This is a genomic window from Leisingera methylohalidivorans DSM 14336 (assembly GCF_000511355.1).
Taxonomy (GTDB): Bacteria; Pseudomonadota; Alphaproteobacteria; order Rhodobacterales; family Rhodobacteraceae; genus Leisingera; species Leisingera methylohalidivorans.
The window spans coordinates 1-113,956 of sequence record NC_023146.1 but is presented as its reverse complement, the minus strand read 5'-3'; the positions used below and the strand labels follow the sequence as shown (position 1 = coordinate 113,956).

Genomic DNA, 113,956 nt, shown 5'->3' with positions numbered 1-113,956 from the left:
GTTCTTGACCATCTCGTTGAACGCAAGGCCCGCCTTGTGGCGGTCGCCCAGACCGATCCAGCAGATCCGGGCCGGCAGGCCCTGGAAGGCAATCCGTTCCTGCGCCATGTCCAGCCAGCGGTGCAGGCCTTCGTTGTCGGGGAACAGTTCCTTCATCTTGGCGTCGGTCTTGCGGATATCCTCCGGATCGCCCGACAGGGCGGCCCAGCGGAACGGGCCGATGCCGCGGCAGAACAGCGGCCGGATATAGGCGGGCACGAAGCCGGGGAAGTCAAACGCGTTCTCCAGCCCCTCCTCCAGCGCCATCTGGCGGATGTTGTTGCCGTAATCCACCGTGGGCACGCCCATCGCGTGGAAATCGCACATCGCCTTGACCTGCACCTTCATCGAGGCACGGGCGGCTTTCTCAACCGCTTTCTTGTCGGTCTCGCGCTTTTCCTTCCACTCGGCCATGGTCCAGCCCTGCGGCAGGTAGCCGTTGACCGGGTCGTGCGCCGAGGTCTGGTCGGTGACGATGTCGGGGCGGATGCCGCCCGCCTTGGCGCGCTCGACCAGCTCGGCGAATACATCCGCCGCATTGCCCAGAAGGCCGACGGATTTCGCCTCGCCCGCGGCGGTCCAGCGCTCGATCATCTCCAGCGCCTCGTCCAGGGTTTCGGCCTTCTCGTCCAGGTATTTGGTGCGCAGGCGGAAGTCGATCGAATCCGGGTTGCATTCCACCGCCAGGCAGCAGGCACCGGCAAACACAGCCGCCAGCGGCTGCGCGCCGCCCATGCCGCCAAGACCGCCGGTCAGGATCCATTTGCCGGTCAGGTCGCCGTCGAAATGCTGGCGGCCGGCCTCGGCAAAGGTCTCATAGGTGCCCTGCACAATGCCCTGGGTGCCGATATAGATCCACGAGCCAGCGGTCATCTGGCCGTACATCATCAGACCCTTCTTATCGAGCTCGTTGAAGTGGTCCCAATTGGCCCAATGCGGCACCAGGTTGGAGTTGGCGATCAGCACACGGGGCGCGTCCTTGTGAGTCTGGAACACGCCGACCGGCTTGCCCGACTGCACCATAAGAGTCTGATCTTCCTCAAGATTTTTCAGGCTCTCGACGATCATGTCGAAGTCCTTCCAGGTCCGCGCGGCGCGGCCGATGCCGCCATACACCACCAGCTCATGCGGGTTTTCGGCCACATCGGGGTGCAGGTTGTTCATCATCATCCGCAGCGGCGCTTCGGTCATCCAGGACTTGGCGTTCAGCTCAGTGCCGGTGGGCGGGAAAATATCGCGGGTGTTCTTGCGGGGATCGCTCATGCCGAGGGCCTCCAGTTTTTGAGATCAGTCAGGATAAGGGTGAGATGGGCGCGCAATGCTTCTGCGCGCTCCGGCAGATAGGTCCAGGGCGGGCTTTCCTGGCAGTAGGTCGCCTGCGCCAGTTCCATCTGGATCGCATGCAGCCCGTCAGCGGGGCGGCCATAGTGGCGGGTGGTCCAGCCGCCCTTGAAGCGGCCGTTCAGCACCGAGGTATAGCCTTCGGCGGCTTCGCAACGGGCGACGGTCAGCGCCTCGATCGACGCATCGCAGGTCGCGCCCAGATTGGTGCCGATGCTGAAATCCGGAAGCCGGCCCTCGAACAGGAAGGGGATGTCGCCCCGGATCGAATGGCAGTCATAGAGGATCGCAAAGCCGTGGACCGCCTTCACCCGCTCCAGTTCCGCCGCCAGGGCAGCATGATAGGGCGCGTGATAGGTGTCACGGCGGCGGGCGGTTTCCGCCGCGTCCGGTTCCATGCCCTCGCGCCAGATCCCCTGCCCGTCAAAATCGGTCAGCGGCACCAGCGTGGTGGTGTTTTGCCCGGGGTACAGGCTGACCCCGGCGGGATCCCGGTTCGCGTCGATCACATAGCGGTGGATAGGGGTGCGGACGGTGGTGACGTCCCCGGCCAGCCCCGCATAGAGATCGTGGATGTGCCAGTCGGTATCCGCCAGCGCCCGGCCGGTTTCATTGAGGCAGTCCCAAATCTCCGGCGGCACATCGGTGCCGGTGTGGGGCAGCCCCAGCACCAGCGGTGATGATCCTTGAGTAACCTCGATCATGCGGCCACCTTCACCCCGGCCGCATCGGCAGCACGGCCTGCACGGATCATGGCGCTTGCAGCCTCGATATCGGGCGCCAGATAGCGGTCCTCTGCCAGCGAGGGGATGTCCTCGCGCAGCATCGCCAGCACGTCCTGCAGGCGTTCGGAAGTTTTCAGCGGCGTGCGCGCCTCAACCCCTTGCGCAGCGCAGAGCATTTCGACGCCCAGGATCACCGACAGGTTGGCGTTCATCTTTGTCAGCCGCAGCGCGCCGTGGGCGGCCATCGACACATGGTCCTCCTGGTTGGCCGAAGTCGGGGTCGAGTCGGTCACGCAGGGGTTGGCCAGATGCTTGTTCTCGCTCATCAGCGCCGCGGTGGTCACTTCGGCAATCATGAAGCCCGAGTTCAGCCCCGGATCCGGCGTCAGGAACGGCGGCAGGTCGTGGCTGAGGGTCGGATCGACCATCAGGGCCACCCGGCGCTGCGCAATCGCGCCGATTTCGGCCACGGCCAGCGCAATCTGATCGGCGGCAAAGCCCACATACTCGGCGTGGAAGTTGCCGCCCGAGACGATGCGCCCCTCGTTCACCAGCACCAAGGGGTTGTCGGTGACAGCGTTGGCTTCGATCTCCAGCGTTTTGGCGGCCATGCGCAGCACGTCCAGCGCGGCGCCCACCACCTGCGGCTGGCAACGGATGCAATAGGGATCCTGCACCCGGGTGTCGCCCTCGCGGTGGCTCTCGCGGATTTCACTGCCCGCCATGATGTCGCGCATCTGCTGCGCCACGTCGATCTGACCGGCATGGCCGCGCAGGGTGTGGATATCGGCGATCAGCGGCGCGGTGGAGCCCATGATGGCATCGGTGGACAGCGCGGCAATCGCCATCGACGCTTCGGCCATGCGCCAGGCGTCAAACAGACCGGCCAGCGCGCAGGCCGTCGAAAACTGGGTTCCGTTGATCAGGCCCAGGCCTTCCTTGGGGCCCAGCACAATCGGCTCTAAACCGGCCTTTTTAAGCGCTTCGGCGCTGGACATGCGGGTGCCCTCGAATGTGGCCTCCCCTGCCCCGATCATCGCCGCCGCCATATGCGCCAGCGGTGCCAGGTCGCCCGATGCGCCGACCGAACCCTGCGACGGGATCACCGGCACCACGCCGCGTTCCAGCATCTGTTCGATCTGATCAATCACCAGCCAGCGCACGCCGGACGCACCGCGCCCCATCGACAGCAGCTTCAGCGTCATCATCAGCCGGGTCTTGTCCTCCGGCAGCGCCTCGCCGACGCCGCAGCAATGCGACAGGATCAGGTTGCGCTGCAGGGTGGCGGTGTCTTCCGGCGCGATCTTGGTCGAGGCCAGTTTGCCGAAGCCGGTGTTGATGCCGTAGACGGCTTCGTTACCCGCGGCGGCATCTGCCACCATCTGGGCTGCGGCCTCAACCGGTTCGCGGGCCGAGGCGTCCAGCTTGGCCGGGGTGAGGTTGCGGTATACGTCCTGCAACGTGGCAAGCGTTACCGTGCCGGGGATCATCTCGATCATTGTTTGCCCTCATGGATACGGGTGTGAAGCGGGTTGAAGCCGATGCGGTAGGCCAGTTCGCCGGGCGTCCCGACGTCCCAGACCGCCAGATCGGCGCGCATGCCTGCGGCGATCTGGCCGCGGTCCTTGAGCCCCAGCGCACGGGCGGCATTGCGGGTGACACCGGCCAGCGCCTCCTCGGGCGTCATCCGGAACAGGGTGCAGCCCATGTTCATTGTCAGCAGCAAGGACGTCAGCGGCGAGGAGCCGGGGTTGCAATCGGTTGCCAGCGCCATCGGCACGCCATGGGTGCGGAAATGGCCGATCGGCGGTTCTTGCGTTTCGCGGATGGTATAGAACGCGCCCGGCAGGATCACCGCGACAGAGCCGCTGGCGGCCATCGCCCTGGCGTCGTCCTCATTTGCGTATTCGACGTGATCGACGGACAGCGCGCCATATTGCGCGGCCAGGGCGGTGCCGCCCTGATGGCTCAGCTGTTCGGCGTGCAGTTTCACCGGCAGGCCCAGCTCCTGCGCCGCTTTGAACACCCGTTCGATCTGCGCCGGCGCAAAGGCGATGTTCTCGCAGAATCCATCCACCGCATCGACCAGCCCTTCGGCATGGGCGGCGCGCAGGGCGGGAATGCAGACCTCGTCTATATAGGCGTCGTCGCGGCCCTTGTACTCGGCCGGCGCCGCATGGGCACCAAGGAAGGTGGTTTTCACCGTCACCGGGCGCAACTCGCCCAGGCGGCGAGCGGCGCGCAGCATATTCAGTTCGGTATCGCGGTCCAGCCCGTAGCCGGATTTCACCTCGACCACGGTGGCGCCTTCGGCGATCAGCGCATCCAGACGGGGCAGCGCGCCCTGCACCAGATCGTCCAGCGACGCGGTGCGGGTTGCGCTCACGGTGGAGACGATGCCGCCCCCTGCCCGTGCGACCTCTTCATAAGACGCGCCGTTCAGTCGCATCTCGAACTCCATCGCGCGGTTGCCGCCAAAAACGATATGGGTGTGGCAATCGATCAGCCCCGGCGTCACCAGCCGGCCGCCAAGATCCCGCTGCTCCCAAGCAGAATTGTCAGCTGACAATTTCTGCCTTGGCCCGGCCCAGACGATGGTGCCGTCCGAAACCGCAACCGCACCGTCTTCAATCAGCCCATATGGCGTGTCTGTGCTGGCCATCGTCGCCAGCCGTGCGCCGGTCAGAACAAAATCCCCTGTCACGGACTCCCCCCGATTCTCTTTGCTGCTATTTCAATATTAAACTACTCATTTAGGTTATTATGTCTAGTCATAAAATAGACACTGGCCAGCCTGCCGCCTTCAGCACTGGGTCTTTTTCGGAACTTCCGGGTGCTGATCGTCGATGATGATCGGATGCGCGTGCGGCTGGCCGCCTTGCAGATGCGGGTGGTCCGGCGGCAGGCCGGGGTGGCTATGCGCAACGGGGGATGCGCTGTCCTTGGGCCACAGGTGCCGCGCGGCGATCAGCCCCGCCGCCGCCAGAAGCGCCAGGGCCAGCATCGCCGCGCCCGCCCCCCAGGCTGCCATCAGCCAGGCCGACAGAGGATAGAACAAAAGCCAGCAGGCATGCGACAGGGTGAACTGCGCGGCAAACACCGCGGGCCGGTCCGCCGCATGGGCCGAGCGCGCCAGCAGCCGCCCCGAGGGGGTCAGCACCGCCGAGTAGCCCGCGCCGATCACCGCCCAGGCGATTGCCAGCCGTGCAAATCCCAGCGGCGCGGCAAAGAGGCTGAGCGCAAGCACCGCCAGCGCAGCACTGCCCAGGGCGCCGCCTGCCAGCATCACCGTCCGGTCGGACACCCGCTCCAGAAGCCGCGGCAGCAGCAGGGCCGCCAGCATCGATCCGCCGCCAAACGCCGCCAGCGCCAGCGCGACCGCGGTTTCCCCCTGCCCCAGGCCGGCGCGCACCAGGACCACTGTGTTGACCAGCACCATTGCCGCCATCGCTGAAACCACCCAGTTCAGCGCCAGCAGCCCGCGCAGCCGCGGGGTGCGCAGATAATTCCTGATCCCCCGCGTGGTGCGCTGCCAGATCGGCCGGGGCGCCCTGGGCGCAGGAGACGGCAGGCTGATGGACAGCAGCAGCAGCGCCGATCCCGCGAACCCCGCCGCAGTGCCCCAGAACAGCGTCGCGGAACTGACCAGAAGCAGCAGGGCTGCGGCCAGCACCGGGCTGGCGAGGCTCTCCAGCTCATAGGCCATCCGCGACAGCGACAGCGCCCGGGTATAGTCCTTCTCCGCCGTCAGCACATCGGGGATCGTGGCCTGGAAGGCCGGCGTGAACCCGGCAGAGGCCGACTGCAGCAGAAAGATCAGCACATAGATCTGCCAGACCCCGGTGACGAACGGCAGGCAAACCGCCACGGCCATCCGCAGCAGATCCAGCCCGATCAGCATCTTTCGCCGGTCCACCTGTTCCGCCCAGGCGGCCGCGACGGGGGCAACGGTGACATAGGCCGCCATCTTGATCGTCAGCGCAGTGCCCAGCACCAGTCCGGCGCGCTCCCCCGCCAAGTCATAAGCCAGAAGGCCAAGCGCAACAGTGGCCAGCCCGGTGCCGGTCAGCGCCGCAATCTGGGCCAGGAACAAATGCCGGTAAGTCCGGTTGTGCAAGATGGCAAGCATGAGGCCGCAAGTCCCTTTCACAGGAAGGCTTGCCGTCACTGTGGCCGGCGGGAGCTGCATGAGGCAATGCCACGGAGTGCCGGAACACGGCGGCAGGGCGGAAAATTGTCAGCTGACAATTTTTGCTCCGGCCTCTGGCAACGGAGGATTGCCAGCCATGCGTGACGGCAATCCGCTGTCCCGGAAACGGGCCGATGACGCGGCTTAACGGCTTGGCAAACCCGGCGGGATGAAAAAATTGTCAGCTGACAATTTCACACCTCCGGCGCTGGTTAAACCGGTCCCGGCGCCGTCCTGCGCCACGTTCCAGGCCTCACATGCAAGCTGCCTGGCGGGAGGGTGCCATAGTGAAAAACCGCTCATTCCGAAAAATTGTCAGCTGACAATTTCCGCCCGGCTGCCCGCCTGCAGCAAGGCATTCAGCATCGGTGCGGTGGAGAACTGACCCGCCCGTGCCTTTTGCGCCAGACGCCGCAGATAGGCGCCTGGGCTGCGGATCGTGCCGAGCTTCTCCAAGATGCACATCACCGCCGTTGCCGCGTCCTTGCGGCCCATCGCAGCCCGGGCATCGCTGAGCACAGGCATCTCAATCCCCATCATCGGCGACAGCGTCTCGGCAATCCGGTCAGCGTCCTGCCAATTCCGCAGCTTGCCAGGGTAGTATGTTTGCACTTCGGGACAGGCCCGCAGAACGGTGGCAAGATCACAGTGTTTCTCTGCTGTGCCTTCACTGGCGCCTGGATGCTGCGGCTGCGGCAAAGGCGTTGTGGCCTGCGGCTCTTCAGAGTCAGAATCTTTTTTTATTGAATCCTGTATGTGCCGCTCATTCTGGCTGTCAGGGGCGCTCATATTGCGTGCTGGCAGTTTGGTCTGTTGCGGGGTTCCTCCGGGCGTCCGGCGGACAATTTCACCGTGCAGCGCCTCAGCCATCCGGGTCAGCTCATCGGCGCAGGGTTTGCGGCGCAGCAGTTTGCGGGCGGTGTCCAGCAGCGTCTCTGCGGCGCCGTCAGCCAGTTCAACCAGTTCTTGCCGCAGCACGGCAACCCGGTCGCGCAGCACTGCAAGATGCTCGGCCCGCGCCTTGGCATCCAGGGCCGCGTCGAAAATCTGACCGGCGTGGCGGGCGAGGGGGGAGAGGTCAAAGCCGAAGGCCAGCGGCATGTCATCACCGCTGCGCCGCGCGTAGCGTTTGCGGTTGGGGCTGTTCTTACGGCTGACAATCCCGGCGCGGGTGAGGGTGGCCAGATGGCGGCGCAGGGTGCTTTCCGGCATCCCGTTCAGCCGCTCCATCAATTTGCGGTTCGACGGAAACACAATGGCGCTGTCCGGCTCGGCAGGCAGCGCGCGTTCGGGGAAGAACGTCAGCAAGGCCTTCAGCACGCCAAGGGTGCGGTGGCTCAGTTCAAATTCCGCGGCGGCGTGCGTGAGCGCAGCCAGAAGGTCCCACTTGTCGTGAGTACCCGCCAGCCGGCCGCACGGATCCTGCCGCCCAAATGCGATTTGGGACGCCTGTTCCATGTTATTTTCACGAAAGACAAAGAATTCCCGCCCCCATGCGGCGCATGGAGTTGACAGTGACGAGTCTGAAGGGCTATTCCAAAGGTGCTAAATCTGAGAACGGCCTTCTGGGATGTAATGTCCTGGGGGGCTTTTCTTTTGCCTGTTTACGTGCCTCCTGTCCTTACTGTTGCTGCTCTTGGTCAGTCTTCCGGCTGCTCAGGCTGGTCTTGCTGCCAGCGGCCGTGAAGCTCGGTTATGATGTCTTCCGCATGGGCGTCGAACCAGGCGTCGAACCCGGGCGCGTCCTTGGCGGCGATGGTGAGGGTGACGCCCTTGGCGGTGGTCTTGATCCCGGCCACCTCAGCGCCGTCGCGGCCCGCAAGGGCGCGGGTCTTTGGCGGGGCAGGGGCCGGCTTTGGCTCCCGCGGGACGTCCTGGGCCCGTTTCAGCGCCGCCTCAAACCGGCCATCGGAATCGTTCATCAGGAAATCAGGCGTATTGGCATAGGCCAGCGCCCGGTTGCGCGCGCCCGGCACCTCGAACTGCTTGACCAGTGTCATCCAGCGGTCGCGGCCGATGCCAGGGGCTGATCCGATCAGCCGCAGAAAGGGCAGATCAAAGGCCGTCCCGACCTTCAGCATCCGCGATACCATCGGCAGGTCGATCGACAGCGCCGCGGCAATTGTCTGCCGTCCATAGCCATCGGCCTGCAACTGCGCCGCAAAGGCGGCCTTTTCAATGAAGCTGAGATCCTGGCGGGAGGTGTTTTCCTGCCCCTGCGCCATCACCAGCGCGTGGTCGTCCAGCTGCCGCACCATGGCCTTGACCGGCTGGCCCAGCTCGCGCAGCGCCTTCAGACGGCGGCGGCCATAGACGATTTCGAACCGTCCGGCTGTCTTCGGGTGCGGGCGCAGCAGCACCGGCACCTGCTGCCCATAGGTCTGCAGGCTGTCTTTCAACTGGTTGAACGCCGCGCCATCCATACCCAGGCGGTCTTCATACCCGGCGTTGTCGATCAGCGCGGTGTCGATCTCCTGCACCGCGCTTTCCTGCAGCTTGCTGAGCGAGGACTGCAGCGCCCCGACGGCGCCGCGCGGGATCATCTTGGGCTTGGCTGCGGGAGCGGCCGGTGTGCCTGGGTTCAGGGCTGTGCTGAGTATTCCTTTGCGTGCCATCAACGCCTCCATGCGTGTTGTAGGAGGGATTCTATTTCATCGTTAACTTGATTCAGTGAATCCACCGCACGGTCATAGGTTGACCTGTGAAATTGGGATCTTTCGACCTCGTACACCGTCTGCTGGGTCAGGCCTGCATCGGAAATCGCCGTGGATTTCAGCATCGGCGCCACCATGACCTCGTCGCCGAACAGCTGCCGCATGAATGCAACCACCTGTTGCTGCGGCCCGTCGTTCGGCTCGTAGCGGTTGATCAGGAAGCGCAGGAAGTCAAATTCGAGCGAGGCGCCCGCATTGGAGACCACATCCAGCAATTCGGCGCTCATCTGCAGGAATTGCGACATCGAGGCGATGTCCAGCATGTTCGGCACCACGGTGATCAGCACGCCGGTCGACGCACAGAGCGCCGACATGGTCAGATAGCCCAGCTGCGGCGGGCAGTCGAAGATGATCACGTCATAATCCGCTTCAACCTCCTGCAAGGCGGCGGCCATGCGGGAAAAGAACGCGGGCTGCACGTTGTTCAACAGTGCCTGCGGGGTTTCATGTTCGAATTCCTGCAGGATCAGACCGCCGGGAGCGAGATCGAGACCGCTGAAATAGGTCTGCTGGATGATCTGGCGCAGGGGCAGGGGGTCATCATAGCGGATTGCGTCATAAATCGTCCCTGTTTCAAGGAAATCGACCTCGGGCCGATAGCCGAAAAGCGTCGTCAGGGACGCCTGCGGGTCGATATCCACCGCCAGCACCCGGTAGCCTTTCAGCGCCAGCCGCTGCGCGGTGTGGATTGACGAGGTGGTCTTGCCCGACCCGCCCTTGAAGTTCAGGAAGGACAGCACCTGCACCTTGTCGCCTGCCCGGCGGCCGCGCAGATAGGTGCCCGGCGTCTTGGCCGCGGCATCCAGGATCTTGCGCATTTCCAAGAGGTCGGCGGCGGAATAGTGGCGCCTGCCGCCCGGCGTGGTGTGCACCTCGGGCAGTTTGCCGTCAAAATGCAGCTTGCGCAGGAAGCTCGAGGAAATGCCCAGCATTTCAGCCGCCTCGCCAGCGCTGAACAGCCGCAATTCCTTCCTTGCATCCGGCGCGAAACTCGCCAGCATGTGGCTTTCGAGGGCCGCACTGAGGTTTTCCGCATTTTCGCGGATTCGTTGATTGATGTGGAGTGCTACTGCCAACTGCTGCCCTCTCGATAGTAACGCTGTTTTGCGTCAGCGCTTTATTTATCGTTTCTATACGCAATGCGAACAGTGTTTTGCAATAGATTCCTTCATTTACAGGTTGCAGGCGGATTGCCGGGGTTTCTGCCGGATCACGGGAAATGCCGCGAATAACCCAGTAAGATGCTGAAATATAATAGCAATAACCAAAATCCCGGGATAAGTCAGGCGAAGCTGCAAAATCCCGGGCCCCGTATGCCGGGTCCGCAGGGGGGCATCCCGGCCGAGTCGCTTCAGTCCGGGGATTCTCGCGTATTCATCTGATTGCAGCCTCTAATCAGGGTCTATTCCGGCGTTTTCGGGGCCTGTGTGCCTTTTTTCTGCGGTTCCTGTGAAACAGGTCCCGAGACAGGGCAGAGCTGTCCTGAACCGGTTCCATTGGATCGAATGTCGGTTTCTGCAACCGCATTTCGTAATCCTGCAGGTGAAGCCGCAGTGCTTTGGCGAAACTCTCTGTCAAAGGAGACCCCAGCCATGACTGAGCAAGCCACAGCACCCCGTTCGCGTGCCGGCGGCCGCACTGCCCGCCGCGCCCTGCGCACCGCCCCGAAATTCGACATGCTGCCGGGCCTCGCCCGCAATATCCCCCTGTGCGAGGTGATGGACGGCGCCCAGGTCGGGATGATCGACAATGCCTCGATGAATATTCTGGAAAACGTCGGCGTCCAGTTCCGCGATCCGATTGCGCTGGAGGACTGGAAACGCGCCGGCGCCAAGGTTGAGGGGGAGCTGGTCTTTCTGGACCGCGGCCTGGTGCGGGAGCTGATCAGGACCATCCCCGGCGCTTTCACCTATCACGCGCGTGATCCGCAAAAGAACGTGCGCCTGGGCGGCAAGCATTCGATCTTTGTGCCGATGACCGGGGCGCCCTTTTTGCGTGATCTGGACGATGTGCGCCGCAACCCGGTGCTGGACGACCTGGCGATGTTCCACAAGCTGGCGCATATGATGCCCAGCCTGCATTCCTCGGCGCATCACATCGTGGAACCCTACGATCACCCGATCAGCCAGCGCCATCTCCGGATCACCTATTCGTCGATGAAACACTCGGACAAGACGTTCATGGGCATGACCACCAGCCCCAAGAACGCTGAAGACGTGCTGGACATGTGCGCGATCCTGTTCGGCGCGGATTTCATCGACAGCCATCCGGTCACCACCGGCAATTGCAACGGCAACTCGCCGCTGGTCTGGGACGAGACCATGCTGGGCGCGATGCGCGCCTTCTGCCGCCGCAACCAGCCGGTGCTGTGCTCGCCTTTTGTGCTGGGCGGCGCCAACACGCCTGCCTCGGTCCCGGCCGCGGTTGCGCAGCTGAACGCCGAAGCGCTGAGCGCGCTGGCCTACACCCAGGTGATCCGCAAGGGCGCCCCGGCGATCTATGGCCACTACCTGTCGACCGTTTCAATGAAATCCGGTGCGCCGATGGCCGGCACCCCGGAAATCAGCCTGATGAACTTCATGATCGGCCAGATGGCGCGCTATTACGGGGTGCCGTGGCGGACCTCCAACACCCTGGGCGGCGCCAAGACCTTTGACGCGCAGGCGGGCTATGAATCCGCCACCACCCTGCAGGCGGTGATGCATGCCGGCGCCAACTATATCTGGCATTCGGCGGGCTGGAACGAGGCCGGGATGCATTGTTCCGTCGCCAAGTTCATCGTCGATGCCGAGCAATGCGCGATGGCCTACCGGATGGCGGAAGGGCCGAAATGGCACGATTTCGAGCAGGCGCTGTCGGCGGTGCCGGATGTCGGGCCGGGGGGGCATTATCTGGGCCATCCCCACACCCAGGAGAACTTCCAGGAGGCGTTTTTCATGCCGGAGCTGTTCGACAACAACTCGATCGAGCAGTGGCAGGCAGAGGGCAGCGCCGAGATCACCGAACGCGCTTTGACTCGCGCGAAAAAGCTGCTGGCAGAATATCAGGAGCCGAAACTGGACGAGGCGAAAAACGAAGAATTGCTGGATTACATCGCCCGGCGCGAGCGGGAAATTCCCGCCGCCGACGAGTTGAACCAGAGCTGCTGATCTTCCTCCCCGACTGGCCCGCCCGGTGACAACGGCGGGCTTTTTTCCAACAGGGCAAGACTATGAAAATTGCGGAAATCCCTATTTATCAGCATGATCTGCCGGTTAAGAACGGCCCCTATCCCCGCCTGCAGGTGAAGGCCGGCGGCCGTCCGGTGGAGCTGGATATCGAGACTATCCGCAAGGTCTGGGAGCAGATCGGCGGTTCGGGCATGCGGCTGGCGGTGGATGGCAACCGCGGCTGGACCACGCGGGATGCGCTGCGCGTCAGCCGCGAATGCCCGGAGACCCCTTCATCATGAAGCAACCCTGCAACACGATGGAAGACTTGCAAAAAATCCGCCTGCAGGTCAGTCACGGCATCTACATGGATGAAAACAGCACCTGTCTGAACACGGTGATAACCGCGGCCGGCACCGGTCTGGTCGACGGTTTCGGCATGAAGGTCACCCGTATCGGGGGCTTGCATCCGATGCGCACCATCCGCGGCATCTGCGAGGCCCGCAATCTGCCGCATACCTGTGATGACAGCTGGGGCGATGGAGGCGGAGGCGAATCTGCCTGGCGATCTGCTGGATGCAGACTATGCCAACGCGCTGCCGCAGGCAGCCGCGGAGGCGCTTGGCGGCCTCGATGTCGTCATAAAAAACGCCGGCGTCATCACCCGTGGCCTGGTGACCGAGACCTCGGACGCGGACTGGAACCTGTCGATGGGCGTGAACGTCGAGGCGCCATTCCGCATCTGCCGCGCCGCGATCCCGCTGATGGCGGAAACCGGCGGCGGCGCCATCGTTAACACTTCGTCGTGCTGGGGCGGCAAAAACCCGGGGCCGAACCATGCGCTCTATTGCATGACCAAGGCGGCAATTGCCTCGCTGACCCAATGCATGGGCATGGATCATGCCCGCCAGGGCATCCGCATCAACGCGGTCTGCCCGAATGAGGTGAACACACCGATGCTGCGCAGCGGCTTTGCCAAACGCGGCTTTGACCCGGACAGCGCGGCGGCGGAACTGGGCAAGACCGTGCCGCTGGGCCGGATTGCCGAGCCGGAAGACATCGCTGATGTGGTGATGTTCCTGGCCTCTGACGCGTCCCGCTACATGTGCGGCGCGCTGCTGGAGGTGAACGGCGGGAAACCGGTGTCATGATCGGTTTCAGGGCAAGGTTGCGCTGGTCACCGGCGGGCGCAGCGGCATCGGCCAGGCCATCGCCCGGCGGCTGCGTGATGAGGGCGCGCGGGTGCTCACGGCACAGCGCGGCACGGATGCGGAGTTCGAAGCGATTCCGGCGGATTTCACCGACCCGGACAGCCCCGCGCAGGTGGTGGCGGAGGCTGTCAGCCGGGCAGGGGGGCTGGATGTGCTGGTCAACAACGCCGGCAGGATGCAGGCGGCGCGCGTCGAGGACATGCCGCTGGCCGACTGGCAGCGCAACCTGACCGCACCCTTCCTGATGATTCAGGCAGCGCTGCCTTTGTTGCGCAAAACCAAGGGCAGCATCGTCAACACCGGATCGATCGAGGGGCTGGGCAGCAACCCCGGCCATGCCGCCTATTGCGCCTCCAAGGCTGGTCTGCACGGCCTTACCCGCGCGGTGGCAGTGGACCACGGAAACGAGGGCATCCGCTGCAACGCGGTGGCGCCGGGCCGGATCGACACCGAACTGAACATGGGCTTCATCGAAGCCATGCCCGACCCGGAGGCCTTCCGCCGCGATATCGCTGGCATCCACCCGGCGGGCCGCACCGGCAAGCCTGAGGAGGTGGCGGCACTGGTGGCCTTCCTGGCTGCAGAGGACGCAGGCTTTATCACCGGCCAAGTCTATACCGTCGATGGCGGGCGGATGGCCAAGCTGAGCTTGCCTTGAAGCCAAACTGGTCCAGGCTGTGAAAGCCACGGTGCTGCTTCTTTCTGGTTAAAAACACTCCGGGGGAGGCCGCAGGCCGGGGGCAGAGCCCCCTAGGCCCTTATTCTTTCCCGGACCGCCATTCCTTCCACATCAGGTATGTGTTCGCGCCAAGCGAGGCAAAGGGTTCCGGCGGCAGTTCCGGCGGCAGCGGCTGGGCCAGGAAATGGCTGGCGGTATCCGATCCCCCCTGCAGCAGCAGCTCGGCCGCGCCCATGCCCTGCAGGGTGCCGCGGGCGATGCCAAGACCGTTCTGGCAGCAGGCGGCATAGACGCCCTGGTCCAGCTCGCCGAACGCCGCAGATCCGTTGCGGCTAAGACAGAGCATCCCGGCCCAGCGGTGCTCCATCCGCACATCTCCCAGATGCGGGAACCGCTCCTTGAACTTGCGGTCATGCACCCAGCCGGCGTTGTGCAGGCGCATAGGGCTGGTCTCGATGGTGGGGTGGAAGCTGGCGCAGGTCCGGATCAGGATGCGGTCGCCGTAAGAGCCGGATATCCGCCGCACAGAGGTGCCGGCCGGATCCGCGGGCGTCACCGACCAGCGGGCGTCGCCGCCGAGCCGGGTGATCTGCTCCGGCGTCAGACGTTTGGTCATCGAGGCATAGAGGCAGATGTGCATCAGGCGGCGCTGGTAAAAGCCGAAGCTTTCCAGATGGCCGTTGCAGGCCAGGATGATCCTGCCGGTGCGGATGCGCCCCTTGGGGGTGCTGACTACCCAGCCATTGCCCTGTTTTTCAAACCCGGTGGCGGGGGTGTTTTCATATATGCTGATCTGTCCGGCCAGATGCGCCGACAGCGCCCGGATATAGCCGGCGGGCTGGATCATCACGGTTCCGGGCGCATAAAGGCCGGAGGTGTAATGCGGACTGCCGGTGCGGTCCTGGATTTCCTGCCGGCTCAGCAGCCTGTGCGGCTCGCCCAGCCGGTCCAGATGGGCGGCGAAATCGCGGTTGTGCCTGTCGCCGGCGCGGGTTGCGGCAGCGTTGATTTTTCCCGCAGGATCAAAGATTTCCTGCGGCAGCGCGCAGTCCTCCGCCACGCCCTTCGCAAATTCAATCGCCTTGCGGTTAAAGGCAATCGCAGCGCGGTCGGCCTCCAGCCCGGACCCTGCGTAATTGTCCGAGGAAAGATCATGCGGCAGGTCGATCATGAAGCCGGAATTGCGCCCGGCAGAGCCTTCGGCGACCCTGCCGGCTTCCAGCACCGCCACCTTCAGCGACGGGTCCAGCTGGTGCAGGCGGCGGGCGGCGGACAGGCCCGCAAATCCGCCGCCGATAATGGTCACATCGGCGGTCAGATCCTGCTCCAGAACCGGTAAGGGCGCCTGCGGCGGCAGGATGGCATTCCACCCCGCCGCCGCAGTCTGCCGGGGCAGGCGTTTGGCGGTGTAGGCGGTCAATCCACGGCCTCGTCTGTGTCGTCGGCCAGGTCGATCCAGATGGTTTTCAGCTGGGTGTACTGGTCATGGGCCTGGAGCGCGTTGTCGCGGCCGCCAAAGCCCGATTGCTTGTAACCGCCGAAAGGCGTTGAGATGTCGCCCTCGCCAAAGCTGTTGACGGTCACCGTGCCCGCCCGGATCGCACGGGCGCCGCGGATCGCCCGTTTGACGTTGGCGGTGAAGATCGACGCACAAAGGCCGTAATCCGTGTCATTGGCGATCTGGATCGCCTCGTCAAATCCGGCAACCTCGATCACGCTGAGGACCGGGCCGAAGATCTCCTCACGCGCCAGTACCGCGTCATTGCCGGGCACCTCGACCACGGTGGGTTCGACAAAGGCGCCGTCATAGGATTTACCGCCCAAAACCACGTTTCCGGCCTGCTCCAGATAGCCGCAGACCTTGTCGAAATGCGCCCGCGACACCAGCGCGCCCATGCGCGTTTCAGGGTCCAGCGGATCGCCGGCGTTCCACTGTTTAGCATGATGGGCGATGCGTTCCAGCAGCTCTGACTTGACGTGTTTGTGCACGATCAGACGGGAGGAGGCGGAGCAGTTCTCGCCCATGTTCCAGAAGGCGCCGTTCACCACGTGGCTCGCCACCCGGTCCAGGCTCTCGGCGTCGTCCATGACGATGGCGGGGTTTTTGCCGCCCATCTCCAGCACCACCTCCTTGGCGTTGCTTTCCGCCGAATAGGACAGGAACCGCTTGCCGGTCACGGTGGAGCCGGTGAAGGAGACCATGTCGATGTCCATGTGCCGCCCGATCGGCTCGCCCACCTCGGCGCCGCCGCCGGGAACCACGTTCAGCACGCCGCGGGGCAGGCCGGCTTCCATCGCCAGTTCCGCCACACGCAGCGCGGTCAGCGTGGTTTCCGCCGCAGGCTTCACCACCACCGAGCAGCCCGCCGCCAGCGCCGGGCCGATCTTCCACGCCAGCATCAAGAGCGGGAAGTTCCACGGCAGCACCAGCCCCGCAACGCCGATGGGTTCGCGCAGCACCATGGCGATGTGATCGTCCGAGGCTGGCGCCACCTGATCATAGATCTTGTCGATCGCCTCGGCGTGCCATTTGATGCAGTGGATGGTTTCCGGCACATCGACGGTTTCGCAGTCATAGATGGTCTTGCCGCTGTCGAGGCTTTCCATCACCGCCAGTTCGCGCCGCTGGCGGGTCATCAGCTTGGCGAGCCGGATCAGCACGTCCTTGCGCGCGGAGGGGTGCAGTTTCGACCAGCGCCCGTCGTCAAAGGCTTCGCGGGCTTTTTCGACCGCGAAATCAACGTCTTCGGCGCCGCAGGATGCGATATCCGCCAGCTTTTCGCCGGTCGCCGGATTCACTGTTTCAAAGGTTTTGCCCGAGGCCGCCGGGCGGAATTTTCCGTCAATGAAGGCGCCGGTGGGCAGGGCCAGACCTGCGGCGATGGATGTGTATTCGTCCTGGGTCAGCAATGTCATGGATCAGCCCTCCGCCTGAATGCCGGCAATTTTCTGTTTCAGCACCCGCACAACCTGTTCCAGCGCGCGTTTGTCGTCTTTGTTCAGCCCCTTCAGCGGCGCCCGCATGGCGCCGGCCGCGATGCCATTCAGGGTGACGCCGTGTTTGATGGTCTGGATGAACTTGCCGCCCTGCTCCAGCACATGCATCAGCGGCATCATCGCCGACATGATGCGGCGGCCCTTGGTGTAATTGCCCTCCACCACGCAGGCATTGTACAGCGCCACATGCTCGGCCGGCAGGAAATTCGAGCCGCCGCAGACCCAGAACGGCGCGCCCCAGGCAAAGAATTCCAGCGCCTGGTCGTCCATGCCGCAGCCCAGCTGGATATGCGGATAGTCCCGCGCCAGCAGATGCACCCGGTTGATATCGCCTGAGCTTTCCTTGATGCCGCAGAAATTGCGGCTGCGCCCCACCCGGTCCAAAAACTCCTCACCCATCATGGTGCCGGTGCGGTGCGGGTAGTTGTACAGCATCACCGGCAGATCCGCGGCCTTGTCGATGGCCAGCGCATTCAGCGCATTTTCGCGGTCGGTCGGGACCGAGTAGGGGGGCGAGGCCAGCAGGATCGACTCGGCGCCGATTTCGCGCGCACCCGCGGCCAGCGCGATGGAATCGCCGGTCAGCATCGCGCCGGTGCCGACAACCAAGGGCAGCCGGCCTTTCAGCTGCTGATGGGTGAACTTGGCCAGCTCCAGCCGTTCCTCAACCGTCTGGGCATAGTTTTCACCGGTCGAGCCGCCGGAGATCAGGCCATGCACGCCGTTCTCAACCAGGTATTCGATCACCTCGGCCTGCGCGTCCCAATTGACGCTGCCGTCCTCGTGATAGGGTGTCACCACGGGGGTGTAGATCCCTTCAAAGCGGAATATTGGGGTCATTTCGTCCTCTATGCAGGGGTTTTGCGTGCAACCGTGCCCAGCGGCACGTCCAGCCCGGCGGGCATGACAAACAGCTCGATCCGGTCGCGCGACAGGTTCCAGTGATCAATTGCCAGCTGCGCCGCCGCCGCCTCGTCGCCCGTTTCAATGGCGGCGATGATGGCGTCATGCTGGGCGCTGGCTTCCGAGACGTTTTCGGCCATTTCCGTGCTTTGCGGCCGGTAAAAGGTCATCGAGATGCGGGCGTGATCAATCAGCAGCCGCTGAAAGGAGGGCTGCAGATAGATGTTGTCCGCCATCTCGCCGGTCACTTCGTGAAACCGGTTGTTGGCCATCGCCCGGTCCGCGCCCGAACCGCTGCGCAGGGCGGCCTTAAAGTCCTCCTGCGCGGCTTTCAGGGTGACGATCTGGGCGGGCGTGGCGTGTTTGGCGGCCAGTTGCAGCACCGCGCCATAGATCATCGGCGCCGCCAGGAAGAAATCGCGCAGGGTCATATGCGACATCTCGCTGACCCGCGCACCGCGGTTTTCCCGCAGATCCGCATAGCCTTCGCCCGCCAACTGGCGCAGCACCTCGCGCAAGGGGGTGCGCGACAGACCGGTTTCCTCGGACAGTTTCGCTTCGTCCAGATCGGCGCCGGGACGCAGCTCCAGCGTCATGATGGCCGTCTTGAGGCGGCTGTAGAGCTCAGCCTTACGGTTTTTGGAGGCGTCTTTCATGGGGCTTTCTCCTGCCGCTGATGCGGGTGGGATTCTTCGGTTCGCAGCCTCTGTGTCACAAAATACATATTGTGTACACAGAAAAAATGTGATGTGTGCAAATTGCGGGCGTTTTGCACGGTGCAGCGGCTTGCGGCAAAGGGGGCAGGGGGATTAGCCTGCCCGGACCGCAGGGCTGCGCGCCGCAAGGCGGTCCCGCGGGTTTCTTGTCAGGCGGCCGCACCATGTCCAAAATCCAGCATTTTGCCTTTCTTCTGGTCGAGGAGTTCTCGCATCTCGCCTTTTCCTGCGCGGTGGAGCCCCTGCGCATCGCCAATCTGGTCAGCGGCCGGACCTTGTATGACTGGTCGTTCGGCTCGGAGAACGGCGCGACCGCGACCTGTTCCAACGGCTCGGTGACGCTGGTGCATTACGGGTTCGATGCGATCCCGAAATGCCAGCAGCTGTTTGCCCTGTCGGGCATCCACATGCGCAACCATGTGTCCAAACCGCTGCTGGCGGCGCTGCGCCGCGAACGGGCGCGGGGCACGCGGATCGGGGCCTTGTGTTCCGGCGCCTGGGTGCTGGCCGAGGCCGGGTTTCTCAAGGGCATGCAGGCGGCGATCCACTGGGAATACCACGACAGTTTCATGGAGGGTTTTCCCGAGGTGAACCTGGTGCGCAGCGTCTTTGTGGCCGATGAAAAGCACATGACCGCCTCGGGCGGCACCGCCACTGCGGATCTGATGCTGCATCTGATCGAACGCGATCACGGCTATGATCTGGCGGTCGCTGTGGCGGACCAGATGGTTTACAACGCGGTGCGCAATGCCACCGCCGAGCAGAAGGTTTCGCTGCAATCGCGCAACGGCATGCGCAACCGGCATCTGGCGCGGGCGATCCAGATGATGCACGATCATGTCAGCGATCCCATCTCGCCGGCGCTGATTGCCGAGGATATCGGCATCTCCACCCGCCAGCTGGAACGGCTGTTCGGCAAGTATCTCAACACCTCGCCCAAGAAATATTCGATGGAAATGCGGCTGGAGCGCGCCCGCAACCTGCTGATCCAGACCGAGTCCTCGGTGACCGACGTGGCGCTGTCCTGCGGTTTCGACAGCCCGGGGCATTTCTCGCGGGTGTATAAGGCGGCCTTTAACGTGACCCCGATGCTGCAGCGCGGCCGGATTGATTAGGGGCGCCGGAACACGGCCCGCCTGCGCGAATTCCGGGCTGGCCTTCAAAGCCGCATTGCCCATATTGAAATGAAGACCGTTCACCCGAGCCAGATGCCAGGAGCCGCAGATGTCCCGCCGCCATTACAGCCTGCCGCCGCTGACCACCCTGGCCGCATTTGAGGCCGCCGCCCGGCATCTGAGTTTCAAGAACGCCGCGCAGGAGCTGTCCGTCACCCCCGGCGCCGTCAGCCATCAGGTGAAGGCCTTGGAGGCGGAACTGCAGGTGCCGCTGTTTCAGCGCAAGCACCGCGGGGTGGAGCTGACCGGGGAAGGCGAGGCGCTGTTTGACACGCTGGCGACGTCCTTCTCGAAAATATCGCTGAGCCTGAAAACCATCCGCGACCGCCATACCGGCGACACCGTGACCATCGGCTCCACCTCCGCCGTGGCCTCGCTGTGGCTGTCGCCCTCGGTGGTGCGGTTCTGGCGGCAGCACCCGGATGTGAACGTCAATCAGATCGTCAACGACCGGCCCTTGCGCAGCATGCCTGACGTGGATTTCTATATCCGTTACGGGCGCGAGCGCGACACAAGGCTGCAGCAGACCGAGCTGTACCGCGACCATCTGGTGCCGGTCGGCAATGCGGAACTGGCGGCAAAACTCACCGGCGTCCCGCTGGAGGACCTGGCCCGGCAGCGTCTGCTGCACCTGGAATCCGATGACAAAAGCTGGACCACCTGGGCCGATTGGTTCCAGCAGCTGGGCTATGACGGCCCCATCGCGCCGGGCGTGCGGGTCAATAACTATTCCGTTGCCCTGCAGGCCGCACAGGACGGAACCGGGCTGGCGCTGGGGTGGCAGCGGCTGCTGAACCCGCTGCTGGTCACGGGCCAGCTGGTGCCGATCGGACCGCATGTGCTGGCCGCGCCTCACGGCTTTCATCTGGTGGGCAGGCCGGACCCAGATCTGTCGGAATCCGCCCGTTTGCTTCGCAATTGGGTGATTGACGAGGTCAGTCGAGGTTTGGGTGAATCCAGCTAAGGCCAGTGCGAAAATTCCTGATATTGAATGAAACCCCTCTCTGCCTTCAATGGCGCACAACGCGCACATCTTTTCTCAGGTTAGGAGAGACCCAGATGAACAAGCATGACACGCTTGCCCCGGTGATGGCTCCGGTCAATGTGGCCAACGGCCTGCCGAATGCCCATTACATCGACCCCGCTGTTTTTGCCGAAGAAAAGCGTTCGGTGCTGTTTGCCAACTGGTCCGGCATCGGCTTTGGCAAGGATGTGCCCGAGCCGGGCTATGCCAAGCCGGTTGATTTTCTGGGCATGCCGCTGCTGATCGTGCGCGACACCGACGGCGCCGTCGGTGTGTTTCAGAACACCTGCCGCCACCGCGGCATGATCCTGGTCGAAAAACCCGGCAAGATCCGCGGCGCTATCCGCTGCCCCTACCACAGCTGGTGCTATGGCTTGAACGGCCGTCTGGTCTCCACCCCGCATGTCGGCGGCCCCGGCAACAACAAGCATGAAGACATCAAGCTGGACGAGCTGGGCCTGGTGCGGATCCGTTCCTACGTCTGGCGCGACGTGATCTTTGTGAATGTCGACGGCACCGCGCCGGAGTTCGAGGAGGCCCATGCAGGCCTGCTGGAACGCTGGAAGGAATTCGAGCAGCCGGTGCATCACGGCGGCGAAAGCTCCGGTTTTCAGCTGGAAGTCAAAACCAACTGGAAGCTGGCGGTTGAGAACTACTGCGAAAGCTATCACCTGCCGTGGGTGCATCCCGGGCTGAACAGCTATTCGCGGCTGGAAGACCACTACAACATTGAGGTGCCGGGGCATTATTCCGGCCAGGGCACCCTGGTCTATCGCCAGTTGAAGGGCGAAGACGGCAAGCTGTTCCCGGATTTCGAAGGCCTCAGCAGCAAATGGGACGAGGGCGGCGAATATATTGCCGTCTATCCCAACGTGCTGCTGGGGGTGCAGCGCGACCACGCCTTTGCGATCATTCTGGAGCCGGTCAGCACCGAAAGCACCGTCGAGCATATTGAGCTCTACTACGCCAAGTCCAGCGAGGACACGCCAGAGCTGGAACAGCTGCGCGACGAGAACGCCAAGCTGTGGAAGACCGTGTTCGAAGAAGACATCTTTGTCGTTGAGGGCATGCAGAAGGGCCGCCATGGCGAACTGTTCGACGGCGGGCGTTTCTCACCTGCGATGGACGGGCCGACCCATAACTTCCACGCCTGGGTTGCCGGTCAGGTGGCCAAGGGCCGCGCGGCATGACGTCTTTTCTGAACGACGGGCTGGCCAGGAATTTCCTGGCCGGCGCCTGGGCCGAAGGCGACGGCGGCAAACGCATCGCGGTCGAGGATCCTGGCAATGGCAGCCCTGTGGCGGATTGCGCGCTGGCGGGCGAGGACACCCTGGCCCGCGCGCTGGAGGCAGCTCGCGCCAGTTTCGAACGCGGCGATCTGGCTGCGATGCAGCCGTCCAGACGCGGCCAGCTGATGCAGCGCATCGCGGCCGAGATCCGCGGCATCGCGAATGAGGGCGCAGAGCTTCTGTGCCGCGAAAGCGGCAAGAGCCTCAGCGCCGCGCATGACGAATTCGAGGAAGCCGCGCAGTATTTCGAATACTACGGCGGCATGGCCGACAAGATCGAAGGCAAGTCGATTCCGCTCGGCCCCGATTACGCTGATTTTACGGTCTATGAACCCTACGGCGTTTCCGCCCAGATCGTGCCGTGGAACTTCCCGGTGTCGATTGCCGCGCGCTCCTTGGCGCCTGCGATGGCGGCGGGCAATTCGGTGATCATCAAATCGCCGGAGCTGGACCCGATGGCGCTGGCGATGCTGGGCGTCGCGCTGGAACGCGCCGATGTCCCTGCGGGGACAGTCTCGATCCTGAACGGCATCGGCGCTGACCTCGGCGCGCGGCTGGTGCAAAGCGCGGCGGTGGATCAGATCGTCTTCACCGGCTCGGTGCCGACCGGCCAGGCGATCCTGCGCGCGGCGGCCAGCCCGGTAACTCCGGCGCTGATGGAGCTGGGCGGCAAATCCGCTGCGGTGGCGTTTGAGGACGCCAATCTCGACACGCTGATGTCCTCCCTGCAAAGCGGCATCTTCTACAACGCCGGCCAGGTCTGCTCCGCCATGTCGCGGGTGCTGGTGCACCGCTCGATCTACGCGGAAGCGGTTGAGCGCGCGGCGGCTCTGGCAAACGGTCTCAGCGTCGGCCACGGTCTGGACAATCCCGGCCTCACCCCGGTGATCTCGGCGCGTCAGCTGGATGGCATCGAAACCCTGGTCGCCACGGCCCGTCAAAGCGGCGCCCGCGCAGCGTCGGGCGGCGCCCGGCTGGAGCGGGAGGGCTACTTTATGGCGCCGACCATCCTTGCGGATGTGGATCCCGCGTCCCGTGTCGCGCAGGAGGAGATCTTCGGCCCCGTCACCTGCTTCACGCCCTTCGACACCGAAGCCGAGGCGATTGCCATGGCCAACGGCACCGACTTCGGGCTGGTGGCCGGTGTGTTCACCCGTGATCTGGCGCGGGCGCATCGTGGGGCGAACCGCCTGCGTGCCGGGCAGGTGTTTGTGAACGAATGGTTCGCCGGCGGCATCTCGACCCCGTTCGGCGGCGTCGGCAAGTCGGGTTTTGGCCGCGAAAAAGGGCTGGAGGCGCTTTACAACTATGTGCGCACCAAGAACATCGCGATCTCGCTGAAGGGCTGACGGATGGAGCGTGCAGAACTCGACCAGGCGCTGCTGAAAGCGCATGGGGACAAGGACAGCGCGGCGCTGGTCCGGCTTTACACGCTGGCCGGCGACAGGGCCGAGGCAGCGGGTGATATCAATGCCGCCTGCTTCTACCTGACCCACGCCTTTGTCTTTGCGCTGGAGGCCGGGCTGCCGGAGGCCAGGGAGCTGAACCGGCGGCTGGCGGCGCAGGACCGGGCGCATCCGCTGGCGCTTTGACACCAGTTTCAGGCGGCTGTCCCCGCGGGGACAGCGGTCTGTTTTGGCCGGCAGGGGAGGGCCGGCCAATCAAATATATCAAGGGAAGGGCAGGGCATGATCCCCAGCACAATGGCAGCGGTTCTGCTGACCGGCCACGGCGGTATCGAAAAACTGGACTACCGCACCGATGTGCCGGTGCCGCAGCCCAAGCCCGGCGAGGTGCTGATCCGCGTCGCGGCGGCGGGTATCAACAACACCGATATCAACACCCGTATCGGCTGGTATTCCAAGGCGGTCGAGGCCGATACCAACGCCGGCGGCGCCACCGGGTTTGACAGCGTCAACGACGACGACGCCAGCTGGTCGGGCAAGCCGCTGGAGTTTCCCCGTATCCAGGGCGCTGACGCCTGCGGATACATCGCGGCGGTGGGGGAGGGGGTTGACGCCGCCCGCATCGGCGAACGGGTGCTGGTGCGCAATATGCTGCGGACCTATGTGGGCTACCGGCCCTATGAGTGCTGGACCTTCGGCAGCGAATGCGACGGGGGGTTTGCCCAGTTTGCAGTGGCGCCCGCAGGCGAAACCCATGCGGTGAACTGCGACTGGTCCGACGCGGAACTTGCCTCGATCCCTTGTGCCTATTCGACGGCTGAGAACATGCTGCACCGGGCGGGGCTGGGCACCGAGACGGTGCTGATCTCCGGGGCCTCCGGCGGGGTGGGTTCTGCCGCCGTGCAGCTGGCCAAGCGCCGGGGCGCGGCTGTTATAGCGCTGTCCTCTGCTGCCAAGGCGGATGAGGTGCTGGCGCTTGGCGCCGACCGGGTGGTGGACCGCAACGCCGATCTGCGCGCGGAACTGGGCGAGGGCAGCATCGACGTGGTGATCGATCTGGTTGCCGGGGAACAGTGGCCGGCTTTTATGGATGTTTTACGGCGCGGCGGGCGCTATGCCACCGCTGGCGCCATCGCCGGTCCGATCAGCGAGATCGACGTGCGCACGCTGTATCTGAAGGACCTGACGCTGATGGGCTGCACCTTTCAGGAGGATGAGGTTTTTGCCAATCTGATTTCCTACATCGAGGCCGGTGAAATCCGGCCGCTGGTGGCCAAGACCTATCCGCTGTCCGGAATTGCCGCCGCGCAGGAAGACTTCCTGAGCAAGAAACACACCGGCAAGCTGGTGCTGATGATCCCGGAGGTCGCTGCGTGAAGATCAAGAAGATCGAGCTTTATCAGCTGGACCTGCCCTATTCCGGCGGCGTCTATATGCTGTCGGGCGGGCGCGAGTACCGCAGCTTTGATGCGTCCTTTGTGCGGATCGAGACCGACACCGGGCTGGAGGGCTGGGGAGAGAGCACGCCGTTCGGCGCCACCTATATCGCCGCACATGCCTTGGGCGTGCGGGCCGGGATTGCCGAGATTGCGCCCTATCTGCTGGGACGCGACCCGCGGCAGATGGACCGGATCAATGACACGATGGACGAGGCGCTGGTGGGCCACAACCACGCGAAATCTGCAATTGATCTGGCCTGCTGGGATCTGTTCGGGAAATCAGTGAACCTGCCGGTCTGCGAGCTGCTGGGCGGATCAACCGGCAAGCGCCTGCCGGTGATCTCTTCGATCTATGCCGGATCCCCTGAGGACATGCGCGCCCGCGTCGCGCAGCACCGCGAGATGGGCTATCTGGGCCATTCGGTGAAAATCGGCGCCCTAGACAGCGAAGGCGGGCCGGCACTGGACGCCGCGCGCATCCGCGAGTCCTTGGCTGACCGGCAGCCGGGCGAGTTCTTTCTGGCCGATGCCAATGGCGGGCTGACGGTTGAGGCCGCGCTGCGGATGCTGCGGATGCTGCCGGATGGTCTGGACTTTGTGCTGGAGGCGCCCTGCAAGACCTGGCGCGAGACGATGTCGCTGCGCAAGCGCTGCACGGTGCCGATCATTCTGGATGAGCTGGTGCAGCAGGATGAGGACGTGGCCCTGATGCTGGCCGAGGATGTGGCTGACGGTATCGGCCTCAAGATCTCCAAGGCGGGCGGGCTGACCCATGGGCGGCGGCACCGGGACATGTGCCTGGCCGCGGGCGCGACAGTCAGCGTGCAGGATACGGTCGGCTCCGCCATCGCGTTTTCCGCCATTGCCCATCTGGGCGCGACGGTGCCGGAACGGTTCTTGCGCTGCATTCTGGACTGCCGCGATATGGTGACGCTGGAAACGGCCGCGTTCGACGCGCCCGTGCAGGACGGCGGGGTGCTGGTGCCGGATGCGCCGGGCCTGGGCATCACTGTCGACCGCGGCCTGATGGGCGCGCCGCAGGCAGTCTGGGAGGCGTAAAGCACCCGCAAAAAAGAGACGCCTGTCGCGAATCATACGCCGGGCGCCGCAAGCGTTAGCGCCATCACGGCGAACCGCCCCGGCAGACTCTGCGCTGCCGGGGCGGTTTGTCCACAGGCAGGGGCCTGGATTGCCGTTTCCAGCGCCTGCTTCTGACGCATTGGCGGCCCCCGGACGCGGTATTCTGGCTTAGAAGCTGCGATCACGGAGGAATCTGCCCGGGAGGCGGGGCGCTGCCCTTGCCATTCGGCGGCAAATTTGATTCGAGTGCGCCCGATCAAACAGGGCCGGACCCGGCTGGTGAAGAGCCAAAAGCGACCGCAAGCCTGCGTTCTCTTTGTCTCCGCCGCCGGAAACAGATAAGAACCGCCACGGGAATCGGCCTCACAAGGACGTAGCGCAAATATGAAGACATTTAACTTGAGGAAGGGGCTGGATCTGCCGGTGACAGGCGCACCGGAGCAGGTCATTCACCCCGGCCCGGCCATCACGTCGGTGGCGGTTCTGGGTCCCGACTACCTGGGCTTGAAACCCCGGATGCTGGTGCAGGAAGGCGAAGAGGTCCAGCGCGGAACTCCGCTGTTCTGCCACAAGGATGCCGAAGACGCGATGATGGTCGCCCCCATGACCGGCAAGGTCGTGGCGATCAACCGCGGCGCGCGCCGGGTGCTGGAAAGCGTGGTGATCGCGGTTGCGGACGCCGAAGACAAGGGTGTTGATTTTTCCGCCACCGGAAATAGCGATACCGCCGAGGGGCTGACCGAAAAGCTGTGCGCCGCCGGCCTGTGGACCGCGTTCCGGAGCCGTCCCTATTCCAAGATGCCGGTGCCGGGCACCAAGCCGGGCGCGATTTTTGTGACTGCGATGGACAGCGAGCCGCTGGCCGCCGATGCCGCGCTGATCATCAATGAGGCGGGCGAGGCTTTTGCCGCAGGCCTGAAAGCGCTGACCCTGCTGACCGAGGGCGCCACCTATCTGTGCCAGAAGGCAGGCGACAGTATTCCGGGCACGGACCTTGCCGGGGTTGAGGCGGCGGCCTTTTCCGGCCCGCATCCCAGCGGTCTGGCCGGCACCCACATCCACTTCCTGCACCCGGTGAAGGGTGACCAGGAGGTCTGGACGATTTCCTATCAGGATGTGATCGCCATCGGCCGTCTGCTGCAGACCGGCCATCTGGATCCCTCCATCGTGATTGCGCTGGCGGGGCCCGCTGCGCGCGCGCCGCGGCTGGTCCGTACCGTGATGGGCGCCTCCACCGATGAGCTGACCCGTGGCGAGATTGCTTCGGACGGTCCGGTGCGGGTGATATCAGGCTCTATCCTGTCGGGCCGCCAGGCTGCCGGTCCGCTGGCATTCCTTGGCCGCTTTGCCCGCCAGCTTGCCATCATCGAGGAAGACCGCAAGCAGATCCCGCTGGGCTGGATCCGCCCGATGGGCAGCAAATACGCGGTGCAGCCGGTGCTGGGCTCGGCGCTGACGCGCAAGCTGTTCGGCCTGACCAGCAACCTCAATGGCGGCCGCCGCGCGATGGTGCCCACCGGCACCTTTGAGCAGCTGATGCCGCAGGATTACCTGCCGACGCAGCTGCTGCGCGCGCTGCTGGTGATGGACACCGATACCGCACAGGCGCTGGGTGCGCTGGAGCTGGACGAAGAGGACCTGGGCCTCGTCGGCTTTGCCTGCCCGGCCAAGTATGAATACGGGCAAGCGCTGCGCGACTGCCTCGCCAAGATTGAAAAGGAGGGCTGAGCCGGATGGGATTGCGCAGCTTCTTTGACAGAATCGAGCCGCACTTTGAAAAGGGCGGCAAATACGAGAAACTTTTCCCCGTCTACGAGATGGTGGAGAGCTTTCTTTACACCCCCAAGACCGTGACCACCGCCGCGCCGCACGCGCGTTCATATGTCGATATGAAGCGGATCATGACCTATGTGGTGATCGCCACCATCCCCTGCATTCTGTGGGGCATGTGGAACACCGGCTATCAAGCCAATTCGGCGATTGCAGCACTGGGGGCGGATGCGGCCAGCGGCTGGCGGATTGCCATCCTGAACACGCTGGGGATATCGCTGGATGCGGCGAACCCGATGGCGAATATCGCGCATGGGTTCCTATATTTCCTGCCGATCTACATCGTGACGCTGGTTGCAGGCGGCATCTTTGAAGTGATCTTTGCCACCGTCCGCGGCCATGAGGTGAACGAGGGCTTTCTTGTGACCTCGATGCTGTACACGCTGATCATGCCGGCCTCGGCGCCGCTGTGGCAGGTGGCGCTTGGCATCATCTTCGGTGTGGTGATCGGCAAGGAAGTCTTTGGCGGCACCGGCAAGAACTTCCTGAACCCGGCCCTGACGGGCCGTGCGTTCCTGTATTTCGCCTATCCGGCCAATATGTCGGGCGACAGTGTCTGGACCCCGGTTGACGGGTTCTCCGGTGCGACCGCGCTGGGTGTCTCGGCTGCTGAGGGCGTGCAGGCGCTGGCCGCCAAGGGTATTGAATGGTCGGATGCCTTCATCGGCACCATCCAGGGCAGCTTTGGCGAGACCTCGACCCTGGCCTGCGCCATTGGCCTTGCGTTTCTGCTGTTCACCAAGATTGCCAACTGGCGCCTGATCGCGGGCTGTCTGGGCGGCATGATCGCGTTTTCGCTGCTGCTGAACCTGATCGGTTCCGACACCAACCCGATGTTTGCGATGCCCTGGTACTGGCATCTGGTGCTGGGCGGCTATGCCTTTGGCCTGGTGTTCATGGTGACCGAACCTGTGTCCGCGTCGCACACCAACGCCGGCCGCTACATCTATGGCGCGCTGATCGGTGTGATGGTGGTGCTGATCCGGGTGCTGAACCCGGCCTTCCCCGAAGGCATGATGCTGGCGATCCTGTTCGGCAACGTCTTTGCACCGCTGATCGATTACTTCGTCGTGCAGGCAAATATCAAACGGAGGGCGCGCCGCCATGGCTGATACCCAAAGCAAAGGCCTGATCGGCCGCTTCCTCGCCGCATCGCCGGATTCGGTTGGCAAGACCGTGTTCATCGCTGTTGCCGTCTGTCTGGTGGCCTCGATGATCGTGTCCTCCGCCGCCGTCAGCTTGCGCCCGGTGCAGGAGACCAACCGCAAACGCGACAAGCAGCTGAACGTGCTGCAGGTGGCGGGCCTGTATGAGCCCGGCACCGATGTCGCCGAAGCCTTCGCCGCGTTTGAACCGCAGGTGCTGGATCTGCAGACCGGTGAATTCACCGACCAGTTCGACGCCGCCAGCTTTGACGGTCTCGCGGCTGCGCAGGATCCGGAGCTGAGCCGCGAGCTGGACGTTGACCCGGCCGGCATCGGCCGCCAGTCGCGCTACAAAACCGTCTATCTGCTGCGCGATGATGCGGGCGGGCTGGACAAGGTGATCCTGCCGGTCCACGGCTACGGGCTGTGGTCGACCCTTTACGGCTTTATCGCGGTCGAGGAGAACGGCAACGATATCTTTGGCCTGCAGTTCTATCAGCACGGTGAAACCCCGGGTCTGGGCGCCGAGGTGGACAACCCGCGCTGGAAAGCGCTGTGGCACGGCAAGAAGCTGCATGATGCCGATGGCGAATTGCAGATCACCGTCGCCAAGACCCCGACCGCCGCCGGGCCGGAGCACCATATTGATGCGCTGGCCGGTGCCACGCTGACCTCGGCAGGGGTGGATAACCTGGTGAAATTCTGGATGGGCGAAGAAGGCTACGCACCCTTCCTGGACGCCCTGCAAGCGGGAGACCTGTGATGTCGCAGACCAAGAAGGAAATGCTGGTCGACCCGCTGGTCGACAACAACCCGATCACGCTGCAGGTTCTGGGCATCTGCTCGGCGCTGGCGGTGACATCGTCGCTGCAGGTGGCGTTTGTGATGACCCTGGCGGTGACCTTCGTGACCGCGTTCTCGTCGATGTTCATCTCGATCCTGCGCAACCAGATCCCCGGTTCGATCCGGATCATCGTGCAGATGGTGATCATCGCGTCGCTGGTGATCCTGGTGGATCAGGTGCTGAAGGCCTATGCGTTCGAGATCTCGAAGACCCTGTCGGTCTTTGTCGGCCTGATCATCACCAACTGCATCGTGATGGGCCGCGCCGAAGCCTTTGCCATGAAGAACCCGCCGGTCGCGTCCTTCATCGACGGCATCGGCAACGGGCTGGGCTATGGCCTGATCCTGATGCTGGTCGGTTTCATCCGCGAGCTGTTCGGAGCCGGATCGCTGTTTGGCATCACCATTCTGGAAACCGTGAACAACGGCGGCTGGTATGTGCCCAACGGCATGCTGCTGCTGCCGCCCTCGGCGTTCTTTATCATCGGCCTGCTGATCTGGGGCTTCCGCACCTGGAAACCGAACCAGGTGGAAGAGCGTGAATTCAAAATCCAATCCGTGGAGGCGCACTGATGGAAGGGCTGATTTCACTCGCCGTCAAGGCCATCTTTGTTGAAAACCTGGCGCTGTCCTTCTTCCTGGGCATGTGTACCTTCATCGCGGTGTCGAAAAAGATCTCGACCGCGCTGGGGCTGGGGATTTCCGTCATGCTGGTGCAGGCGATCACGGTTCCGGCCAACAACCTGCTGCTGACCTATCTGCTGAAACCCGGTGCGCTGGCCTGGGCGGGCTTTCCCGATGTGGACCTGACCTTTCTTGGTCTGATTTCCTATATCGGCGTTATTGCCGCGATGGTGCAGATCCTGGAGATGATCCTCGATAAGTATTTCCCGCCGCTTTACAACGCGCTGGGGATCTTCCTGCCGCTGATCACGGTGAACTGCGCGATCCTGGGCGGCTCGCTGTTCATGGTGGAACGCGACTACAACTTTGCGGAAGCAGCAACTTACGGCCTCTCATCCGGCTTTGGCTGGGCGCTGGCGATCACCGCGATGGCGGGCGTGCGCGAGAAGCTGAAGTATTCCGACGTGCCGGACGGTCTGCAGGGCCTGGGCATCACCTTTATCACCGCGGGTCTGATGGCGCTGGCCTTCATGTCCTTCAGCGGCGTCAAACTGTAAGGAGAGCGCGGAATCATGGAAACTTTCACGCTCGGCGTTGTTCTGTTCACAGTGATCGTGCTGGGACTGGTGGCCCTCATTCTGGCTGCCCGGTCCCGCCTGGTCTCAACCGGCAACGTCAACATCACCATTAACGGTGAAAAAACCATCTCGGTGCCTGCGGGCGGCAAACTGCTGCAAACGCTGGCGGCGGAAAAACTGTTCGTCCCCTCCGCCTGCGGCGGCGGCGGCACCTGTGCGCAGTGCCGGGTGCGGGTGCATTCCGGCGGCGGCTCGATCCTGCCGACCGAGGAAAGCCATATCACCAAGCGCGAAGCCTCCTGCGGCGACCGTCTGTCCTGCCAGGTTGCGGTCAAGCAGGACATGGAAGTCGAGGTTCCCGAGGAAGTCTTCGGTGTCAAGAAGTGGCGCTGCAAGGTGCGCTCGAACGACAACGTGGCGACTTTCATCAAGGCGCTGGTGCTGGAACTGCCCGAAGGCGAGGATGTGAACTTCCGCGCCGGCGGCTATATCCAGATCGAGGCGCCGGCGCACCAGCTGGCCTATACCGACTTCGACATTCAGGAGGAGTACCGCGAGGATTGGGACCGCTTCAATCTGTGGCAGTACAAATCCCAGGTGGCTGAGCCGGTCGAGCGAGCCTATTCGATGGCGAACTACCCGGATGAGAAGGGCATCATCATGCTCAACGTCCGTGTTGCCTCGCCGCCGCCGGGATCCGAGGGTATTCCCGCCGGTCAGATGTCGTCCTACATCTTCAATCTGAAGCCGGGCGATGAGGTCACCATTTCCGGTCCGTTCGGCGAATTCTTTGCCCGCGACACCCAGAAGGAAATGGTCTTTATCGGCGGCGGGGCCGGCATGGCGCCGATGCGCAGCCATATCTTCGACCAGCTGAAGCGGTTGCAGAACCGCGACCGCAAGATCAGCTTCTGGTACGGTGCGCGCTCGAAAAAAGAGATGTTCTTTGTCGAGGATTTCGACCAGCTGGCCGAGGAGTTCGACAACTTTGAATGGCATGTCGCCCTGTCCGATGCCCAGCCCGAGGATGACTGGAAAGGCTACACCGGCTTTATCCATAACGTTCTGTTCGAGGAATACCTCAAGAACCACCCGGCGCCGGAAGACTGCGAATTCTACATGTGCGGCCCGCCGATCATGAACCAGTCGGTGATCAACATGCTGCTGGATCTGGGCGTGGACCGCGAAGACATCATGCTGGACGATTTCGGCGGCTAAGCTCCCGGCAAACAGAAAAAACCAAAAAACCCCGGATGGCATCATCCGGGGTTTTTGCATGCCGGTGGCGGATGGCCGGGGATGGTCAGCTGTCGGAGTGGGGGGACAGCAGGCGCAGCAGCATCTGCCGCTGTTGGTCCTGCCCGCCAAAGAAAACCGCCAGGACGCGCAGCAGCTGTTCGTCTTCGGCAAGGTCGAAATAGAAAAGGGCGCCCCCCTTGGTGACAGAGCGCAGGCCCGCTCCCAGCTCGGGGTGCAGAGTGCTCCGAATGGGGGCTTTGGCGAGATCCCCCATCGCGTTTTGGATCGCCAGAATCCGGTTTGAGGCGCGGTCGAAGGCGGTTTGCGGGTCTTCTCCGAAGCCGAGCGCAGCCTCGTAGAGAAAATCGAAGATTGCATCCAGATCCCAGGCGGCATCCGCCGCCGCAACGACCCTACAGGCCATGCTGTGCTTTCTTGCGGGCCAGCGTGGCGCGGGTGCTTTTGCGCGCGTCGTCCATATCGCTGAAGGCGCCTGCACGGCGTTCCTTCAGAAGGGCGCGCAGGGCTTCGGTCTCTGCGGCGCGGGCTTCGGTCTCGGCCCGGAGCAGTTCCAGCCCCTGCTGCATCACCGCGCTGACACTGGCAAAGCGGCCCTGGGCCACAAGGTCGCGGGCAAAGGCGTCCTGGGATTCACTGCGGGAAATGGAGGCTTTGACACTCATGGGGTATTCTCCGGACAGGCGGCCTGTGCTGAATTTATGCTACTGAGTAGCATTCTTTAATCAGAACCTTGCGGAGACGACCCCGGACCCGTTGCGAAAGATGCAACTATCCGGCGCCCGTCGGAGGCGCCGGAACTGTTTGCCAAGAGGCTGCGGGGGTCAGCCGACGATCATCTGCTTCATGCGCAGGGCCTCATATTCCAGCTCTTGCAGACGGAAGTTCACCACGTCGCCGATGGTGATCATGCCGCATAGCTTACCGTCCTTCAGCACGGGCAGGTGGCGGAAGCGGCCTTCGTTCATCACCTTGGCAACATCGATCAGCAGCTCGTCCGGGCTGCAGGTCTGCACCTCGCGGGTCATGATGTCCTCGACCAGCTGCGGCAGGGTGTGGCCGGGGGTTTCTGCCAGGCGGCGCACGATGTCGCGCTCCGACAGGATGCCCTGCAGTGCGCCGTTCTGGTCGGTGACCACCAGTGCGCCGATGTGTTTTTCCTTCAGCGCCTCGACCGCGTGGCCGAGGGTGTCTTTCGGGCGGATCGAGAAGATCGCGTCGCCCTTGGCCTCCAGCAGTTTGGCAACGGTGGACTGGCCGTGCGACAAATTCGACTCAGGCGATTGGCTGTGGCTTTTCTGCCCGGCCTTGTCGCCCCGGGTCGGAGGCTGATATGAGAACGGTGCCATGCGCGGGGTTTCCTCCTGTATCCTGCATCAGGTCATACCCCCATCTTAGCGGCGGAATATGATCCGGGAAGGGGTGAAATGACGCGAGCGCTAACAACGGCGGGAAAACAACATGTTCGAAACTCTCTACCTGACCCCCGTGACCGGCGCGCTGACCGTGTTTCTGGTGGTGGTCTGCGGTCACATGTACCGCCAGACCTGGAAGACTGAAGCGCCCAATGCGCGGCTGCGGGCCTGGCTGTTCGGGGTGCCTGCCGCCTTGGGCCTGCTGGCGCTGGCTTTTGTGCCGCTGAAGTTCTGACGCCCCGGCAGAGGCCCCGTCAGACGCACTGTCAGACGCCCTGTTTGACTTTGGGCCGGGGCAGGGGCATAGCAGCGCCAGAATTGCCGCCGGAGATGCCCCGATGCCCAAAAGGTTTCTGCTTGCCCTGATCCTGCCCGCTGCCCTGCTGCTTCAGGGCTGCTGGTTCGTCAGTGAGCCGGAGGAGGTCCGCCTGTCCGGTCAGACCATGGGCACCACCTACAGTGTCATTGCGATTGGCAATGATCTGGACCAGGCCGCATTAAGCGAGGCCGTGGAGGGGACGCTGGCGTCGGTCAACGCCAAGATGTCGAACTGGGATCCGTCGTCCGAAGTTTCCACCTTTTCCACCGCCCGCAGCACCGCACCGGTGCGGGTGTCGCCGGAGTTTGCCCATGTGCTGACTGCAGCGAATGATGTGCATGAAAAGACCGGCGGCAAGTTTGACGTGACATTGGGCCCGCTGATTGAGCTGTGGGGGTTCGGCCCGCGTAAACCCGAGGACCCGGTGCCGTCCGATGACGCCATTGAAAAGGCGCTGGACGGGGTCGGGCAGGCCCGGCTACTGACCCTGGACGCAGCCGCAGGCACGCTGAAGAAGTCCGCACCGGAGACCGGCATCAACCTGTCGGCCATCGCCAAGGGCTATGGCGTTGATGCAGTGGCGGCGGCGCTGGAAGGGGCCGGGGTAGATCGCTACATGGTGGAGATCGGCGGCGATCTGGTGACCAAGGGCGAAAATGCCAAAGGCGAGGCCTGGCGCATCGGTATCGAAAAACCGGATGCCGCAGCACAGAGGGTGCAGCTGATCGTGCCGGTCAGCAATCTGGGGCTGGCGACCTCGGGCGACTACCGCAACTACTTCGAGCATGAGGGCAAGCGGTATTCGCATATTCTGGATCCGGTGGCAGGGCGTCCGGTGAGCCATCACACCGCTTCGGTCACGGTGATAGCACAAAACGCAATGCTGGCGGACGCCTGGGCCACCGCGATGCTGGTTCTGGGCCGCGAAAACGGGCTGGAGCTTGCCGAGGCGCATAAACTTGCCGTGTTTTTCATCGATCGGGACGTGCAAGCCGGTGCGGATGCCTATATGACAGCTGCCAGCAGCGCGTTTGAGGCGCTGACCGGAAACTGAAGCCGCCGCCAAGCTATCCTGCGAGGGACCACCATGAGCACCTTTCTTCTGGCCTTTATCCTGCTGCTGATCGTCACCCTGGGCATGTCGCTGGGGGTGATCCTGATGGGCAAGAAGATCAAGGGCAGCTGCGGCGGTCTCAATGCGATTTCCGGCGCCGACAAATGCGTGGTCTGCTCCAAGGACATCGACCCCGACAGCCCGCTGCGCGACAAGCTGCAGTGCAAGCGCGCGCGGCAGATGGTCGAACAGATGCAGCAGGAACAGGCCTGAAGCGGCCCGGCGCCTGCCCCGCAGTGGAACTGAACGCCTGACCTTACTCAGACACTGCTGAAGCGGCAGCGGCCGGGTTTTGATCCGGCGCCCATCCTTTGCCCAGCGAAATCTGCAATCCGGCCCAGGCCGGTGCCAGGCCGCGGCGGGCGTCTTTGCCGGGGACTGATGCGCCCAGCCCGCAGCCGGCGTGTTTCGCAAAGCCCATCCATTCTGCCGTTTTTGATGCACCGGGGCGGCGGCAGGGCGGTCATTCTCCGGTGCCAGCACAGGCAGTCCGGGAGGGGTGGAAGAGTGTTTGGCAGGGCTCCGCCTGTGCTTGACGGCGGCAGCCCCGCCCTCCACTGTCTCCGAAACCGCAGGGCTGGTCCCGGCTTGGCTGCAGTGGCCAGCCTGGCCTTTCCGGGCGCCTGAACCGCAATCACCACGCAAAAGTGAGACTGATCTGATGGACCTGAAAAAATTCTATATCGGCGGCGCCTGGGTGACACCGCATTCCAGCCGCGAATTCCCGGTGCTGAACCCGGCGACGGAAGAACAGATCGGCAGCATTATCCTGGGCGATGAGACGGATGTGAACACTGCGGTGGCGGCGGCCAAGGCGGCGTTTGACAGCTTTTCCCGCACCTCGCGCGACGAGCGGATTGCCCTGCTGGAGCGGCTGCTGGAGATCTGCAACGCGCGCCGTGAGGAAATGGCGCTGGCTTTGAGCGCGGAAATGGGCGCGCCGATTTCGATGGCGCGGGACGCCCAGGCGGATGCGGGCATTGGCCATTTGGAAGGCGTTCTGGCGGCGCTGAAATCCCAGCAGCTGCGCGAGACCCTGGCCAACGGCGATATTCTGGTGCGCGAGCCGATCGGTGTTTGCGGGCTGATCACGCCCTGGAACTGGCCGGTGAATCAGATTGCACTGAAAGTGCTGCCGGCGCTGGCGACCGGCTGCACCTGCGTGCTGAAGCCGTCGGAACATACGCCGATGTCAGCGGCGGTCTATGCGCAGATGATCCATGACGCGGGCTATCCGGCGGGGGTGTTCAACCTGATCCATGGCGATGGGCCAACCGTGGGCGCGGGGCTGTCGCGGCACAGGGACGTGGACATGATGTCCTTTACCGGTTCGACCCGGGCGGGGGTGGCGGTGGCCAAGGATTCCGCCGATACGGTTAAGCGCGTGACGCTGGAGCTGGGCGGCAAGTCCCCGAACCTGGTTTTTGCAGATGCGGACCTTGAGGAGAAGGTCACCGCTTCGGTGCTGGAATGCATGTACAACACCGGCCAAAGCTGCGACGCGCCGACCCGGATGCTGGTGGAGCGCAGCTGCTATGATCAGGTGCTGGAAATCGCCAAGGCGGCGGCAGCGGGGCAGGCCGTCGGCAACCCGGCTGAGGAGGGCGGCCACATCGGCCCGATGTTCGACCGTATCCAGTTCGACCGGGTGCAAAGCATGATCCAGACCGGCATCGACGAAGGCGCCACCGTTCTGACCGGCGGGCCGGGACGGCCCGAGGGGCTGGACAAGGGCTGGTACGTGCGCCCAACGGTCTTTGCCGATGTGACCAACGACATGGCGATTGCCCAGCAGGAGATCTTTGGCCCGGTGCTGGTGATCATCCCGTTTGAGGACGAAGAAGACGCCATCCGCATCGCCAATGACACGCCTTATGGCCTGGCGGCCTATCTGCAGACCGGCGATCCGGAGCGGGCCGAGCGTGTCGCTGCCCGCCTGCGCGCCGGCGCTGTGCATATCAACGGCGGCGGCTTCAACTACGGCTCGCCCTTTGGCGGCTACAAACAGTCCGGCAATGGCCGCGAAGGCGGCATGCTGGGGCTGGAGGACTATCAGGAAGTCAAAACCCTGCATTTCGGCTAAGTCTCCTCCCCTTCCGGCGGGACCTGCTGCCGGGAGGGGACGCTGCCGCGGGCGGCCCGTCCGGTGCCGCTATCTGGCTTTCTCTGTGTCGCAATCCGCCAAGCGCGCTGCCCGGCGGCGGCGCAGGATGGCGGCATGACACACCGCTTCATTCCCAAACGTCTGGACCGCCGCGCCACGGGTTGCAACCTGGCCGCTGCCTGAGGCTGCCGCCCTTTGACGGGCTTGCTGGGCACTCTCAACGGCAGTCTTTGGAATGATACATGACAGCTTCAAACGCGTTGTGTCTTGCCATCGATATTTGCGGCACCTTTACAGATACCGTGCTGGTTGCCGGGGAAGACAGTATTCTGGCCGCGGCCAAGACCCTGACCACCCATCAGAACCCGGCAGACGGTGCCATGGAGGGCGCCGCGCGGGTGATGGCGCACTCTGGCTGAGGTCACGGGCTTCATACACGGCACCACGCTGGCCACAAATGCGCTGATCGAGCGGCGCGGGGCAACGGTGGCGACGGTGACGACCGAGGGCTTCCGAGATATCCTCGAGATCGCCTATGAGCGGCGTTATTCGCAATATGACATCAACCTTGAAAAGCCCGACCTGCTGGTGCCGCGCGAACGCTCGCTGACGATCCGGCTGGTGGAAAGCGGACCGGCCGGCGGTGCCATCCTGGCCGCCCGCATCGCGGCGCAGGCGGGGCTGGACCAGGTCTTGTCCTTTGACGTCGGCGGCACCACGGCAAAGCTGTGCCTGATTGACGGTGCCCGCCCGCAGACCTCGCGGCAGTTTGAAATCGCCCGCGCGGCGCGGTTCGTCAAAGGGTCCGGCATGCCGGTCCGCATACCCGTCATCGAGATGATCGAGATCGGTGCCGGCGGCGGCTCCATCGCCGGGGTGGACCGGCTGGGCCGCCTGACCGTGGGGCCGAAGTCGGCAGGATCGGAGCCGGGCCCGGTGGCGTTCGGGCGCGGCGGCACCGAGCCGACGGTGACCGACAGTGACATCACCCTGGGCTATATTCTGCCCGATACCTTTGCCGAGGGGCACATCCAGATCGATCCGGAGGCGTCGGAACTGGCGCTGGCCCGGGTGATTGGCGCCAAGCTGGATCTGGATGGGGTGGGCGCGGCCGATGGCGTCAGCCGCATCGTGGATGAAAGCATGGCAAGCGCGGGCCGTATGCACGCGGTGGAATCAGGCAAGGATCTGGGTCCGCGCACGATGATTGCCTTTGGCGGCAACGGCCCGCTGCATGCGACGCGGGTGGCGCGCTCCGCAGGGGTTTCGCGCATCGTGATCCCGCCCAACCAGGGCGTGGGCTCGGCTGTTGGTTTCCTGTTTGCGCCGGTCAGTTTTGAAATCGTGCGTTCACGCTATTCGCTGCTGGAGACGATGGACATAGGCAGCATCAACACCTTGTTGGCCCAGATGATCGACGAGGCGAAATCGGTGGTGGCACAGGGTGCGGGCGAGGCCGAAACGCAAGTCCAGCGCAGCGCCTTCATGCGCTATAACGGGCAGGGGCACGAGATCGAGATCCCGCTGCCGGACCGCGATCTGACCGCTGCTGACCTCGGCCCCCTGACCACGGGGTTCGAGACCGAATATGCCAAACAGTTCTCCCGCCCCGTGCCGGGGATGAAGATCGAGATCCTGAACTGGGCGGTTCGGGTGGCGACCCCGGAGGCAGAGGCTCCGCCGGTGCAGCAGACGCCAAAGCTGCGGACCATCGCCCCGGCCGCCTTTCGTGTGATCACTTGCGATGCGGACGGCAGCACAAAACGGGCGGCAATGGTGCCTAGGGAGGGCCTCAGCCCCGGCGACCGTGTTTGCGGGCCGGCGCTGATCACCGAACCGCAAACCACGACGCTGGTCTCGGCGGATTTCTCCGCGCACGGGGATGCAATAGGCAACCTTGTCCTGATCCGGAACCAGAAAGGAGACGTATGATGGACAGCCATTCGTCCGACCTTTCACCCGCCCGCCTGCAAGTCATGTGGAACCGCCTGCTGGCCGTAGTAGAAGAACAGGGGCAGACCCTGATCCGTGCCGCCTTCTCGCCCATTGTGCGAGAATGCGGTGACATCTCGGCCGGGATCTTCGACGCCGAGGGACGGATGCTGGCCCAGGCGGTCACCGGCACGCCGGGCCATATCAATACCATGGCCGAAGCGGTGCTGCACCTGCGCGAGCGGTTTCCGGTGGAGACCATGAAACCCGGCGACATCTTCATGACCAACGATCCCTGGCTCGCCTCGGGGCATCTGAACGATTTCCTGCTGATGATGCCCGCCTTTAAAGGCGGCAAGGTGGTAGGTTTCACCGCCTGCACCTCGCATCTGGTGGATCTGGGCGGCCTTGGCATGGGGCCTGAAGGGTCCGACATTTATGATGAGGGGCTTCTGATCCCGCCCTGCAAACTGGTGGAGGCAGGCACGCCGAACGCGCCCTTGATGGATATCATCCGCGCCAATTCCCGCGAGCCGATTGCCAATGAGGGCGACATCTATGCGCTGATTGCCTGCTGCGAGGCGGGGGTGACGCGGCTGGCCGCCATGATGGAGGAGTTCCGTATCGGCGATCTGGATGCGCTTGGCGCTTACATCATCGGCACTTCCCGCCGCGGCACGCTGGAGGCAATCGCCGAGGTGCCCGAAGGTGTTTACAGGAATGTGCTGAAAATGGACGGCTACGAGAACGCGCTGGAGCTGCACGCGGCGCTGACCGTCACCAAAACCGGCATGCATGTCGATTTCACCGGCACCTCGGGTTGTTCGCGGAAAGGCATCAACGTGCCGCTGAACTATGCCACTGCCTATACCGTTTTTGCCCTGCGCTGCATCGTGGGTCCGGATATCCCTAACAACACAGGCTCCTTGGAGCCCTTTACCGTCGATGGCCCCAAGGGCTGCATCCTGAACGCGCAGCGCCCGGTGCCGGTGGCGATGCGCCACACGCTGGGCCAGGTGACGCCGGACCTGGTGCTCGGCTGCCTGCATCAGGCGCTGCCGGATCAGGTGCCGGCCGAGGGGGCCAGCTGCATGTTCGACCTGCCGATGCGCCACGCGCCGGAGGTGGCCTGCGATGGCGGCCGCACCTTTGCCATCGAACCGGTCCACAACGGCGGCACCGGTGCGCGGCCCCATGCGGACGGGCTGTCGGCCACCGCCTATCCGTCGGGCGTCTATGGCAGCCAGTTGGAGATCACCGAGGCGGTTGCCCCCGTGATCATGTGGCGGCGCGAACTGCGCCCCGACTCCGGCGGCGCAGGAAAATTCCGCGGCGGGCTGGACCCGGCCAAGGTGCTCTGCGGGGCCGGATCTATGGAGCTGATTGGCTGCTTGATCCGCGCTTTTGCCGGGCCGGGTGATAGGGTGCTGGGCATCGACTATGGCTATGCCTTTGCGGCGTCGGCCACGGCCCAGGTGCAGGCGGATTACCTCAAGGCGCGGGAGCGGGCGCTGACCGTTTCAGTCGATAACATCCTCGCAGCCAGGACGCCCGAAACCCGCATCGTCTTTGTCTGCAACCCGGGAAATCCCACCGGTACGCTGATCCCCAACAGCGAACTCCTGGGCCTGCGCGCGGGCTTGCCTGCGGATGTGCTGCTGGTTGTCGATCAGGCCTATGCCGAATTTGCCGATGCGGAGAATGATCCCGGCGAGGTCTTTGCCCTGGTGGAGGGCGGCGATACGGTGGTGACACGAACGCTTTCCAAGGCTTACGGCCTGGCAGGTGCCCGGGCAGGCTGGGGGTATTTTCCACCTGGAATCGCGGGCGAGGTTCGCAAGCTTCTGAACCCGAACAATATCTCCATCCCGTCACAGGCAATGGCGGCCGCGGCCATGCGGGACCAGACGCATATGCGCGATGCGGTGGCCAGAACCGCCGCGATCCGCAACCGGTTTGCCGCGGCCTGCCGTGCGCTGGGGCTCGCGGTGCCGCAGAGCCATACCAACTTCGTACTGATCCGCTTTGCCTCGCCGGGGGAGGCACGGACGGCGGACGCGGCGCTGCGGGCGGAAAAACTGCTGATGCGCGGCATGGGCGGCTATGGGCTCAGCGATTGCCTGCGTGCCACCATCTGCAGCCAAAAGGTGATGGAGCGTGCGCTGGCGGTGCTGAAAGGAATAACGCCATGACCTATGAGACCCGCACCCGCGCAAAAATCGGCGTGCTGGTGCCCTTCAGCAACACCAATCTTGAGCCGGATATGATGCTGATGCGCTGCCCGGACACCACCGTGCATTTTCAGCGCATGGGCGGCTATGACGCGGATGAAATTCCCGGTTCCAGCCAGATGGCAGGTCTGGGTGCTTCGGACATCCGCCTTGACCTCCGGATGATCTCCGGGGTGCGGCCGGACGTGGTGCTCTATGGCTGCACTTCGGCGACACTGACCCATGGGCCTGGTTTTGATGAGAAGCTGGCGCAGGATATCAAAGCGGGCTCCGGTGCGCTGTCCTTTACCGCCGCAGGAGCGCTGGTCGGTGCCGTCAATGCACTGGGCGCAACTAAGGTGGGCTTCTCCTCCCCCTACCTGGGCGAAATCAAGGCGCAGGCGGTGGCATTCCTGATGCACAACCGGATCGCCACGGTGAAATGCGCCGATGCGGGCCGCGAACTGGGCAATTACGGCCAGGGGGAACTCACCCCGGATGAGGTCTTTGACTTGGCCTGCCAGGCTGATCACCCGGAGGCTCAGGCCATCGTCCTCAGCTGCACCGACATGCGGTCGCTCGAGGCTGCCGGCCGGATTGAAGCTGCGCTTGGCAAGCCGGTTGTCACCTCAAACCAGGCCATGATGTTTGCCGCCATGCGGGCGCTCGGGCTTCCCCGCCACGAAAATGTGCCAGGCCGGTTGTTCGATCTGCTGTAAGGGCCGTCAATGAAAAACCGGCTCCATTTTAAAGGCACCGGGCTTTTTGCTTTGTTCTGGGTGAAAACACTCCGGGGAGCGCGAGGGCCCGGCCCCTCGCTGCCGCGGGTGCGATTCCCGAAACGGTTCCGGACCGGCAGACCATCAATGCTGCCCTATATATTTTATGCTTGAAATAAATGTTCAAGCCTGCGTAGGCTCGTTTCAAAGGCTGGCGAAAGATCAGCCGGGGAGATGCGGGCTGCAGCGGGTCTTGGCTTCTGCCGGGACGGCGTTAAAGTCGCAAGCATTTGATCCATAACCCTGGCTTCGGACCGGGGCATATTCTGGGAGGAAAGACGTAATGAAGACCATTCGGATGCTCGCCATGGCAGCGGCGGTCCCGGCGCTGGCGGCTGCGGCCCAGGCCGACACCAAGATTGGCATGATCACCACCCTGTCCGGCGGCGGCGCAGGCCTGGGCGTGGACGTGCGCGACGGTTTTATGCTGGCGATCGAACAGGACGGCCGCGACGGGGTTGAAGTGGTGATCGAGGACGATCAGCGCAAACCCGATGCAGCGGTGCAGATCGCTGACCGGATGATCCAGTCCGAGAAGGTGGATATCCTGACCGGCATCATCTGGTCCAACCTGGCGATGGCGGTGGTGCCCGCAGTCACTGCGCAGGGCGTGTTCTACCTGTCGCCCAACGCCGGACCGTCGGCGCTGGCGGGCAAGCGCTGCCATCCGAATTACTTCAACGTGGCCTGGCAGAACGACAACCTGCATGAGGCCGCGGGCGCCTATGCCAATGATGCGGGGCTGAAGAACAGTTTTATCCTGGCGCCGAACTACCCGGCGGGCAAGGACGCGCTGACCGGCTACAAACGCATGTATGAGGGCGAACTTTCGGGCGAGATCTACACCAAGCTGGGGCAGACCGATTATGCGGCGGAAATCGCGCAAATCCGGGCCTCGGGTGCCGACTCCGTCTATTTCTTCCTGCCGGGCGGCATGGGGATTTCCTTCCTGAAACAATACGCGGGCAGCGGCGTCGATCTGCCGGTTGTCGGCCCCGCTTTCTCGTTTGATCAGGGCATCCTGCAGGCGGTGGGTGATGCCGCGCTGGGGGTCAAGAACACCTCGCAGTGGAACAAGGACATCGACAATCCGGCCAATGCTGCCTTTGTCGCCGCCTTTCAGGAGAAATACGGCCGTCTGCCATCGCTCTATGCCAGCCAGGGCTTTGACACTGCCAACCTGATCCTGAGCGCGCTGGACAAGGCAGAGCCGGCCGATCAGGACGCGTTCCGCGCAGCGCTGAAAGCGGCGGAGTTCGACTCGGTCCGCGGTGATTTCAGGTTCGGAGACAACCACCATCCGGTGCAGGACATTTATGTCCGTGAAGTGATCAAGGAAGGCGATGTCTTCACCAATAAGATCATTGCCACCGGCCTGACCGACCACGCCGACGCTTACGCCGGCGAGTGCAAGATGTAAGACAAATCGTCAAGCGGAGGCGCCACTGCGTCTCCGCTGCGGCAAGGCTTCCCCTTCGGAAATTCAAATGACCTATATTCTAGTTCTGGAGCAGATCCTGAACGGGCTGCAGTTCGGCATCATGCTGTTTCTGATGGCAGCCGGTCTGACGCTGGTGTTCGGGGTGATGGGGCTGATCAACCTGGCCCATGGTTCGCTTTACATGGTTGGCGCCTTTGCTGCCGCCGCCGTAGCCGGGTGGACAGGCTCGTTTCTGCTGGCGCTGATCGCCAGCCTGGCCGCCGCGGCTGCCGCGGGCGCTCTGATGGAGCTGGTGGTGATCCGCCGCCTCTACCGGCGCGACCACTTGGACCAGGTGCTGGCGACCTTCGCACTGATCCTGATATTTTCCGAAGGCACCCGCTGGCTGTTCGGATCCTTCCCGCTGTTTCTGGACGTGCCGTCCTATTTGTCGGGGCCGGTTACCCTGCCGGGCGGCATTGAATACCCGCTGTACCGGCTGGCGATCATCCTGACCGGGCTGGCCATTGCCGCGGGGCTGTTCCTGCTGATCGCCCGCACCCGCATCGGCATCCAGATCCGCGCAGGCGAGGCCGACCGCGAGATGATTGCCGCCCTTGGCGTCGATATTTCCAAACTCTACACGCTGGTGTTTGCCCTAGGCGCCGCATTGGCCGGTCTGGCCGGTGCGCTGGTGGGGGCAATCCAATCGGTCCAGGTCGGCATGGGCGAGCCGGTTCTGATCCTGGCCTTTGTGGTGATCGTCATCGGCGGCATCGGCTCGATCAAGGGCGCCTTGGCGGGGGCGCTGCTGGTCGGGATGACCGACACTTTGGGCGGCGTGTTCCTGCCGCGGCTTTTCACCCTGTTCATGGAGCCTGCCAGTGCGGCATCGGCCGGCGCGTCACTCGCCTCGATGCTGATTTACATTCTAATGGCGGGGGTTCTTTTGGTGCGCCCATCGGGCCTTTATGGAGGGAGCGCATGATGGTTACCCGCGAAAGCCTGCTGAACTGGGCAATGATTGCAGCTCTTTTGCTGGTGCCGCTGGCGGCCTGGTCGCTGGATGAACCGTTCATCATCACCCTGGCGACCAAGGCCGCGATCCTGGCGCTGGCCGGGGTTGGCCTGAACATCGCCTTGGGGCTGGGCGGGCTGATCAGCCTGGGCCATGCGGCGTTTTTCGGGATCGGCGGCTATGCCATGGGCATTCTTGCCGCTCATGCCCAGAATTACGAGCCGTTGTTTGAATGGCCGTTCCTGTTTGAGGGCAGCAACCAGATGCCGCTGATCTGGCTGACGGCTGTGGTGTTCAGCGCGTTGGCGGCGCTGGTCATCGGGGCGTTGTCCTTGCGCACCTCAGGTGTCTATTTCATCATGATCACATTGGCTTTCGGGCAGATGCTCTATTACTTCGCGATCAGCTGGAGCGCCTATGGCGGCGAAGACGGGCTGTCGATCTGGGTCCGTAATGAATTTCCGGGGCTGAACACCCTGGACCCGATCCAGTTCTTTGCCATTGCTTATGTGATCCTGTGCGGCGCGCTGTTTTTTGCCGCCCGGCTGGCGCGCTCGCCATTTGGGCTGGCACTGGCCGCCGCACGCCAGAACGAAGACCGGGTCGAGGCGGTGGGGCTGACCCCGTTTACCCTGCGGCTGACGGCCTTTGTGATTTCCGGCGCGATCACCGGGCTGGCGGGGGCACTGTTTGCGGATCTGAACCGGTTCGTCAGCCCCACCATGCTGAGCTGGCACACCAGCGGCGAGATCATGATCTTTGTGATCTTGGGCGGTGTCGGGCGGTTGTATGGTCCGGTGGCCGGTGCAGCGCTGTATATCGTGCTGGAGCATCTCTTGGGCGGCATCAGCGATTACTGGCAGATCTTCCTGGGCGTGCTGCTGCTGCTGATTGTGCTGTTTGCCCGCGGCGGGCTGATCGGAGCGATTGCGGGGCGGGAGAAGGCGCATGGCTGATGTGGTGCTGAAAACCGACAACCTGTGCAAGAGCTTTGGCGCACTGAAGGCCAGCAGCAATGTCTCGCTGGATTTGCGGGCGGGAGAAATCCACGCGCTGATCGGCCCCAATGGGGCGGGAAAATCCACACTTATCAAACAGATCGCCGGAAACTTCGCCCCCGACAGCGGCACAGTGGAACTGCTGGGCCGCGATGTCACCGCACTGGATACGGTGGCGCGGGCGCGGATGGGGTTGGGACGGACGTTCCAGATCTCGGCGCTGGCGATGGACTACACCGTGCTGCAGAACGCGGTGCTGGGCGCGCTTGGCGGCCAGGGGCGGGTGTTCCGCTTTTTCCGCAACGTGATGGAGGATCCGGCGCTGCTGGAAGTGGCGTGCGATGCGCTGGAGCGGGTCGGTCTGACCGACGACGCCCACCGCCGCACCGCGGACCTGTCGCACGGCCAGCGCCGCCAGCTGGAGGTCGCGGTGGCGCTGACGCTGAAGCCGAAGCTGTTTCTGATGGATGAGCCGATGGCCGGGCTGGGGGCGGATGGCTCTCATCGGCTGACGGGGTTTCTTGACGGTTTGCGCGAGCAGGCACCGATCCTGCTGGTGGAACATGATATGGACGCGGTCTTTGCGCTGGCGGACCGGATCAGCGTGCTGGTCTACGGCCAGATCATCGCCACCGGCACCGCGGCAGAAATCCGCGCCAACGCTGAGGTGCGCCGTGCCTACCTGGGAGAGGACGCCGCCGCATGAGCCTGCTGTCATTACAAGGGGTTGAGGCGTCTTATGGCCCGGCGCAGGCGCTGTTCGGGGTCGATCTGGAGATTGCTGAGGGCGAAGTGGTGGCGCTGATGGGCCGCAATGGCATGGGCAAATCCACCACCATCAAGACCATCTGCGGGATGCTGGCGGCCTCCCGAGGGGAGCTGCGGTTTGACGGTCACGACCTGCGCCAGCTGCCGTCGCACAAGATCGCCCGGCTGGGTATCGGTCTGGTGCCGGAAGGGCGGCGGTGCTTTGCGCCTTTGACGGTTGAGGAAAACCTGACGGCCGCAGCGCGCCCCGGCCCGTGGGATTTCAAGAAGGTAGCAGAGCTGTTTCCGCGGCTGGAGGAGCGGCGAAGCCAGAAAGCCGGGTCTTTGTCAGGCGGCGAACAGCAGATGCTGACCATCAGCCGCGCCTTGATGACCAACCCGCGGCTGCTGATCCTGGACGAGGCGACAGAGGGTTTGGCGCCGGTGGTACGGCAGGAAATCTGGGCGGCGATTGCATGGCTTAAGACCAGTGCCGGGCTGGCCATTCTGGTGGTCGACAAATCACTGAAGGAACTGTCGGCCATTGCCGACCGCGGGGTGATCCTCAACAAGGGCAGCAACGCCTGGGAGGGCCGGATCGGAGAGCTTCCGGCCGACATGGCGGACCGGTTTCTGGGTGTATAAGTTGCCCCGAGGGCACCGTAAAGTTAACCGGCTTGGCTTAAAGGCTGGACTGGTTTCGATGTTCAAACGGCTTCGAGTTGAGCGATGCCGCGCCACGAATCCGTGGCGGCGGCGCGGAGTTCGCGAAAGTTTTCGGATGTCATCTCGTGGCGCGGCAGGTGAAACAGGTTTGCAATGGAGTCAGGAAAGCCGCTTCAGCCCTGCATCCGGTCGTCCGTGCGTGCTTTGCCTTTCACCTCTGGCCAATGGCCGGGATCGGCCCCGGGGGAGGCAGTCTGGAAGGTGCAGTGATTGCCGCGCGCATTTCGGCCGGCGCGGGGCAGGGCGGTGCCTTGTTCGCGCCGGTGCCGGTGAGCGGGGCAGGGGGCTGCGCGGTGTAGGGGAGCCACTGGACCGGCTGCGGCGGTGGCTGCAGCCGGTGGAAAACGGGACCATCCGCGCGATGCGAAACCTTGATCAACTGGATCAATGGGAGAGCGAAGCCCGCGGCGGTATCAAACTCCTGTCGGGCCGCATATCGCCGCGGCTGATCGAGGTGTGCCGGAGCTGGCCGCTGATGACAGTCCCGCTAGCCGAAGAGCGCACCGGCGTCAGCCGCGCGGCGGGGCAAAGGAACATTGCGTGGTTTGACGCGCAGGGCCTGGTGCAGGAGGTGACAGGGCCGTGGCGGTTCCGGGTGTGGCGGGCGTCTCTGAACAGCGAAGCCTGAGCAAGCTGGTTCCCCTGCGGCGCTGATGAAGGGGGCGGCTTCCTGGTGACAGCCATTCCGCCCTTTGTCCAGGCCGGCGTGGATGACACAACTGGCAGTTTTTCTCAGGGCTGCACCAAGCACCCATGCCGGATGCCGCAGCCGCCGTCCTTTTCGCCCAATTTGACCCGAAGCGCCATCCGGGGATCATGGGGCAAACCACAGGGAGGAACACGGCACGGAGGTCTCGCTGAACATTCCGTTGTCCACCGTGACTGCTGCCAAAGTCCAGGCCGCAGCGCCCAGCAGCAAATTGGCGAGCTTCCAGGGCCGTCGAGCACTTGTCGCCGAAGACAATCGAGCCAATCAGGTGGTGATTTCAGCGATGCTGAGGAAACTCGGCGTTGAGGCCGACATTGTCAGTAATGGGCGGCAAGCGGTGGAGGCCTGCAAAAACGGCAGATATGACATTTACATACAGGACTATTCCATGCCGGTTATGAACGGTGTCGAAGCACTGCAAGCCATTCTTGGATTTGAACTTTCCCGGAATAGGGTACACACGTTTGCCGTCGTTTGCACAGCAAATACGATGTCTTTTCAGGTTGAGGAGTACCTGAGGGAAGGCTTTGACGTTCACCTGTCGAAACCTCTGGCCCTGCAAGGGGTCAAAAAGGTGCTGGCTTTGGCATTTGAGGGTAAGGCTGCCTTGCCATCGGCAGGCCCCGGTGCCTGACTGTTCAATCCGGCTCGTGCTCTTGTTCCTGGCTGAGGGGCAAACCTGTGAGACGCCAAAAAAGATATCTGTTAGCATGATTTTTCCGCTGATTGAAAATCAGGGGCTTACCTGATCCTGAATGGAAGAACTTTGTGTCGCCCGACACCAAATTGTCGGCGACACAGAGTTTTGCCTTTGGCGACAAAACCTATCCTTTCTCGTGTTTACAAAATCCCCGCTCGCGCTTCCTGTTCCGCCGGTGGCAACGGGGCCGCCATGCTGCAGGTTTCACCAAACCAGCCGTTCATACTTCCCCGTTGCCCTCGACAAAAAACCGCGCTTTCGCCGGCAATCAAGATCCAATATCAAAGAGTGGATGGCGTCTGCTCCCAGCCACCGCGCGTTGCGGCAGCTGCGGAAGTCATCATTCAACAGGAAAGAAACTCCGCTATGAGAGCCACGACAGTAGGATTGGACCTCGGCAAGGACGTTTTCAGGCTCATGGTATTGCGTCCGACAGCACTGTTGTCTTCACCCCTTCTACACTGCGCAGATAGTTGCTCGAGTTCTTCGAAGCGCTACCAAGTTGTTTAATCGGTATTGAGGTATGCGGGTCAGTGCATCATTGGGCGCGTGAACTAATTGCTATCGGGCACGATGTGCACCTGATGCCTACGGTCTATGCCCGTGGAAAGATGGTTGCTATCGATGCGGAGGCGATTGGGCTCATATCTGTTTAGCGGTTCGCCTGACCCAATCGGCGAATGTCTTAACGCCGTGCTTGTTGCGCGATAGCGGATTGAGCACGAGGCAATAGGCAAATCCGCGCAGCTCGGGACCGGGGATTTTCCGGTAGCGGCCTGATTGCAGACCTTCATCAACTAGCACACTGCTGGACAGAAGAAGCCCCAATCCCTGATCCAGCGCGTTAAAAGCCGCACTTTCATCGCTGAAACGGGTAATGCGGCCCGAAGGGAACTGTTCCCCGGCGTCCTTGAACCATTGTTCCCAGGTCGGGCCGCCCATGTCCGGATTGCGCCAGCGAAACCCCAGCAGTCGGCATTTCTGCAAGACGGCGTCCGGGCGGTCAGCCAGGCTGACGGGGATGTAGCGATCCGAGAACAAAATCTCGGCCTCCTCGCTCGCGGCATCTTGCGAACCATATCGGATCGCAACGTCCAGCCGGTCGGCCCGCAGGTCCAGAACGTCATCATCGGTCTCAACCTCGACCCTGATGTCGCCGTGTTTTTCGAAAAAGTCCGACAAGCGCGGGACCAGCCAGCGTTCCGCAAAAGCATATGTGGTTGTGACCCGGACCAGCGATTGCGAGACATCCTTGTCGAGCATTGTGAAGGCTTCGCCCAAAATATCAAAGGCGGTCTGCAGCTTGGGAAACAGCTCGTGCCCGGCGGGCGTGAGGGCAATCTGGCGGGGGCGGCGCTCAACCAGCTGGAAGCCAAGGTAGGCTTCGAGATGCCTGATTTGATGGCTAATAGCGGTCGCGGTGACACCGAGCTCTTCTCCTGCTTCGGCGAAACTAAGTTTGCGGGCCACTGCCTCAAAGGCGCGAATTGCGTTTAGTGGCGGTAGTTTACGCATGACGTATCCGGCTTGCGCAAAAATATCTCAGCATGGCCTGACGAAAGGTCATTTGTTTTTTCGCCTCCTCTTTCTGAAGCTTGTGGAATGAAATGGGAGGGAAAAATGACACACAATATTATCACCACCCGGCGGCGGTTGATCAAGGGGGGGCTTGCGGCGGCTGCTGCTGTCGCCGCCCCGGCCGTGCTGCGTGCGCAGGGCCGCCGCGACTTGTCGATGCTCACCTGGGCAGGCCATGCCGACCCCGAAGTCATCGGCGCATTCGAGGAGATGCACAACGTTCGCATCCGCGCCAAGGAGTATGTCGGCGGCGACCAGATGCTTGCGCAAATTGCACAGTCTCCGACCGGAACTTACGACGTGATCCTGTCGGATGCGGAATACGTGGTGCAATTGCAGCAGGCCGGCTTCATTGAACCGTTGGTGCCGGAGGACTACCCGTTCGATGACTTCTTCCCGGAGTTTCAGAATTTCCGCGGCCACTGGTTCGACGACCGCCCCTATGCAGTTTTCCTGCGGTTCGGGTTCCTCGGGCTTTCCCATAACCGCGCCGCGATGAGCGAAGCGGAAGCACGCAGCTACCGCGGCATGTGGGACTCTCGGCATGAGGGGCGGATCGGCCATTTCGACTGGCACCTGCCCAACCTGGGCGCCTTGAGCCTCCTCAATGGCAACCTGTCGCCCTTTGACCTGGATGAGCAACACTGGACGGAACTGTCCGATACGCTGATGTCGCTCCGGCCTCAGGTGCGCGGCTTCTATGATTATGGCGGCATGCTGTCGGCGCTGCGCTCCGGCGAGGTCGCCGCGATCCCCGGTATCGGCGACTGGATCACCGGCGTGCTGGCCCGGGATGGTGCCGATGTCACCACGACCATCCCCGAGGAAGGCGGCCTGCAGTGGACCGAGTCGCTGTCGATCGGCGGAGGCTCCAGAAATCAGGATCTGGCGCGGACCTTCATCCAATACATGCTGTCACCCGAGGGACAGGTGAAAACCGCCACGCTCAAGGCCTATCCGGCCATGATCCCGACGCGGTCGGGCTGGGACCGGCTGAACGAGGAACTGCCGGGCGAGGCACGGCGCCAGAACATGGTGCTGAACGGGCCAAACGCGCTGGATGAAATCCGAGCCGGGCGTATCCGCCTGCGGGAGCTCCCGGTCCAGCAATCGCTGGAAACCTGGAACGACGCCTGGACGCGCTACAAGAACGCCTGATGCCCGGTCTGGTCCCGGCGCCGCAGCCGGGACCGCAGCCTTATGGGAGATACCGACATGACTTCCCCTGCTATCGCCGCCCGCACTCCGGCGCGCCGGTTCCATTTCCTCTTCAATCGTGCCTGGCAGGCGCTATGGGTGCTGCCCTTGCCTGCCTGGCTGCTGTTGTTTTTTGCAGTGCCGCTGGGCTTACTGGTGGCGATTTCCTTCTGGTCCGTGGCGAATTACCGGCTGACACCGGACGCCACGCTGTCAGCCTGGCGCTATGTTCTGGGCCTAGACTTCCTCTGGGCCAGTTTCTGGCGCAGCTACGGGCTTGCGATGGCTAGCGCTGTCGCGGTTTCGCTGCTGGCCTTTCCGGCTTCCTACGCGATGGCCTTTGTTGCCGCGCCGCGCCAGCGTCTGATCCTGCTGGGGCTTGCAATTGCGCCGTTTTTCACAAGCTACCTCGTTCGCATCTATTCCTGGCAGGTGTTCCTCGCCGAAGGCGGCGTGATCTCTTCCATCGTTCAGGCGTTGGGCGGCAAGGGAGAAAGCCTTCTCAACACCTATTTCGCGCTGTTTCTCGGCCATGCTACACTGGCGCTGCCGGTGGTGCTGATCCTGCAGACCATCGCCCTTGCCAATGTGGACCGGACCGGGATCTCCGCTGCGGCCAACCTTGGGGCGCGGCCCGGAGCGATCCTGCTCCGCGTGATCCTGCCCGCCGCCCGGCCCGGCCTGACGCTCGGGCTGCTGTTTGCCTTCTTGCTGTCCTATGCAGAGTTCGTCAGCGCCGCCTATCTGGGCGGCGGCGCCTTCCAAACCCTGCCGATCCTCGTGACGGATCTTGTTCGTGCCGGTCAGCAATGGCCACGCGCCGCCGTCGTGTCGCTGCTGATGATCGCCAGCCTGCTGGCCACCGCTTTCGTAACCGTCCTTTGGGCGTACCGCGAGAAAGGATAAGACATGCCCCCGCATCTGAAACACGCCATGCCGAAAGCCTTCTGGATTGCCGGGCTCGCAGTGGTTTTCCTGCTGCTCTACGCGCCGATCCTTTCGGCAGTCCTGTTTTCCTTCAGCGCCGACCGTTTCCCGAGCCTCAACATGTCCGGGTTCAGCACCCAATGGTATGCGCAGGTCCTGACTGACCGCGCCATGCTGGAGGCCCTGTGGAACAGCCTGACGGTTGCCGGGATTACCGCGCTGATCGCCACCACACTGGGATTTGCCGCGGCCTATGCGGACTATCGTTTCCGGTTCTTTGGCCAGAAAGCCGTGCTGGCGCTGGCTTTGCTGCCTCCGACGGTGCCACTGGTCATCCTTGGCCTCGCCATGCTGGCCTTCTTTTCCCGTATCGGCATTGCCGGCACGCTTACGGCCGTGGTTGCCGCCCATGTCGTGATTGCCGCGCCCTTTGCGATGGCGGTCTGCCGGCTGCGGCTGGCGCAGCTGGATGAGACGCTGGAAACCGCAGCGCAGAACCTTGGCGCGCAGCCCTCTTCCGCACTCATCCGTATCGTGCTGCCCCATACGCTGCCCGCCATTCTCGCCGCCTTCCTCATCACCTTTGCTGTGTCGTTTGACGAGTACGTTATCGCTTGGTTCACGGGCGGGTTGAACCAGACCATTCCCGTTGCGGTTCTCAATACGCTTCAGGGGCAGGTCGACCCGACCATCCACGTCATCGGCACATTGAGTTTTTCCGTCACGCTGACACTGGTTCTGATCGCGCTTGCCGTGGTCCTGAGCCAGAGCGGCGGCGCCATGTCTAAGGAGGAGACATAATGACCAAACTGCATCTCAAATTGGACGGGCTTGCCAAGTCCTATGGCACCTACGTCGCCGTCGAAGAGTTTTCGCTGAATATTGCCGAGGGGGAATTCATTGCAATCATGGGGCCGTCCGGTTGTGGCAAGACCACGAGCCTGCGCATGCTTGCTGGGCTCGAAACCGCAGACCGTGGCCAGATCACCCTTGCGGGCAACCGCATCGACCAACTGCCGGTCTGGGAACGGGAAACCCCCATGGTCTGGCAAAGCCTGGCCTTGTTCCCCTTCATGACCGTGCGGGAAAACGTCGAGTTCGGGCTCAAGATGCGCGGCGTTGCCGGGGCAGAGCGCCGCCGCCGCGCCGATGACTGGCTGGAGCGGCTGGGCATTTCCACCTACGCAGACCGCAATGTCGCGCGGCTGTCAGGCGGCCAGCGCCAGCGCGTCGCCCTGGCCCGCAGCCTTGTGCTGGAGCCCAAAGTGCTGCTTTTGGACGAGCCGCTTTCAGCGCTGGACGCCCATATGGCCATCAAGATGCAGGGCGAGCTGAAAAAGCTTCAGCGCGAGCTTGGCATCACCTTTGTCTATGTCACCCACAGCCATTCCGAGGCCTTCTCGCTGGCTGACCGGGTTGTCATCATGAACGGCGGCCGGGTGGAGCAGATCGGAAGCCCGCAGGACATCTTTCTGCGGCCCCGCAGCAAATTTGTGGCGCAATTCGTCGGTGGGATCAGTCTTTTGGAAGGCAGGATCTCGAGCAAAGAGGACGGCAAACGCTTTCTGGAAACACGCGACGGCAAGGTTCAGCTCGCCGACAGCAGCGGGCTGTCGGAAGGCGACAGCGCGGATTTGGCTGTACGGGCGGACAGAATCTCCGTGACCGTCAACCCAGGTTGGGGCGAGAACGAAATCGTCTGCACGCTGGTGTCAGAGGAATTTGCCGGTGCGGTTGTCAATTTGCATCTAGAAACCGCATCTGGCCACAGCCTTGTGGCGCAAGTTCAGCAACGCGAGCTTGAACAGCTGGACGCAAGCACCGGGGCCCGGGTCTTTGCCTCCTGGCACTCCAGCGACGGCTTTCTTCTGGAGAGTGCGCGACAATCGGAGTCCGGTTCCAAAGTGGTGAAAGCCGCATGAGCTCTGTTCTCGACAAGACCATGGACGCTCTACGTCGAGCCAGTCGGGAAACGGAAGTTTTCCTGTCCCTGTTGCCGGCCCGGGCCCGCGCGGAAGCACGTCAAAGCGATGGTCGCACCGAAAGATTGGGACCCCTCGATGGGAGCACGGTCTCTTGGAAGGATATGATCGCGATCAAGGGCGTCACCACGCGTGCGGGCTCTCTGCACTGGCGTGCAGCGGCACCTGCCTCTGCGGATGCAGAGGTCGTAGATCGGGCCTGCAAGGCCGGTCTGGTCAGCATCGGCGTCACCAATCAATCGGAACTGGCGTTCTCCGGGATTGGTTATAATCCCCACTATGGAACACCGCTGATAGAAGGGCGGGCACCGGGGGGCTCGTCCTCGGGGGCTGCGGCCTCTGTCGCGCGCGGGACAACCCGTCTGGCCGTCGGTACCGATACTGCAGGCTCCTGCCGGGTGCCCGCGGCGTTTCAGGGCGTGGTGGGCTTTCGGCCCACGCGCGGACGGTATCCGATGAGCGGCGTGTTACCACTCGCGCCCAGCTATGACACGGTTGGCAGCTTTGCGCGCTCGGTTGCCGATGTCATCGAGCTGGATGCCATTCTGTCCTGCGATACTGCCAAGCCGGACGCGGCCAGCGGCCTTTCGGTTGTCAGCGACCTGCTTGACGGGGGCAGTGTTGCTGCGCCGGTTTCCCAGCGCTGCAAGGATGCGGTGACAGATCTCGAACAGGCGGGCGTTTTGATGGACTACCCCGGTCGGTCGCCTTTGGATGAGGCGTTGGCGCTGATCAGCGCGGGCGGCTGGCCGGGAGCTTTCGAGGCGGTCCAGACCTGTGGGCCCCTGCTCGAAACCGCTAACGCCCATCGCCTTGACCCTTTTGTCGCGGCGCGGCTCCGCGCTTCGGCGAGTCTGGATCTGGACAAGATCGCGCGCGTCAAACAGGGTGCCAGAGCGTTGCGCGAAACCGTCCGAGCCTCCGATACCATCTACCTCCTGCCGACGGTTGCCATCGAAGCCCCGCACCTGGCGCCGCTGCTGGAAGATCCCCAAACTTTTGCCGCAACAAATGCTGCGGCTCTACGCCTGACCATGCCAGCGAGCCTGCTGGATTTGCCCGCCATTTCTCTGCCCGCCGGAAAGACGGACGCGGGCTGCTGGGTGGGCTTGCAGCTGGTCGGCCCTCCGGACAGTGACCGAACCCTGCTTGCCACTGCGGCAATGGTCGAAACGCTGCTGATGCGAAAGGAAGCCCTGACATGATCCGCAATCAGATCCAATGGCCGAACGGTGCCCGCTGTGCCTGTGCGATCACGTTTGACGTGGATGCCGACAGCCTGATCCACATCGCCCGGCCGGACGACGGGCACCGCCGCCTCTACCCGATCAGCATGGGCCGCTATGGCCCGAACGCCGGTGTGCCGCGTATTCTTGAAACCTACCGGCGGTTGGGGCTCAAACAGTCCTTTTTCATGCCCGGCTGGGTGATGGAGCAATACCCCGAGACGGTCGAGGCGGTCCTCGCCGGCGGGCATGAGATCGGCCACCATGGGTATCTGCACGAAGACCCTGCCGAACAGAGCGCCGAGGAACAGGCCTATTGGTTCGAGCGGGCGCTTGAGGTGCACTGCCAGATGACCGGCAGCACCCCGCGCGGCTATCGCGCCCCGGTCTACAATGTCACCCCCGAGGTGCTGTCGCTCGCGGTGAAGCACGGGTTGACTTATGAAAGCTCGATGATGGCGGACGATCTGCCCTATCGGATCGACACCGCATCCGGCTCTCTCTACGAGCTGCCGGTGCATTGGGGCAGTGACGACTGGCCGCCTTTCGCGCATTTCGACGAGATCGGCTACAAGATGCCGGTGATGTCGCCGCGCCGCGGATTGGAGGCTTCCTTTGAGGAGTTCGAGGCACAATACGAGGCCGGTGGCCTCTGGATCGGCATCTGGCATCCGTTCCTGACCGGGCGGCTGGCCCGCTGGCGGGTGGTGGAGCGCTGGCTCGAGGAGGTGCTGTCGCGCGGCGATGTCTGGTTCGCACCGCTGGAAGAGATCGCCGCCTATGCCGCCAGACAGGAGGCCGAAGGCGCCTGGCAGCCGCACCGTGAGCCCGCAGCCCCCTACACTCATCCCGTCCTGATGGAGAAATGAAGATGGATACCCTCAATACCCCCTTTGATGCTGCACGGCCCGACGGTGAGAACCCGAGCGCGCATCAGACGCTTGCAGAGGATGGCCGCCTCAGCCCCGATACCACTTACACCATTCCCGCCCGTCAGGGCCGGGCGATGCGCGTGAAAAAGGGTGAGCTGCTGTCGGTCATCAACCGAGACGGCAGCCAGATCGGTGATTTCTGGGCCTTTGCCGAGGGCGACTGCAACGAATACCTGTCGATGGAGCACCTGCGCCCGACGCTGCGGCGCGTGTCGCCGCGCCCCGGCGATGCGCTGGTGACCAACCGGCGCCGCCCGATCCTCACGCTGGTTGAGGACACCTCACCCGGTGTTCACGACACGCTGGTCGCGTCCTGCGATGTGCACCGTTACGCGCAATTGGGCCATGAGGACTATCACGACAATTGCACCGACAACCTGCGCATGGCGCTGGGGGCGATCGGCCTGCGTCCGGCATCGGTGCCTTGCCCGCTGAACCTCTGGATGAACACGCCGGTGGTCGATGACGGTGCGATGGAGTGGCGTGCTCCGGTTTCGAGTCAAGGCGACCATGTGCTGTTCCGCGCTGAAATGGATGCTGTGGTGGTGATTTCCTGCTGCCCGATGGATCTTTTGCCGATCAATGGCGAGGATGCGCAGCCAAGTGCGCTGGAAGTCCTGCTCCTTCAGGACGCTGAGTGATCCAGATTGCACAAAAAACTGGGGGCGAGGATATCGATCCGCGCCCCCCGATTTTACTGTCTCAGACGAATGTCTTAGGCTGCCTGCGCCGCCGCACCGGCCAGTTTCGCAGCCAGTTTCGCGGCCAGCTCGCGGGTGCGGGCCTCTGCCGTCTCAACCGACGCCTGGTGACGCGCGTCCTTGAACTCCTGATATTCGATAGCGATCGTATCGATATCCGCCTGCGCTACGCCGAAGTAATGCGCGCAAGCCGCCAGCGCCGGGTCAAGCGCGTTGAGGTGAGCCCGCACACCGCCCGAAGCAAAGCCGAATTCGCCGCGCGACGACAGCACCACCAGCCGTTTTCCCGACAGGATCGGCTCGATCGGCGTGTCGCCACGCGCCAGATCAAAGGAAAAGGTCCGGCCGATCCGCGCGATATGGTCGATCCAGCCTTTCAGGGCGGCCGGCATGCCGTAGTTGTACATCGGCGCGCCGAGGACGACGATATCCGCCGCGATCACCTCATCGACCAGCTCGTCGGACAGCGCCAGACGCCCGTTCATCCACGGCTCACGGTCCCCGGGCGGGGTAAAGGCGGCATGGATGAATTTATGGTCGATCGCAGGAATCGGGTTCAACCCGACATCCCGGGTAATCACTTTCGTGTCCGGAGCTTGAGCCAGAAAGTTTTGCGCGAACAGCCCGGTCAGATGACGTGTGAGGGAGCGTTCCTCAAGCTGGGCGCTTGCATCAATTCGCAACAGGGTGGGCATGGGCAATCTCCTGAGTTTATGCACTGCGCATTGTGCCTACCAAGCGGCCAACCCTCTGGCGAAGGCGAATTTTTCATGGTCAGGATGAATGAAATTCATCCTGACTCCAACCCGAACGGAAAGGACGAGATCGATGCGGCGCCTGCCTCCACTCCACGCGCTCCGTGCTTTTGAAGCCGCCGCCCGGCATCTGCATTTTGCTCGTGCCGCGGCCGAACTTCACCTGACGCCGACTGCGATCAGCCACCAGATCCGCCAGCTGGAAGAGATCCTGGAGGTGAAACTCTTCCACCGCTATCCGCGTCCAATCCGCCTGTCGGACGAAGGAGCGGCATTGTTCCCGGTGCTGCGCGAGAGTTTCGACCGTATGAGCAACGCCATCGCGGGGATTTCGCAGCTGGATTCGGAACGCCCGTTGACGGTGTCCGTCACGGTGGCCTTCGCCAGCCTCTGGCTCATGCGGCGCCTGCCCGCCTTGCGCAGTCAGACCGGGCTGAACCTGAAGGTCGAGGCCGACAACCAGCCGGTGGATCTGTCCGGTAGCGATGTCGACGTTGCGGTTCGCTACGCAGTCCAGGCGGAGCCCGAAGATCAATGGCTGCCGCTGTTCGAAGACAGCCTGATCCCGCTCTGCGCGCCGGACGTGCTGCGCCGTCATACGCTCAACGGCGACGCCGGTATTTTGGGCCTGCCGCTGATCCAGTACCGCTGGAATTGCGGCGCGGAAGCGTCGCCTAGCTGGCAGCGCTGGTCTCACGCGGCCGGACTTGGGGGGGCGGTGCCGGAGATCGCACAGCACTTTTCCGAGGAAATCAATGCCATAGATTCGGCGCTTGCAGGTCAGGGCGTGGTACTGGCTTCCAGCGTATTGGCCGCCTCCGCTGTTGCAGCCGGGCACCTTGTGCGCCTGTCTGAAACGGAACTGCCCGGCAGAACCTTCTGGGCCGTGAGCCGCAGCAATCATCCGCGTTTTGCGGAAGTGGAGCGCTTTGCTTCATGGGCGCGTGCTTCCGGGTAAACTCAGTCCAAAACATCTGAACTGCTAGAGGCATTCAGAGCGGCTTTGATGATTTGACCGCCCCCCGACGGCATCGGTGTGCCAATGTGGGTCTGCGATGATCCACAAAGGGGTAAAAGGCCGTGGAGGCATTTGTAAACCGGGGTGCTCCTGGCCCGCAAAAGATCTCAGGCGGATTCCGCAGCGGCCAGGTAGGCCAGGCTAAGGGGCCTTGACCGGTTTCCGCTTGCACTGCTTCTGTCGCCCCGTTCAACACAAACTGTGGGGCTCTAAGGTTGCTGACGCTTTTGTCCCATACGGCATTTTTCTACTTCAACGAATGGATTGCACCATCAGACGACGGGATCAAACATCTGGTATTTTTATACGACGGCAAAAAAATGCCAAGCTGCTTGTATGCGGGCCGGGAGGTGCTTTTGCGATGCCCGCAGCAGATAGAGTTTGAAGGGTGCCGCATCTTCGAAGGCGTTCAAATGCACAAGCGCGCCGGAGCGCAGCTCCGTTTCAACGATCACTTTCGGCAGGAACGCGATGCCTGCTCCGTTCACAGCAGCGCGCTTCAGTACATAGATGTTGTTCGCCTGAAACGGCACATGCGGAGTGACCCGCTCCTTGACAGTCCCCTGCCGCATGAACCAGCTGGATGGAGTTTGCAGGTTACTGAACATTAGCGTCTTGTGGCGCTGCATATCTTGCAAGCTTGCAATTGGAGAAGCCTCGGCCAAATACTCCTTGGACGCGCAAAGTACGCGCGGGGCGTCGCCAATACGCCGCGCAATCGTTTTGCAAATGAAACCCGCGGCCCGCCAGCTGTGCGGCCAAAGAGGAGCCAGATGCCATTCTACCGCGGCACAGGTGCCTATTCCTATCCGCTGGAGATGTCGCCGGCCGAACTCAGAACCGCTATCGCAGGATTTGCGCAGTCATGAGCGCGCCGATCAGCGCACGACCTGGCGAAACGGCTCCCGGGAGCCGCGAATGCACCGGCCTTCGGAGAGGGCAAATCTCTGACTGCGCTGGCCAAGAGGTTCACCTCTTTGCTTGTGATCGCAAATGGTGATCTGGGCGATCCGGAGGTGGCAGAACGTCTGATCACGCAAGGCGATTGCGATTTTGTCGCAATCGGCAAGGCCGCACTGGCATCGCCGGACTGGCCCTCCAGGGCGCGCCAGGGAAAGCCCCGTGACGAGTTCGACTTTGAGATGTTCTCGCCGCTCGCGGATCTGGAAACGGCAAACGCGTTTGCCCAGGCTAATGCATAGATTGATCGCCGCCTGGGTGCATAACCGCTGCTCCGGTTACAGACCCGGTGACCGGAATAAACTGTAATGCTTGGCCTTGGCCTCTTGTTCCCGTTCCTCATCCACATCGGGCTTGGTTTTCTGGCCCAGCGGATCCAAGCCAAATCAGAAAACGCACAGGGCTAGCTCGAAAATTTTGTGTTTTACTTGGCCATGCGAGCCCTGCTGTTTCACACAATCAGCAGGGCTCGCAGTCCATCCGGTTGTGTCCTACTGCTGCTGAGCGTGACTTCAGCGTTCACGGTAGGTTTGTTTTTCCTCGCGGCCACCCTTGGCCGCCGTAGAGGAAGGAATGCGGACACGGCCGGTTCCGGGCTTCTCTGATCCTACTCCAATATTGGCTATATCAGCGGTCCTCTCTGTTCAGCTGCTCGGGGAGGACGCAGGCCTTCAGGCGGCCATGATTTTCTGTTCCGAGATCATCGTGCTGTTGTCCTTGTGGTCGGTGCCAGCTGCCGGAGCATCGGCCAAGAGGTTGATCGTGGCTTTGGGCAATGCCCGGCGTCCTCCGATTATCCTGACCGTTGCGATTGCCCTTGGCCTAGGTACCACCGGGTTTACGCTGGCTGTAACTGTCAACTGCGGCGGCCCCTGGCGTTTTGTTCTCGCTCGGTTTGACTCTTGCCCGTCAAGAAGGGCTAGGAGTTTCGTCGGGCGTCACAGCCAGCCTTTCTGTGAAGCTGGCTCTGCATCCTGTGCTGGTAGGCCTCTGCCTTTGGCCTGTTTTGGAGCACCAGCCGGTCTGGTTGGGCACAGCGGTTCTAATGGCATCATTGCCACCTGCGGCAAATGTCTATGTTCTGGCCCGAAGCGCAAAAAGATGTGCCACACTTGCAGCGCCCGACGTGATGTTTGGAGCCCTTGTTTCTGCAATAACGGTGCCCCTGGTAATCCAGTTTCTGGTAAAGGCCCTGATCCGCTAGATCAACGCGCCTGTGGCGATCACATCCCATAGTCTGACAAGGAAATTGTGCTCCTCCATCACGGAATTCCAGATCACGATTTGCCTTTGCCGTTTCTCGTAGCTGCCGCCTTCGCGGCGCTCTCCCGGCTGATAGACGACATTGCCAAACGCGTCACAAATATCGGAAGCGGCCGGTTTGCCTCCATACCAGAAATCCCACTCAACCGTTGACAGATGCGCGCGCGCCGCCCCAGGAGCTGCCATATAGGCACCATTTCGAGCCATGATCGCGCCCGCTGGGCCGGTTAGCCACCAGTTCAGGTACGCGTAGGCCAGCTCCTCGGTGTGCTGGTCGAGATGCCGCGACAGGGCCATACCGCCGCACCAGCCGCGATACCCTTCGCGCGGTGCGCACATCCGGATGGGAATGCCCCTAGCCTTTTGCGATAGGTAATTCGACCACCACATCGTTGATAGTTTTGCGGCCCCCTCGGCACCAGGCGTCCTGTCGGTCCAGAAACCGGCGAAATGACCCGACAATTGGTATTGCTTAACGAGGCGGATGAAACTTCCGATTTCGCTGAGGGTCAGGTTTTCGGGGTTTTCGCATTTAAATTCCCCTCGCGCCCGCAATGCCAGCAACAGGTCAGGTACACCAATGGCTGCATCCGCTTGAATGGCGACCCTGCCGCGCCACTGCTCGGACAAGAGATCGCCCCAGCTGGTGGGTTCGGGGGTGGAGCTGTCTCCGACAATGGCAAAACTGTCGGCATTATACACCGTCGGCAGCATCGAAATCCGGCTCGATGCCGCACGTCCCAACTCGCCGTTTTCCTGCACGAACAACCGGTCCAGGGGCGTCCCGCGCGACACGCTCCTGTCCGACCCGCTCTGCAACACCGGCCAGTTGCGGACCTCGTCCCAGCAGCTTATCCGGTTTACCTCGATAGGACGCAGCGACCGCGCAGGCCAGACCAGATCAAGGTCGTGGAACCACTGATCGTAAATGTCGAAACTCTCAGGTGCCAGCACACCACGACGTTGCGCTTCGATCCCGTCCAGAGCGGTGAATTCAAGCCGGATGCCCAGATCAGCTTCGGCCGAGGCGAGGATCGTGTTGATCAGCGTCACCCCGGTTCCCAGCACGCGCAACACCGGCGGTTTGGTGTGCAAAGGTGGCGATGTCAGTGGTTCCGGCATTCTGCTTTTTGTCTGTCAGGATGTTTTCACGTTTAAAAAAGCTTCAAACGAAGCACGCAGCAACGCCATGTCCAGATTGCGCCCTATAAATACGAGGTGTGAGTTTTGATCGGAAGGCATGGCACTGTCAAGGTGACGCGGGTGGTGCAAAGTGTGGCCAACCCCATCAATCAGGACGATGCCATCAGGCGAATTAAGCAGGCATTTCACCCGCAGCAGATTGGTGCCATGGCGGTGGATGAGCGCCGACAGCCAAACGACAAAACCAGTCCAGTCCAGAGGGACATCGAAGCTGAGGCTAAGAGTCTGCGCCCCGGTGCCGTCGCTGTGCGAGGGGGCGCGAGAGCGCGTAAGAGCAGGTCCATTGACGCCATCGCTGGCAATATCCGCAAACGACGGACATTGCCGGGCATCCAGCAACTGTGCTGTCGGGTTGATCAGCCCCAGCCGCAGCTGAAGACCCAGTAACCGATCCTCCGGCACGAGATCGGTTTTGGAAAGCAGGATTGTGCTGGCTGCCGCCACCTGCGCAACCCACTCGGGCTGTTTGGCATGCAGCGAGGCCCCGTTCAGCGCATCGGCCACGGTAACCACGTCCTGCAAGACAACTTGGTTGTGCAGTACCGGATCAAAGGTCAGCGTTGACAGGATTTGCGAGGGATCCGCCAACCCGGTGGTTTCAATGACAATCCGGTCGAACTGCGGCACCTCGCCGTTTTGCGCCTGCGTCATCAGGTTCAGGATGGCGTCTTTCAGCTCGCCGCGGATCTGGCAGCAGATGCAGCCGGAATCGAGCAGCACGGTATCCGGCGCGATAGTGCCCACCAGCAGGTGATCGATGCCAACCGCCCCGAACTCATTCACCAGAACGGCGACGCGGCCTGCGGTGTCATCTTGCAGCGCGCGCGACAGCCAAGTGGTTTTGCCGGCCCCCAGAAAGCCGGTCAGCAGGGTGATGGGAACCGCCGTGCGACGCGTCATGACAGCGCTCCTGCCTCGGGGTGGGTTTCGGGAAAGTTTGCCGGGTCCAGCGGGTCAAATCCGCCGCCGAACTCTGCTTCAAGCGCGGCCCAGACCTCGGTGACATTGCTGACAATGGCCTGCCGTCCGGTCAGATTGCGCAGGATATAGCTCTGCCCCTGCCAGTCCGAAAGCTGGATGCGCCGACGTGCGAGCATGCGGTTGACCACTGCGATCCGCGCCGTCCGGTCCCGTCGCCGCAGCACCGGATCTGCCGAGGCCCTGGTTTCAAACCCGGCGGCGCTCCAGTGATCATCCGTGCCAAAAATTCCGCATAATCCGCACATGCTGTTATCCTTTGGGCTTGGTGACTTGGTGGGAGGGGAGGCCCCCCCACCGTTTTGATCACGCTTTGCGCGGTGCGCGTGCGTTAAAGTCGTCTGCGATCTCGTCAAAGGTGGCCCATTGCACACCCTCGTGGCTGTTGATGTATTCAATCAGCCGCTCGTGCATCATCAGAACCTGCGGACGGCCCGAGACATCGGGGTGGATGGTCATGGTGAAAATCGCATAGTCGTTTTCACGGTAGACGTAATCGAACTGATCCTTCCACATCTGCTCGATATCGCGCGGATTGACGAAACCGTGGCTGTTCGGTGCTTTCTTGATGAACATCATCGGCGGCAGATCGTCGAGGTACCAGTTGGCGGGAATCTCGATCAGGTCGGTTTCCTCGCCTCGCTCCAGCGGCTTCATCCAGGTGTCGGGATGCTGGCTGTAGTCGATTTTGGTCCAGCTGTCGCCGACCCGCACCCGGTAGGGGTGGAAATCGTTGTGCATCAGCGAGTGGTCGTATTTGATTCCGCGCTCCAGCAGCAGCTCGTTGGTGACATTGGAGAATTCCCACCAGGGCGCAACGTAGCCGGTCGGGCGCTTGCCGCTAAGGGCAGTTGCCAGTTCGATCGACTTGTCGAGGATCGCCATTTCCTGCTCGCGGGTCATCGCAATGGGGTTTTCGTGCGAGTAGCCGTGAATGCCGATCTCGTGGCCCGCCTTGGCGACCGATGCCATCTCCTCGGGGAAGGTTTCCATCGAGTGGCCCGGAATGAACCAGGTGGTCTTGATGCCATATTTTTCAAAGAGTTTCAGCAGGCGCGGCGAGCCGACTTCGCCTGCGAACATTCCGCGCGAGATGTCATCGGGCGAGTCCTCGCCACCGTAGGACCCGAGCCAGCCGGCAACGGCATCGACATCCACGCCATAAGCGACAAAAATTTTCTTTGTCATTTCATTCTCCCTTAGATGTTGAAGATTGGATGGGTAAGTGCGGGGATGAGCTGTTCGACCTGAGTCAGCAGCCCATCATCATTTCCGGACGCGGCCGAGAGCAGGATCGAACCTTCGACGCGGCCATCCGCGTCGCGCAGTGGCACGGCAAGGCCGGGCCAGTCCAACAGGCTCCCGATCATCGTGGCGGCGAGCAGTCTGGCGTTCAGTTCCTGCGCCGCATTCTGGTCGTTCAGGTAGACCGGCAGCGCGTGGCGCAGCGAGGGCACCGTGGGAAAGGCGAGCAGCCTGTCCCCGATCTCGGCGCGGCCCCCTGAAATCAACTGCTCCCGCTTGCGCAGGTACCCGGCATATTGCGCGTCGCTCAGAACCGGAGCCTGCAGCAGCCGCGTGCGGATCACCGGGTCGATCTTGCTGGCCTCATCGCTTGCCAGCAGATCCGCATACTTTCGCCGGGCTTCGATCGCCACCAGTGGCCCTTCGGAGGCGGTCAGGTCACGCAGCTCGTCAACCGCTTTCAGATGTGCGGGGCGCACGGTCCATCCGGCGGCTGCCATACGGCTCAGCGCCGCCTGATAGGCCGCAGTCACCTCTGGTTCCCAGACCAGGCCGAGACTCTCCGACAGGTCAAGGATTTCGGTCTTCGCCTTGCCGGGGTTGGTGGCTGGTTGGGTGTTCAGAATTTGGTCCGCCGAACGCAGCACGTCAATGGACCGCGCCAATGTGCCAACAGTATCAAGCGTCCGGGACAGCTCGTGCACGCCGGTTCGATCATAGCGGGCCGCACTGGGCTTGAAACCAAAGATGCCATTCAGCGCCGCAGGCAGTCGGACGGAGCCTGAGGTATCCGTTCCGATCCCCAGATCGGCCAGCCCAGCCGCCACCAGCACCGCAGAACCCGAGGAGGAGCCGCCCGGCAGCAGTGGCACCGTCTCCGACAGGGCAGAGGGCGGTGTGCCGAAATGCGGGTTGATGCCAAGGCCGGAGAAGGCGAATTCCGAGAGGCCGGTCCGGCCCAGCGATACGCCGCCGGCGGCCTCGATCAGAGTAACGCAGGCGGCGTCCTGCGTCGCTGGTTGCGCGGATTTGCGCAGGGCCGAGCCGCAGGTGATGATCTGGCCCGCCTGGTCGATAATGTCCTTCCAGAGGACGCTCATCCCGTCCAGAGCCCCCAACGACTGACCACGGGCAGCGCGGTCTTCAGCTTGTGCGGCCTGCATCGTCGCGCGCGCTGCAGTGATTGCGGTGCAGGCGCCTGACTCTTGCCAGCCTTCCAGCGCCCGCAGTGCGGCAGCCGTCCGCTCCGTCACGGGGACTGTCGTTGTCCCGGCTAAGTGATGTTCTTGAAACACTGTCATGATGGTCTCCATGGGCGGGTGCGATGTGCCCCCGCCCGGATTGATCGGCTTAGAGGTCTTCGCGAGCGATCGCATCCGACGGGATGTCTGCAGTTTTGACCCGCTGCATGCCGTTTTCCGCCGTGTAGACCCAGTTCAGATCCACCGATGTCGCGAGGTATTTCGCATCGTCCGGGTCATTGATCTCGGCCTGCTCATGACGCGGCAGGACCCAGGCTTTCATCAGGATGAAATACACTGCCATCGCAGCCGGGAAGCCGACGACATAAGCGTATTGGATGAAATACAGCGCCAGCCCACCACCAATGGCCCAAGCGATCAGACCAGCCGGGTTCCAGCCGCCAAAGTAACGGAACTGGCCATCTTCGCGGTACAGGTCCGGCACGTTCAGGCGGCGGCCCCGGATCAGAAAATAGTCGCAGACCATGATGCCGCCGACAGCAGACAGCATTGCGCCATACATGCCGAGGTAGGTGAACAGGTGGTTCAGGATCAGCCAGGGCATGGTGAGCGTGCCAACGATGCCCGCAATCACGATACCCATCGCATAGGTGATGCGAGGCGCGCCAGCGTTCACGAAGGTAAGCGCGGCAGGGATCAGGTTTGCGCTGGTGTTGGTGGACCATTGCGCCAGGATGACCATCGCCAGCAGCACAATCAGCGTGACCCCGGTCCCCTGTGCCTGAATGACATTGATCGGATTCCAGTCCCCGGTTGCGATAAAGGAAACCGCCCCGATCAGCGCGATCCAGCTCTGCGCCACCGGCAGGGCGATGAACTGCGCCGCAAAGATATTGCGGTTGCGGCGGAAGAAGCTTTTCTCGCCTCCGTCCGTCTTCAGAAACCGGGTGATATTGGGAATATCCACCGCAAGCGCCGACCAGAACGCCATGTTGGCCACGAAGAGCGCAACAACGCTCATTTCCGCATCGCCGGCAAAGGTCCAGATGTTGTGCCCGCCCGCCGAAGCGACGTTCTCGAGGGTGAAATACATCCAGATCGAGATCGCGATGATCGCGGGGGCCGCAATACTGGCGAGCAGCTGAACTGCCCGGATGCCCATAGCGGTGTTGATGATCTGGACCAAGCCGAACACGACATACCAGAACACCCAGCTGTCAAACCCGCCTAAGTAGGACACGATACCGTTCAGTGCGAGCGCCCCGAGGTAGGTCTGAATGCCGAACCATGCAGCTGCGACAATTCCCCGCGTTACCGAAGGCAAATGTGTGCCAATGGTCCCAAAGGGCGCCCGCAGATAGACGGCAAAGCTGATGCCGTGCTCGGTGCCGATATCCGCCGTGAGCGCCATCACCAACCCAAGCACAAGATTGGCAAGGAAAATGGTCCCGATCACCGTCGTCAGCGGCAATCCGGCAACCCCGCCCGCGCCCAGCTGGAAGGTCGCGATAATGACCGCCATACCAATCCAGATCCACACGTAGCCTAGTCCGCCAATGGTTCGCTGATTCAGCCAGACCGGCAAAATTGAAGCTTCTAACAGATGTGATTTTTCATCCGCCGTCGGGCGCTGCGCTGCCGCTTCCGTGTATGCCATCTTGTGTCCTCTCCCACATTAATGATCTTTAGTATTCATAAGATCATTTTTCTGAAAGGGAAGCCTTTTGTTTTCCGGCCGGGCAACCTAAGGTACGTGAGGTCGAAGGCCTCGCCCCGCAACACAAGTCGGCGGCCAGTCCAGTACCAGCAACGGAACGCAACGGCGAAGTTTGAAATTTGTCTATGATTCCCAGATATATGTCGATTTCCGAAGCGATCAGGGACGCTATGGTTTCTGGGCGTTTGGAGGCGGGTCAAGTTTTGACCGAAGAGCCATTAGCCCGGCATTTTGGTACCAGCAGAACCACGATCAGAAAGGCGCTCGCAGAGCTTCATATTGGGAAAATGATCACCCGTTTCGAAGGCCGGGGCTTTCTGGTCGGGACTGATTCTTCTGTGCTGCCCCGTCGGGATTCTATTGAACAGGCCCTGTTCGATCTAACGGCAAGAGACAAGGTTCCACGGGCTCTTTCCAACCCTGATCAAATCTTGCCAGTCCTGCGCGAAGAGCTGATCCGCGCACTTCCTTTCGGTCCTCTGGAAATCAACGAAGGGAAGCTGACTGAGCACTTTTCCGTCAGCCGGACGGTCGTCCGTGATATGCTCTCACAGCTCCGCAGTTCAGGGATCGTTGAAAAGAATGAACGCTCGAAATGGGTGCTGCCGGTGTTGACTGCCATGGACGTGCGCAATCACTATCAGTTGCGCATCCTATTGGAACCCGTCGCCCTGGCAGAGGCCGCGCCCAACATCGCAAAAAGCCACATTGAACGGGCCTTGGCGCAAGCAAGGGAACTTGGCCGCCAAGAAAGGGAACCGGACGCAGAGGACATTTCCAAGATGGAAAACGCCTTGCATGTGGAGGCGCTGTCTGGCTGTCCCAACAGCCACTTGCTCAAGACCCTTCAAAAATCACGCCTGGTCCTAGCAATCAATGAAATGTTCCGCCTGCTTCTGGGCCGCTCTCCGGGGACCAGCCGTCTCATTCTGGAGCATATCGCGGTTCTCGAAGCACTTGCGCGTAACGATACCGCCGCCGCAGCTTCACTGCTGGAATTCCATCTTCTGGAAGCTCGGGAGCGCACTTGCAAAAGGTTGCAAACTCTTTCCGTTTTGCTACCACCAAATTTACCTAGTTATCTGGCCCCAGGAACAATCTCGATAAGCCAAACTGCATTGCTCAACGAGAGATAAGACACTTTGCCGCCGAAGCGCCTAAGGCGTTGGGCGGGCAGACGCTGCAATGATCCGCTTTGACGAAGACACCGCCCTGAAGCTCAACAGCAGGCCGTTTCCGGTGCGGTTCAACGGCGAGGACTACCGGATCGTGGCACAGGACCCGGGCGGGCTGGTGGATGTGTTCCGCACCCCGGAACGTACCGCCCAGGCGCTGCTGACGCCGGAACAGTTCCGGATTTGGGCGGCGATTGCGAAAAGCGGCGGCAGAGGACTGCCGCTCCGGCAATTGGCTGCCCGGACGGGGCTGAAAAGTGTGCCGAACTGGGTGACTATAGAGAATAAATGGCGACGACTAAACAGAACTAGCCTCTCGATTAACTACACGCAGCCAGTGGCGCCAACTACACTAAGGCACACGGATTCCAGGCAACCAAAAGATACAAATACTTGGATATTACAAAAATAATTCAGTTAATAGGAGAAAGCATGTCAATGTTCTAACAGTCAAAACCAGAACAAGAATGCAGCTACAATTTTATTACCATATCGCCCTCTTCTCGATCGCTGATACAATCAAGTGTACGAAGGGCATCAGATAATTCAACTTCATCAAGGAATCCCTTATACTTGCCTTCAGCGGACACCTGTACTTTAATTTCATATAGCCAATCTCGTATCAAAGATATTTCACCTTTCGTCAGCCGTAACCAACGCTGACCAAACGGGTCCGGCCACAAGAAAGGGTTCTTTGATTTCGAAGGCTGGCCGGAAAGGTCATAAATAAATGCTTCCGTTACAGATGAAATTTTTTTACCATCTCGATAATAGCTAACAATTAAACATTTAAGAACGTATATGTATTCTTCGGGAGGCGCCCAATCTAGAATTTCGCTTAATGCAGCAGCATACCTACTGACGTCCACCTCCCTCAGATCGACATCGCGAATTACTCTCAGGGCGTTTCTAACTTCCTTGGGAAGGGAGGCTTCGGACAGCTTCCCTTTGGGCCGCTGAATTGGCGCCATTCTCTCAACCGCGCTGTCAAAATCCATTTCCAAGCAACCTCTTACATTTCCTCATCCGGTTCAATGCCTTAGTTACAGCGGTCATGTGCCCAGCATCGCTTGCGCCGTGGCAGATTTGATCTCGTTCCTGACGCTTGAACGCCAACTTTCGAAAAACGTTGTACCTATCACGCAATTGGGCCCGTGACATTCCTCCTTTGCAACTTCCCAATGACTCGCTGCGCGTTTTGAGTTCATTAACTTTGTTTTCCAAGTACTCGCATGGATCGCCACACCAACCATTTTCTTGGGCAACCTGATCAAGCGAAGGAGTATACTCACCGTTTCCTGGCGTTGTGGGGCTCAGAATACCACCAAGGACTCCGCCTGCCAAACGCCCACCGAGTTTGGCGCCTAGAGAGCCAAGGCTACCCAATCCACTCGAACCGCCTCCGGCATCACCGGGCAAACTGACTGTTCCATCTCCATTGAATACACCGGCCTGTTCCCCTCGCGGATCAATATACCGCCCCGGGTTCTGCAGCGCGTACCCATAAACGCTCGGCCCGTCGATCAGCCCCAGCGGATCCGCCTGCATGTAGCGCCCGGTGGTGGGATCATAATCCCGCATCCAGTTCTGGTGCAGCCCGGTCTCACTCTGGAACCACTGGCCCGGGAAGCGCAAGTCGCTGTTTGCGCCGGTTGAGACATGCACGCCGCCAAAGGGCAGATAGTATGCCTCCCAGACCTTCACCCCCGCACTGTCGGTGGCAAAAGCCGGGCGGCCGATGTGGTCGGTGCGGATGTAGTAGATCTGGTCATTCTCCACCACCGCAACCGGCTCACCCTCCAGCCAGACATACTCGCGTAGCAGGGTGGAGCTTTGGCTGACCGGATCATATTCATACTCAGCGATCCGGTTGCCGTCCGCGTCGTGGATCACATGCAGCGTCTTGCCTTCCGCCGTCAGCCGCCGGATCACCTGCTGACCAAGCGCGTTGTAGCCGTATTCCGCCTCCAGCAGGCCGCCGACCGAGAAACTGCTCATCCGGTTTGCGGCGTTGTAGGTGTAGGTATACTGGCTGCCGCCTAGATTGTCGGAGATGACATTGCCTGCATTGTCATACCCCAGCGCCCGGCTGCTGCCGCCCCCGGCCACGGATTGCAGCCGGTTGGAGATGGACGGATAGGTGTAGCTGTCAATTGTGATCTGGCTGTTTGCATCCAGAATGCGCGAGGTGCGGTTACCCATGCGACCAGCCCGTTCCGGAAGGTGGCAGGGTCGATCCCGTTTTCAGCGCAGAAGGCGTCGATGGAGAGGGACGATCTGCAGAAGCGCTGGTAAAGAGAACGGCCGGCTCCGCGCCCCGAGGCCGGAGCCTTGACGATCTTTTCCAGATGGGTGCCAACGCGCTGGCTTGCAGCCTTGATGGTGCGGTCCTCCAAATGCGCATAGCCTTCGGTGGTTGCGAGATCGGAATGGCCCAGCAGTCCGCCGATCACGCGCAGATCCAGCCCGGCATTGATCCCCGCCGACGCAAAGCTGTGGCGCAGATCATGCAGGCGGACCCCATCAAGTTTTGCGCTCTGCCGGAGCTTGCGCCAGACCCTGTCAATCCGGTGGTCCGGCATTGGGTCCTTGCCCTCACCGAACACGTACTGGTTGCTGCGCGGAAAGGAGGCCAGAACCCGTTTTGCAGGGCGCCCGAGCCAGATCGCGCGCGGTCCGGACTTGGCATCTGGCAGAGCACAGCGCGGACCATCGATCATGTCCCAGCGGAGGGCGAGGGCTTCCCCTTTGCGGCAGCCGGTGAGGGCGAGAAAGCGGAAGCAGCCTGCCTCACGAGGGTGGGTTTCCTCAAGCCGCCGCAAAGCAGCTCCCAGCCGGGCCCACTGTGCCTCGGAGAGATAGGTGGCCTTGAAGCTTGTCTTGCGGCGCCTCAGCCCCTTGCAAGGGTTGCTGCCGGGCGGCTGGAGGCCAAGCAGTTCCGCGTGGCGCATCATGCCGGACAAAACGGCCAATGCCCGGTTGCCGCTGGCAGCACTGCCGGGCAACCCGCCTTTCCAGGAAACCAAATCTGCCCGGATCACCTGATTGAGCCGCTTTCTGCCCAGATAGGGGAGGATGAGGTGCTCGACGTCATGTGCATGGGCGCGATGCGTGGCCGGTTTCCAGCTCGGGGCGAGATCCTTGAGATAGTGGCGGCTGAAGGCGGCCACCGTCGGGGCGGCATCCGGAGCGCTACCTTTTTCCACGCCGTCGAGCAGCGTGCGGGCCAGCTCGCGAGCCTGGGGCAGGGGGATCGCATCGGCCCGCCCGAGTGTCTGCTTCTCTAAATGGGCGTTCGGGTCAAGCTCGTTTTCCTTCCTTGTACGGGATCTTTGCCGCTCATCCGGGTCACGCTTCTCTTCGCAGTCTGGGTGATGCCGGGTGAGGCATCGCTGCACGCATGTGCCGGATTGGTTGTGGAGAGCCTCGCTTTCGGACGCGCTTCTCGTTGCGCAGCAGACACTTTCGGCTTCTTCCACGAACCTCGTCCGGTGAGGACGATCCCGTTCAGTTTTGGTATTGGGCTATTAGGTCATGCCATGCCCTCCACCGTCCCTGAACGGAACTCGGCGCTATCTGCCCACATGCGATGGAGCAGAACGGCCAGTTTGCGGGCGACAGCCACGACAGCGCGGCGGCGCCCCTTGGTGCGCATTAATCGCATCCCCCATGATTTGATCTGAGAGCCCGCCTTGGTTCGTACCAGCAAGGCGTTTGCGGCGGCGTAAAGTGTCGCCCTCACGTCTCGATCCCCGGCCTTGGATATTCGACCGGGATTATCTTGTTCACCGGACCGGTATCTTCAGGGCGTCAAACCAAAGTGAGCGGCCACGGTGCGAGATCGTTTGAAACGCGCGGGGTCATCAACCGCAGCCTTGAAGGTCAATGCTGTAACCGGGCCCACGCCGGGGGCCGTCATCAGGCGCAGGCAGACCTCATCCTGGCGGGCCGCGCGTTTAACCCGCCGGTCCAGTTCCAGGAAGTGTTGGTGCAGCGCCAACCGGGCATCAAGCAGCGGCAGCAAGGCATGGGCCAACACCTCGTCCATCTCGACCATTGGCCGGACCATATCGTCAAAGCTGCCATGCTGCACTGTTTTGGGCAGGCGGATACCGAAGATCTTCAAAAGACCGCGCACTTCGTTGGCCAGATCAATGGTCTTGCTCAGCAGAGCTTTCCGTGTGCTCAGAAGCGCCCGAATGCCGTGCGCCTCCCGGCTCTTCATATGAACGGGGCTGAACCACCCCGTGCGCAGGACTTGAGCAATTCCCCGAGCATCGTTCCGATCCGTCTTGTTGCGCATCGCCGATAGTGCGGCGCTCACCTGACGCGCTTCCATACAGACAACTTCAAACCCTTCAGCNATCAAGCCGTAGTACAGATGCTGACACATCGTACCGGCTTCAAAGCCAACACGCTCAATCGGAAAGCGAAGCGCAGTCAGATAGCCGGCAATCNCCTCAATCTCACAAGGCAGTTCTTGCTCGTGCAGAACCGTGCCTTTGCCATCGACAACACAGNCCGCGCAGGACCGCAGCGAAACGTCCAAGCCCGCGAAATACTCCATTCGAAATCTCCCATCTTCACAGATCTATTGTGATCCTATCGGGAGCTCGACCTCAGTTCAGGGTCTGCCCAATTACGCATGCTTGCGGGTCCCGCCATCGGCACGCCATTGCACGATCCAGGAGCTTGTGGTGCCGCGCTGCCGGAGGCCCAGCTTGGGAACCTCAGTGTCCCAATGAACGGTCTCTGACCGTTGGGAAACAGGGCGGGTATTGGCGGTGTTCAGAGCGGATTTACGCATGGCTGTCTTCCTTCTCTGCTTCAGGAAAACCCCGCGCAGTTTCCCGGGAAGCGGCCAGGAAAAGCGGGGAAGCAGCATAGTTCAGGAAGGAAAACCGCCGCCGCGGTCCGTTCCGCAGGCGGGAAAGCCAGTCTGTTGAATGGCTGACCGGGTGCCCTGGAGCGCCGGTTTCGGCCCGGGGGCCTCAGATTTGTGCCACACCCCACGCAGCAAAGCTGCAATCAGCGCAAGGCGCTGATTTGATTGCCAAAATTTGAATTTTGTCAATTTTGTAGTGGCAGCACCTTGTGAAGCCCTATTTTCAAGGGCCAAAATTGCCCCTGGCCCGGCCGTGGCCCGGCTCTGGCCCGGCGTGGCCCAGGCCGCGGGCCAGCTCTGGCCCGGCAAAACTGGGGTTGTTCGTGCCTCATTCATCGCTCGATCTCCACCTCTGCCTCGCGCTCCAATCCGTCGCTGCCTTGCTGCATGTCGAGCCGGATCGCATCCTGGAATGCGGCCTCCTGGCTGGCAAGGTTTGCGTGCTCTTTTTCCAGGACTAGGCTGGAGCCACGTCGCAGCGTCTCCACCGCTTCGGTAGCAAATGCGAGGAGCTGTTGCTGGCTGGTATCGGACTTCGACATGAGGGAGGCGATGAGCAAACGGATCATCTGCATCTCCTTCATGACAGAGAACCGCAGCGCCGACAGGCGTTCGCCTTGCGCCTCGATCCGGCTTTCCAGCCCTTGCAAGGAGCCCGTGCCTAAGNCCTGACCTTCTCGTTCGTCAGCGTTTCTCACGGCCCTTTCCTGCAGGTCCGTGATAGCGCGGTCCAAAGCTTCTTGACGGTTTTCAGCGGTGCCTTCGATCAGGGCGCTCGCTACCGGCCCAAGCCGGACACGGAGGTTCTGCTGTGTCTCACTCATCGTTCAATGTCCTTGTCACGCTGCAGGATGATTTCTGCCTGTTTTTCAACTTCTTTAAGTTTCTCATCGAAAAGACCGGGCAGGGCAGGGGTCTCCGGCTCCTTCTCCTTGGCCTCTTTTTCCTTCACCGCCTCGGGTTTCTGCTGCGGTTCTTCTCGGGCTTTCTCTTCTTCCGGCTGCCAGGCGCGGGCGCCAGCGAGACGGCCGTCCAGCCAGGCATCAAGGGCGGTCTGGCGGATGCCAGTTTCGTTTTCGATGGCCTTTGACAGCCGGTCCGGATCTTCAGTCAGCAGCATCGCCTCATCCCGTGCCCGGCTGATTTCGACGTAGAAACTCTTCTGGGTCGCCAGCCGTTCGGTGGAGCGCATTGCCACAATCACCTTGTCAACGGTCTCACCCTGAACCGCGTGCGCGGTGGCTGCTTAGTCGTGTTCCAGGCCGCGGGCTGCGAGGCTGTCAGCCGGAATTGTGATGCGCGATCCTTCCCGCGTTTCGGCCTCAATTACTCCACCCTTTGTTGATTTGATTTCAGCCCGCAAACCGTTCTTGATGCCGCTTTCCGGATCTGTGATCCGGAACCGCACCTGGTCGCCTTCAGCCATGCCTCGGGCCTCGCGTTCGTAGGCCACCAGCGCCTTTCCAAGCTCCCGTTGATTGAACTTTGCAGCCAGGGGCAGGGTGGTCCGGACACCGGTTTCCTCATGCTCAACGGTCAGCTTATTGCCCCTGTGATCAGCTTCCCGAACCACATAGAGGCTGTTCTTTTTGAGGCCGTATTCCTTGCTTGTGGCCACGGACATGACGACATCGCCAGGGGCGTAGCTGCGGGCGTCGGCAAGCATGGCCTCGGTGAGCTGACGGTTTACTAGGCCGTTCACCTTGACGTCATCGGAGGCGATATGGCCTTCCTGCCGGAGACCGTCGCGTACTGCCTCATTAATCTCTGCCCGAGCGGCGTTGGTGAGGGCGAGGATCCGGGTTCCCTGCCGCTCTGCCGGGGTGAGCGCCAGGAACCTTTCTGCGGCCTCTTGCCGGGGATCATCAACCTTCAGAACGTTGTCTTCCAAACGGTTGAACGCTGCCGTGATTTCGCCCCGGATCGAGTGATAGACCGCTGCCTTCAGATCATCGTTCCGCTGGCGGCGGATCTCGTCCATGACCGCTGTTCGCATCCCGGATTTCTGCATCTGTGCGAAGGGCTGGCCTGCCGCAACCGCATCGAGCTGCTGGACATCGCCTACGAACACGGCACGCGGTGCGCCGGTGCGCTCTGCGTAGTCCATGGAGCTGCGCATGTCCTGAGCAGAGACCATCGAGGCTTCATCGACAACCAGAATGGTCCTGCTGTTGTCCACGTCCTGCGGATGGTGGCGTTCGGCCGTGACCACTTTCGCCAGGGTCTCGGCGCTGCCCAGAACCTTGGTCAGCTCACTCACCGCTTGGTGGCTGGGTGCATAGCCTTTCACCTCATAGCCGCTCTGACCGGCATAATGTGTCATGCGGGTCAGGGCTTCCTTGGTGCTCTCCAGCATGAAGGTCTTACCTGTCCCAGCATAGCCTTGAATGCCGACATAGCGGCCGTTCCCGGTCAGGGTGGTTTCGATGGAGGCGCGCTGACCGTCTGATAGCGAATTAGTTTCAGACAGCTTTTTGCTGAGGGCGCTTTCCCCGGTTCTGCGGGCAGTGCCTTGCAATTCCAGCCCCTCGGTCTTTTCGGCTTTCCGCCAAGTTGCTAGAATAGAGCGTTCCAGTTCCACGGACGCCTTGTCGGTCAGGATCTGTCCGTCCTCGCCGCTTTCAAACAGCCTGCCAGCCTTAATCTGCCGGTTGATTTCCGCGTCTACCGCCTTGAAGTCTGAGCGGTAGGCGAAGTGCATTGCCGCCACTGTGAGATCCGCCCGGCTGTAAGCGGATTCCCGTTCGCTGATGTGTTCGACGGCGCGGTTTACAGCCTGCCTGGGGTCAGTCTCCAGGCGAGCCACGGCTGCAGCACTGGACAGCATGGCCTTGGCCTTCTCGAACATTCCGGACGGCTGGCCGGGTTCCGCGAGGGGGTCGATCGGGCGCTGCTGATCGAGTGGCACCACAGGCTGCGGGGCTGCGTGACCCACCCGGCCAAAGTCCAGCTGATCCCGGCCAAGACCGGCCGTGAGTGCATCTGCACGCCAGGTTTCCCGCAGCGCGTCCCGGTCCAGATTTTTGTGCTTGGCCGCACGGGTGGCTAATGCTGCTTTGCTCGCTGTTTCCGGCGAAACATCCATGCCCTTACTGTCGAGGGTATTCAGAATTTCCTGCCGCCGCTTGGAAAAGGCTTCGGTCACTTCCTTGGAAATTCCCGAGATGTTCACCTCGCCGTATTTCCCACGCTCAGTGGCAATACCAAGATCTGCCATCCTGTTCTCAAAATCGGAGCGGTAAATCTCGGTGATAAGATTTCTGTTGTTGTAAACGGCTTCATTCCGGATTGCCGAGTATCCGCCGTTCTCGTTTTTCACCATATTGGCAATGACGGCATGGCTGTGCAAATTCGGATCAAGCGCGCGGGACGTATCATGCCGGTAAATTCCGGCAATGATGCCCTCTCCTGTTTTGGTGGTCATTTCCCCGTCTTGCTGGAAGCGCGTTTTAATAAATCGTTCTTCCACCACTGCCATAGCTGCGCGCACCGCGGCGTCGTGAGCTTCAATAATGCGCTTGTCACCAATCACCAGGGCGGCCACTGAGGCCGATTTGGACGCGGAAAAGGTGAGGTCGAGACCGGGACGGTGCTGGCGCTCGCCGTCCACGTAGCGGCCCATCAGCTTGCCGTCCGGAGCTTCACCATCGAGCAGCTGCGCAAAGTGCCTGTTATCGACATAGCCGGTCAGACCGTTTTCCTCCGCCGCTTTGCCGAACCAGGTGGCCGCCCGTTCGCCTTCCTCGGTTCCCGCTTTGTAATAGCCTTCCTGCTTGTAGTAGCCGCTGGCAGCCGCTCCGGCCGAGACGTTTGAAATCGACATCATGTCAGGAATCCTCCGCGAAGGCAGTTTCAAGGTTCAGAAAGGCTGTTGCGGCATCACTCGCGGGTTCCGCTTGAGGGCGTTCCGGCCGCTTCGGTGTTCTCCTGTCAGGCTGGGTTTGACCAACAGCAGGATGGGCACGAACAGAGAGGGGCAGGGGCGTGCTGACTGTTTCACCCGTTGCGCCCCCGGCTGGTGGCGTTTCTGCGGCCTGCGCCGGATCCTCCGATGCCAGTTCAACCTCTGGCGCCGCCGATGCAGCCGCGGGTTCAGATTGTGCCGGCGCGGTGCCGGGGTAGGGAAGCGCGGCAGTTTCGCGGGCCTTGGCAGTGCCGTTGCCTGCGAAGCCTGCATAAGGATCCGGCGGAGCGATCTCTTTCACATCGAGGCCGCGCACCCGGGCGGTGGCAAAGTGCTGCCAGTACCAGTCCCGTTCCGAGGTGTTGGCTGGAGCCTCGATCCGCGCCGTACCTTCAGGGCGCAGACGGTCCAGGAAGCGGAAGAATTCAGCCTTCTGATCTTCAGGCTTCAGGGCGGCAAAGCCTTCCTCTGCAGTCTCGCCCTCCTGGATCTCCACATTCACGGCGGCGACCTGCATTCCGCCGGCGTCGAAGCCGTTGCCCTTGTAGGGGATGAACTTTTCCGCGGTGGCCGTGGTCGGAACCGGTTCAAAGCGTACTCTGGCGGTTGGGGCGTCATAGGCCGGACGGAAATAGGCTACGAACTGGGGCAATGACTGGATTTCCGCCGGGGTGACAATCGCGCGCTGGGTACGGCGGCCGACAATGCCCACGCCGTCGCGGGTGTCATGCGCCCCCAAGGTGAGGTTTTCCTGCTGCTCGATCACATCCTCTTCGCCCAGGGATCGGGAGGAGCGCTGCGCGGTATTGTAATCGGGGGTGTTGAAGACAACCCGGTTGTTCAGGACGCCGGAAATCGTCTCCGCCGCCTTGTCGCCGTAAATGTCTTCCAGCTGGGAAAACACCTGGTAGCCGACAACAAAGGCCCCGCCGAACTGCCGGATCTCCGCAAGACTCTTGGGCAGGAAGGGCATCTTGTTCAGGGTCGGCACTTCATCGAGAAAGAACCACACCTTGGGGTCGCGGCTTTCCTCTGTCGTCATCAGCGCGTTGGCCGCCACCTCAAAAACCGCCGAGACGATGTTGCGCACCGCTGCCGACTGTTCGGCGTTGCCGGTCAGGAACACAAAACCGGGCCGGTCATCCACCACCCAATCGCGGATTGAGAAGGGTTCGGCATCATCGCGCAGGTATTCCAGGAACCGCAGCTCGGTGATCATGTTGGCGCGGATGGAGCCGGAGGTATTGGCAACATGCTCCCCGAAGAAATGCGCGCCGGGCGTCGCGGCCACCAGTTTGCCCAGCTCCTCGGATGGAATGTTCATGATGGCTTTGCGAAGGTCAGTATTTGTGGTCTTTCCGGCCTTTGCCAGCTCGCGGGCGGCGTACTGGAAGACCAGCCGGGCGGATTGGGTCCAGAAACTGTCCAGGGAGCCTTGCTGATCCGGGATCATCACCTCGGCGATCTGTGCGAAGCCTTCCGGAGAAACCACCTCATTGAAGGGGGACCAACCCACAGAGCGTTCATCAAAGGGGTTGAGGATGATGTCTTTTTCCGGGTCGTAGTGGTCGCGCAGCAGGCCGCCCATGCGGTCATAGATGATGGCCCGGCCGCTTGCCGCCCGGATGGTGTTCAGCAGTTCGTGCATGGCATTGGTTTTGCCGGTGCCGACGGTGCCGGTGATGCCGATCTGTGCTTCCACAGCATTGGGGGGAAACTCGATCCCGGCCAACGTGTAGCGGGGGCCATTCTTGGAGCCCTTGCCAAAGCGCTTTTCGTATTCGCGCCATTTCCGCTTTGACCAGGCTTTCAGCTCTTTGGCGGTGACCAGGCGCGCACCGCGGATGTGCTCTTCCTCTTTCAGGGAGCGGCCGACCATCGCGAAGACGGCGAAGGTGAAGGCGAATGCCGCAACCGCAGGCACAATCGAGACATAGAGGAAGCGCCAGGCATTGGCGGCGTATTGTTCGTAGATTGCACGGATTTCCCGGTCGGCATAGATCTGGCCCGCGGTGCGTTTCACACGCTGGCCGCCGAGATCCATGTAGTGGAGTTCCCGGAGTTCGGTGCCGCGCTGCTCGACGTTGAATTCAGCGATCCAGTAGATGCCCGTGAGCCGCACCTTATCCATTTCGTAATTCTGTAAGACTAAAATCAGAAACGTGACGGTGAAGGCGGCGGCGGCCATTGAGATGCTGTACTTAAGCACCTGTGTTGCCATGCGGGTCCAGTGTTGTGTCGTCTGGCCGCCTCTGACAAGCTGGGTATGTCCTTTGTTGCGCATGGGCGTAGTTCCTCGTTCCTTTTGAAACGCGAGCAGTCCGACAACGGCTCTGGACACCCGCAGCACTGCGCAAATTTTTGTTTTCGAACGGCAATAGCCGGGTTGCCGCGGCCCGGGTGTTTCACCGGGCCGCACTGTGAGCGCTCCGCGCTATAAGCCTTCTTATGTTAAATAAGTCAGGATTGCTGACCTAATTTCTGCCTGCTATTCATGCGGCTGGCTGCATCTGGTCTTTAGCTTTTAGTGTCATGAGGGGATCAATCTAGAAGAATGCTGTATGAAAAAATTTCCCGCTAGAGCTGTCTAAACATTCCGGAGCTGCGGTGAAACTCGCTAAATCGGGCTCATCAAAAATGGGGCTGTGATCTTGGGACGCTCAAGCAAATCCATGCAGAGACTGAAAGCGCCATTTGGAGAAGCCGCCTTCAGGGGTCAGCAGCTATCCAGTTACCCTGTCTCCTAACGTTCCATGCTGTGGGTAGCACCCGAGGCAACGATGCGCAGATAGCGCCATTTGCATACTCGTGTTCACATGGCGTTCCGGCCGGTGCCGGAGCTCCCTTGCCCGACCATTCCCCTTTCTCCTGTAGGCCGCGATTTTGTCATTTGCGTCGAGGACGACGGACCGGGCATTCCTGACTCTAAACCCGAAACGGTCTTTCAACCTTTCCGCCGCCTTTTTACGGGTCAGGCCTAGCCCTCCGACGGTGTAGGATTAGGCCTTTGTATCGCGCAAACGATTATTGAAGATCGTGGAGGCACCGTGGTGCTATTGAACAGGCAGCAAGACGGACTTCTTGTAAGGTTATTCGGCACGCTCCGCAGGCCGCAGCGACAGCGCAAGGCTTTGGTCATCCGGCGGCAGGTTTGTCAGTTCTCGCAGCGCATAGCTGATTGGAAGCGGCTTCAGCACGTCTGCCAGCAGCGCTCCGTCCCGCTCCGCAAATGCCCGGCTTAGCCGCTCTTCCGCCGCGTTCACAATGCCGGGGTCTGTCCTGTTATCTGCGCGGCAACTGGGCGCGTTCTGGCATCGGGCACTTCTGCAAACGGCAGGATCGGCCATCTGCAATATGAAGATCAGTGCGGCACACGCCGCAGGCCTCGACCTTTATCAGAACGTCCCAAGGCCCCGGTTCCGGCTGAGGATCGTCCTCCAGGAAGAGCGGCTCGTGAGCCTAGCGGAACATCATTGCGCGCATCTTGCGCCTCCTCCGGGAAAGAATACCCCAATTGAGCTTTCCTCAAGTGATCAGGATCAAGCCGCCCTGCCGGCTTGGGCCCAGGCCTGCGGATGAAAAAAGCCCGAACTTTAGGCAGGCAGCAGAGAACCGAACAGGATTTCAGCAACCGCGCCTGGCCTGGCTGCGGAAATCTCTCCATCCCGGGACGGCCAGACTATACTTGGCGCATGACGCTAGCTGTCCCGCTTCTCGTATTCTCTGATCTCGATGGCACCTTGTTGCACCACGAGAACTATAGCTGGGAGCCCGCCCGGCCGGCGCTGACAGCGCTGAAAAGAGCCGGGGCGGGTGTTATTCTGGCCACCAGCAAGACGGCGGCAGAAGTTGCTCCACTGAGGCAGTCGATGGGTCTCGGGAGATGGCCTGCAATTGTCGAAAACGGCGCCGGGCTACTCGGGGCGGGAGAGGAGACCGCCTCGCAAAGCAGCCGGTACCCGGACCTGCTGGACCGGATTGCAGTGCTGCCGCCAGGCTTCCGCGGTTTTAGGGCGATGTCCGATCATGAGGTTGCAATTCTTACTGGCCTCACGTTTGAGGCAGCCCGGAAGGCCCGGACCCGGGACTTCAGCGAACCCGGTATCTGGCACGGAACAGAGGCGGAACTTGGCCGGTTCCTGAGAGCGGCCCGGACTGCCGGTCTGCAGGCGCAGCGCGGCGGGCGCTTCTTGACGCTTTCCTTTGGCGGCAACAAGGCGGACAGGCTGCGGGATCTGGCACAGCACTATTCCGCCGGGCTGACTGCGGCCCTTGGCGATGCACCCAATGACGCCGCGATGCTGCAGGCCGCGGATGTCGGATATATCGTCAGCAACCCGCACGGGCCGGATCTGCCGCCCCTGCCGAGGGAAGCAGAAGGGCGCATCCGCCGTACCAAACTTGCCGGGCCTGCCGGCTGGAACGCCGCGATCCTCGGCCTGCTGCAGGACCTTAATCTGACCAGGGAGGAAGCAAGCGATGGCTGACTTTCACCAGAACGGAAACATCACCACGCTGCATAATCTGCGAACTCGCAGCCTTGAGGACCTGACGCATGAGCTCACGGTCTACGCTAAAACCAGGCGCATCACCCTGATCCTGCCCTGTCTCTATTCCGAGCTGGAAGGCCCGGCGCTGGAGAATATCGTGGAAGAGCTGGCACAGGTGCCTTATTTGCACAGGATCATCATCGGATTGGACCAGGCGGACGAGGCACAATTCCGCCACGCGCGCAAATTTTTCGCAAGGCTGCCGCAGGATCACATCGTGATCTGGAACGACAGCCCGCGGATGCAGGTGCTGGAGGCTCGGCTCGGCACCCTGGGGCTCGCCCCGCAGGAACCCGGCAAGGGCAAGAACGTGTGGTCCTGTATCGGTTACCTCCTGGCCTGTGCAGATAGCGCGGTCATGGCGATCCATGACTGCGATATTCTCACCTATGACCGCGAGATGCTGGCGCGGCTGGTCTACCCGGTTGTCAATCCCGGGTTCTCCTACCAGATGTCCAAAGGGTTCTATCCGCGGATCGGGTCGGGCAAGCTGAACGGCCGGGTGACCCGCTTGCTGGTGAGCCCCCTTTTGATTGCCCTGAAGCGTGTGGTCGGCGACCGTGACTACCTCGACTACCTGCGCAGCTTCCGATACCCGCTGTCGGGGGAGTTCGCGATGCGGACCCATGTTCTGGCAGACCTGCGCATCCCTTCAGACTGGGGTCTGGAGGTCGGAGTACTGTCCGAAGCCTGGCGCAACCTGGCGCCGAAATCGGTGTGCCAGGTCGAAATTTCCGATGCCTATGACCACAAGCACCAGGAATTATCGCCTGAAGACGCCTCGCGGGGCCTGAGCCGCATGTCCACCGACATCTGCAAGGCGATCATCCGCAAGCTGGCAGCGGACGGCACGGTTTTCACACCAAATGTGTTTAGAACGCTCAAAGCGACCTACTACCGGTCGGCGCTCGATCTGCTGGAGGGCTACCACAGCGATGCAAAGATGAACGGCTTGTCAGTCGATCGCCACAATGAAGAAAAGTCGATCGAGCTCTTTGCCGAGAACATTCTGCGCGCAGGCCACATGTTCCTGGAAAACCCGCATGAAACGCCCTTTATCCCGACCTGGAACCGCGTGCATTCGGCCGACCCTGATTTCCTGACAGATCTCAAGGGTGCGGCAGTTGCTGACCAGGACGAGTTCGCCTGACCCGGCCTGATCAGACCCTGTTGCTGATCCAGCGGCACTGGTAGGGGGCAAAGGGAATTTCAGGACCAGCCGGTGCAATCCGCTCTCCGGTTATCAGGTCGGTCCAATCGTCGCCTTCGATCAGGTTGATTGCCGTGGGGCTGACGGTCACGGTGTCTTTGCTGACGTTATGCAGCGCAAAAATGGATTGGTCCCGGTCGAGGCTCTGCCGCCAGATCCCGAACATGCGCTCGTCCAGCGCCAGCGTGAACTGCGTTGCGTTGGGGTGAAAAGCCGGCTGACGGCCGCGGAGCTTCAGCAGGCGGCTCATCTCCCCTAGCACCCGCGACTGGTCCGAATGCGGATCGTCCAGCCGCTCAAGCAGATCCGGGTAATGCCACTGGTGCCGGTTAATGGCACGGTTCATGCCGCGCCGTTCGACGGCCTCGTGATCGTTCGGGGTCGCAAGCAGCGAATGGATATAGAAGGCCGGAATGCCTTCTAGCGACATCACGATGGTCTGGGAGCACAGAAACCTCGGGATCTGCAGCGCATCCTCACCTGGGAAGGTGCAGCGCATCGCCTCGAAATAGGAGCTGTTCAGCTCGTAGGGCTCCTCGCCGCCCCCCGGTTTGGCTCGCATCGACACCAGCCCGCCGGCCTGCCGCGCGGCGTCTATCATCCGCGCCCTTTCTTCCGGCGGCAGAACACCTTCGGCCGGGCGCATGCCGATGCCGTCATGGCTGGCGGTGAAGTTCAGGTAAGCACAGCCCAGCTGCGCCGGCGGCATCGCTGATTGCCAGCGGTGCAAGTAGCGCGCCGTCCCCGACTGCATGGCGTGCAGGATCAAGGGCGGCAGTGGGAAGTTGTAGATCGCATGCGCTTCATTCCGGTTGCCGAAGTAACTCAGATTTTCGCTGCGCGGCACATTGGTTTCTGTCAGCAGCACAACTGTTTCGGTCGCATAGTCGCACAGAAGCCGCATCAGCTGCACGATGGCGTGGGTCTGCGGCAGGTGGATGCAGCGGGTGCCGGCCTGCTTCCAGATGAAGGCCACCGCGTCCAGCCGCAGGATCCGCACCCCCTTGCTGATGTGCAGGCGGATGATGCCCAGCATCTCCAACAGCACGTCCGGGTTGGTGAAGTCGAGGTCAACCTGGTCATGGCTGAAGGTGCACCAGACATGACGGGTTCCCCTGCGGGTCTCGACGGCCTGCAGCAGCGGCGTGGTGCGCGGGCGCACTGCCTGCGAGAGGTCGTCATCAGGGCTGGCCTCATAGAAGTAGCGGTCATAGGGGGCATTGCCCTGACGGTACTCATTGAACCAATGGCCCTGGCTGGACACGTGATTGAGCACCAGATCTGACATCAGGTGGAAATGCGACGCGATCCGGCTGATGTCCTGCCAGTCTCCCAGCTGCGGGTTCACCGCCAGGTAGTCGCTCACCGCAAAACCATCGTCCGAGGTATAGGGAAAAAATGGCAGGATATGGACGCCGTTGACCGCCCCGCGCATACGGTTGAGCAGGAAATCGTACAGCACATCCAGCGGTTTGTGGCTGCCATCCTGCAGCGAATTTCCGTAAGTGATCAGAACCGCGTCGCGCTCGGACCACAGCCGGTTGCCCGGCCTGCGGCCGCGCTTGCGGCGGTGCGTGCCCTCGGGCCAGAAGGCTGAAACGACCCGTGCCGCGAGCTGCGCAGTGATGTGGTCCGGGTATATTTGCTGCAGCAGCCCGGCCAGTCGTGCGTCGAATGCGGTGGTTGCATGGGTCACTTGCAGTCACAGCTCCTGTCAAATGCTCCGGACAAAACTCTCCGGCACGGTCCGATGTTTTCGCAGCCGGGCCAGGGCTGTCAAATGCCCACGGGGCGGCAGCGGGAAAACCGCTACAGCGGGACCGCGAAAGTAAGACCTCCGATTGCACAAAGATGGCGGACAACTTCGGCAACCCCCTTGCCGTGCCGCAAGCTGGTGAACACCGTGGGAAGCGATCCGCGCATCCGCGCGGCATCGCGCGCCATCACGTCGAGCGATGCGCCGACATGGGGCGCCAAATCCGTCTTGTTGACGATCAACAGGTCAGAGCGGGTAATCGCCGGCCCTCCCTTCCGCGGGATCTCTTCACCCGCCGCGACGTCGATCACATACAGAGTTACATCGGCCAGTTCGGGGCTGAAGGTGGCAGAGAGATTGTCGCCGCCGCTTTCGATCAGCACGATCTCCACATCCGGGTGGCGCCGTACCATCTCGGCCACCGCGGCAAGGTTGATCGACGCATCCTCGCGGATCGCGGTATGCGGGCAGCCGCCGGTCTCGACCCCGATCACCCGGTCCTGCGGCAGCACCTGCATCCGCATCAGCGCCTCGGCGTCCTCTTGGGTGTAGATGTCATTGGTGATCACCCCGATCGAGTGATGCGGCGACAGAATACGGGCAAGCTGGGCGGTCAGCGTGGTCTTGCCCGCACCGACCGGTCCGCCGATTCCGACCCGCAATGGACCGTGGGGAGAAGTCATGACCGGTAAATCCTTGAATATTGTGTTTCATGAACCATCGAGGCGACATCCGCAGCAAAACAGGCGCTGGAGAGGCTGGACAGGTCCGAAGTGAGCGCGTTCTTCGCTGCATCGGATACCAGCGGGCCAAGGTTTTTCAGAATGCGCTGGCCTTCGATCTGGCCAACCGGCAGCAGCCGCTGGGCTGCCGAAATCAGGTTAGAAACAAAGGCATGTGTGAACATGTGCAGCGTCAGGTCCAGCGCCAGCCCGTGCATGCACGCGGCACGGCCAACAGCCACCGGATAGCTGAGACGGGGCAGGCTGCCGCCCCAGACCTCCGACGTGGCCCGGCAGAAGGCGGCGCCCTGTTCAACTGTTTCAGCCAGACGTTCCCGGGAGGGAGCAAATGCGCGGGCGGTGGCGTCCACCTCTGCCAGCGCGGCCATGTCTTTGGCGCGGCAGGCAGCGGCCAGCAGAATTGCGTCCGTGCGGGCACTGCCAAACAGCAGCAGATCACCCAGCCAGGCTTCCAGCCCTGCCCCATCGGTCACCTCCTTGCGGGCAACCGCAGTTTCCAGCCCGTGGGACCAGGCGAATGCGCCCACCGGATAAGCCGGAGACAGCCACTGCAGCAGCACCACTGGCCCGGGATTAATGCTCATGGCTGTGCTCCGGACCGTGATGAAGGGAATGGCCGTGTTCGTGGGAATGGGTCCGCCCGTGGCCATAGGCGCCGCCTTCGGGGGTGAAGGGCTCCGTCACCTCTTCCACTGTGGCGCCAAGTTGCACCAGCATTGCGCGGATCACGTGGTCCTGGCGGATCAGCAGCCGCATATCCTCGATCTGGCAGGGGGTGTGGCGGTTGCCGATATGCCAGGCCAGCCGCAACAGCCCATCTCCGGTGATCTGCAGCAGCGGCTCAGCTGCGGCTGCGACGGCGATTTCACCGCCGTCCTCCAGAACCAGCACGCCGCCGTGCTCCAGCGAGGTGGTCTGCGGAAGGTCAACCAGCAGGTGGTCGCCGCCTTCGGTCTGCAGCACCTTGCGGCGCAGGAACCTGGCTTCATAGTCCAGCACCACCTGGTCCACCGGGGCGGCGGCATGAGCATGGCCATGATATGCCCGGGCAGTCAGCATAGGCGCGTTCATCCGTACGCTCCTGTGCCGACGGCCAACGGCCTCAAATGTAGAACCTGTCTGAGAAGATATGGCGCACGATGTCCTCGCGCCTCAGGCCCCGTTCGGCAAGTTCCTCGTCGCTCATCGCGTTCAACTGCCGCGCGGCACGCATGCGTGAATCCGCTTCCGCAATAGCGACCAATGCATTGCCCACAGCCGCAAAACAGCGGCGCAGGATGCCCGCTAACTCCGGCCTGCCGGTGATAATGTGTGAGATTTCTGCCATTGGAGATCACTCCTTTTCCAGTGAGCTCCTCCCTCTGACGCATAGGGTATGCCAGGTCGGCAAAGCGGGCCAGGTTTTTCGCCGCCTGATTGCCGCGAACGTGGCGCGGTGCTGTGACTTTACTCATGTTTTTCTCCCGGTGCTCAATTTCAGTACAGGAAATAACGCTGGGCCATTGGCAGCTCCGCGGCAGGACGGCAGGTCAGCAGCTCGCCGTCCGCCCGCACCTCATAGGTTTCCGGGTGGACCTCCATCCGCGGGGTCGCGGTATTGAGCTTGAGTGCGGATTTGCCGATGCCGCGGGTGTTTTTCACTGCCACGGTCTGCTTGGCCAGCCCGAGGCTGCCGCGGATGCCCGCAGCTTGTGCCGCCTCCGACACGAAAGTGACGGCGGTATGTTCGACCGAGCGACCATAGGCGCCCCACATCGGCCGGGAATAGACCGGCTGCGGTGTCGGGATCGAGGCATTGGGATCACCCATCTGGGCGCAGACGATGGTGCCGCCCATCAGAACCATTTCAGGCTTCACGCCGAAAAACGCCGGGTTCCACAGCACCAGATCGGCGCGCTTGCCCGCTTCGATGGAACCAAGCTCGTGACTGATCCCATGCGCTATCGTCGGGTTGATAGTGTATTTCGCCACGTACCGGCGGACGCGGAAGTTGTCGTTCCCGCCGCTCTCCTCCGCCAGGCGCCCGCGTTGTTTCTTCATTTTGTCTGCGGTCTGCCAGGTGCGGATGATCACCTCGCCGACCCGGCCCATGGCCTGGCTGTCTGAAGCGATGATCGAGAATGCGCCCATGTCATGCAGGATATCCTCCGCCGCGATGGTCTCGCGCCGGATGCGGCTTTCGGCGAAGGCCACGTCTTCGGGGATCGACTTGTCCAGATGGTGGCAGACCATCAGCATGTCGAGGTGTTCCTCGACCGTATTGACGGTAAAGGGGCGCGTGGGGTTGGTGGAGGACGGCAGCACATGCTCCTCGCCGCAGATCCTGATGATGTCCGGGGCATGGCCGCCGCCGGCGCCTTCCGTATGAAAGGCGTGGATTGTGCGGCCCTTCATGGCCTTCACAGTGTGCTCGACAAACCCGGATTCATTGAGCGTGTCGGTGTGGATCATCACCTGCACATCCATCGCATCGGCAACGCCGAGGCAGCAGTCAATGGCGGCGGGCGTGGTGCCCCAGTCCTCGTGCAGCTTCAGCGCGCAGGCGCCGGCGTTGATCTGTTCCTCCAGTGCAGCTGGAAGCGAAGCATTGCCCTTGCCCGCAAAGGCGAGGTTCATCGGGAAGGCATCCGCAGCCTGCAGCATGCGGCCGATGTGCCAGGGGCCGGGTGTGCAGGTCGTTGCCAGCGTGCCATGCGCCGGACCGGTGCCACCGCCAAGCATGGTGGTGATGCCCGAATGCAGCGCATCCTCGATCTGCTGTGGGCAGATGTAGTGGATGTGACTGTCAAAACCGCCAGCCGTCAGGATGCGCCCCTCGCCCGCGATCACCTCGGTTCCAGGGCCGGCGATGATACCAACACCCGGCTGGGTGTCCGGGTTGCCCGCTTTGCCGATGGCGGCAATGCGCCCGTCCTTGAGGCCCACGTCGGCTTTGTAGATGCCGGTCCAGTCCAGGATCAGCGCGTTGGTAATGACGGTATCCACGGCCCCCTCGGCACGGGTTGCCTGCGCCTGCCCCATGCCGTCGCGGATCACCTTGCCGCCGCCGAACTTCACTTCCTCGCCATAGGTGGTGAGGTCGCGCTCCACCTCGATGATCAGATCGGTGTCCGCCAGCCGCAGCCGGTCGCCGGTGGTAGGGCCGTACATGGCCGCGTAATCGCTGCGCGGAATCTGTACCGGCATGTCAGAGCACTCCCATGACTTTCCGGTTGAACCCGAACACACGGCGCCTGCCGAGGATCAGGATCAGCTGCACCTCGCGCCGCTGCCCCGGCTCGAACCGCACGGCGGTGCCTGCAGCAATGTCGAGCCGCCGCCCGCGGGCCGCCGCCCGGTCGAAATCCAGCGCCGGGTTAGCCTCGGCAAAATGGTAATGGCTGCCCACCTGGACCGGCCGGTCGCCGGTATTGGCGACCATCAGAGTGGTGGCTTCGGCGCCCGCATTCAGCGTCAGGCTGCCTCCGGCCGGGAACAGCTCACCCGGGATCACTTCCGCCTCCAGGCCAGAACTGCGCCTGCGGCAAGCGCCGCCAGCACTGCAAAGACAAGCCAGAGGCCGACCTCATGCGGATGGACATGCGCTCCGCCGTGAGCCAGGGCGGGACCCGCCGCAAGAGCGCTAACCGCGACGGTAACGGGTATTGGTTGTATCATGCTTTCTCCTGTCTTGGGGTGGTTCGGGGCGTCCGGCACCGGGCGGGGGTTCAACGGATAGGCTGGTGAACGGTCACCAGCTTGGTGCCATCGCGAAATGTGGCCTCGACCTGCACATCGCGGATCATTTCGGGCACCCCTTCCATGCATTGATCCCGGCTGACCACCTGGGCGCCGGCCTCCATCATCTCAGCCACCGTGCGGCCGTCGCGGGCGCCCTCGGCCACCGCATCCGAAATCAGCGCAATCGCTTCCGGGTGATTCAGCTTGACGCCGCGGTCCAGCCGCTTGCGGGCGACTTCGGCAGCCATGGCGATAAGCAGCTTGTCCTTTTCGCGCGGGGTCAGGTTCATCCGCTCCTCCTTCTTCAAAGCATCCATGTGCGCGGCAGCCCCGCGGACAGCAGCCGCTCCAGCACCGGAACAAGGCATTGGCGCAGGGCAAAACCGTCCCGGGCAAGCAGGCGGAGCACCAGAAGATCCGGCCCAAGCAAGGAGGCGCCTCCGGTCTCCGGCAGCATCCGGCGCAGCGGATCAAGCTTCACTTCGGCCTCCGGCGCCACCAGCACAAGTGAAGCCATGGCGCCGGCGCCGCCCGCAACTGCGCGCCGCTGCAGCATAGCGGCGGCATCTCCGGCAAGCGCCGTGGCATCGAGGTAGATAGGACTGCCGCCGCGCCGGATTTCGATCCGGTCGCGGACCGTCGCATGCGTAAGTGTTTCGCCCATTGCAGCGCGGCCGAAGACAAACGGTTCAATCAGCAAAAACTGCGCACCGGGTTCCAGCTCCGCAATCAGGCGGCGGTGCAGGGCGCAGCCGTTGAACAGAATGGTTTCCTGCGGCAGCCAGTTCAGCCTGGCGCCGGCCTTGGCGCAGAGCCGGGTTTCCACCCTGGCGGTCTGGCCCGGCAGCGCCCGGTAGATGCGTTCTGCCGCCTGGGTGGTAACCGTCAAGCCGGCCTCCGCATGGGCGGTGGCTGCAAGCCGGAAATCGTCCCCGCCGGTGATGCCGCCAGCGGTATTGACCGCAACCGCCTCGACATCCGGACGGCCCTGCGGAAACAGCAGCTTCAGCGCTCCGGATTGATGCAGCGTCTTCAGCCTCGAACAGCCGTCCCGCACATGCGCGGAAACCTCTGCTCTGGCGATCGCGCGGGGCAAGGCTGGGCAATGGTTTATGGCTGACGATGCGGTGATGCTCAGGCTCCCGGGAAGTTTGTAGCTTCATTGGGCCGGGTGCTTTGAGGTTTTTCCAGTTGCCAGCTAGGATGTATGTTCAGGACTGGCAGACTTGCCTGAAAATTGACAGGCTGCATCAAGATGTGCCTGCCATTTGGGCGTTAGAGAGACTGCGCTGACCGGCCTGCTGCAGCAGCACTATGAAACTCCAAATTTGTACGAATACAGGGCAAATCGAAGTGAACGGCGGTTTTTGCGTTGGATGCTGATCGAACCGGGACACACGCCCGGGGTCTGCTCAACACGCCAGTCCTGCCTTTACCAGGTCAGCCTATGTGAATTTGGCTGTGAACAAGTGACCTGGCCGGGCAAACCACTGCCCGGCCACGCCCTGTTGGACTTCTTTTCCGCTGCACAGGATGGAAGGAGGTATCCGGCGCAACCTTTGTGTGAATCTACCATGCTGCGCTGCGGCGCCCGTCGTGAAGGTTTCTTTGTGTCGCGACCGATGAAATTTATCTGTTCGCCGAAGTTTAAATAGTTTTTCGGTTCAAGTGCCGATTAATTGGGCGTTGCAGCTATGCCTTGCTGTTGAACTTAACCTGGCACCGGTCCGCAACGTGAATCAGTGCCCTCAGCAGAACTGAACACCGACGCCTGATCTACCCGCCAATGCGCAGGGACCGGCCCGGGGATACCCGACCAGCAGCATGCGGATCAGCAACTCAGGATCGACTGATGGACGACCAGTATGGCTATAGAAGTCCGCCCAGTGGCCTCGGATGCCGCTCACATCGAAAAAACTATCAATGGATCGAAGCAGGTGGTCTTGAGGCACATGATCCTCAAGCGAGAACTCAAAAACAGTGACGCCTGTGCTTCCTGCCTCGGTCCCATCATCGCGAGCGTGTTGCACAAATCGTTTCCGATGCGTAGCTGGTCCTTCGATTTGACTGCGGGATGCTGGGATGCCTTTCAAATTCAACGCGTCGCGGCGGGATAAGTTTGCGAAGCCAAAGTACCGTGTGACGAACTGGGCCGAATACAATGAGGCGCTCCGCCAGCGTGGTGACGTAACGGTCTGGTTCAGCGAAGACGCGGTGTCTCGGTGGTGCGCAGTGCGCTCTGGCAAGCGCGGTGGTCAACAACGATATTCTGATCTGGCGATCGAGACCTGCTTGACCCTGCGCGCCGTGTTCGGCTTGCCGCTTCGCCAAACGCAGGGCTTTGTCCGCAGTTTGCTGCGGCTCATGCAGGCGGACCTCCCCGTGTCAGATTTTTCGACGCTTTGCCGGCGTTCGCCATCGCTTCAGATCGCGCCTGACACCCGGACAGCCAGTGGTCCGATCGCGCTGGTTGTGGACAGCACAGGGCTGCGTGTCCACGGTGGCCGCGAGTGGATGCGGGAGAAGCACGGGCTGCCGAAGGCCCGTAAGATATGGCGCAAACTGCATATAGGCTTCGATCTGGAGAGCGGCGAGCTTGTGGCGTCCTGCCTGACACCCCAGCATGTCGGGGACACAGGCGCTTTGCCCGACCTTCTTGCCGAGGTGTCCGGTCGGGTGCGCCGTTTCATCGGAGACGGGGCTTATGATGGTGTACCAACCGGCGTGACAATCCGGCAGGCGTTTGGCTCGGATGTCGAACTGATCATTCCGCCGCCGAAGAACGCTGTTCCCGGAAATTGCCAGGCACGCAACGCTCATATCGACATGATAACCGAAACTGGCCGAATGGCATGGCAGAAGGCCACCGGTTATGGTCAGAGATCGCGCGGCGAGGCCCAGATCGGGCGCTACAAACAGCTCATCGGACAGGAACTGCGCAGCTGCAACATGGAGACCCAGGCAACCGAAGCCCGCATCGCTGTCAACGCCCTCAACCGCATGACCCGTCTCGGTCGTGCAGCCTATCAGCGTGTCGCATAACGAGCCGGGGAAAGGGGCAATTGCGGCCCGGGCGCTATTCGTGCAACGCGGTCTAGGCTATATAAGCCTGGTGCCACACAAACCGGTGTTGCCAAGGAGCTGGGTGTGACGAGCTCGCGAGGAAAACGGTAGCCTTGAAGGCCAGGCATCGTGCAAGGCATCTTCATCCCGGCTGCCTATGCTAATGTCCATTAGCAAACTTGTTGGCAATCCCTACCGGACGTCTTGCCTTCCAGGCGTTTCAGCTGGTGTGATCCGGCACCGGTATCAGTTTTCGGAAGAACGTATAGCCAGGGCCTCAACCTCCTGCGCCATGCTCTCCGCCAGCTGCTTTAGCTCAGCGCCACACCTTGTCCACTGCGCCTCGATGCGCAGGGCCGTGAGGTTCAGAAGATAGCGCCGCCCCAGAAGCACCGCATCGGCGTCGCCCGGCAGCTCGCCACTGTCTTGCGCAGCGCGGAAAAGCGCGATGATCTCGCCGGTCATATTGTCCAAATAGGTGCGGGCGGCTTCTGCAATTGCTTTATCTGCGTCTGTCGCCTCTAACATAGACTTGACAATCATGCAGACCTGCGGTCCTCGGGCCTCGTTTGCCGGATACACGAAGCTGCGCAGAAATTCGGCAAGAGCGGCCAGCGGAGACCCCGTTCCGGCCAGCAATTCACCGAGACGAACCTGGTTAACCTGCATATACCGCTCGAGCGACGCCAAAAAGAGCGCCTCCTTACTGTGAAAGGCAGCGTAAATGCTGCCCGGCTTCATGTTCAGCGCGAATTCAAGGTCCTTCAAAGATGTGGCGTGATAACCTTTTCTCCAGAACAAGTTCATTGCAGCATTCAATGCGGAGTCTCGGTCATAAGGGCGCGCGCGTTTCATAACCACAGAATAAAGCGCGCCAACGGAAATGTCCCGGCTTCTTCGGGATCTTGGCTTCAAGATTGAGTGATTGTTCAAGTCTATGGTTGAGTGATCACTCAAACTCCTTACATCAGTTCTCGCGATCCGGGCTCCTGACTCGGGTTAGCATCATTGCAACGGAGACCAACGATGACAGATTTCACCCTTCATGACGAAACCACCGTGCCTGAAGCGTCTAAGCCGCTTTTGGAGAATTCCAAGGCCGCATTTGGCATGATCCCAAACCTGCATGCGGTCATGGCCGAGTCGCCCCAGTTGCTTGAGGCCTATCAGCGCGTGCATGAATTGTTTCAGAATTCCAGTTTCGGCAAGGATGAACTGACCGTTGTCTGGCAGACCATCAATGTCGAGAACACTTGCAGTTACTGCGTTCCAGCCCATACCGCCATTGCCCACGGCATGAAGGTCGACCTGGAAATAACCGATGCTCTGCGCAATCAGACACCGCTGCCGAACGCCCGTCTCGAAACTCTGCGCGACTTCACGCTCAAGATCGTGCGCGAACGCGGCAACCTGACTGAGGCATCCGTGCAGGCTTTTCTCGATGCAGGCTTCACCCGGCAGAACATCCTCGACATCATCTTGGGTTATGCGCAGAAGGTAATGTCGAACTACACCAACCATCTTGCAAAAACGCCGGTCGACAAACCGTTTCAGAAGTTTGACTAGACCTCTGCGAACAATGCCGCCTAAATCGATAAACTGCCGCTTTTAAATATTCATTGCGCGCAGAGGTCTAGGCTCTGCGCGCAATGGGCGAGCTGAGGAGCAACGGCAGAAAACGTTGGGGGTTCATAATTGGCGTGGGTTCAGAGGTCAAAAGGAATGAAGGGGGCCAGTGTCCCGTCTCTCCCGCAGCAACGCCGGAATCCCGGTTCTCGAATTGGCAGAGTTGGGCCGATGCCCCTACCCTCAGAGGCTATAGGAGTCGCGGTTCAGGTATCGCTCACACCGCCAAAACGTTTGCGGTAGAGCCCTACAAAGGATCTCGGTTCAAACACAGCGACGTTATTTGTACTTCCCCGGAGAATGGATATCTCGGGATCATGACTGAGGCCAGCAGACATAGTTTCAAACTGAACATAGTGCAGCTTGCGCTCCTTGCTGTGGCGGTTTTTTTCATTCTGTTGAAATTGACAGCCGTGTCATTGATCCCTTTGTGCACGATGCATGATCAGCGGCCCTCCGGGGTGCCGGTCATTGGCATGGATCTGGCCACAGATATAGCTGGTCTGCCAACTGCTTTCAGGAGTGATACGGATATGGCCGCCGAGCAGGGGATGCCGTGTCACGATCATAGTACCGTAGGGAATTGTTTGATACTTTTTTGCAGCGCTCTTATGCTGACCAGCGCCTTTTCGGTGGTCTCGAAATACCGGCTCGTTGGCCCGGTATTTGCGAACCGTGAAGCCGTTTTTCGCATTCTTCCCTTGCTGCAAAAAGTTGAACGACCGCCCAGGCTCGCTTGACCGGACACATCCCGCGCGCTTGCGCGCGATCTACTGAATTGCTGAAAATTTGACATGGGCGAAGGACCGCCCGGGCGAGGTTCAAATGCGCGGACGTTATGCTGCATTGCTTTTATTAACTTTGGGTTCCGGCCTGGCGATCGGGGCGCTGGGGGAGAGACACTACCTGGATGCGACCGCCGCAGGCGGGGGTGCCGGTGCCGAAATCCTTTATTGGGTTGCACCGATGGATGCGAATTTCCGCCGGGACGGACCCGGAAAATCACCGATGGGTATGGACCTGGTCCCGGTTTACGCTGGCCAGGAGCCTTCAGGCGACCCTGCCGAGGTCCAGCTGTCGGCTGCGGAAATTAATGCCATTGGCGTGCGCACCGCCCTGGCCCAGGTTGAACCCCTTTCTGAACGGATCGAAACCGTTGGCTTTATCGGCTACAACGAACATCTGACCAGCCACGTGCACACCCGCGTCGAAGGCTGGATCGAACAGTTAAGAACGCTTGCGGTTGGAGACCGGGTTTCCAAGGCCGAGCTGCTGTTTGAGATGTTCTCCCAGGAAATCGGATCCTCCAGCGCCGACTTTGTGCGCGCAATTGAAGCCGGAGACCAGCGCATCGTAGATGTGGCAAAACGAAAGCTGAGCAGTCTAGGTGTTTCGCAGCAGCAGATCTATGAAATTGCCCGCTCCGGCAACTTGGCCCGCAGGCTGCGGGTATACGCACCGCAAAACGGCATAGTGCTCTCTGTGAAGGCCGCCGACGGAATGTTCTTGGAACCCGACATCAGGTCTGTCTCCTTGACTGATTTGTCAAGTGAATGGCTCGTCGCTGACGTTTTCGAGAAGGATCTGGCCCGCTTGTCCACTGAGATGGAAGCCAAAGCCCGGTTTAAGCATTTGCCGGGCCGGGTCTTTGAAGGAAAAGTAGACTAAATTTATCCCGAATTGGATGCCACCACCCGCACGCTGCCGGTGCGGCTGCGTTTTGACAATACTGAAGGGCTGCTGAAGCCGAACATGTTCGGCACTGTCGCGCTGTCACCGCGGCAAACACGCTCTGCGGTGACAGTTCCGAACGAGGCCATCATCCGAACTGGCCACTCCGAGCGGGTCATTCTCAAGACCGCCAAGGGCACTTTCAAGCCACGCCTGATCACAACCGGATTGCGGGGCACATTCGGGGACGGCAACCGGACAGAAGTCATCCAGGGTCTGGCCCCCGGCGAAGTAGTGGTGGCCTCGGCGCAGTTTCTGATCGACAGCGAAAGCGCGCTGTCGGCAGGCTTTATCAGAATGGCACCAACCGATGTGGAACCCGCCCGCGGCGAAGGGGTCCTTGTGGCGCTGGACCTGGTAGCACGTCTGGCGACGGTTCAGCATGATGAGCTCGACAGTCTCGGCTGGCCAGCCATGGTATCACAATTCCCAGTGCGGGCCGATTTGGAAATCGGCCATCTGACGGCAGGCCAGGAGGTGGCTTTCCGTGCGGCCCGTGGCGCTGATGGGCGTCTGTCGCTGATTGACCTCGGCTCCAATGATGGCGTTGTGGCCACCGCCATAGGCGTCATTGATGCGGTCACCAATGATGGTAAGCTGGCATTACGGCACGATCCGATCCCGGAATTGGGCTGGTCGGCTATGGAAATGGAAATGTCCGTTTCCGGCGTGGATCAGGATGCCATTCCGCTCGGGGAAGCTGTGGCCTTCGATCTCGCCAAAGGTGAAGACGGTCTCTACATCGTTGTGGCTGTTCGTTCACCGGACGAGGCCAAACCGGAGTCAAATCAGCCAGCTGCTGCAGCAGAGCCGCCAATGGAGACCGCCGAAGAGGGCGCGGCGCCAATTGTTGCAGCGGGTCAAATCAAGCAAATTGTTACTGCCCAGCGTAAGGCAACGATCAGCCACGGCCCGATCCCTGAGTTCGGCATGCCAGCCATGACTATGGATTTCACCTTGGCTGAAACACTCGATGCAGCCACGCTGGCGACAAACAAGGACATGATGCTGACGTTTCTGCGGGAAGACGGTATGACTCTGGTCTTGTCCTCAGCTGAGCCGGCAAACTCGCCCATCCGTGTTTTGGGCGCGATCAATAAGATCGACCTGGAAGCATCCACTGCAAATATTACCCACGGCCCAATTGCCGAGATTGGCATGCCAGGCATGACGATGAATTTCGCAATTTCGCCTGAAATGGCGGTTGAGGATCTCAAGCTGGGGTAAGAGAGCGTTCTTCTGATGACCCGCGCTGCGTCCGATATGCTGACGCTGGTTGGTACAGCCCCAATGAAGGAGGCAGATCAATGATTGCTGCAATTATCCGCCTTTCAATTGCCAACCGGATGATCGTGCTTGCGGTGTCGCTGATGATTGCACTGGCAGGGGTCTGGGCGCTGCGCTCAACTGAGGTTGACGCTATTCCGGATCTGTCCGACGTTCAGGTGATCGTCAAAACCTCCTACCCTGGGCAATCGCCGCAGGTGATCGAGGATCAGGTCACCTACCCGGTTGCCATTGCGATGCTGGCGGTGCCGGGGGCGACCGACGTGCGCGGGTTTTCATTTTTTGGCGACAGCTATGTCTACATCGTGTTCGACGAGGGCACTGATCCAAACTGGGCCCGTACCAGGGTGCTGGAATACCTGGGGCAGATCTCGGCGAACCTGCCCGAGGGGGTGGTGCCGCAAATCGGCCCAGATGCCACCGGTGTCGGCTGGATCTATCAATATGCATTGATCGACCGCACAGGCCGAAACGACCTTGCACAGCTCCGAACGCTGCAGGACTGGTTCCTCAAATACGAACTTCAAACCGTCCAAGGCGTCTCTGAGGTCGCGACAATCGGCAGCATGGTCAAGCAGTATCAGGTGGTTGTCGATCCGAATAAGCTGCGCGCCTACAATGTGCCGCTTAGCGCTGCCAAAAAGGCCATCCAACAGGCCAATCGGGAAACCGGGGGCAGCGTGATCGAGATGGGCGAGGCCGAATATATGGTCCGCTCCACAGGATATGTGGACGAACTTGCCGATATCGCTGCTGCGCCTCTGATGGTCAATGCGCGCGGTGCCGCCATCACATTGGGTAATGTGGCCGAAATCCGGTTTGGCCCGGAAATGCGCCGCGGGGTCGGCGAGTTTAATGGCGAAGGCGATGCCGTCGGCGGGGTCGTGATCCTGCGCTGGGGCGGTAATGCTCTGGCCACAATTAAGGCCGGCGAAGCCCTGATCGAGGAAATCCGTCCGAACCTCCCCGAAGGCGTGGAGCTTGTGACCACCTACAACCGGTCCGGTGTTATTGAGCGGGCGGTGGAAAACCTTTGACACAAATTGACCGAAGAATTGATTGTGGTGATCCTGGTCTGTGGCGCCTTTCTTTTGCACCTGCGGTCGTCTCTGGTGATTACGCTGTCGCTGCCGCTGGGCATCTTTGCCGCCTTCATCGTCATGAAGCTGCAGGGCGTGAATGCCAACATTATGTCCTTGGGCGGTATTGCGATTGCGATCGGTGTCATGGTCGATGCGGCCATCGTTATGATCGAGGCGATGCACCGGCGCATTGAGAAAGAGCCGGTAACCCGCGAGAACAGATGGCGGATTGTCTCTGAATGCGCCACTGAAGTGGGGGCCTGCGCTGTTTTTCTCGCTGGCGATTATCGCGGTTAGCTTTCTGCCGGTGTTTGTGCTGGAAAGCCAGGAGGGCCGGCTGTTTAAACCGCTAGCATTCACCAAGACTTATGCCATGGCCGCCGCGGCTATTTTGTCGATTACACTGGTGCCGGTTCTAATGGGCTATCTTGTGCGCGGGCGGATTCTCCCCGAACGCAAAAACCCGCTGAACCGTCTGGTTATCTGGCTCTACCGGCCGTTTCTTGACGCCGCTGTCGCCTGGCCCTGGGCAACTTCTGCCCTGGCCATGGCCCTGGTTGTGTCCATGGCTTGGCCGCTGCAGCGCATCGGAACCGAATTCATGCCAGAGCTGAACGAAGGCGATCTGCTATATATGCCGTCGCTCTATCCCGGCGTATCGATCGGCAAGGCGCGCGAGGTGCTGCAGCAGACCGACCGTCTGATTGCCGCGGTTCCAGAGGTCCAGTCTGTGCATGGCAAGCTGGGCCGTGCCGACACTGCGACGGACTCGGCGCCGCTGACAATGCTGGAGACGATGATCCAGCTGATACCTGAGTCTGAGTGGCGCGAAGGCATGACACTGGAGCTCATCCGACGCGAATTGGACCGGATTGTGCAGGTTCCAGGCGTAACCAACGTTTGGATCCAGCCGATTAAAAACCGTATCGACATGCTGGCAACCGGCATCAAAAGCCCGGTGGGGGTAAAGGTGCCGGGTCCGGATCTTTCGGTCATCGAAGGTATCGGGATCGAAATGGAGCGCGCCGTATCGGATATCGAAGGCACCGTCTCTGCCTATGCGGAACGTCCCGCCGGCGGCCGTTTTGTCGAGATCGATATCGATCGCAAGGCCGCGGCGCTTTACATGATGAGCGTGCATGAGATCCAAGACGTTGTTCAGACCGCCATTGGCGGCTTGCAAGTGTCCGAAAGCGTCGAAGGCCTGGAGCGGTTCCCGATCAACTTGCGCTATCCTCAGGAATGGCGCGACAGCCCGGAAAAAAATCCGCAATCTGCCGGTGGTGACGCCATCAGGCGCCCATATTCCTCTGGGCGCAGTGGCCGAAATCAGCATCGTCGATGGCCCCAGCATGATCCGATCCGAAAATGCCCGGCCAACCGGATTAGTCTTCATCGACATTGCAGGGCGTGATCTCGGCGGCTATGTGGATGAGGCCCGTGCCCGGGTGGCAGAGGCCGTCACGCTGCCGCCGGGGTATTCCCTGACCTGGTCGGGGCAGTACGAATATATCCAGCGCATGCAGGAAAGATTGACACTGGTAGCCCCGGCCACATTGCTGATCATCACCCTGATGCTGTTCCTGGCCTTCTCCCGTGTGACTGAGGTCGCAATCATATTGGCGGCCTTGCCGGTGGCCCTGGCGGGCGGGCTTTGGCTGACCTGGTATCTTGGGTTTGATATTTCCGTGGCAGTAATGGTCGGGTTCATTGCACTGGCCGGGGTTGCGGTTGAGACGGCAATTGTCATGCTGCTCTATCTCAACGTTGCCTGGAATAACCGGGTTGAGGCGGCCAGTGCCGAGCGCCGTGACCTGACAAGCTTGGACATCGAAGAGGTTGTCTTTGAAGGCGCCCTGCTTCGGGTCCGGCCCAAAGTGATGACCGTAGCGACCATTTATGCAGGCTTGATTCCGGTGATGTACAGCAGTGGAACCGGCTCTGAAATTATGCAGCGGATTGCTGCACCCATGGTTGGCGGAATGGCCACCGCAACGCTGCTGACGCTTCTGCTCATCCCCGCGATCTTTGTGATCTGGAAGCGGCTGTTTCTACCACGCGCCAATCACGAATTGATTGTTTAGGGTTGGAAAGGTGCCAATTAGGTCAGTTGATCGGGACCGCCAATTGACTGGGCCGGTAACCTCTCCCGCGGCATTCTCTGTTCGAGGGTTGTATTAAATTGTCAGGGGTAGCGCCTTAGGATTGGGGCCAGACCAAATGGAATATTTTATGTTCTTAGGCCTGGATGTCCACAAAGCCACGGTTGCGGTTGCTGTTGCGAGCAAGGAACACGCCGGGGCATTGCCAGGACGTCATAGTCCGGCAACTTGATAGGGATCCGGTTCGCGGACTTCATCACGGCCAGCGGCATATGTACCGCGCAAACAGGCCGGACAAATGACCGCTATGCATAAAGAGCAAAATCACAAAGAAAACTCTTGCAAATCAGGAGCTGTCCACAAATGGCAGTGCAGTCTGGCGCATTTACAGCGCACTGATGTGATCGGGATCAGCTCAAGCGGACAAAATCAGGGCCAGCGTTCAAAGTGAGCCGCAAACAAAGGCTGAAGACATGACTGCACCTGACCCGCCGAGCTTCAACATCCCTGAAATCCAGCATTGCCAAACGGGCGCCATCCAGACATGACAATGCCTGGAAGCCACCAAGATTTCGTCATTATTGGTGATTTTCACCTCAAATTTATGGCATCCTCTCTCAAATTGAGGCTTTTCAGCCAATGGGCTTTGCTAAGCTGGGGAGACCGGTACCGCGCCGCTTTCGTTTTCAGTCGCGATGCCCGGTCATGCCCGGAAATGAGAGGTGCCGCATGAGTGAAGACTTCCCGCCGCTATCGCTGAACGTGCCGGAGCCCGGCTGCCGTCCGGGCGTCACGCCTGATTTCTCGGATTTTGAAATCCCGCACGCCGGGGCGGTCAAGCGCCCGCCAGTCAATGTGGATCCCGACACGATCCGCGAAATGGCCTTTTCCATCGTCCGCGTGCTGAACAAGGACGGCGAGGCGGTGGGTGATTGGGCCGGCGAGCAAAGCGCGGATGAGCTGCGCGAAGGCTTGCGCCACATGCTGACCCTGCGCACCTTCGACGCCCGCATGCTGAATGCGCAGCGCCAGGGCAAGACCAGCTTCTACATGCAGCACCTCGGGGAGGAGGCGGTGTCCTGCGCCTTTTCCAAAGCGCTGAAACCGGGCGACATGAATTTCCCGACCTACCGGCAGGCCGGGCTGCTGATTGCGGGCGGCTATCCGATGCTTACTATGATGAACCAGATCTATTCCAATGCCGACGACCCGCTGCATGGCCGCCAGCTGCCGATCATGTATTCCTCGAAGGAGCACGGGTTCTTCTCGATCTCCGGCAATCTCGGCACCCAGTTCGTGCAGTCGGTCGGCTGGGCGATGGCCTCGGCGATTTCAGGCGACACCAAAATCGCCAGCGGCTGGATCGGCGACGGTTCCACCGCCGAGAGCGACTTTCACTCCGCCATGGTCTTTGCCTCGACCTACGACGCGCCTGTGGTGCTGAACATCGTCAACAACCAATGGGCCATTTCCACTTTCCAAGGCATCGCCCGCGGCGGTGTCGGCACTTTCGCGGCCCGCGGGCATGGCTTTGGCATCGCGTCGATCCGGGTCGACGGCAACGACTATCTAGCTGTCCATTCGGTGGCCAAATGGGCCTGCGAACGGGCGCGCCGCGGCCACGGGCCAACGCTGATCGAGCATGTCACCTACCGCGCCGGCGGCCATTCCACCAGCGACGATCCCGCCGCCTACCGCTCCCGGCGCGAAGCCGCGGCCTGGCCGCTGGGCGATCCGATCGAGCGCCTGAAAACCCACCTCATTACCATCGGCGAGTGGAGCGATGAGCGCCACACGCAGGCCGAGGCGGAAATTCTGGACGAAATCGTGCGCACCCAGAAGCAGGCCGAGGCCATCGGCACGCTCGGCGATGGCAATGCCCCCAGCCCGCGCGACATGTTCGAGGGTGTTTACGAGACGATGCCGCCGCATCTGATCCGGCAGCGTCAGGAAGCGGGGTACTGAGATGGCCAGCATGACCATGATCGAAGCCATCCGCGAAGCCCATGACGTGGCCATGGCGGCCGACGATCGGGTTGTCGTCTTTGGCGAGGATGTCGGCTTTTTCGGCGGCGTGTTCCGCTGCACGGCAGGGCTGCAGCAGAAATACGGAAAATCGCGCTGCTTTGATACTCCGATCAATGAATCCGGCATCGTCGGCACCGCCATCGGCATGGCCGCCTATGGGCTGAAGCCGGTGATCGAGATCCAGTTCGCAGACTATGTCTATCCGGCCTATGATCAGATCGTTTCGGAGGCGGCGCGGCTGCGGCACCGCTCCAACGCCGATTTCACCTGCCCGCTGGTGATCCGCATGCCCACCGGCGGCGGCATCTTTGGCGGCCAGACCCACAGCCAGAGCCCGGAGGCACTGTTCACCCATGTGTCTGGCCTGAAAGTGGTGGTGCCCTCCAACCCGCGCGACGCCAAGGGGCTGCTGCTGGCCGCGATCGAGGACCCCGACCCGGTGATCTTCCTCGAGCCCAAGCGGCTCTATAACGGGCCGTTTGACGGCTACCACGACCGCCCCGTGACCAGCTGGAAGAAACACCCGATGGGCGAGGTGCCCGAGGGGCACGAGATCGTGCCGCTGGGCAAGGCCAGTATCACCCGCGAAGGCGCGGATGTGACGGTTCTGGCCTATGGCACCATGGTCTATGTGGCTGAAGCCGCCGCCGAGGCCACCGGCGTCGATGCCGAGGTGATCGACCTGCGCACGCTGCTGCCGCTGGATCTGGACACCATCACCGCCTCTGTCGAGAAGACCGGCCGCTGCGTGATCGTGCATGAGGCGACGCGCACCTCCGGCTTCGGGGCGGAGCTGATGAGCCTGGTGCAGGAGAACTGCTTTTACCACCTGGAAGCGCCGATGATCCGGGTGACCGGCTGGGACACGCCCTATCCGCATGCGCAGGAGTGGGAATATTTCCCCGGCCCGGACCGTGTGGGCGAGGCGTTGAAAAAAGTGATGGAGGGCTGAAACGATGGGTGTTTTTGCCATGCGCCTCCCCGATGTGGGGGAAGGCATTGCCGAGGCCGAGCTGACCGAATGGCACGTGAAGCCCGGCGACATCGTGCGCGAAGATGACATTCTGGGGGCGGTGATGACAGACAAGGCCGCGGTCGAGGTGCCCTCGGCCGTGGCGGGCAAGGTGCTGGAGCTGGGCGGCGAGATCGGCGAGATGATGGCGATCGGATCCGTGCTGATCCGCATTGAGGTCGACGGCGACGGCAACGAGAGTGCCGATGCCGCCGCAGCGGAGAAGCCGACCAAGCCTGCTGCCACCAAGCCCGCCGATCCGCAGGAGGCGGAGGCGGCACCGGAGCCGGAGGAAAAGCCCGCCCCCGAGCTTGCAGCTCCTGCCCCAGCGGCCAAGAAACCGGGCCACCGGCTGCCGCGCCCGGAAGGCGCCAAGCCGCTGGCCGCACCTTCGGTGCGGGCGCGGGCGCGCTCCGAAGGGGTGGATCTGCGCCATGTGCCGGGCAGCGGCCCCGGCGGGCGCATCAGCCACGAGGATTTGGACAGCTGGATCGCCTCGGGTGGCATTCAGCAGGGCAGCGTGAAGCGCGGCCGCAACACCGGCGTCGAGGAGATCCGCGTCATCGGCATGCGCCGCAAGATCGCCGAGAAGATGGCGCTGTCGAAACGGCAGATCCCGCATATCACCATCGTCGAAGAGGTGGAGATGGGCGCGCTGGAAGACCTGCGCGCGGCGTTGAACAAAAAGCACGAGGGCGAACGCCCCAAGCTGACGCTGCTGCCCTTCCTGATGCGCGCGATTGTCGAGGCGGTGCGTGAGCAGCCCGGCCTGAACGCGCGCTTCGACGACGAGGCCGGGGTGATTCACCGCCACGGCGGCGTGCATATCGGCGTTGCCACCCAGACGCCGCAGGGGCTGAATGTGCCGGTTGTGCACCACGCCGAAGCGGGCAGCCTGTGGGACAACGCGGGCGAGCTGGCCCGCCTGGCCGAGACCGCGCGCGAAGGCTCGATCAAGCGCGAGGAGCTGTCGGGCGGCACCATCACCATCACCTCGCTGGGGGCTTTGGGGGCGATTGCCACCACGCCGATCATCAACCACCCGGAGGTGGCAATTGTCGGCGTCAACAAGATGCAGATCCGCCCGGTCTGGGACGGTCAGCAGTTCCAGCCGCGCAAGATGATGAACATCTCCTGCTCCTTCGACCACCGGGTGGTCGACGGCTGGGATGCGGCGGTGTTTGTGCAGAAACTGAAAACCCTGCTGGAATCTCCGGCAATGCTGTTTGTCGAGGGCTGAATGACTGATCTGAAATGTAAACTGCTGATCATCGGTGCCGGTCCCGGCGGCTATGTCTGCGCCATCCGTGCCAGCCAGCTGGGCGTCGACACCATCGTGGTGGACGAAGCCAAGCCAGGCGGCACCTGCCTGAACGTGGGCTGCATACCCTCCAAGGCGCTGATCCATGCCGCCGACGAGTTTTTTAAGATGACCTATGCAGCCGAGGGGCCGCTCGGCATCTCCGCAGGCAAGCCCCAAATCGACTTCAGCCGCACAGTGGCCTGGAAGGACGGCATCGTGCAGCGGCTGACCGGCGGCGTGAACGGGCTGATGCGCAAGGCGGGCGTGCGCCTGTTCGAGGGCCGCGCGCGATTCCTCGATGGCAAAACCATAGTAGTCAAGCGGGGCGAGAAAAGCACCCAGATCCGCGCCGAGCGCATCGTGATCGCCTCTGGCTCGGCGCCGGTGGCACTACCCTCGATGCCCTTCGGCGGCAACATCCTGTCGTCAACCGAGGCGCTGGCGCTGCAGGCGGTGCCCGAGAGCCTAGCCGTGGTCGGCGCAGGTTATATCGGGCTGGAGCTGGGCACCGCCTTTGCCAAGCTCGGCGCCAAGGTCACTGTGGTCGAAGCCGAGGACCGCATCCTGCCGCTTTACGATCAGGCCCTGACCCGGCCCGTCGCCAAGAGGCTGGAAACGCTGGGTGTACAGGTTCTCACCGGTGCCAAGGCCGAAGGCTATACCGATGGCGTTCTGACCACTAGCCAGGGCAAGATCCAGGCGGAGAAAGCCCTTGTCACCGTCGGCCGCCGCCCGCGCACCGAAGGCATCGGCGTTGATGAGCTGGCACTGACCCTGAACGGCCCATTCATCCGCATCGACAAGACCTGCCAGACCTCGATGCGCGGCATCTACGCCATCGGCGATGTGACCGGTGAGCCGATGCTGGCCCACCGCGCCATGGCGCAGGGCGAGATGGTGGCCGAACATGTCGCGGGCCACGCGGTCGAGTGGGACAAGCGCGCCATTCCCGCCGTCTGCTTCACCGATCCCGAAATCGTCACCTGCGGCGCATTGCCTGGCGAGGTTGAGGGCAAAAGCACCGAGTTTCCCTTTGCTGCCAATGGCCGGGCGATGACGACCGAGCGCGAGGACGGCTTCATCCGCGTCGTCTGGCGCGACGCCGATCACGCGGTGCTGGGCATTCAGGCGGTGGGCGCCGGGATTTCCGAGATGTCGGCGGCCTTCTCGCTGGCCATCGAAATGGGGGCCTGCCTCGAAGACATCGCCGCAACCATCCATGCCCATCCTACCCAGTCGGAAGGGCTCCAGGAAGCCTGCCTGCGCGCACTGGAGCACGCGTTGCACCTCTGACGCCAGCGGGGCGCAGCACCGTAACCAGGGGACTATCCGAAAGGGCAGCGTTCCTGCCTTAGGAGCAAGCAGCAGGGTATCCGCTACGGGTTCTGATTACTGATAAACTTCGCTCATACCCGGCCGCAAAGCGCAAGATCATGCCCGAGGTCGAGCATCGCGCGCTCAAGGGTTTGAATAACCGGGCTGAAAACTTAAACCAACTGGCCCGAAGGCGCGAACGCGTTATGTATGGAATTTCTGAGTTTGGCTAACAGATTTTAATCTGTCTGACAGACGAAGGAGGGACCAGCGTGAACAAACAAGTTCTGAGGGACATCGCGCGGCGTAGCTTCCTGACAGTGGTCTTTGGGCGGAAACCAGGTGTGCTTTGCAGGATTTGGAAAATGGCGCTTTCTGCTCTTCGCAGCCGCCGGAGTCCGTCACGAACCGTTCAGAGGTAAAACCAAGTCGCTTCAATACCTTGACCAGCTGACGTCTTGCGGCGCGCTTGTCCCGTCTGGTCTGAAGTATTTCGTCCAATACTACCCCATGCTGATCGACCGCCCCCCCCAGAGCCAGAAAGATCCGCCTGCGATTTTCACGACAACTTAATCCAGGTGCCAGACATCGCCGGGGCGGGCCTGCCGCCGGTGCAAGTTGCGCGCGATCAGCGACCCGAACTTGCTGGTCCAGCGTCGGACCGACTCGTAGGAAACGTCGATGCCGCGTTCCAGCAGAATCCCTTCGACCTAGGTCGTGTTGACAAAAGGGATTCACATCGGGTGCTGGGCGTGATTCAAGCTGCCATCTGCGATGGAGACCAGCTTGGCACGAGACCTGATGTCGGACGAAGAATGGGCCTTTTTTGAACGGTTCATCTTAGCGACCCGCGCCCCGAACGGACGCAACCCTATCAATCATCGCCTTGTTCTCGATGGAATTTTTTGGGTCGCTCGAACCGGCGCTCCTTGGCGTGATCTGCCCGAGGAGTTCGGCAAGTGGTCTAGCGTCTACCGTCAGATCCGGCGTTGGACCTTGGCAGGGCTCTGGGAGCAGATCATGGATGGTTTGAACGAAAGTGGCGCAGTTCCGGACGTGCTGCAAATGATCGACAGCCCCGTGGTTCGCGCGCACCATCCGGCAGCGGGCGCTAAAGGGGGACTCCGAGACAGGGTTTCGGCCGTTCGAGAGGTGGCTTCACGTCCAAGATCCACCTCCTCGTCAATGCCGCCGGGTTGCCCATGAGAACCGAAATCACGCCAGGGCAAACGTCCGACTATCTGGGCTTTGAACTGGTCATGGCCGACAACCTGCCCCAGCCTAAGATATTGCTCGCAGATCGGGGTTATGACGCTGACGGCATTCGCAAGTCTATGGATGACCGCGGCGTTCGGCCCGTGATCCCCATGCGCCGGTCCCGCAAAAAGCGCATCGGTGTGGACCGTTCTTTATATCGGCTTCGAAACCTGGTCGAACGATGTTTCAACAAGCTCAAGAACGCCCGCAGGGTCGCAACCCGCTACGACAAGACAGCCGAGAGTTTCCTGGGCTTCGCCGACATCACGTCAATCCGCCTCTGGCTGCGCCATTTGTCAACATGACCTCAATAATGTGCGGGCAATTAGCCGGCATTTATGGACGATGCAGCCACAGATTGGCTTGGCCAATTCGAGATCCTGAGCTTGGAAGATCGCGGTCAGGACCGATTCGAGGTCATCCGTCTGTCCACAGTGTTCCAAGCTCAGTTTCGTCTAGTAGTTCCCGCTGGGATGCATGCCGACCAGCGCGTTGCCGGGGATGGATTGAATATATCTTCGGTCACGATGTGCGATTCCGAAAATTCTGCAAAATCAGGCCTGGCTAATTGTCTGTTTCGGGGCGCGTGATCACCGCATCGGCATCGCTATAGATGACCGCCAGGAACTTCGCAGGCTCTGTTGTGCTGGGATTTTCCGTCCGCCTGTGCAGCACTTCTGCTGGCTCAGTCCAGCTTTGCCCGCTGCTATATTCTACGGGGTTTTGCCCCTCCAGCTGACTGCGAATCCTGCCCTCAAGCAGGTAGACATAGACGAACCCACCATGCCGATGCGGCCCGACCACTGCGCCGGGGGCAAGTTCGATCGTCAAAGCGGTCACGAACCGGCCGGGAGAATCTGGCAAAGGCATTTGGCGCAGCAGTTCTCGCTGAACACCGGCAATGCCGGGTTTGGCGTCATGTGCGTTCCCTGCTGCCACTGTGATCAGCAAGGTAGCAATTACAACAAGGCAGCAGAAAACAGCACCGGACAGACGGCGCCATGGCCGTCGCCAAGAGGCGGCGCGCCTTGCGACCGATGCGAAGCTGGTGGAGCGCACGTTATCGATTGACATGATATATCCTTTTTCCTTCGGTTCAGGCTGGCATCTGGGCGCCAACGCCGATGCGATTCCAAAGGTTCATTGCCCCAACCGCCACGGTCAGCACCGCCAACTCTTGCTCAGAAAATTCCGCCCGTGCCGCGTCGAATGCGGCGTCCGGTACGCCAGAGCCGGCCAGCAGTGTCAGCGTCTCTGCCCAGGCAAGAGCGGCCTTTTCGCGCGCATTGAACGCGCTGGATTCCTGCCAGACGGGCAGCAGATGAAGTACATTCTCTCCCACACCGTCATCCGCTGCTTCCTTGATGTGCATGCCAACGCAAAACGCGCAACCATTTATCTGTGAAGCCCTGATTTTGATAAGGTGTATCAGACGCGGCTCCACATCAGCTTCGGCGACAGCTGCGTTTAGCGCCAACAAGGCATTGTAGAGTTGTGGTGTGTCTTTTGCTACGTTGAAGCGCATTGTCATTGACGTGGTCCTTTCGGGGAGTGATAGTGCAGTCGAATCATGGATAGATTATATCTATGATTAAGTTTTGCAACCGTTAAACGGGTAGATGATCAGGTTTAGGAAGGATTTCGTATGCGACGTTTGGGAGATGGCGTGGAAGCGGCCTTGCACTGCGCGGCTATTCTGGCGGCCTTGCCAAAGGACAAAGTCCTATCCGGAAAAGACCTTGCGGCGCTGCATGGTCTTTCAGAAAGTTACCTTCTAAAGCATCTGCGCGCTTTGACGGCCGCGGCGGTGACCGAAGCCATTCCCGGGCCACGGGGGGGGTACAGATTGATGCGACCAGCAGAAGAGGTGTCCATGCTGGATGTGGTCGAAGCCATCGATGGCCCCGGTCCAGCCTATGTTTGCCGGGAGATCCGCCAGAAAGGTCGTGTTACGACAAACGCCACCTGTGCATACAAAAAGGACTGTTTCATAAAGAGGCGCATGCTGGCCGCCGAAAAGCTATGGCGGGATGCTTTGCGTGCTCAGACATTGGCGGATTTGCTTAACGATGGCGACGTCGAGATTGGGGAGGAAAACAAGCAGGCGGTCGGGCAGTTCGTGGCCGAGAAGCTCCGTTAAGCGAGTTTGATGCGATCAGCCGGCTGGGGCTTGTTAGGTCATGTTGACAAATGGCGCAGCCAGAGGCGGATTGACGTGATGTCGGCGAAGCCCAGGAAACTCTCGGCTGTCTTGTCGTAGCGGGTTGCGACCCTGCGGGCGTTCTTGAGCTTGTTGAAACATCGTTCGACCAGGTTTCGAAGCCGATATAAAGAACGGTCCACACCGATGCGCTTTTTGCGGGACCGGCGCATGGGGATCACGGGCCGAACGCCGCGGTCATCCATAGACTTGCGAATGCCGTCAGCGTCATAACCCCGATCTGCGAGCAATATCTTAGGCTGGGGCAGGTTGTCGGCCATGACCAGTTCAAAGCCCAGATAGTCGGACGTTTGCCCTGGCGTGATTTCGGTTCTCATGGGCAACCCGGCGGCATTGACGAGGAGGTGGATCTTGGTCGTGAAGCCACCTCTCGAACGGCCGAAACCCTGTCTCGGAGTCCCCCTTTAGCGCCCGCTGCCTGATGGTGCGCGCGAACCACGGGGCTGTCGATCATTTGCAGCACGTCCTGAACTGCGCCACTTTCGTTCAAACCATCCATGATCTGTTCCCAGAGCCCTGCCAAGGTCCAACGCCGGAGCTGACGGTAGACGCTAGACCACTTGCCGAACTCCTCGGGCAGATCACGCCAAGGAGCGCCGGTTCGAGCGACCCAAAAATTTCCATCGAGAATAAGGCGATGATTGATAGGCTTGCGTCCGTTCGGGGCGCGGGTCGCTAAGATGAACCGTTCAAAAAAGGCCCATTCTTCGTCCGACATCAGGTCTCGTGCCAAGCTGGTCTCCATCGCAGATGGCAGCTTGAATCACGCCCAGCACCCGATGTGAATCCCTTTTGTCAACACGGCCTAGCGCATGCTAAGGCTGAAGAGGACGTACAGCCAGACCGCGTGAGTGATGATCTCGGGCGGGAAACGGTGGCGTTTGTAGCTGATCGAAGGCTGGATCATACACTTCGATTGCGCTGATGTCGGCACACCGACAACCGACGCAGAGTTTACGTGACAAAACCCTGCCGCCGGTTTCTTTCCAAGCCAAAAGTTCGGGCTGTTCGCTTAAATTTTCGGCGCGAGCATGTTATCTGAAAATCACGCCGCATCAGTGGCCTTTACAGACTTCTTCCTCCCTTTTCATGCTCTGCCGCATGCCCGATGTCCTGTCCATTGTTGTTGTCGAAACAGACCGCGAACGCGCCTTCATGATTGTGGACGGGCTGCGGGAAGCCGGGGATTTCGACATTCAGGTCATCTCAGAACCTTCAGGCCTGGCGCGCCAGATACAGATGCGCGACCCGGATGTTGTCCTCATCGATATCGCAAATCCCTCGCGCGACGTGCTGGAGGAGCTGACGCTGGCCACCGGCCCCAAGGAACGGCCGGTGGCCATGTTTGTCGATCGCAGCGAGGACGGGCTGTCTGCTGCCGCGGTGGAGGCCGGTGTCTCGGCTTATGTAGTCGACGGGCTGCAGCCTGCCCGGCTGAAGCCGGTTCTGGACGCTGCGATCGCCCGGTTCCGGCTGTTTCAGCGGATGCGCACAGAGCTCGCCGAGGCCAAGCGCGCCTTGGAAGAGCGCAAGGTCATCGACCGCGCCAAAGGTATGGTCATGAAGGCCCGCGGCATCGGCGAAGATGAGGCCTATGCGCTGCTGCGCAAGGCCGCGATGGACCAGAACAAGCGCGTCGCGGACGTGGCGCAGGCGCTGGTCACCGCGGCAGGGCTGCTGGCATGAGTGCGACACGGATCCCTGCCGGCTATGTCCCGCTAACCGATGCGGCGCCGCTGATCGCCGCGCAGGAAATGGGCTTTGCCGCTGAAGAACGGCTGATTCTGGAACTGCACCCCGCGGCCTCCTGGTCGTCGCTGCGGGACATGCTGGCTTTTGGCCAAGTGGACGCCGCTCAGATGCTCGCCCCGGTGCCGATTGCTGCGGCGCTTGGCCTTGGTGGCGTCAGCGCGCCCTTGTCCGTGCTGTCGGTGCTGTCCGTCAATGGCACCGTCATCGGTGTCAGCAGCAGCCTGGCCCGCAGGCTGGCCGATGCGGGGTACAGGCTCTCCTTTCATGACGCGGTGTCCGCCGGGAAGGCCCTGATTGCGGCGGCCGGCCCGGACCTGCGAATTGGCGTCCCGTTTCCCTTCTCCATGCATGCCGAACTGCTGACCTACTGGTTGAATGGACTGGGGCCGGACACACCCCGCGACTTCGGCATCCGTACGGTCCCGCCGCCGCTGATGGCCGAGGCAGTCCGCAACGGCGAAATCGACGCCTTCTGCGTTGGTGAACCCTGGGGATCCATGGCAGTTGAACAGGGCGCTGGCGCGCTGCTGCTGCCCGGTCGGGCGATCTGGTCCTTTGCGCCGGAAAAGGTGCTGGCCGTCCGCGGTGCCTGGGCAGAAGCCGAACCGGACCTGTCCGGCCGCCTCATCCGGGCGCTCTGGCGCGCAGGCCGCTGGCTGGCCGATCCCGCCTCCCGCGGGCTGGCGGCTGAAATCCTGTCCGCGCGGCGGTATCTCGATCTGCCCGCCGAAATCATCGAGCGCGCGCTGTCGGGAAAATTCACGGTCACACCTCAGGGCCTGCAGCGCGAAGCACCCGGTTTCATCGGCTTTCATGACGGCGCCGCAGGCTTCCCCTGGCGCAGCCAGGCGCAATGGATTGCTTTGCAGCTCGCACAGCGGAACGGCCTGGAGCGCGAGACGGCACTTGCAAAGGCCGGGCAGGTATTCCGCAGCGATCTGTACCGCAACGCCCTGCGCGGGACCGGCGCCGACTTGCCCGGAGCCTGTTCGAAACTGGAAGGCGCGATCCGCGCCATGCTGCTGCCAGCGGGGGAATCGGAAGCGGTCAGCCTGTTGCAGAACCGGTTCTTCGATGGCCGGGTTTTTGATCCCCAGGCCGAGGTCTGATGAAAAATCAGGCAGCAATCCGGCGCGCGATGCTGCAATGCAGAATTTATTGCTGCGGCAGCAAAGAAACCATTGGCGCTTTCCGGCGCTTCCGGCAGTCTGAACTCAGCCAGGCAACGGAGCCTGACTGAGAATTTCCCCGAAGACCGGGTTTCACTGAGCAAAGCCGCTCGACCCACCGCCACTCCTCCCGGCGGTGCGTGTCAGCGGCTTTTTCTGTTCCGCCCCTATGGGCCGGACGCAGCTAGGAAAAGGAACTAACCCGATGAAAAGATTGATACTGGCGCTTGCAGCCTCGACCGCCCTGACCGGACCGGCGCTAGCCGCAACCCTGGAGCTAGAAAAGGACGTGCTGACCTTTGGCTTTATCAAGCTGACGGATATGGCGCCCCTGGCGGTGGCCTATGAGCAGGGCTTTTTCGATGATGAGGGGCTGTTTGTCACGCTGGAGGCTCAAGCGAATTGGAAGGTTCTGCTGGACGGCGTCATCGACGGCACTTTGGACGGCGCGCATATGCTGGCAGGCCAGCCGCTGGCGGCGACCATCGGTTATGGCACCGAGGCCCATATCATCACGCCGTTTTCCATGGACCTGAACGGCAACGGCATTACCCTGTCCAACGAAGTCTGGGAGATGATGAAGCCAAACCTGCCGACCAATGCGGACGGCAAGGTCGCCCATCCGATCTCTGCCTCATATCTGAAGCCGGTGATTGAAGACTTCAACGCCAAGGGCAAACCCTTCAACATGGGCATGGTGTTCCCGGTTTCCACTCACAATTACGAGCTGCGCTACTGGCTGGCGGCAGGCGGCATCAACCCCGGCTACTACTCTCCTGAAAACGTTACCGGCCAGATCAGCGCCGAGGCGTTCCTGTCGGTGACCCCGCCGCCGCAGATGCCCGCGACGCTGGAGGCCGGCACGATCTCCGGCTACTGCGTGGGGGAGCCGTGGAACCAACAGGCCGTGTTCAAGGGCATCGGCGTACCAGTCATCACCGATTACGAAATCTGGAAGAACAACCCGGAAAAGGTGTTCGGCATCACTGCTGAGTTTGCCGAGGAGAACCCGAACACCGCCCGCGCTGTGGTCAAGGCGCTGATCCGCGCCGCCATGTGGCTGGATGAAAACGACAACGCCAACCGTGCGGAAGCGGTCGAGATCCTGTCGCGCCCGGACTACGTCGGAGCCGATGCGGAGGTGATCGCCAACTCGATGACCGGGACGTTTGAGTACGAGCCGGGCGACACGCGCGCGGTGCCCGATTTCAACGTGTTCTTCCGCTACAACGCCACCTATCCGTTCTATTCGGACGCGGTCTGGTACCTGACCCAGATGCGCCGCTGGGGCCAGATTGCCGAAGCCAAGCCTGACAGCTGGTATGATGAGATCGCGCGCTCGGTCTACAAGCCCGAGATCTACCTGGAGGCGGCAAAAATGCTGGTCGATGAAGGGCTTGCCGATACCGCAGACTTCCCCTGGGACAGCGACGGCTACAAGGCGCCGACCCCGCCAGAGGACATCATCGACGGCATCCCCTTCGATGGCAAAACCCCCAACGCCTATATCGACAGCCTGCCGATCGGCCTGAAGGCCGGCCAGACCGTCGTCGGCAGCGCCGTTCAGGGCTGACACCGGACGGGTGCGCGGCGCGGCCAAACATGGCCGCCGCCGCCCTGTCACAGCATTCCTCAGAA

Annotated in this window: 102 protein-coding genes and 9 pseudogenes (1 of these 111 cut by a window edge); 61 read left to right on the top strand and 50 right to left on the bottom strand. The window is 61.8% G+C overall.

Annotation, left to right across the window (positions count from 1 at the left end; all coding sequences use genetic code 11):
- From hutU to repA, 8 genes are all read right to left on the bottom strand, one after another.
- Positions 1 to 1,302, bottom strand: the 5' portion of a protein-coding gene (gene hutU, locus METH_RS20730; RefSeq protein WP_024092742.1) for a urocanate hydratase. The gene continues 381 nt to the left of window position 1, outside the view; only the first 1,302 of its 1,683 coding nucleotides appear in the window; the start codon lies at positions 1,300 to 1,302; its stop codon lies off the left edge, out of view.
- Complete coding sequence (gene hutG / locus METH_RS20725; RefSeq protein ID WP_024092741.1) at positions 1,299 to 2,084, bottom strand: N-formylglutamate deformylase; 786 nt, start codon at positions 2,082 to 2,084, stop codon at positions 1,299 to 1,301. The genes hutU and hutG overlap by 4 nt, the downstream gene beginning before the upstream one ends.
- Positions 2,081 to 3,604, bottom strand: a complete 1,524-nt coding sequence (gene hutH, locus METH_RS20720; RefSeq protein WP_024092740.1) for a histidine ammonia-lyase — start codon at positions 3,602 to 3,604, stop codon at positions 2,081 to 2,083. The genes hutG and hutH overlap by 4 nt, the downstream gene beginning before the upstream one ends.
- Positions 3,601 to 4,767 (bottom strand): imidazolonepropionase, encoded by a 1,167-nt coding sequence (gene hutI, locus METH_RS20715; RefSeq protein WP_425412333.1) that lies wholly within the window; start codon positions 4,765 to 4,767, stop codon positions 3,601 to 3,603. The genes hutH and hutI overlap by 4 nt, the downstream gene beginning before the upstream one ends.
- A 141-nt stretch (positions 4,768 to 4,908) precedes the next feature.
- Complete coding sequence (locus METH_RS20710; RefSeq protein WP_024092738.1) at positions 4,909 to 6,234, bottom strand: MFS transporter; 1,326 nt, start codon at positions 6,232 to 6,234, stop codon at positions 4,909 to 4,911.
- Positions 6,235 to 6,609: 375 nt separating this feature from the next.
- On the bottom strand, positions 6,610 to 7,752 hold the full coding sequence (gene repC, locus METH_RS20705; protein WP_024092737.1) for a plasmid replication protein RepC: 1,143 nt from the start codon (positions 7,750 to 7,752) through the stop codon (positions 6,610 to 6,612).
- 182 nt (positions 7,753 to 7,934) lie between these two features.
- Complete coding sequence (gene repB, locus METH_RS20700; RefSeq protein ID WP_024092736.1) at positions 7,935 to 8,909, bottom strand: plasmid partitioning protein RepB; 975 nt, start codon at positions 8,907 to 8,909, stop codon at positions 7,935 to 7,937.
- A complete protein-coding gene (gene repA, locus METH_RS20695) occupies positions 8,909 to 10,084 on the bottom strand; it encodes a plasmid partitioning protein RepA (RefSeq protein WP_044008794.1) in 1,176 nt (391 codons plus the stop codon). Before repA ends, repB begins: the two co-directional genes overlap by 1 nt.
- 516 nt (positions 10,085 to 10,600) lie before the next feature.
- Between repA and METH_RS20690 the strand changes: the two genes are divergently transcribed.
- From METH_RS20690 to METH_RS20675, 4 genes and pseudogenes are all read left to right on the top strand, one after another.
- Positions 10,601 to 12,157 (top strand): trimethylamine methyltransferase family protein, encoded by a 1,557-nt coding sequence (locus METH_RS20690; RefSeq protein ID WP_024092734.1) that lies wholly within the window; start codon positions 10,601 to 10,603, stop codon positions 12,155 to 12,157.
- 119 nt (positions 12,158 to 12,276) lie between these two features.
- Positions 12,277 to 12,695: pseudogene (locus METH_RS20685) on the top strand (enolase C-terminal domain-like protein); the annotation flags it as partial.
- On the top strand, positions 12,625 to 13,308 hold the full coding sequence (locus METH_RS20680; RefSeq protein ID WP_425412332.1) for an SDR family NAD(P)-dependent oxidoreductase: 684 nt from the start codon (positions 12,625 to 12,627) through the stop codon (positions 13,306 to 13,308). The pseudogene METH_RS20685 and the gene METH_RS20680, both read left to right, overlap by 71 nt.
- A 22-nt stretch (positions 13,309 to 13,330) precedes the next feature.
- Positions 13,331 to 14,026 (top strand): SDR family NAD(P)-dependent oxidoreductase, encoded by a 696-nt coding sequence (locus METH_RS20675; protein ID WP_044008793.1) that lies wholly within the window; start codon positions 13,331 to 13,333, stop codon positions 14,024 to 14,026.
- 100 nt (positions 14,027 to 14,126) lie between these two features.
- Here METH_RS20675 and METH_RS20670 read toward each other — a convergent pair whose 3' ends face one another.
- The 4 genes from METH_RS20670 to METH_RS20655 are packed head-to-tail and all read right to left on the bottom strand — an operon-like array spanning position 14,127 to position 18,603.
- A complete protein-coding gene (locus METH_RS20670; protein WP_024092729.1) occupies positions 14,127 to 15,467 on the bottom strand; it encodes an NAD(P)/FAD-dependent oxidoreductase in 1,341 nt (446 codons plus the stop codon).
- Positions 15,464 to 16,963, bottom strand: coding sequence for an aldehyde dehydrogenase (locus tag METH_RS20665; RefSeq protein ID WP_024092728.1), 1,500 nt, complete (start codon positions 16,961 to 16,963; stop codon positions 15,464 to 15,466). Before METH_RS20665 ends, METH_RS20670 begins: the two co-directional genes overlap by 4 nt.
- Positions 16,964 to 16,966: 3 nt before the next feature.
- Positions 16,967 to 17,884 (bottom strand): dihydrodipicolinate synthase family protein, encoded by a 918-nt coding sequence (locus tag METH_RS20660; protein WP_024092727.1) that lies wholly within the window; start codon positions 17,882 to 17,884, stop codon positions 16,967 to 16,969.
- An 8-nt stretch (positions 17,885 to 17,892) separates the two neighbouring features.
- Positions 17,893 to 18,603 (bottom strand): GntR family transcriptional regulator, encoded by a 711-nt coding sequence (locus METH_RS20655; RefSeq protein ID WP_024092726.1) that lies wholly within the window; start codon positions 18,601 to 18,603, stop codon positions 17,893 to 17,895.
- Between the two features lie 224 nt (positions 18,604 to 18,827).
- Here METH_RS20655 and METH_RS20650 point away from each other — a divergent pair, with 224 nt between their 5' ends.
- The 13 genes from METH_RS20650 (at position 18,828) to nqrF (ending at position 32,314) form a co-directional block, all read left to right on the top strand.
- Positions 18,828 to 19,778 (top strand): GlxA family transcriptional regulator, encoded by a 951-nt coding sequence (locus METH_RS20650; RefSeq protein WP_024092725.1) that lies wholly within the window; start codon positions 18,828 to 18,830, stop codon positions 19,776 to 19,778.
- 109 nt (positions 19,779 to 19,887) lie between these two features.
- Positions 19,888 to 20,802: a LysR substrate-binding domain-containing protein gene (locus METH_RS20645; protein WP_024092724.1), complete on the top strand. Its 915-nt coding sequence runs from the start codon at positions 19,888 to 19,890 to the stop codon at positions 20,800 to 20,802.
- Positions 20,803 to 20,897: 95 nt separating this feature from the next.
- A complete protein-coding gene (locus METH_RS20640; RefSeq protein WP_024092723.1) occupies positions 20,898 to 22,052 on the top strand; it encodes an aromatic ring-hydroxylating oxygenase subunit alpha in 1,155 nt (384 codons plus the stop codon).
- Positions 22,049 to 23,500 carry an aldehyde dehydrogenase family protein gene (locus METH_RS20635; protein ID WP_024092722.1) on the top strand — a complete coding sequence of 484 codons (1,452 nt, stop codon included), beginning with the start codon at positions 22,049 to 22,051 and terminating at the stop codon, positions 23,498 to 23,500. The genes METH_RS20640 and METH_RS20635 overlap by 4 nt, the downstream gene beginning before the upstream one ends.
- A 3-nt stretch (positions 23,501 to 23,503) precedes the next feature.
- A complete protein-coding gene (locus METH_RS20630; protein ID WP_024092721.1) occupies positions 23,504 to 23,743 on the top strand; it encodes a hypothetical protein in 240 nt (79 codons plus the stop codon).
- Positions 23,744 to 23,839: 96 nt separating this feature from the next.
- A complete protein-coding gene (locus tag METH_RS20625) occupies positions 23,840 to 24,934 on the top strand; it encodes an alcohol dehydrogenase family protein (protein WP_024092720.1) in 1,095 nt (364 codons plus the stop codon).
- Positions 24,931 to 26,055 (top strand): mandelate racemase/muconate lactonizing enzyme family protein, encoded by a 1,125-nt coding sequence (locus METH_RS20620; RefSeq protein WP_024092719.1) that lies wholly within the window; start codon positions 24,931 to 24,933, stop codon positions 26,053 to 26,055. Before METH_RS20625 ends, METH_RS20620 begins: the two co-directional genes overlap by 4 nt.
- Before the next feature lie 405 nt (positions 26,056 to 26,460).
- Entirely contained in the window at positions 26,461 to 27,804 is a 1,344-nt protein-coding gene (locus METH_RS20615; protein WP_044008792.1) for a Na(+)-translocating NADH-quinone reductase subunit A, read from the top strand.
- Positions 27,805 to 27,809: 5 nt separating this feature from the next.
- Positions 27,810 to 29,018: an NADH:ubiquinone reductase (Na(+)-transporting) subunit B gene (locus METH_RS20610; protein WP_024092717.1), complete on the top strand. Its 1,209-nt coding sequence runs from the start codon at positions 27,810 to 27,812 to the stop codon at positions 29,016 to 29,018.
- On the top strand, positions 29,011 to 29,814 hold the full coding sequence (locus METH_RS20605; RefSeq protein ID WP_024092716.1) for a Na(+)-translocating NADH-quinone reductase subunit C: 804 nt from the start codon (positions 29,011 to 29,013) through the stop codon (positions 29,812 to 29,814). Before METH_RS20610 ends, METH_RS20605 begins: the two co-directional genes overlap by 8 nt.
- Positions 29,814 to 30,467 (top strand): NADH:ubiquinone reductase (Na(+)-transporting) subunit D, encoded by a 654-nt coding sequence (locus tag METH_RS20600; protein ID WP_024092715.1) that lies wholly within the window; start codon positions 29,814 to 29,816, stop codon positions 30,465 to 30,467. Before METH_RS20605 ends, METH_RS20600 begins: the two co-directional genes overlap by 1 nt.
- Positions 30,467 to 31,075 carry an NADH:ubiquinone reductase (Na(+)-transporting) subunit E gene (nqrE, locus tag METH_RS20595; RefSeq protein WP_024092714.1) on the top strand — a complete coding sequence of 203 codons (609 nt, stop codon included), beginning with the start codon at positions 30,467 to 30,469 and terminating at the stop codon, positions 31,073 to 31,075. Before METH_RS20600 ends, nqrE begins: the two co-directional genes overlap by 1 nt.
- Positions 31,076 to 31,090: 15 nt before the next feature.
- Positions 31,091 to 32,314, top strand: a complete 1,224-nt coding sequence (gene nqrF / locus METH_RS20590) for an NADH:ubiquinone reductase (Na(+)-transporting) subunit F (RefSeq protein ID WP_024092713.1) — start codon at positions 31,091 to 31,093, stop codon at positions 32,312 to 32,314.
- Between the two features lie 85 nt (positions 32,315 to 32,399).
- Here the strand turns inward: nqrF and METH_RS24400 are convergent, their stop codons facing one another.
- From METH_RS24400 to METH_RS20575, 3 genes are all read right to left on the bottom strand, one after another.
- Entirely contained in the window at positions 32,400 to 32,759 is a 360-nt protein-coding gene (locus METH_RS24400) for a hypothetical protein (RefSeq protein WP_024092712.1), read from the bottom strand.
- Positions 32,749 to 33,018 (bottom strand): ribbon-helix-helix domain-containing protein, encoded by a 270-nt coding sequence (locus tag METH_RS20580; protein WP_024092711.1) that lies wholly within the window; start codon positions 33,016 to 33,018, stop codon positions 32,749 to 32,751. The genes METH_RS24400 and METH_RS20580 overlap by 11 nt, the downstream gene beginning before the upstream one ends.
- Positions 33,019 to 33,177: 159 nt before the next feature.
- Positions 33,178 to 33,702, bottom strand: coding sequence for a CBS domain-containing protein (locus METH_RS20575; RefSeq protein WP_024092710.1), 525 nt, complete (start codon positions 33,700 to 33,702; stop codon positions 33,178 to 33,180).
- 112 nt (positions 33,703 to 33,814) lie between these two features.
- Between METH_RS20575 and METH_RS20570 the strand changes: the two genes are divergently transcribed.
- From METH_RS20570 to METH_RS20505, 14 genes and pseudogenes are all read left to right on the top strand, one after another.
- Positions 33,815 to 34,003 (top strand): hypothetical protein, encoded by a 189-nt coding sequence (locus tag METH_RS20570; protein ID WP_024092709.1) that lies wholly within the window; start codon positions 33,815 to 33,817, stop codon positions 34,001 to 34,003.
- Positions 34,004 to 34,106: 103 nt separating this feature from the next.
- Entirely contained in the window at positions 34,107 to 35,141 is a 1,035-nt protein-coding gene (locus tag METH_RS20565; protein WP_024092708.1) for an FAD:protein FMN transferase, read from the top strand.
- Positions 35,142 to 35,174: 33 nt separating this feature from the next.
- The gene (gene nqrM / locus METH_RS20560; protein WP_024092707.1) at positions 35,175 to 35,414 is read left to right on the top strand and encodes a (Na+)-NQR maturation NqrM; all 240 of its coding nucleotides are present in this window, start codon (positions 35,175 to 35,177) and stop codon (positions 35,412 to 35,414) included.
- Between the two features lie 448 nt (positions 35,415 to 35,862).
- On the top strand, positions 35,863 to 37,284 hold the full coding sequence (locus METH_RS20555) for an aldehyde dehydrogenase family protein (protein ID WP_044008810.1): 1,422 nt from the start codon (positions 35,863 to 35,865) through the stop codon (positions 37,282 to 37,284).
- A 263-nt stretch (positions 37,285 to 37,547) separates the two neighbouring features.
- Positions 37,548 to 39,237 (top strand): annotated as a pseudogene (locus METH_RS20550) (hydantoinase/oxoprolinase family protein).
- Positions 39,237 to 41,429, top strand: coding sequence for an aminotransferase class I/II-fold pyridoxal phosphate-dependent enzyme (locus tag METH_RS25045; RefSeq protein WP_024092702.1), 2,193 nt, complete (start codon positions 39,237 to 39,239; stop codon positions 41,427 to 41,429). Before METH_RS20550 ends, METH_RS25045 begins: the two are co-directional and overlap by 1 nt.
- Positions 41,426 to 42,166: a maleate cis-trans isomerase family protein gene (locus METH_RS20540; protein WP_024092701.1), complete on the top strand. Its 741-nt coding sequence runs from the start codon at positions 41,426 to 41,428 to the stop codon at positions 42,164 to 42,166. Before METH_RS25045 ends, METH_RS20540 begins: the two co-directional genes overlap by 4 nt.
- A 343-nt stretch (positions 42,167 to 42,509) precedes the next feature.
- Entirely contained in the window at positions 42,510 to 43,646 is a 1,137-nt protein-coding gene (locus tag METH_RS20535) for an ABC transporter substrate-binding protein (protein WP_024092700.1), read from the top strand.
- Between the two features lie 67 nt (positions 43,647 to 43,713).
- A complete protein-coding gene (locus tag METH_RS20530) occupies positions 43,714 to 44,634 on the top strand; it encodes a branched-chain amino acid ABC transporter permease (RefSeq protein ID WP_024092699.1) in 921 nt (306 codons plus the stop codon).
- Positions 44,631 to 45,620: a branched-chain amino acid ABC transporter permease gene (locus METH_RS20525; protein ID WP_024092698.1), complete on the top strand. Its 990-nt coding sequence runs from the start codon at positions 44,631 to 44,633 to the stop codon at positions 45,618 to 45,620. Before METH_RS20530 ends, METH_RS20525 begins: the two co-directional genes overlap by 4 nt.
- Positions 45,613 to 46,368, top strand: a complete 756-nt coding sequence (locus METH_RS20520) for an ABC transporter ATP-binding protein (RefSeq protein ID WP_024092697.1) — start codon at positions 45,613 to 45,615, stop codon at positions 46,366 to 46,368. The genes METH_RS20525 and METH_RS20520 overlap by 8 nt, the downstream gene beginning before the upstream one ends.
- The gene (locus METH_RS20515) at positions 46,365 to 47,054 is read left to right on the top strand and encodes an ABC transporter ATP-binding protein (RefSeq protein ID WP_024092696.1); all 690 of its coding nucleotides are present in this window, start codon (positions 46,365 to 46,367) and stop codon (positions 47,052 to 47,054) included. Before METH_RS20520 ends, METH_RS20515 begins: the two co-directional genes overlap by 4 nt.
- 442 nt (positions 47,055 to 47,496) lie before the next feature.
- Positions 47,497 to 47,763, top strand: coding sequence for a hypothetical protein (locus tag METH_RS22845; protein ID WP_024092694.1), 267 nt, complete (start codon positions 47,497 to 47,499; stop codon positions 47,761 to 47,763).
- Positions 47,764 to 48,013: 250 nt separating this feature from the next.
- Positions 48,014 to 48,478 (top strand): response regulator, encoded by a 465-nt coding sequence (locus METH_RS20505; RefSeq protein ID WP_156927558.1) that lies wholly within the window; start codon positions 48,014 to 48,016, stop codon positions 48,476 to 48,478.
- Positions 48,479 to 49,186: 708 nt separating this feature from the next.
- Here the strand turns inward: METH_RS20505 and METH_RS20500 are convergent.
- The gene (locus METH_RS20500; RefSeq protein WP_044008791.1) at positions 49,187 to 50,059 is read right to left on the bottom strand and encodes a LysR substrate-binding domain-containing protein; all 873 of its coding nucleotides are present in this window, start codon (positions 50,057 to 50,059) and stop codon (positions 49,187 to 49,189) included.
- A gap of 105 nt (positions 50,060 to 50,164) precedes the next feature.
- Between METH_RS20500 and METH_RS20495 the strand changes: the two genes are divergently transcribed.
- The 7 genes from METH_RS20495 to METH_RS20465 are packed head-to-tail and all read left to right on the top strand — an operon-like array spanning position 50,165 to position 57,027.
- The gene (locus METH_RS20495) at positions 50,165 to 51,280 is read left to right on the top strand and encodes a polyamine ABC transporter substrate-binding protein (RefSeq protein WP_156927557.1); all 1,116 of its coding nucleotides are present in this window, start codon (positions 50,165 to 50,167) and stop codon (positions 51,278 to 51,280) included.
- Positions 51,281 to 51,337: 57 nt separating this feature from the next.
- Positions 51,338 to 52,225 (top strand): ABC transporter permease, encoded by an 888-nt coding sequence (locus METH_RS20490; RefSeq protein ID WP_024092690.1) that lies wholly within the window; start codon positions 51,338 to 51,340, stop codon positions 52,223 to 52,225.
- A gap of 3 nt (positions 52,226 to 52,228) precedes the next feature.
- Positions 52,229 to 53,047, top strand: a complete 819-nt coding sequence (locus METH_RS20485) for an ABC transporter permease (RefSeq protein WP_044008790.1) — start codon at positions 52,229 to 52,231, stop codon at positions 53,045 to 53,047.
- Positions 53,047 to 54,168 carry an ABC transporter ATP-binding protein gene (locus METH_RS20480; RefSeq protein ID WP_024092688.1) on the top strand — a complete coding sequence of 374 codons (1,122 nt, stop codon included), beginning with the start codon at positions 53,047 to 53,049 and terminating at the stop codon, positions 54,166 to 54,168. The genes METH_RS20485 and METH_RS20480 overlap by 1 nt, the downstream gene beginning before the upstream one ends.
- Positions 54,165 to 55,433, top strand: a complete 1,269-nt coding sequence (locus METH_RS20475) for an amidase family protein (protein ID WP_084013872.1) — start codon at positions 54,165 to 54,167, stop codon at positions 55,431 to 55,433. The genes METH_RS20480 and METH_RS20475 overlap by 4 nt, the downstream gene beginning before the upstream one ends.
- Positions 55,430 to 56,323, top strand: coding sequence for a polysaccharide deacetylase family protein (locus METH_RS20470; RefSeq protein ID WP_024092686.1), 894 nt, complete (start codon positions 55,430 to 55,432; stop codon positions 56,321 to 56,323). Before METH_RS20475 ends, METH_RS20470 begins: the two co-directional genes overlap by 4 nt.
- A gap of 2 nt (positions 56,324 to 56,325) precedes the next feature.
- Positions 56,326 to 57,027, top strand: a complete 702-nt coding sequence (locus tag METH_RS20465) for a DUF1989 domain-containing protein (RefSeq protein WP_044008807.1) — start codon at positions 56,326 to 56,328, stop codon at positions 57,025 to 57,027.
- Between the two features lie 74 nt (positions 57,028 to 57,101).
- Here the strand turns inward: METH_RS20465 and METH_RS20460 are convergent, their stop codons facing one another.
- A complete protein-coding gene (locus tag METH_RS20460) occupies positions 57,102 to 57,782 on the bottom strand; it encodes an FMN-dependent NADH-azoreductase (RefSeq protein ID WP_024092684.1) in 681 nt (226 codons plus the stop codon).
- Between the two features lie 88 nt (positions 57,783 to 57,870).
- Here METH_RS20460 and METH_RS20455 point away from each other — a divergent pair, with 88 nt between their 5' ends.
- Positions 57,871 to 58,800 carry a LysR substrate-binding domain-containing protein gene (locus METH_RS20455; RefSeq protein WP_245603008.1) on the top strand — a complete coding sequence of 310 codons (930 nt, stop codon included), beginning with the start codon at positions 57,871 to 57,873 and terminating at the stop codon, positions 58,798 to 58,800.
- A 362-nt stretch (positions 58,801 to 59,162) separates the two neighbouring features.
- On the opposite strand, the gene METH_RS25040 is transcribed toward METH_RS20455, so the two are convergent.
- The gene (locus METH_RS25040; RefSeq protein ID WP_281173437.1) at positions 59,163 to 59,567 is read right to left on the bottom strand and encodes a LysR substrate-binding domain-containing protein; all 405 of its coding nucleotides are present in this window, start codon (positions 59,565 to 59,567) and stop codon (positions 59,163 to 59,165) included.
- Between the two features lie 270 nt (positions 59,568 to 59,837).
- Here METH_RS25040 and METH_RS20445 point away from each other — a divergent pair, with 270 nt between their 5' ends.
- Both METH_RS20445 and METH_RS25490 read left to right on the top strand, forming a co-directional pair.
- Entirely contained in the window at positions 59,838 to 60,062 is a 225-nt protein-coding gene (locus tag METH_RS20445) for a hypothetical protein (protein WP_024092680.1), read from the top strand.
- A 611-nt stretch (positions 60,063 to 60,673) separates the two neighbouring features.
- Entirely contained in the window at positions 60,674 to 61,024 is a 351-nt protein-coding gene (locus METH_RS25490) for an AEC family transporter (protein WP_156927566.1), read from the top strand.
- Here METH_RS25490 and METH_RS20440 read toward each other — a convergent pair.
- The 6 genes from METH_RS20440 to METH_RS20415 all read right to left on the bottom strand — a co-directional run bounded on the left by METH_RS20440 (position 61,021) and on the right by METH_RS20415 (position 67,368).
- The gene (locus METH_RS20440; protein ID WP_044008787.1) at positions 61,021 to 62,205 is read right to left on the bottom strand and encodes an ABC transporter substrate-binding protein; all 1,185 of its coding nucleotides are present in this window, start codon (positions 62,203 to 62,205) and stop codon (positions 61,021 to 61,023) included. The genes METH_RS25490 and METH_RS20440 overlap by 4 nt on opposite strands.
- Before the next feature lie 15 nt (positions 62,206 to 62,220).
- Positions 62,221 to 63,186 carry a CobW family GTP-binding protein gene (locus tag METH_RS20435; RefSeq protein WP_024092677.1) on the bottom strand — a complete coding sequence of 322 codons (966 nt, stop codon included), beginning with the start codon at positions 63,184 to 63,186 and terminating at the stop codon, positions 62,221 to 62,223.
- On the bottom strand, positions 63,183 to 63,512 hold the full coding sequence (locus METH_RS20430) for a hypothetical protein (protein WP_024092676.1): 330 nt from the start codon (positions 63,510 to 63,512) through the stop codon (positions 63,183 to 63,185). The genes METH_RS20435 and METH_RS20430 overlap by 4 nt, the downstream gene beginning before the upstream one ends.
- A 58-nt stretch (positions 63,513 to 63,570) precedes the next feature.
- Positions 63,571 to 64,452 (bottom strand): polysaccharide deacetylase family protein, encoded by an 882-nt coding sequence (locus METH_RS20425; protein WP_024092675.1) that lies wholly within the window; start codon positions 64,450 to 64,452, stop codon positions 63,571 to 63,573.
- Between the two features lie 11 nt (positions 64,453 to 64,463).
- A complete protein-coding gene (locus METH_RS20420) occupies positions 64,464 to 65,762 on the bottom strand; it encodes an amidase family protein (RefSeq protein WP_024092674.1) in 1,299 nt (432 codons plus the stop codon).
- Positions 65,763 to 65,859: 97 nt separating this feature from the next.
- Complete coding sequence (locus METH_RS20415) at positions 65,860 to 67,368, bottom strand: NCS1 family transporter (protein WP_024092673.1); 1,509 nt, start codon at positions 67,366 to 67,368, stop codon at positions 65,860 to 65,862.
- A 200-nt stretch (positions 67,369 to 67,568) separates the two neighbouring features.
- On the opposite strand from METH_RS20415, the gene METH_RS20410 reads away from it, so the two are divergent.
- Together METH_RS20410 and METH_RS20405 are read left to right on the top strand one after the other, a co-directional pair.
- The gene (locus METH_RS20410; RefSeq protein WP_044008786.1) at positions 67,569 to 68,564 is read left to right on the top strand and encodes a GntR family transcriptional regulator; all 996 of its coding nucleotides are present in this window, start codon (positions 67,569 to 67,571) and stop codon (positions 68,562 to 68,564) included.
- Positions 68,565 to 68,613: 49 nt separating this feature from the next.
- Complete coding sequence (locus tag METH_RS20405) at positions 68,614 to 69,015, top strand: hypothetical protein (protein ID WP_024092671.1); 402 nt, start codon at positions 68,614 to 68,616, stop codon at positions 69,013 to 69,015.
- Positions 69,016 to 69,076: 61 nt separating this feature from the next.
- On the opposite strand, the gene METH_RS24170 is transcribed toward METH_RS20405, so the two are convergent.
- The 10 genes and pseudogenes from METH_RS24170 to METH_RS25210 all read right to left on the bottom strand — a co-directional run bounded on the left by METH_RS24170 (position 69,077) and on the right by METH_RS25210 (position 80,833).
- On the bottom strand, positions 69,077 to 69,601 hold the full coding sequence (locus tag METH_RS24170) for a hypothetical protein (protein WP_156927555.1): 525 nt from the start codon (positions 69,599 to 69,601) through the stop codon (positions 69,077 to 69,079).
- Positions 69,591 to 70,601: an RHS repeat domain-containing protein gene (locus METH_RS20400; protein WP_024092669.1), complete on the bottom strand. Its 1,011-nt coding sequence runs from the start codon at positions 70,599 to 70,601 to the stop codon at positions 69,591 to 69,593. The genes METH_RS24170 and METH_RS20400 overlap by 11 nt, the downstream gene beginning before the upstream one ends.
- A 41-nt stretch (positions 70,602 to 70,642) precedes the next feature.
- Positions 70,643 to 72,082: a tyrosine-type recombinase/integrase gene (locus tag METH_RS25035; RefSeq protein WP_156927554.1), complete on the bottom strand. Its 1,440-nt coding sequence runs from the start codon at positions 72,080 to 72,082 to the stop codon at positions 70,643 to 70,645.
- A 53-nt stretch (positions 72,083 to 72,135) separates the two neighbouring features.
- Positions 72,136 to 73,170 (bottom strand): annotated as a pseudogene (locus tag METH_RS20390) (IS110 family RNA-guided transposase).
- Positions 73,171 to 73,242: 72 nt separating this feature from the next.
- Positions 73,243 to 73,410 (bottom strand): hypothetical protein, encoded by a 168-nt coding sequence (locus tag METH_RS20385; RefSeq protein WP_024092664.1) that lies wholly within the window; start codon positions 73,408 to 73,410, stop codon positions 73,243 to 73,245.
- 898 nt (positions 73,411 to 74,308) lie between these two features.
- A complete protein-coding gene (locus METH_RS20370) occupies positions 74,309 to 74,680 on the bottom strand; it encodes a hypothetical protein (protein ID WP_024092661.1) in 372 nt (123 codons plus the stop codon).
- A gap of 54 nt (positions 74,681 to 74,734) precedes the next feature.
- Positions 74,735 to 77,314, bottom strand: coding sequence for a MobF family relaxase (gene mobF / locus METH_RS20365; protein WP_024092660.1), 2,580 nt, complete (start codon positions 77,312 to 77,314; stop codon positions 74,735 to 74,737).
- A gap of 1 nt (position 77,315) precedes the next feature.
- Positions 77,316 to 79,613 carry a type IV secretion system DNA-binding domain-containing protein gene (locus tag METH_RS20360; RefSeq protein WP_044008805.1) on the bottom strand — a complete coding sequence of 766 codons (2,298 nt, stop codon included), beginning with the start codon at positions 79,611 to 79,613 and terminating at the stop codon, positions 77,316 to 77,318.
- 868 nt (positions 79,614 to 80,481) lie between these two features.
- Complete coding sequence (locus METH_RS24160; RefSeq protein ID WP_024092658.1) at positions 80,482 to 80,655, bottom strand: hypothetical protein; 174 nt, start codon at positions 80,653 to 80,655, stop codon at positions 80,482 to 80,484.
- A gap of 19 nt (positions 80,656 to 80,674) precedes the next feature.
- Positions 80,675 to 80,833 (bottom strand): alcohol dehydrogenase catalytic domain-containing protein, encoded by a 159-nt coding sequence (locus tag METH_RS25210; RefSeq protein ID WP_156927565.1) that lies wholly within the window; start codon positions 80,831 to 80,833, stop codon positions 80,675 to 80,677.
- Positions 80,834 to 81,084: 251 nt separating this feature from the next.
- On the opposite strand from METH_RS25210, the gene METH_RS20350 reads away from it, so the two are divergent.
- Complete coding sequence (locus METH_RS20350) at positions 81,085 to 81,879, top strand: HAD-IIB family hydrolase (RefSeq protein ID WP_044008781.1); 795 nt, start codon at positions 81,085 to 81,087, stop codon at positions 81,877 to 81,879.
- Positions 81,872 to 83,092: a glycosyltransferase family protein gene (locus METH_RS20345; RefSeq protein ID WP_024092656.1), complete on the top strand. Its 1,221-nt coding sequence runs from the start codon at positions 81,872 to 81,874 to the stop codon at positions 83,090 to 83,092. The genes METH_RS20350 and METH_RS20345 overlap by 8 nt, the downstream gene beginning before the upstream one ends.
- A gap of 10 nt (positions 83,093 to 83,102) precedes the next feature.
- Here the strand turns inward: METH_RS20345 and METH_RS20340 are convergent, their stop codons facing one another.
- From METH_RS20340 to METH_RS23545, 10 genes and pseudogenes are all read right to left on the bottom strand, one after another.
- Positions 83,103 to 84,848: a sugar phosphorylase gene (locus METH_RS20340; RefSeq protein ID WP_024092655.1), complete on the bottom strand. Its 1,746-nt coding sequence runs from the start codon at positions 84,846 to 84,848 to the stop codon at positions 83,103 to 83,105.
- A gap of 113 nt (positions 84,849 to 84,961) precedes the next feature.
- Positions 84,962 to 85,591: an urease accessory protein UreG gene (gene ureG, locus METH_RS20335; RefSeq protein ID WP_044008780.1), complete on the bottom strand. Its 630-nt coding sequence runs from the start codon at positions 85,589 to 85,591 to the stop codon at positions 84,962 to 84,964.
- Entirely contained in the window at positions 85,588 to 86,235 is a 648-nt protein-coding gene (locus METH_RS20330) for an urease accessory protein UreF (RefSeq protein ID WP_024092653.1), read from the bottom strand. Before METH_RS20330 ends, ureG begins: the two co-directional genes overlap by 4 nt.
- Positions 86,225 to 86,722, bottom strand: a complete 498-nt coding sequence (ureE, locus tag METH_RS20325) for an urease accessory protein UreE (RefSeq protein ID WP_044008779.1) — start codon at positions 86,720 to 86,722, stop codon at positions 86,225 to 86,227. The genes METH_RS20330 and ureE overlap by 11 nt, the downstream gene beginning before the upstream one ends.
- 31 nt (positions 86,723 to 86,753) lie before the next feature.
- Positions 86,754 to 86,978, bottom strand: coding sequence for a DUF1127 domain-containing protein (locus METH_RS20320; protein ID WP_024092651.1), 225 nt, complete (start codon positions 86,976 to 86,978; stop codon positions 86,754 to 86,756).
- Between the two features lie 149 nt (positions 86,979 to 87,127).
- The gene (gene ureC / locus METH_RS20315) at positions 87,128 to 88,837 is read right to left on the bottom strand and encodes an urease subunit alpha (RefSeq protein ID WP_024092650.1); all 1,710 of its coding nucleotides are present in this window, start codon (positions 88,835 to 88,837) and stop codon (positions 87,128 to 87,130) included.
- Between the two features lies 1 nt (position 88,838).
- Complete coding sequence (locus tag METH_RS20310) at positions 88,839 to 89,144, bottom strand: urease subunit beta (RefSeq protein WP_024092649.1); 306 nt, start codon at positions 89,142 to 89,144, stop codon at positions 88,839 to 88,841.
- Positions 89,145 to 89,358: 214 nt separating this feature from the next.
- Positions 89,359 to 89,661, bottom strand: a complete 303-nt coding sequence (locus METH_RS20305) for an urease subunit gamma (protein WP_044008804.1) — start codon at positions 89,659 to 89,661, stop codon at positions 89,359 to 89,361.
- Positions 89,662 to 89,675: 14 nt separating this feature from the next.
- Positions 89,676 to 90,467: an urease accessory protein UreD gene (locus METH_RS20300; RefSeq protein ID WP_052348798.1), complete on the bottom strand. Its 792-nt coding sequence runs from the start codon at positions 90,465 to 90,467 to the stop codon at positions 89,676 to 89,678.
- Positions 90,468 to 91,179: 712 nt separating this feature from the next.
- Positions 91,180 to 91,385 (bottom strand): annotated as a pseudogene (locus METH_RS23545) (transposase); the annotation flags it as partial.
- A 68-nt stretch (positions 91,386 to 91,453) separates the two neighbouring features.
- Here METH_RS23545 and METH_RS20295 point away from each other — a divergent pair.
- A complete protein-coding gene (locus tag METH_RS20295; RefSeq protein WP_044008777.1) occupies positions 91,454 to 92,413 on the top strand; it encodes an IS5 family transposase in 960 nt (319 codons plus the stop codon).
- Positions 92,414 to 92,680: 267 nt separating this feature from the next.
- Here METH_RS20295 and METH_RS20290 read toward each other — a convergent pair whose 3' ends face one another.
- Complete coding sequence (locus METH_RS20290; protein WP_245603006.1) at positions 92,681 to 93,241, bottom strand: TetR/AcrR family transcriptional regulator; 561 nt, start codon at positions 93,239 to 93,241, stop codon at positions 92,681 to 92,683.
- 219 nt (positions 93,242 to 93,460) lie between these two features.
- Between METH_RS20290 and METH_RS20285 the strand changes: the two genes are divergently transcribed.
- The 10 genes and pseudogenes from METH_RS20285 to METH_RS25025 form a co-directional block, all read left to right on the top strand.
- Positions 93,461 to 94,000: a carboxymuconolactone decarboxylase family protein gene (locus METH_RS20285; protein WP_024092642.1), complete on the top strand. Its 540-nt coding sequence runs from the start codon at positions 93,461 to 93,463 to the stop codon at positions 93,998 to 94,000.
- Between the two features lie 377 nt (positions 94,001 to 94,377).
- The gene (locus tag METH_RS20280) at positions 94,378 to 94,800 is read left to right on the top strand and encodes a hypothetical protein (protein WP_024092641.1); all 423 of its coding nucleotides are present in this window, start codon (positions 94,378 to 94,380) and stop codon (positions 94,798 to 94,800) included.
- Between the two features lie 85 nt (positions 94,801 to 94,885).
- A pseudogene (locus tag METH_RS25295) lies at positions 94,886 to 95,827 on the top strand (heavy metal-binding domain-containing protein); the annotation flags it as partial.
- Positions 95,813 to 97,018 (top strand): copper-binding protein, encoded by a 1,206-nt coding sequence (locus METH_RS25290; protein WP_342667105.1) that lies wholly within the window; start codon positions 95,813 to 95,815, stop codon positions 97,016 to 97,018. The pseudogene METH_RS25295 and the gene METH_RS25290, both read left to right, overlap by 15 nt.
- Positions 97,019 to 97,098: 80 nt before the next feature.
- A pseudogene (locus tag METH_RS20270) lies at positions 97,099 to 100,244 on the top strand (efflux RND transporter permease subunit).
- A gap of 747 nt (positions 100,245 to 100,991) precedes the next feature.
- Entirely contained in the window at positions 100,992 to 102,227 is a 1,236-nt protein-coding gene (locus tag METH_RS20265; RefSeq protein ID WP_024092634.1) for a 3-methyl-2-oxobutanoate dehydrogenase (2-methylpropanoyl-transferring) subunit alpha, read from the top strand.
- A 1-nt stretch (position 102,228) separates the two neighbouring features.
- Positions 102,229 to 103,242 (top strand): alpha-ketoacid dehydrogenase subunit beta, encoded by a 1,014-nt coding sequence (locus METH_RS20260; protein WP_024092633.1) that lies wholly within the window; start codon positions 102,229 to 102,231, stop codon positions 103,240 to 103,242.
- A gap of 4 nt (positions 103,243 to 103,246) precedes the next feature.
- Complete coding sequence (locus METH_RS20255; protein ID WP_024092632.1) at positions 103,247 to 104,542, top strand: dihydrolipoamide acetyltransferase family protein; 1,296 nt, start codon at positions 103,247 to 103,249, stop codon at positions 104,540 to 104,542.
- Positions 104,543 to 105,898, top strand: a complete 1,356-nt coding sequence (lpdA, locus tag METH_RS20250) for a dihydrolipoyl dehydrogenase (RefSeq protein WP_024092631.1) — start codon at positions 104,543 to 104,545, stop codon at positions 105,896 to 105,898.
- 65 nt (positions 105,899 to 105,963) lie between these two features.
- Positions 105,964 to 106,128 (top strand): annotated as a pseudogene (locus tag METH_RS25025) (IS6 family transposase); the annotation flags it as partial.
- Between the two features lie 157 nt (positions 106,129 to 106,285).
- Here the strand turns inward: METH_RS25025 and METH_RS25020 are convergent.
- A pseudogene (locus METH_RS25020) lies at positions 106,286 to 106,629 on the bottom strand (DDE-type integrase/transposase/recombinase); the annotation flags it as partial.
- A gap of 64 nt (positions 106,630 to 106,693) precedes the next feature.
- On the opposite strand from METH_RS25020, the gene METH_RS23530 reads away from it, so the two are divergent.
- Positions 106,694 to 107,481, top strand: a protein-coding gene (locus tag METH_RS23530; protein ID WP_156927553.1) for an IS5 family transposase whose coding sequence is annotated in 2 segments (ribosomal slippage) — positions 106,694 to 107,033 and positions 107,033 to 107,481 — 789 coding nt in all. Because the reading frame shifts where the segments join, the coding sequence is not laid out codon by codon here.
- Between the two features lie 259 nt (positions 107,482 to 107,740).
- Here METH_RS23530 and METH_RS20235 read toward each other — a convergent pair.
- Together METH_RS20235 and METH_RS20230 are read right to left on the bottom strand one after the other, a co-directional pair.
- Positions 107,741 to 108,250, bottom strand: a complete 510-nt coding sequence (locus tag METH_RS20235; RefSeq protein WP_024092629.1) for a cupin domain-containing protein — start codon at positions 108,248 to 108,250, stop codon at positions 107,741 to 107,743.
- A 22-nt stretch (positions 108,251 to 108,272) separates the two neighbouring features.
- Positions 108,273 to 108,707, bottom strand: a complete 435-nt coding sequence (locus tag METH_RS20230; protein WP_044008774.1) for a carboxymuconolactone decarboxylase family protein — start codon at positions 108,705 to 108,707, stop codon at positions 108,273 to 108,275.
- Positions 108,708 to 108,821: 114 nt separating this feature from the next.
- Here METH_RS20230 and METH_RS20225 point away from each other — a divergent pair, with 114 nt between their 5' ends.
- Positions 108,822 to 109,316, top strand: a complete 495-nt coding sequence (locus METH_RS20225; protein WP_024092627.1) for an RrF2 family transcriptional regulator — start codon at positions 108,822 to 108,824, stop codon at positions 109,314 to 109,316.
- 38 nt (positions 109,317 to 109,354) lie between these two features.
- Here the strand turns inward: METH_RS20225 and METH_RS23525 are convergent.
- Together METH_RS23525 and METH_RS24155 are read right to left on the bottom strand one after the other, a co-directional pair.
- Positions 109,355 to 110,142 (bottom strand): IS5 family transposase gene (locus METH_RS23525; protein ID WP_156927552.1). Its coding sequence is split into 2 segments (ribosomal slippage): positions 109,355 to 109,803 and positions 109,803 to 110,142, totalling 789 coding nucleotides; the frame shifts between segments, so codons are not numbered across the junction.
- Positions 110,143 to 110,205: 63 nt separating this feature from the next.
- Positions 110,206 to 110,304, bottom strand: a pseudogene (locus METH_RS24155) (IS6 family transposase); the annotation flags it as partial.
- A 194-nt stretch (positions 110,305 to 110,498) separates the two neighbouring features.
- Here METH_RS24155 and METH_RS20210 point away from each other — a divergent pair.
- From METH_RS20210 to METH_RS20200, 3 genes are all read left to right on the top strand, one after another.
- Positions 110,499 to 111,083: an ANTAR domain-containing response regulator gene (locus METH_RS20210; RefSeq protein ID WP_044008772.1), complete on the top strand. Its 585-nt coding sequence runs from the start codon at positions 110,499 to 110,501 to the stop codon at positions 111,081 to 111,083.
- A complete protein-coding gene (locus tag METH_RS20205; RefSeq protein WP_024092623.1) occupies positions 111,080 to 112,258 on the top strand; it encodes a CmpA/NrtA family ABC transporter substrate-binding protein in 1,179 nt (392 codons plus the stop codon). Before METH_RS20210 ends, METH_RS20205 begins: the two co-directional genes overlap by 4 nt.
- A 265-nt stretch (positions 112,259 to 112,523) precedes the next feature.
- Complete coding sequence (locus METH_RS20200; RefSeq protein ID WP_024092621.1) at positions 112,524 to 113,891, top strand: CmpA/NrtA family ABC transporter substrate-binding protein; 1,368 nt, start codon at positions 112,524 to 112,526, stop codon at positions 113,889 to 113,891.
- The last annotated feature ends 65 nt before the right edge of the window (positions 113,892 to 113,956 follow it).

What these genes read in the sequence shown, in the direction of transcription:
- hutG (WP_024092741.1), bottom strand. Translation starts at nt 2,084, where the DNA reads ATGATCGAGGTTACTCAAGGATCATCACCGCTGGTGCTGGGGCTGCCC.
- hutH (WP_024092740.1), bottom strand. Translation starts at nt 3,604, where the DNA reads ATGATCGAGATGATCCCCGGCACGGTAACGCTTGCCACGTTGCAGGAC.
- hutI (WP_425412333.1), bottom strand. Translation starts at nt 4,767, where the DNA reads ATGGCCAGCACAGACACGCCATATGGGCTGATTGAAGACGGTGCGGTT.
- METH_RS20710 (WP_024092738.1), bottom strand. Translation starts at nt 6,234, where the DNA reads ATGCTTGCCATCTTGCACAACCGGACTTACCGGCATTTGTTCCTGGCC.
- repC (WP_024092737.1), bottom strand. Translation starts at nt 7,752, where the DNA reads ATGGAACAGGCGTCCCAAATCGCATTTGGGCGGCAGGATCCGTGCGGC.
- repB (WP_024092736.1), bottom strand. Translation starts at nt 8,909, where the DNA reads ATGGCACGCAAAGGAATACTCAGCACAGCCCTGAACCCAGGCACACCG.
- METH_RS20690 (WP_024092734.1), top strand. Translation starts at nt 10,601, where the DNA reads ATGACTGAGCAAGCCACAGCACCCCGTTCGCGTGCCGGCGGCCGCACT.
- METH_RS20665 (WP_024092728.1), bottom strand. Translation starts at nt 16,963, where the DNA reads ATGACATTGCTGACCCAGGACGAATACACATCCATCGCCGCAGGTCTG.
- METH_RS20660 (WP_024092727.1), bottom strand. Translation starts at nt 17,884, where the DNA reads ATGACCCCAATATTCCGCTTTGAAGGGATCTACACCCCCGTGGTGACA.
- METH_RS20655 (WP_024092726.1), bottom strand. Translation starts at nt 18,603, where the DNA reads ATGAAAGACGCCTCCAAAAACCGTAAGGCTGAGCTCTACAGCCGCCTC.
- METH_RS20650 (WP_024092725.1), top strand. Translation starts at nt 18,828, where the DNA reads ATGTCCAAAATCCAGCATTTTGCCTTTCTTCTGGTCGAGGAGTTCTCG.
- METH_RS20645 (WP_024092724.1), top strand. Translation starts at nt 19,888, where the DNA reads ATGTCCCGCCGCCATTACAGCCTGCCGCCGCTGACCACCCTGGCCGCA.
- METH_RS20640 (WP_024092723.1), top strand. Translation starts at nt 20,898, where the DNA reads ATGAACAAGCATGACACGCTTGCCCCGGTGATGGCTCCGGTCAATGTG.
- METH_RS20635 (WP_024092722.1), top strand. Translation starts at nt 22,049, where the DNA reads ATGACGTCTTTTCTGAACGACGGGCTGGCCAGGAATTTCCTGGCCGGC.
- METH_RS20630 (WP_024092721.1), top strand. Translation starts at nt 23,504, where the DNA reads ATGGAGCGTGCAGAACTCGACCAGGCGCTGCTGAAAGCGCATGGGGAC.
- METH_RS20625 (WP_024092720.1), top strand. Translation starts at nt 23,840, where the DNA reads ATGATCCCCAGCACAATGGCAGCGGTTCTGCTGACCGGCCACGGCGGT.
- METH_RS20615 (WP_044008792.1), top strand. Translation starts at nt 26,461, where the DNA reads ATGAAGACATTTAACTTGAGGAAGGGGCTGGATCTGCCGGTGACAGGC.
- METH_RS20610 (WP_024092717.1), top strand. Translation starts at nt 27,810, where the DNA reads ATGGGATTGCGCAGCTTCTTTGACAGAATCGAGCCGCACTTTGAAAAG.
- METH_RS20605 (WP_024092716.1), top strand. Translation starts at nt 29,011, where the DNA reads ATGGCTGATACCCAAAGCAAAGGCCTGATCGGCCGCTTCCTCGCCGCA.
- METH_RS20600 (WP_024092715.1), top strand. Translation starts at nt 29,814, where the DNA reads ATGTCGCAGACCAAGAAGGAAATGCTGGTCGACCCGCTGGTCGACAAC.
- nqrE (WP_024092714.1), top strand. Translation starts at nt 30,467, where the DNA reads ATGGAAGGGCTGATTTCACTCGCCGTCAAGGCCATCTTTGTTGAAAAC.
- nqrF (WP_024092713.1), top strand. Translation starts at nt 31,091, where the DNA reads ATGGAAACTTTCACGCTCGGCGTTGTTCTGTTCACAGTGATCGTGCTG.
- METH_RS24400 (WP_024092712.1), bottom strand. Translation starts at nt 32,759, where the DNA reads ATGGCCTGTAGGGTCGTTGCGGCGGCGGATGCCGCCTGGGATCTGGAT.
- METH_RS20580 (WP_024092711.1), bottom strand. Translation starts at nt 33,018, where the DNA reads ATGAGTGTCAAAGCCTCCATTTCCCGCAGTGAATCCCAGGACGCCTTT.
- METH_RS20575 (WP_024092710.1), bottom strand. Translation starts at nt 33,702, where the DNA reads ATGGCACCGTTCTCATATCAGCCTCCGACCCGGGGCGACAAGGCCGGG.
- METH_RS20570 (WP_024092709.1), top strand. Translation starts at nt 33,815, where the DNA reads ATGTTCGAAACTCTCTACCTGACCCCCGTGACCGGCGCGCTGACCGTG.
- METH_RS20565 (WP_024092708.1), top strand. Translation starts at nt 34,107, where the DNA reads ATGCCCAAAAGGTTTCTGCTTGCCCTGATCCTGCCCGCTGCCCTGCTG.
- nqrM (WP_024092707.1), top strand. Translation starts at nt 35,175, where the DNA reads ATGAGCACCTTTCTTCTGGCCTTTATCCTGCTGCTGATCGTCACCCTG.
- METH_RS20555 (WP_044008810.1), top strand. Translation starts at nt 35,863, where the DNA reads ATGGACCTGAAAAAATTCTATATCGGCGGCGCCTGGGTGACACCGCAT.
- METH_RS25045 (WP_024092702.1), top strand. Translation starts at nt 39,237, where the DNA reads ATGGACAGCCATTCGTCCGACCTTTCACCCGCCCGCCTGCAAGTCATG.
- METH_RS20540 (WP_024092701.1), top strand. Translation starts at nt 41,426, where the DNA reads ATGACCTATGAGACCCGCACCCGCGCAAAAATCGGCGTGCTGGTGCCC.
- METH_RS20535 (WP_024092700.1), top strand. Translation starts at nt 42,510, where the DNA reads ATGAAGACCATTCGGATGCTCGCCATGGCAGCGGCGGTCCCGGCGCTG.
- METH_RS20530 (WP_024092699.1), top strand. Translation starts at nt 43,714, where the DNA reads ATGACCTATATTCTAGTTCTGGAGCAGATCCTGAACGGGCTGCAGTTC.
- METH_RS20525 (WP_024092698.1), top strand. Translation starts at nt 44,631, where the DNA reads ATGATGGTTACCCGCGAAAGCCTGCTGAACTGGGCAATGATTGCAGCT.
- METH_RS20520 (WP_024092697.1), top strand. Translation starts at nt 45,613, where the DNA reads ATGGCTGATGTGGTGCTGAAAACCGACAACCTGTGCAAGAGCTTTGGC.
- METH_RS20515 (WP_024092696.1), top strand. Translation starts at nt 46,365, where the DNA reads ATGAGCCTGCTGTCATTACAAGGGGTTGAGGCGTCTTATGGCCCGGCG.
- METH_RS22845 (WP_024092694.1), top strand. Translation starts at nt 47,497, where the DNA reads ATGCGAAACCTTGATCAACTGGATCAATGGGAGAGCGAAGCCCGCGGC.
- METH_RS20500 (WP_044008791.1), bottom strand. Translation starts at nt 50,059, where the DNA reads ATGCGTAAACTACCGCCACTAAACGCAATTCGCGCCTTTGAGGCAGTG.
- METH_RS20495 (WP_156927557.1), top strand. Translation starts at nt 50,165, where the DNA reads ATGACACACAATATTATCACCACCCGGCGGCGGTTGATCAAGGGGGGG.
- METH_RS20490 (WP_024092690.1), top strand. Translation starts at nt 51,338, where the DNA reads ATGACTTCCCCTGCTATCGCCGCCCGCACTCCGGCGCGCCGGTTCCAT.
- METH_RS20485 (WP_044008790.1), top strand. Translation starts at nt 52,229, where the DNA reads ATGCCCCCGCATCTGAAACACGCCATGCCGAAAGCCTTCTGGATTGCC.
- METH_RS20480 (WP_024092688.1), top strand. Translation starts at nt 53,047, where the DNA reads ATGACCAAACTGCATCTCAAATTGGACGGGCTTGCCAAGTCCTATGGC.
- METH_RS20475 (WP_084013872.1), top strand. Translation starts at nt 54,165, where the DNA reads ATGAGCTCTGTTCTCGACAAGACCATGGACGCTCTACGTCGAGCCAGT.
- METH_RS20470 (WP_024092686.1), top strand. Translation starts at nt 55,430, where the DNA reads ATGATCCGCAATCAGATCCAATGGCCGAACGGTGCCCGCTGTGCCTGT.
- METH_RS20465 (WP_044008807.1), top strand. Translation starts at nt 56,326, where the DNA reads ATGGATACCCTCAATACCCCCTTTGATGCTGCACGGCCCGACGGTGAG.
- METH_RS20460 (WP_024092684.1), bottom strand. Translation starts at nt 57,782, where the DNA reads ATGCCCACCCTGTTGCGAATTGATGCAAGCGCCCAGCTTGAGGAACGC.
- METH_RS20455 (WP_245603008.1), top strand. Translation starts at nt 57,871, where the DNA reads ATGAAATTCATCCTGACTCCAACCCGAACGGAAAGGACGAGATCGATG.
- METH_RS20440 (WP_044008787.1), bottom strand. Translation starts at nt 62,205, where the DNA reads ATGCCGGAACCACTGACATCGCCACCTTTGCACACCAAACCGCCGGTG.
- METH_RS20435 (WP_024092677.1), bottom strand. Translation starts at nt 63,186, where the DNA reads ATGACGCGTCGCACGGCGGTTCCCATCACCCTGCTGACCGGCTTTCTG.
- METH_RS20430 (WP_024092676.1), bottom strand. Translation starts at nt 63,512, where the DNA reads ATGTGCGGATTATGCGGAATTTTTGGCACGGATGATCACTGGAGCGCC.
- METH_RS20425 (WP_024092675.1), bottom strand. Translation starts at nt 64,452, where the DNA reads ATGACAAAGAAAATTTTTGTCGCTTATGGCGTGGATGTCGATGCCGTT.
- METH_RS20415 (WP_024092673.1), bottom strand. Translation starts at nt 67,368, where the DNA reads ATGGCATACACGGAAGCGGCAGCGCAGCGCCCGACGGCGGATGAAAAA.
- METH_RS20410 (WP_044008786.1), top strand. Translation starts at nt 67,569, where the DNA reads ATGTCGATTTCCGAAGCGATCAGGGACGCTATGGTTTCTGGGCGTTTG.
- METH_RS20405 (WP_024092671.1), top strand. Translation starts at nt 68,614, where the DNA reads ATGATCCGCTTTGACGAAGACACCGCCCTGAAGCTCAACAGCAGGCCG.
- METH_RS24170 (WP_156927555.1), bottom strand. Translation starts at nt 69,601, where the DNA reads ATGGATTTTGACAGCGCGGTTGAGAGAATGGCGCCAATTCAGCGGCCC.
- METH_RS20400 (WP_024092669.1), bottom strand. Translation starts at nt 70,601, where the DNA reads ATGAGCAGTTTCTCGGTCGGCGGCCTGCTGGAGGCGGAATACGGCTAC.
- METH_RS20385 (WP_024092664.1), bottom strand. Translation starts at nt 73,410, where the DNA reads ATGCGTAAATCCGCTCTGAACACCGCCAATACCCGCCCTGTTTCCCAA.
- METH_RS20370 (WP_024092661.1), bottom strand. Translation starts at nt 74,680, where the DNA reads ATGCGCTCCACCGAACGGCTGGCGACCCAGAAGAGTTTCTACGTCGAA.
- mobF (WP_024092660.1), bottom strand. Translation starts at nt 77,314, where the DNA reads ATGATGTCGATTTCAAACGTCTCGGCCGGAGCGGCTGCCAGCGGCTAC.
- METH_RS20360 (WP_044008805.1), bottom strand. Translation starts at nt 79,613, where the DNA reads ATGGCAACACAGGTGCTTAAGTACAGCATCTCAATGGCCGCCGCCGCC.
- METH_RS20350 (WP_044008781.1), top strand. Translation starts at nt 81,085, where the DNA reads ATGACGCTAGCTGTCCCGCTTCTCGTATTCTCTGATCTCGATGGCACC.
- METH_RS20345 (WP_024092656.1), top strand. Translation starts at nt 81,872, where the DNA reads ATGGCTGACTTTCACCAGAACGGAAACATCACCACGCTGCATAATCTG.
- ureG (WP_044008780.1), bottom strand. Translation starts at nt 85,591, where the DNA reads ATGACTTCTCCCCACGGTCCATTGCGGGTCGGAATCGGCGGACCGGTC.
- METH_RS20330 (WP_024092653.1), bottom strand. Translation starts at nt 86,235, where the DNA reads ATGAGCATTAATCCCGGGCCAGTGGTGCTGCTGCAGTGGCTGTCTCCG.
- ureE (WP_044008779.1), bottom strand. Translation starts at nt 86,722, where the DNA reads ATGAACGCGCCTATGCTGACTGCCCGGGCATATCATGGCCATGCTCAT.
- METH_RS20320 (WP_024092651.1), bottom strand. Translation starts at nt 86,978, where the DNA reads ATGGCAGAAATCTCACACATTATCACCGGCAGGCCGGAGTTAGCGGGC.
- ureC (WP_024092650.1), bottom strand. Translation starts at nt 88,837, where the DNA reads ATGCCGGTACAGATTCCGCGCAGCGATTACGCGGCCATGTACGGCCCT.
- METH_RS20305 (WP_044008804.1), bottom strand. Translation starts at nt 89,661, where the DNA reads ATGAACCTGACCCCGCGCGAAAAGGACAAGCTGCTTATCGCCATGGCT.
- METH_RS20295 (WP_044008777.1), top strand. Translation starts at nt 91,454, where the DNA reads ATGCCTTTCAAATTCAACGCGTCGCGGCGGGATAAGTTTGCGAAGCCA.
- METH_RS20290 (WP_245603006.1), bottom strand. Translation starts at nt 93,241, where the DNA reads ATGAACTTGTTCTGGAGAAAAGGTTATCACGCCACATCTTTGAAGGAC.
- METH_RS20285 (WP_024092642.1), top strand. Translation starts at nt 93,461, where the DNA reads ATGACAGATTTCACCCTTCATGACGAAACCACCGTGCCTGAAGCGTCT.
- METH_RS20280 (WP_024092641.1), top strand. Translation starts at nt 94,378, where the DNA reads ATGACTGAGGCCAGCAGACATAGTTTCAAACTGAACATAGTGCAGCTT.
- METH_RS25290 (WP_342667105.1), top strand. Translation starts at nt 95,813, where the DNA reads ATGTTCGGCACTGTCGCGCTGTCACCGCGGCAAACACGCTCTGCGGTG.
- METH_RS20265 (WP_024092634.1), top strand. Translation starts at nt 100,992, where the DNA reads ATGAGTGAAGACTTCCCGCCGCTATCGCTGAACGTGCCGGAGCCCGGC.
- METH_RS20260 (WP_024092633.1), top strand. Translation starts at nt 102,229, where the DNA reads ATGGCCAGCATGACCATGATCGAAGCCATCCGCGAAGCCCATGACGTG.
- METH_RS20255 (WP_024092632.1), top strand. Translation starts at nt 103,247, where the DNA reads ATGGGTGTTTTTGCCATGCGCCTCCCCGATGTGGGGGAAGGCATTGCC.
- lpdA (WP_024092631.1), top strand. Translation starts at nt 104,543, where the DNA reads ATGACTGATCTGAAATGTAAACTGCTGATCATCGGTGCCGGTCCCGGC.
- METH_RS20235 (WP_024092629.1), bottom strand. Translation starts at nt 108,250, where the DNA reads ATGTCAATCGATAACGTGCGCTCCACCAGCTTCGCATCGGTCGCAAGG.
- METH_RS20230 (WP_044008774.1), bottom strand. Translation starts at nt 108,707, where the DNA reads ATGACAATGCGCTTCAACGTAGCAAAAGACACACCACAACTCTACAAT.
- METH_RS20225 (WP_024092627.1), top strand. Translation starts at nt 108,822, where the DNA reads ATGCGACGTTTGGGAGATGGCGTGGAAGCGGCCTTGCACTGCGCGGCT.
- METH_RS20210 (WP_044008772.1), top strand. Translation starts at nt 110,499, where the DNA reads ATGCCCGATGTCCTGTCCATTGTTGTTGTCGAAACAGACCGCGAACGC.
- METH_RS20205 (WP_024092623.1), top strand. Translation starts at nt 111,080, where the DNA reads ATGAGTGCGACACGGATCCCTGCCGGCTATGTCCCGCTAACCGATGCG.
- METH_RS20200 (WP_024092621.1), top strand. Translation starts at nt 112,524, where the DNA reads ATGAAAAGATTGATACTGGCGCTTGCAGCCTCGACCGCCCTGACCGGA.